This window comes from Pseudomonas sp. A-B-19 (assembly GCF_019947515.1).
Classification (GTDB): domain Bacteria; phylum Pseudomonadota; class Gammaproteobacteria; order Pseudomonadales; family Pseudomonadaceae; genus Aquipseudomonas.
Window position 1 is genome coordinate 56,174 of the sequence record NZ_JAGYGN010000014.1, and the last position, 102,653, is coordinate 158,826.

86 protein-coding genes and 3 pseudogenes (1 of these 89 cut by a window edge) are annotated in these 102,653 nt (G+C 59.3%); 49 read left to right on the top strand and 40 right to left on the bottom strand.

From position 1 onward, the window contains the following. The 3 genes from KGA81_RS17000 to KGA81_RS17010 all read right to left on the bottom strand — a co-directional run. Positions 1–1,644 carry the 5' portion of a cation acetate symporter gene (locus KGA81_RS17000; RefSeq protein WP_223547335.1) on the bottom strand. Its footprint begins 27 nt before the window's first position, so only the first 1,644 of its 1,671 coding nucleotides appear in the window; the start codon lies at positions 1,642–1,644; its stop codon lies off the left edge, out of view. Next, positions 1,644–1,970 carry a DUF485 domain-containing protein gene (locus tag KGA81_RS17005; RefSeq protein WP_223547336.1) on the bottom strand — a complete coding sequence of 109 codons (327 nt, stop codon included), beginning with the start codon at positions 1,968–1,970 and terminating at the stop codon, positions 1,644–1,646. The genes KGA81_RS17000 and KGA81_RS17005 overlap by 1 nt, the downstream gene beginning before the upstream one ends. A gap of 123 nt (positions 1,971–2,093) precedes the next feature. Next, positions 2,094–3,716: an acyl-CoA synthetase gene (locus KGA81_RS17010; protein WP_223547337.1), complete on the bottom strand. Its 1,623-nt coding sequence runs from the start codon at positions 3,714–3,716 to the stop codon at positions 2,094–2,096. Positions 3,717–3,935: 219 nt separating this feature from the next. Here KGA81_RS17010 and KGA81_RS17015 point away from each other — a divergent pair, with 219 nt between their 5' ends. The 3 genes from KGA81_RS17015 to KGA81_RS17025 all read left to right on the top strand — a co-directional run bounded on the left by KGA81_RS17015 (position 3,936) and on the right by KGA81_RS17025 (position 7,502). Next, positions 3,936–6,209: a PAS domain S-box protein gene (locus KGA81_RS17015; protein ID WP_223547338.1), complete on the top strand. Its 2,274-nt coding sequence runs from the start codon at positions 3,936–3,938 to the stop codon at positions 6,207–6,209. A 10-nt stretch (positions 6,210–6,219) separates the two neighbouring features. Further along, positions 6,220–6,855: a response regulator transcription factor gene (locus KGA81_RS17020; RefSeq protein WP_223547339.1), complete on the top strand. Its 636-nt coding sequence runs from the start codon at positions 6,220–6,222 to the stop codon at positions 6,853–6,855. A 239-nt stretch (positions 6,856–7,094) separates the two neighbouring features. Continuing rightward, complete coding sequence (locus tag KGA81_RS17025; RefSeq protein ID WP_223547340.1) at positions 7,095–7,502, top strand: acyl-CoA thioesterase; 408 nt, start codon at positions 7,095–7,097, stop codon at positions 7,500–7,502. 229 nt (positions 7,503–7,731) lie between these two features. Here KGA81_RS17025 and KGA81_RS17030 read toward each other — a convergent pair whose 3' ends face one another. After that, positions 7,732–8,754 (bottom strand): AraC family transcriptional regulator, encoded by a 1,023-nt coding sequence (locus tag KGA81_RS17030; RefSeq protein ID WP_223547341.1) that lies wholly within the window; start codon positions 8,752–8,754, stop codon positions 7,732–7,734. Positions 8,755–8,897: 143 nt separating this feature from the next. Here KGA81_RS17030 and KGA81_RS17035 point away from each other — a divergent pair, with 143 nt between their 5' ends. Further along, positions 8,898–9,797 (top strand): fatty acid desaturase family protein, encoded by a 900-nt coding sequence (locus tag KGA81_RS17035; protein ID WP_223547342.1) that lies wholly within the window; start codon positions 8,898–8,900, stop codon positions 9,795–9,797. A gap of 278 nt (positions 9,798–10,075) precedes the next feature. Here the strand turns inward: KGA81_RS17035 and KGA81_RS17040 are convergent, their stop codons facing one another. Then, entirely contained in the window at positions 10,076–11,689 is a 1,614-nt protein-coding gene (locus KGA81_RS17040; RefSeq protein WP_223547343.1) for a GMC family oxidoreductase, read from the bottom strand. Positions 11,690–11,960: 271 nt separating this feature from the next. After that, the gene (locus tag KGA81_RS17045) at positions 11,961–12,212 is read right to left on the bottom strand and encodes a hypothetical protein (RefSeq protein WP_223547422.1); all 252 of its coding nucleotides are present in this window, start codon (positions 12,210–12,212) and stop codon (positions 11,961–11,963) included. Here KGA81_RS17045 and KGA81_RS17050 point away from each other — a divergent pair. The 4 genes and pseudogenes from KGA81_RS17050 to KGA81_RS17065 all read left to right on the top strand — a co-directional run. Then, positions 12,184–12,297, top strand: a pseudogene (locus KGA81_RS17050) (serine dehydratase beta chain); the annotation flags it as partial. The gene KGA81_RS17045 and the pseudogene KGA81_RS17050 sit on opposite strands and share 29 nt — an antisense overlap. Positions 12,298–12,305: 8 nt before the next feature. Then, a complete protein-coding gene (locus KGA81_RS17055) occupies positions 12,306–13,331 on the top strand; it encodes a GlxA family transcriptional regulator (protein ID WP_223547344.1) in 1,026 nt (341 codons plus the stop codon). A gap of 219 nt (positions 13,332–13,550) precedes the next feature. Then, positions 13,551–14,762 (top strand): M24 family metallopeptidase, encoded by a 1,212-nt coding sequence (locus KGA81_RS17060; protein WP_223547345.1) that lies wholly within the window; start codon positions 13,551–13,553, stop codon positions 14,760–14,762. Between the two features lie 226 nt (positions 14,763–14,988). After that, a complete protein-coding gene (locus tag KGA81_RS17065) occupies positions 14,989–16,329 on the top strand; it encodes an MFS transporter (protein ID WP_095943624.1) in 1,341 nt (446 codons plus the stop codon). A gap of 131 nt (positions 16,330–16,460) precedes the next feature. Here the strand turns inward: KGA81_RS17065 and KGA81_RS17070 are convergent, their stop codons facing one another. From KGA81_RS17070 to KGA81_RS17080, 3 genes are all read right to left on the bottom strand, one after another. Continuing rightward, complete coding sequence (locus KGA81_RS17070; RefSeq protein ID WP_223547346.1) at positions 16,461–17,477, bottom strand: GlxA family transcriptional regulator; 1,017 nt, start codon at positions 17,475–17,477, stop codon at positions 16,461–16,463. A 305-nt stretch (positions 17,478–17,782) separates the two neighbouring features. Then, a complete protein-coding gene (gene gabP, locus KGA81_RS17075) occupies positions 17,783–19,177 on the bottom strand; it encodes a GABA permease (protein WP_223547347.1) in 1,395 nt (464 codons plus the stop codon). 79 nt (positions 19,178–19,256) lie between these two features. Further along, positions 19,257–20,039: a creatininase gene (locus KGA81_RS17080; protein ID WP_223547420.1), complete on the bottom strand. Its 783-nt coding sequence runs from the start codon at positions 20,037–20,039 to the stop codon at positions 19,257–19,259. 393 nt (positions 20,040–20,432) lie between these two features. Here KGA81_RS17080 and KGA81_RS17085 point away from each other — a divergent pair, with 393 nt between their 5' ends. From KGA81_RS17085 to KGA81_RS17100, 4 genes are read left to right on the top strand one after another with little or no spacing between them, the layout of a single operon-like run. Next, positions 20,433–21,560, top strand: a complete 1,128-nt coding sequence (locus KGA81_RS17085) for an extracellular solute-binding protein (protein WP_223547421.1) — start codon at positions 20,433–20,435, stop codon at positions 21,558–21,560. Between the two features lie 23 nt (positions 21,561–21,583). Further along, positions 21,584–22,504 carry an ABC transporter permease gene (locus KGA81_RS17090; RefSeq protein ID WP_223547348.1) on the top strand — a complete coding sequence of 307 codons (921 nt, stop codon included), beginning with the start codon at positions 21,584–21,586 and terminating at the stop codon, positions 22,502–22,504. Further along, complete coding sequence (locus KGA81_RS17095) at positions 22,501–23,298, top strand: ABC transporter permease (protein WP_223547349.1); 798 nt, start codon at positions 22,501–22,503, stop codon at positions 23,296–23,298. Before KGA81_RS17090 ends, KGA81_RS17095 begins: the two co-directional genes overlap by 4 nt. Positions 23,299–23,337: 39 nt before the next feature. Continuing rightward, on the top strand, positions 23,338–24,426 hold the full coding sequence (locus tag KGA81_RS17100; RefSeq protein ID WP_223547350.1) for an ABC transporter ATP-binding protein: 1,089 nt from the start codon (positions 23,338–23,340) through the stop codon (positions 24,424–24,426). 318 nt (positions 24,427–24,744) lie between these two features. Here KGA81_RS17100 and KGA81_RS17105 read toward each other — a convergent pair whose 3' ends face one another. Together KGA81_RS17105 and KGA81_RS17110 are read right to left on the bottom strand one after the other, a co-directional pair. Beyond that, on the bottom strand, positions 24,745–25,935 hold the full coding sequence (locus KGA81_RS17105) for an acetyl-CoA C-acyltransferase (RefSeq protein ID WP_223547351.1): 1,191 nt from the start codon (positions 25,933–25,935) through the stop codon (positions 24,745–24,747). Positions 25,936–25,994: 59 nt separating this feature from the next. After that, positions 25,995–26,159, bottom strand: a pseudogene (locus KGA81_RS17110) (3-hydroxyacyl-CoA dehydrogenase); the annotation flags it as partial. 263 nt (positions 26,160–26,422) lie between these two features. Here KGA81_RS17110 and KGA81_RS17115 point away from each other — a divergent pair. From KGA81_RS17115 to KGA81_RS17150, 8 genes and pseudogenes are all read left to right on the top strand, one after another. After that, entirely contained in the window at positions 26,423–27,448 is a 1,026-nt protein-coding gene (locus tag KGA81_RS17115; RefSeq protein WP_223547352.1) for an AraC family transcriptional regulator, read from the top strand. 343 nt (positions 27,449–27,791) lie between these two features. Further along, positions 27,792–29,135, top strand: a complete 1,344-nt coding sequence (locus tag KGA81_RS17120) for an MFS transporter (RefSeq protein WP_223547353.1) — start codon at positions 27,792–27,794, stop codon at positions 29,133–29,135. 45 nt (positions 29,136–29,180) lie between these two features. After that, the gene (locus tag KGA81_RS17125; protein WP_223547354.1) at positions 29,181–29,927 is read left to right on the top strand and encodes a nitroreductase; all 747 of its coding nucleotides are present in this window, start codon (positions 29,181–29,183) and stop codon (positions 29,925–29,927) included. Further along, positions 29,924–31,576, top strand: a complete 1,653-nt coding sequence (locus tag KGA81_RS17130) for an AMP-binding protein (protein WP_223547355.1) — start codon at positions 29,924–29,926, stop codon at positions 31,574–31,576. The genes KGA81_RS17125 and KGA81_RS17130 overlap by 4 nt, the downstream gene beginning before the upstream one ends. 279 nt (positions 31,577–31,855) lie before the next feature. After that, positions 31,856–33,163, top strand: a complete 1,308-nt coding sequence (locus tag KGA81_RS17135; protein ID WP_223547356.1) for an OprD family porin — start codon at positions 31,856–31,858, stop codon at positions 33,161–33,163. 89 nt (positions 33,164–33,252) lie between these two features. Then, entirely contained in the window at positions 33,253–34,635 is a 1,383-nt protein-coding gene (locus tag KGA81_RS17140; RefSeq protein WP_223547357.1) for an NfeD family protein, read from the top strand. A 54-nt stretch (positions 34,636–34,689) separates the two neighbouring features. Further along, a pseudogene (locus KGA81_RS17145) lies at positions 34,690–34,844 on the top strand (slipin family protein); the annotation flags it as partial. A 71-nt stretch (positions 34,845–34,915) separates the two neighbouring features. After that, on the top strand, positions 34,916–35,437 hold the full coding sequence (locus KGA81_RS17150) for a DUF3016 domain-containing protein (protein ID WP_223547358.1): 522 nt from the start codon (positions 34,916–34,918) through the stop codon (positions 35,435–35,437). Between the two features lie 83 nt (positions 35,438–35,520). Here the strand turns inward: KGA81_RS17150 and KGA81_RS17155 are convergent, their stop codons facing one another. From KGA81_RS17155 to KGA81_RS17165, 3 genes are all read right to left on the bottom strand, one after another. After that, positions 35,521–35,913 carry a hypothetical protein gene (locus KGA81_RS17155; protein WP_223547359.1) on the bottom strand — a complete coding sequence of 131 codons (393 nt, stop codon included), beginning with the start codon at positions 35,911–35,913 and terminating at the stop codon, positions 35,521–35,523. 233 nt (positions 35,914–36,146) lie between these two features. Beyond that, on the bottom strand, positions 36,147–36,854 hold the full coding sequence (locus KGA81_RS17160) for a cupin domain-containing protein (protein WP_223547360.1): 708 nt from the start codon (positions 36,852–36,854) through the stop codon (positions 36,147–36,149). A 61-nt stretch (positions 36,855–36,915) separates the two neighbouring features. After that, positions 36,916–37,773: a GNAT family N-acetyltransferase gene (locus KGA81_RS17165; RefSeq protein WP_223547361.1), complete on the bottom strand. Its 858-nt coding sequence runs from the start codon at positions 37,771–37,773 to the stop codon at positions 36,916–36,918. 242 nt (positions 37,774–38,015) lie between these two features. Between KGA81_RS17165 and KGA81_RS17170 the strand changes: the two genes are divergently transcribed. The 13 genes from KGA81_RS17170 (at position 38,016) to KGA81_RS17230 (ending at position 54,202) form a co-directional block, all read left to right on the top strand. Beyond that, positions 38,016–39,488: an aldehyde dehydrogenase family protein gene (locus KGA81_RS17170; RefSeq protein WP_223547362.1), complete on the top strand. Its 1,473-nt coding sequence runs from the start codon at positions 38,016–38,018 to the stop codon at positions 39,486–39,488. Between the two features lie 464 nt (positions 39,489–39,952). Beyond that, positions 39,953–40,621: a haloacid dehalogenase type II gene (locus tag KGA81_RS17175; RefSeq protein ID WP_223547363.1), complete on the top strand. Its 669-nt coding sequence runs from the start codon at positions 39,953–39,955 to the stop codon at positions 40,619–40,621. A 26-nt stretch (positions 40,622–40,647) separates the two neighbouring features. After that, a complete protein-coding gene (locus KGA81_RS17180) occupies positions 40,648–41,922 on the top strand; it encodes an NAD(P)/FAD-dependent oxidoreductase (RefSeq protein ID WP_223547364.1) in 1,275 nt (424 codons plus the stop codon). A gap of 94 nt (positions 41,923–42,016) precedes the next feature. After that, entirely contained in the window at positions 42,017–43,654 is a 1,638-nt protein-coding gene (locus KGA81_RS17185; RefSeq protein ID WP_223547365.1) for an ABC transporter substrate-binding protein, read from the top strand. 45 nt (positions 43,655–43,699) lie between these two features. Continuing rightward, positions 43,700–44,656, top strand: a complete 957-nt coding sequence (locus tag KGA81_RS17190; RefSeq protein ID WP_223547366.1) for an ABC transporter permease — start codon at positions 43,700–43,702, stop codon at positions 44,654–44,656. Next, positions 44,653–45,528, top strand: a complete 876-nt coding sequence (locus KGA81_RS17195; RefSeq protein ID WP_223547367.1) for an ABC transporter permease — start codon at positions 44,653–44,655, stop codon at positions 45,526–45,528. Before KGA81_RS17190 ends, KGA81_RS17195 begins: the two co-directional genes overlap by 4 nt. A 1-nt stretch (position 45,529) precedes the next feature. Beyond that, entirely contained in the window at positions 45,530–47,371 is a 1,842-nt protein-coding gene (locus KGA81_RS17200; protein ID WP_223547368.1) for an ABC transporter ATP-binding protein, read from the top strand. After that, complete coding sequence (locus tag KGA81_RS17205) at positions 47,368–47,676, top strand: (2Fe-2S)-binding protein (RefSeq protein WP_223547369.1); 309 nt, start codon at positions 47,368–47,370, stop codon at positions 47,674–47,676. The genes KGA81_RS17200 and KGA81_RS17205 overlap by 4 nt, the downstream gene beginning before the upstream one ends. Then, a complete protein-coding gene (locus tag KGA81_RS17210) occupies positions 47,658–49,034 on the top strand; it encodes an NAD(P)/FAD-dependent oxidoreductase (RefSeq protein ID WP_223547370.1) in 1,377 nt (458 codons plus the stop codon). The genes KGA81_RS17205 and KGA81_RS17210 overlap by 19 nt, the downstream gene beginning before the upstream one ends. Continuing rightward, positions 49,031–50,185, top strand: coding sequence for an NAD(P)/FAD-dependent oxidoreductase (locus tag KGA81_RS17215; protein WP_223547371.1), 1,155 nt, complete (start codon positions 49,031–49,033; stop codon positions 50,183–50,185). Before KGA81_RS17210 ends, KGA81_RS17215 begins: the two co-directional genes overlap by 4 nt. Then, entirely contained in the window at positions 50,182–51,339 is a 1,158-nt protein-coding gene (gene argE / locus KGA81_RS17220; protein WP_223547372.1) for an acetylornithine deacetylase, read from the top strand. Before KGA81_RS17215 ends, argE begins: the two co-directional genes overlap by 4 nt. A 298-nt stretch (positions 51,340–51,637) precedes the next feature. Further along, positions 51,638–53,095 carry an NAD-dependent succinate-semialdehyde dehydrogenase gene (locus tag KGA81_RS17225; protein ID WP_223547373.1) on the top strand — a complete coding sequence of 486 codons (1,458 nt, stop codon included), beginning with the start codon at positions 51,638–51,640 and terminating at the stop codon, positions 53,093–53,095. Positions 53,096–53,122: 27 nt separating this feature from the next. Beyond that, entirely contained in the window at positions 53,123–54,202 is a 1,080-nt protein-coding gene (locus KGA81_RS17230) for a tartrate dehydrogenase (RefSeq protein ID WP_223547374.1), read from the top strand. Positions 54,203–54,316: 114 nt separating this feature from the next. Here KGA81_RS17230 and KGA81_RS17235 read toward each other — a convergent pair whose 3' ends face one another. Then, positions 54,317–55,243 (bottom strand): 2-hydroxyacid dehydrogenase, encoded by a 927-nt coding sequence (locus KGA81_RS17235; RefSeq protein WP_223547375.1) that lies wholly within the window; start codon positions 55,241–55,243, stop codon positions 54,317–54,319. A gap of 272 nt (positions 55,244–55,515) precedes the next feature. On the opposite strand from KGA81_RS17235, the gene gabT reads away from it, so the two are divergent. The 3 genes from gabT (at position 55,516) to KGA81_RS17250 (ending at position 58,094) form a co-directional block, all read left to right on the top strand. Next, positions 55,516–56,808, top strand: coding sequence for a 4-aminobutyrate--2-oxoglutarate transaminase (gene gabT / locus KGA81_RS17240; protein WP_223547376.1), 1,293 nt, complete (start codon positions 55,516–55,518; stop codon positions 56,806–56,808). Between the two features lie 95 nt (positions 56,809–56,903). Beyond that, positions 56,904–57,560 carry a 2-haloalkanoic acid dehalogenase gene (locus KGA81_RS17245; RefSeq protein WP_223547377.1) on the top strand — a complete coding sequence of 219 codons (657 nt, stop codon included), beginning with the start codon at positions 56,904–56,906 and terminating at the stop codon, positions 57,558–57,560. Positions 57,561–57,605: 45 nt separating this feature from the next. Next, a complete protein-coding gene (locus KGA81_RS17250) occupies positions 57,606–58,094 on the top strand; it encodes an Lrp/AsnC family transcriptional regulator (protein ID WP_090182530.1) in 489 nt (162 codons plus the stop codon). 206 nt (positions 58,095–58,300) lie between these two features. Here KGA81_RS17250 and KGA81_RS17255 read toward each other — a convergent pair whose 3' ends face one another. The 9 genes from KGA81_RS17255 to KGA81_RS17300 all read right to left on the bottom strand — a co-directional run bounded on the left by KGA81_RS17255 (position 58,301) and on the right by KGA81_RS17300 (position 67,246). After that, a complete protein-coding gene (locus KGA81_RS17255) occupies positions 58,301–58,657 on the bottom strand; it encodes a hypothetical protein (RefSeq protein WP_223547378.1) in 357 nt (118 codons plus the stop codon). 95 nt (positions 58,658–58,752) lie between these two features. Continuing rightward, positions 58,753–58,905: a DUF4406 domain-containing protein gene (locus tag KGA81_RS30010; protein ID WP_263293367.1), complete on the bottom strand. Its 153-nt coding sequence runs from the start codon at positions 58,903–58,905 to the stop codon at positions 58,753–58,755. A 582-nt stretch (positions 58,906–59,487) separates the two neighbouring features. Continuing rightward, positions 59,488–60,084: a sarcosine oxidase subunit gamma gene (locus KGA81_RS17270; protein ID WP_223547380.1), complete on the bottom strand. Its 597-nt coding sequence runs from the start codon at positions 60,082–60,084 to the stop codon at positions 59,488–59,490. Positions 60,085–60,087: 3 nt separating this feature from the next. Continuing rightward, on the bottom strand, positions 60,088–62,985 hold the full coding sequence (locus tag KGA81_RS17275; RefSeq protein ID WP_223547381.1) for a 2Fe-2S iron-sulfur cluster-binding protein: 2,898 nt from the start codon (positions 62,983–62,985) through the stop codon (positions 60,088–60,090). Next, the gene (locus KGA81_RS17280) at positions 62,982–63,284 is read right to left on the bottom strand and encodes a sarcosine oxidase subunit delta (RefSeq protein WP_223547382.1); all 303 of its coding nucleotides are present in this window, start codon (positions 63,282–63,284) and stop codon (positions 62,982–62,984) included. Before KGA81_RS17280 ends, KGA81_RS17275 begins: the two co-directional genes overlap by 4 nt. Positions 63,285–63,297: 13 nt before the next feature. Continuing rightward, positions 63,298–64,539 (bottom strand): FAD-dependent oxidoreductase, encoded by a 1,242-nt coding sequence (locus KGA81_RS17285; RefSeq protein WP_223547383.1) that lies wholly within the window; start codon positions 64,537–64,539, stop codon positions 63,298–63,300. Further along, entirely contained in the window at positions 64,521–65,426 is a 906-nt protein-coding gene (folD, locus tag KGA81_RS17290; RefSeq protein WP_223547384.1) for a bifunctional methylenetetrahydrofolate dehydrogenase/methenyltetrahydrofolate cyclohydrolase FolD, read from the bottom strand. The genes KGA81_RS17285 and folD overlap by 19 nt, the downstream gene beginning before the upstream one ends. Then, entirely contained in the window at positions 65,423–66,289 is an 867-nt protein-coding gene (gene purU, locus KGA81_RS17295; RefSeq protein WP_223547385.1) for a formyltetrahydrofolate deformylase, read from the bottom strand. Before purU (KGA81_RS17295) ends, folD begins: the two co-directional genes overlap by 4 nt. 357 nt (positions 66,290–66,646) lie before the next feature. Next, on the bottom strand, positions 66,647–67,246 hold the full coding sequence (locus tag KGA81_RS17300) for a helix-turn-helix domain-containing protein (protein ID WP_223547386.1): 600 nt from the start codon (positions 67,244–67,246) through the stop codon (positions 66,647–66,649). Positions 67,247–67,527: 281 nt separating this feature from the next. On the opposite strand from KGA81_RS17300, the gene glnT reads away from it, so the two are divergent. From glnT to KGA81_RS17325, 5 genes are all read left to right on the top strand, one after another. Continuing rightward, positions 67,528–68,862 (top strand): type III glutamate--ammonia ligase, encoded by a 1,335-nt coding sequence (glnT, locus tag KGA81_RS17305; protein WP_223547387.1) that lies wholly within the window; start codon positions 67,528–67,530, stop codon positions 68,860–68,862. A 72-nt stretch (positions 68,863–68,934) separates the two neighbouring features. Beyond that, a complete protein-coding gene (locus KGA81_RS17310) occupies positions 68,935–69,840 on the top strand; it encodes a class II glutamine amidotransferase (protein ID WP_223547388.1) in 906 nt (301 codons plus the stop codon). A gap of 11 nt (positions 69,841–69,851) precedes the next feature. Next, positions 69,852–70,535: a protein glxC gene (locus KGA81_RS17315; protein ID WP_223547389.1), complete on the top strand. Its 684-nt coding sequence runs from the start codon at positions 69,852–69,854 to the stop codon at positions 70,533–70,535. Positions 70,536–70,555: 20 nt separating this feature from the next. Beyond that, positions 70,556–71,896 (top strand): FMN-binding glutamate synthase family protein, encoded by a 1,341-nt coding sequence (locus tag KGA81_RS17320; protein ID WP_223547390.1) that lies wholly within the window; start codon positions 70,556–70,558, stop codon positions 71,894–71,896. Positions 71,897–72,096: 200 nt separating this feature from the next. Further along, positions 72,097–73,422, top strand: coding sequence for an ammonium transporter (locus tag KGA81_RS17325; RefSeq protein WP_223547391.1), 1,326 nt, complete (start codon positions 72,097–72,099; stop codon positions 73,420–73,422). A 119-nt stretch (positions 73,423–73,541) separates the two neighbouring features. Here KGA81_RS17325 and KGA81_RS17330 read toward each other — a convergent pair whose 3' ends face one another. From KGA81_RS17330 to KGA81_RS17370, 9 genes are all read right to left on the bottom strand, one after another. Then, a complete protein-coding gene (locus KGA81_RS17330; RefSeq protein WP_223547392.1) occupies positions 73,542–74,462 on the bottom strand; it encodes a bifunctional 5,10-methylenetetrahydrofolate dehydrogenase/5,10-methenyltetrahydrofolate cyclohydrolase in 921 nt (306 codons plus the stop codon). 96 nt (positions 74,463–74,558) lie between these two features. Then, positions 74,559–76,238 carry an APC family permease gene (locus KGA81_RS17335; RefSeq protein ID WP_223547393.1) on the bottom strand — a complete coding sequence of 560 codons (1,680 nt, stop codon included), beginning with the start codon at positions 76,236–76,238 and terminating at the stop codon, positions 74,559–74,561. Between the two features lie 156 nt (positions 76,239–76,394). Beyond that, positions 76,395–78,737 (bottom strand): DUF1989 domain-containing protein, encoded by a 2,343-nt coding sequence (locus tag KGA81_RS17340; RefSeq protein WP_223547394.1) that lies wholly within the window; start codon positions 78,735–78,737, stop codon positions 76,395–76,397. Positions 78,738–78,752: 15 nt separating this feature from the next. Continuing rightward, positions 78,753–80,120: an NAD(P)-binding domain-containing protein gene (locus KGA81_RS17345; protein WP_223547395.1), complete on the bottom strand. Its 1,368-nt coding sequence runs from the start codon at positions 80,118–80,120 to the stop codon at positions 78,753–78,755. 51 nt (positions 80,121–80,171) lie between these two features. After that, entirely contained in the window at positions 80,172–81,038 is an 867-nt protein-coding gene (gene purU / locus KGA81_RS17350) for a formyltetrahydrofolate deformylase (protein ID WP_223547396.1), read from the bottom strand. A 31-nt stretch (positions 81,039–81,069) separates the two neighbouring features. Next, positions 81,070–82,200 carry an aminomethyltransferase family protein gene (locus KGA81_RS17355; RefSeq protein ID WP_223547397.1) on the bottom strand — a complete coding sequence of 377 codons (1,131 nt, stop codon included), beginning with the start codon at positions 82,198–82,200 and terminating at the stop codon, positions 81,070–81,072. Between the two features lie 34 nt (positions 82,201–82,234). Beyond that, positions 82,235–83,251: a heme-dependent oxidative N-demethylase family protein gene (locus KGA81_RS17360; RefSeq protein ID WP_223547398.1), complete on the bottom strand. Its 1,017-nt coding sequence runs from the start codon at positions 83,249–83,251 to the stop codon at positions 82,235–82,237. Between the two features lie 9 nt (positions 83,252–83,260). After that, positions 83,261–84,190, bottom strand: a complete 930-nt coding sequence (locus KGA81_RS17365; protein ID WP_223547399.1) for a PDR/VanB family oxidoreductase — start codon at positions 84,188–84,190, stop codon at positions 83,261–83,263. Continuing rightward, on the bottom strand, positions 84,187–84,699 hold the full coding sequence (locus tag KGA81_RS17370) for a dimethylamine monooxygenase subunit DmmA family protein (RefSeq protein ID WP_223547400.1): 513 nt from the start codon (positions 84,697–84,699) through the stop codon (positions 84,187–84,189). Before KGA81_RS17370 ends, KGA81_RS17365 begins: the two co-directional genes overlap by 4 nt. Before the next feature lie 223 nt (positions 84,700–84,922). On the opposite strand from KGA81_RS17370, the gene KGA81_RS17375 reads away from it, so the two are divergent. The 3 genes from KGA81_RS17375 to KGA81_RS17385 are packed head-to-tail and all read left to right on the top strand — an operon-like array spanning position 84,923 to position 87,470. Beyond that, the gene (locus tag KGA81_RS17375; RefSeq protein ID WP_223547401.1) at positions 84,923–86,068 is read left to right on the top strand and encodes an ATP-binding protein; all 1,146 of its coding nucleotides are present in this window, start codon (positions 84,923–84,925) and stop codon (positions 86,066–86,068) included. Beyond that, the gene (locus KGA81_RS17380; RefSeq protein ID WP_223547402.1) at positions 86,037–86,708 is read left to right on the top strand and encodes a response regulator; all 672 of its coding nucleotides are present in this window, start codon (positions 86,037–86,039) and stop codon (positions 86,706–86,708) included. Before KGA81_RS17375 ends, KGA81_RS17380 begins: the two co-directional genes overlap by 32 nt. Beyond that, entirely contained in the window at positions 86,709–87,470 is a 762-nt protein-coding gene (locus KGA81_RS17385) for a PAS domain-containing protein (RefSeq protein ID WP_223547403.1), read from the top strand. A gap of 128 nt (positions 87,471–87,598) precedes the next feature. On the opposite strand, the gene KGA81_RS17390 is transcribed toward KGA81_RS17385, so the two are convergent. The 3 genes from KGA81_RS17390 to KGA81_RS17400 all read right to left on the bottom strand — a co-directional run bounded on the left by KGA81_RS17390 (position 87,599) and on the right by KGA81_RS17400 (position 91,007). Continuing rightward, positions 87,599–88,801, bottom strand: coding sequence for an MFS transporter (locus KGA81_RS17390; protein WP_223547404.1), 1,203 nt, complete (start codon positions 88,799–88,801; stop codon positions 87,599–87,601). Positions 88,802–88,889: 88 nt separating this feature from the next. Then, positions 88,890–89,912 carry an alpha/beta hydrolase gene (locus KGA81_RS17395; protein WP_223547405.1) on the bottom strand — a complete coding sequence of 341 codons (1,023 nt, stop codon included), beginning with the start codon at positions 89,910–89,912 and terminating at the stop codon, positions 88,890–88,892. Between the two features lie 24 nt (positions 89,913–89,936). Next, the gene (locus tag KGA81_RS17400) at positions 89,937–91,007 is read right to left on the bottom strand and encodes an NAD(P)-dependent alcohol dehydrogenase (RefSeq protein WP_223547406.1); all 1,071 of its coding nucleotides are present in this window, start codon (positions 91,005–91,007) and stop codon (positions 89,937–89,939) included. 165 nt (positions 91,008–91,172) lie between these two features. Here KGA81_RS17400 and KGA81_RS17405 point away from each other — a divergent pair, with 165 nt between their 5' ends. The 4 genes from KGA81_RS17405 to KGA81_RS17420 all read left to right on the top strand — a co-directional run bounded on the left by KGA81_RS17405 (position 91,173) and on the right by KGA81_RS17420 (position 98,342). After that, positions 91,173–92,126: an AraC family transcriptional regulator gene (locus KGA81_RS17405; protein ID WP_223547407.1), complete on the top strand. Its 954-nt coding sequence runs from the start codon at positions 91,173–91,175 to the stop codon at positions 92,124–92,126. A gap of 101 nt (positions 92,127–92,227) precedes the next feature. After that, positions 92,228–92,869, top strand: coding sequence for a LysE family translocator (locus KGA81_RS17410; protein ID WP_223547408.1), 642 nt, complete (start codon positions 92,228–92,230; stop codon positions 92,867–92,869). A gap of 315 nt (positions 92,870–93,184) precedes the next feature. Further along, positions 93,185–95,311, top strand: a complete 2,127-nt coding sequence (locus tag KGA81_RS17415; protein ID WP_223547409.1) for a TonB-dependent siderophore receptor — start codon at positions 93,185–93,187, stop codon at positions 95,309–95,311. A gap of 1,129 nt (positions 95,312–96,440) precedes the next feature. Beyond that, positions 96,441–98,342: a potassium transporter Kup gene (locus KGA81_RS17420; protein WP_223547410.1), complete on the top strand. Its 1,902-nt coding sequence runs from the start codon at positions 96,441–96,443 to the stop codon at positions 98,340–98,342. A 54-nt stretch (positions 98,343–98,396) separates the two neighbouring features. Here the strand turns inward: KGA81_RS17420 and KGA81_RS17425 are convergent, their stop codons facing one another. The 4 genes from KGA81_RS17425 to KGA81_RS17440 are packed head-to-tail and all read right to left on the bottom strand — an operon-like array spanning position 98,397 to position 101,451. After that, the gene (locus tag KGA81_RS17425) at positions 98,397–99,161 is read right to left on the bottom strand and encodes an ABC transporter ATP-binding protein (RefSeq protein WP_223547411.1); all 765 of its coding nucleotides are present in this window, start codon (positions 99,159–99,161) and stop codon (positions 98,397–98,399) included. A 16-nt stretch (positions 99,162–99,177) separates the two neighbouring features. Further along, positions 99,178–99,888: an ABC transporter permease gene (locus KGA81_RS17430; RefSeq protein ID WP_223547412.1), complete on the bottom strand. Its 711-nt coding sequence runs from the start codon at positions 99,886–99,888 to the stop codon at positions 99,178–99,180. Continuing rightward, positions 99,885–100,613: an ABC transporter permease gene (locus KGA81_RS17435; protein WP_223547413.1), complete on the bottom strand. Its 729-nt coding sequence runs from the start codon at positions 100,611–100,613 to the stop codon at positions 99,885–99,887. The genes KGA81_RS17430 and KGA81_RS17435 overlap by 4 nt, the downstream gene beginning before the upstream one ends. 55 nt (positions 100,614–100,668) lie before the next feature. After that, a complete protein-coding gene (locus tag KGA81_RS17440) occupies positions 100,669–101,451 on the bottom strand; it encodes a transporter substrate-binding domain-containing protein (protein ID WP_223547414.1) in 783 nt (260 codons plus the stop codon). Positions 101,452–102,376: 925 nt separating this feature from the next. Between KGA81_RS17440 and KGA81_RS17445 the strand changes: the two genes are divergently transcribed. Beyond that, the coding region (locus KGA81_RS17445; RefSeq protein WP_223547415.1) for an outer membrane protein transport protein at positions 102,377–102,653 on the top strand (277 nt) is incomplete at its 3' end.

Genomic DNA, 102,653 nt, shown 5'->3' on the forward strand with positions numbered 1-102,653 from the left:
GAGGCCGGTCTGAGCTCGAACGAATTGGTCGGCGTAGGCGTCACGCTCCTTGTCGGCGCGCGCACTGCGGTCGAGCCTGGACACCACGACGATCACCAGGAAGGCCAGCGGCATGGAGAACAGTGCTGGATGGTCGTACGGGAAGATCGCTTGCGCATGACCGAGTACGGTCACCCAGACAGGTGGCGACAGGATGACCAGTGCCAGTGCGCAGATCAGGCCGGCAAAACCGCCCAGGATCGCGCCTTTGGTCGTCAGGCCTTTCCAGTACATGGCCATGATCAGCACCGGGAAGTTGGTCGACGCGGCGATGCCGAACGTCAGGCCCACGAGAATGGCGACGTTCATCTTCTCGAACACAATGCCCAACACAATCGCGATGATGCCCAGGCCCACAGTGGCCATGCGGGTGACGCGCATTTCCTGCTTCTCGTTGGCGGTGCCTTTCTTGTATACGGTGGCGTAAAGGTCATGGGAAATCGCCGAAGCACCGGCCAGCGCCAGGCCGGACACCACCGCAAGGATGGTGGCGAACGCTACAGCGGCGAGGAAACCGAAGAACAGATTGCCGCCGACAGCCTTGGCCAGGTGCATGGCAACCATGTTGCCGCCGCCAATCAAGGCGCCGCCGACTTCGCCATTGACGTAGTACTGCGGATCGGTGCCTATGATCACCATTGAGACAAAACCCAGGGTGCAGACTACGAGGAAGAAGAAACCGATGAAACCGGTGGCGTAGAACACCGACTTGCGGGCTTCCTTGGCGCTCGGCACGGTGAAGAAGCGCATCAGGATGTGCGGCAGTCCGGCAATCCCGAACACCAGGCCCAGCGACATCGACACGGTATTTATCGGGTTGGCGAGCAGTGAGCCCGGGCCCATGATGTTCCAGCCGCTGGCATGAACAATTACGGCTTTTTCGGCCAGGGTTTCATAGCTGAAACCGAACTGCGACATGGCCATGACCGCGAGGGTGGTGCCGCCGGCGAGCAGCAGCACAGCCTTGATGATCTGGACCCAGGTGGTGGCGATCATTCCGCCGAAGATCACGTAGATCAGCATCAGCGCGCCAACGATCATCACCGCAACCGGGTAGTCGAGGCCGAACAGCAATTTGATCAGTTGGCCGGCACCGACCATCTGCACGATAAGGTAGCAGCACACCACCGTCAGCGAGCCGAAGGCTGCGAAGATCCGCACCTTGTTCTGGTCCAGTCGATAGGAAACGATGTCGGCGAAGGTATAGCGCCCGAGGTTGCGCAGACGCTCGGCCATCAGGAAGGTAATGATGGGCCAGCCAACGAAGAAGCCGATGGTATAGATGAAGCCATCGTAACCCTTGGCGAATACCAGGCTGGAAAGCCCCAGCAGGGTAGCTGCGGACATATAGTCGCCGGCAATCGCCAGGCCATTCTGAAACCCGGTGATGCCACCGCCCGCCGTGTAAAAATCCGATGTGGATTTGGTTTGGCGCGCGGCCCACCAGGTGATGGCCAGCGTGCCGAGGACGAATACGAAGAACATGCCGATCGCATTCAGGTTCAGTGGTTGCTTTTCCACAGCGCCCATCGCCGGTGCGGCGAGCGCAATGGAGGCTGGCAACAGACCGGTAGCGGCGAGGATCAGTTTACGCAACAGAGTCATCACTTGCTCTCCTCGATAATGGCTGCGCCCAGGGCGTCAAAGCGGGTATTGGCGCTATAGACATACCAACCGGTCAGTAACCAGGAAAACACGATGATTGCCGCGCCAACCGGCATGCCCAAGGTCAACATCCGATGTTCGCCCAGTGGTGCATGCAACCACTGTGGGGCAAACGCCACCACCAGCATGAACAGGTAATAGGTGCCCAATACAACAGCGCTCAACGTCCAGGCCAGGCGTGAACGGCTGCTCACCAGTTGAATGAATTTCGGATTGCGCCGAATGCGTTCGCAACGTTGGGTATCGGTTGAATGGATATCGATCATCGGTAGCTCCACATTGTTTTTGTTGTCGTTATGCAGGGGCAGGGCACTGCCGAATTCGGCCTGCACGAACCCGCAGCAGCAGGTAAAACACCTGCTGCTTGATGGATGCAATGTCAGATGGGGTTAGAGCGCCTTGGCCCGGTCGCGCAACACGTACTTCTGGATCTTGCCTGTGGAAGTCTTCGGCAGGAGCGTGAAAACCACTGTTCGCGGCACCTTGAATCCGGCCAGATGCTCACGGCAGAAATTGATGATGTCGGCCTCGCGAACGTCCTGGTGATCAGCCTTCAAGGTGACGAATGCGCAGGGCGTTTCGCCCCATTTCTCATCGGGACGGGCGACCACGGCGGCTTCCAGCACACCCGGGTGGCGATAGAGCACCCCTTCGAGTTCGATGGTGGAGATGTTCTCGCCACCCGAGATGATGATGTCCTTGAGCCGGTCCTTGATTTCGACGTAACCGTCGGGATGCCAGACGGCCAGGTCACCGGTGTGGAACCAGCCGCCCTCGAACGCTTCGGCAGTGGCGGTCGGGTTCTTCAGGTAGCCCTTCATGACAGTGTTGCCGCGCAGGAAGATCTCGCCGATAGTCTGGCCGTCGCGCGGGGTTGGCTCCAGCGTTGTGCAATCGCCGACCATCACGCCTTCCAGCGTCGGGTAGCGCACGCCCTGTCGCGACTTGATTTGCGCCCGCTTCTCCAGAGAAAACTCATCCCATTCGGCGTGCCAGGCGCAGACCGTCACCGGGCCATAGGTTTCGGTCAGGCCAAACACGTGAGTGACCTTGATGCCCATCTCTTCGACGGCACCGATCACTTTGGCCGGTGGCGCAGCGCCCGCGACCAGGGCATTGACCGGGTGATCGATGGCCGCTTTCGCTGATTCGGGCATGTTCACCAGTGCATTGAGCACGATCGGTGCACCGCACAGGTGAGTGACCTGATGCTCGCGGATCAGCGTGAGGATTTTCTGTGGATCGACCCGGCGCAGGAATACGTGCACACCCGCCAGGGCGGTGATGGTCCATGGGTAGCACCAGCCATTGCAATGGAACATCGGCAGGGTCCAGAGGTACACCGGATGGTTGCCTATGGCCCAGGTCATCTGGTTGCCCAATGCGCTCAGGTAAGCGCCGCGATGGTGGTAGACCACGCCCTTGGGGTTGCCGGTGGTGCCTGACGTGTAGTTCAGCGAAATGGCTTGCCACTCGTCGACCGGCCATTTCCAGTCGAATGCCGGGTCGCCTTCGGCCAACAGCGCTTCGTAGTCCAGGTCACTCGCGGCCTGACCTTCACCGTATTCCGGGTCATTGACGTCGATCACCAGAGGCGGGTGATCGAGCATGCCAAGCGCCGCCTGGATCACCTCATGGAACTCGCGGTCGGTAATCAACACCTTGGCTTCGCCATGCTGCAGCATGAAGGCGATCGCCTCGGCATCGAGGCGCACGTTGAGCGGGTTGAGCACGGCGCCGATCATCGGCACTCCGAAATGCACTTCAAGCATCTCGGGAATGTTGGGCAGCATCACCGCGACCGTGTCGTCCTTGCCGATACCGCGCCCGGCCAACGCCGAGGCCAGGCGTCGGCAACGGGTGTAGGTTTGCGCCCAGGTGCGACGAATCGAACCGTGGATAACGGCGGGGTGATCAGGATAAGTGCTAGCGGTGCGTTCGATGAAACTGAGCGGAGACAAGGCTATGTGGTTCACAGCCGAAGGGCCTAGGCCTTGGTCATAGATAGACATGTGCGGGTACTCGATGGCTGATTGTTAGCTCTATGGTTGACCTCGCCGAGGCCACCTTCAAAGTCCGGATTGCTTTATATAACATTCCGCTGTGAATATGGAAGTACAACCTATGTCATATAGTATATATACTATATTTTGTTCTTTTGACTCTAAATCACCGCCGCCAGGCCTCCAAGGCTGGTATATGCTTGGTTTCCCTGACGAAGTGGACCCGCAATGATCCTGACTCCCGTTCGATTGCACAGTTGGTTGCGCCTGCAGCGCGAGGGCGTGTCTCTGGCCGCCCGGGCCGATGCGTTGTGTCGGGCGCTGCAGGATTGCCCCGAGGTGCAGCGGGCGGTTTACCTGAGTTGGCAGCCCAATGCGCGGATCTACAGCCATGAGGGCACCGCCCAGCATTTTCCGCCGGGACTTGGCGACCCGGCGCTGGCCAGCGACCAGTTGCTCTTCGAGCATCTGGTCGAGGCAGGGCGCCTGGACCTGTCACAAGTCCGTCAACTCGATTGCTGGTTGTCCGGCCGGTTGCGACGGGCCGCGATCAGCCATGGCCAGGTATTCGATCTGGCCTTGCAGCCGGGGCAGCCGGGGTTGTTGCTGGTGCAGGTGTGCGAGGGCGTGAGTCTCGATTGGCTGGGCTGGGTGCAGGATTTGCTGACGACGCTGCTGAGCAGCGTCAACGGCATGCTGCGTGGTTCGCCGCTGCTGGGCCACGATCCACAACCGAGCCTGTTGCTCGATGCGCAAGGTCGACCGCTGGAGTTCAACGCGGCACTGATGGCGCTGCTCGCCGAGAAGTCGCTGACCGATGTGTTGGGTTTTTTACCGGTCAATCATCGGGTGCTGGTGCGTGCCTGCCTGGACCAGCAACGCGCGATCGAAGGCGTCGAGGCTCAGTTTGAAGCGCAGATCCTGATCTGGACGTTCATCCCCGACCCCCAGGACAACCGAGTGCTCGCCCGTTGCCGCGACGCCACGGCCCAAGTGCTGGCGGAGCGTGAAGCGGCCACCGCACGGCGGTTGTACCGGCTGATCATCGAAAACACGACCGACCTGATTTCCCGTCACACGCCGGATGGGCACGTTATCGATGCGTCACCGGCATCCTGGACCTTGCTCGGTTACTGGCCCGAAGAGTTGCGCGGGCAATTGGCCCAGGGCCTGTTTCATGGCCAGGATCTGGCCGGTCTGGTGCAGCGTGCGCGTGATGCGCTGGAGCAGGACGGCTATCACACCATGACTTATCGCATCCGCCATCGCGACGGCCATTACCTGTGGTTCGAAACTGCCAGCCGGGCGATCCGGGAAACCTACACCGGGACGGTGGTCGAAGTCGTCAGCGTATCCCGGGACATCACCGCCCGAGTGCAGGCCGAGGAGAACAAGCGACGCCTGGCCGAAGTGGTCGAGGCCAACATCGATCCGGTGTTGTTCATCGCCCCCGAGGGCCAGGTCACTTACCTCAATCCAGCCGCGCGCCGGATCCTCGGGATTGATGAGCAACAACCCATGCCCGCCCTGGCCGCGTTGTTCGCCAGCGGCGACCTTGCGCGTCTGCAACGCGATGGCTGGCAGAGCGCCGAGCGCGACGGTGTCTGGAGCACCGATGCGCGGTTGCAACCACCGGGTGGCGGCACATCGGTGCCGGTGTCGCTGGTACTGCTGGCGCACCGTTCCGCCGGGGGCGAGCGTTATTACTCATTGGTCGCGCGCGACATGACCGAACGCGAGCTGCGGGAAGTGCAACAGCGCCGTCATCAGGATGAGCTGGCACACACCGCACGTCTGGTCACCCTCGGTGAACTGGCCTCGGGGATCGCCCACGAAATCAACCAGCCGCTGGCTGCCGTGGTCAATTATGCGAATGCGAGCCAGCGCTATCTACAGACACTGGATTCCAATCCCCAGGCCGCTGCCAGAGTGACCCAGGGCCTGGAACGCATTACCCATCACGCCACCCACGCCTCCGAAGTGATCCGGCGGTTACGCTCCTTTTTGCGCAAGGGACAGCGGCGCATGCAGGCGCTGAACTTGACTGACGTCGCCCGCGAAGCCGTGCGCCTGTGTGCCTGGGAGGCGAGTAATTGCCAAGTGACAATCGAGGATCGACTGCCGGATAATCTGCCACCCGTTTATGCCGACCGCGTATTGCTGGAACAGGTTCTGCTCAATCTGTTGCGCAATGCCATCGACGCCAACCGTGAGCAACATCCCGGGCTACCTTCGCAGATCGTGATGACCGTGGAGCAGGGCAGTGGCACCTGCGTGGAAATCCGTGTGCGAGACCAGGGACCGGGTGTCAGCGAGCCGGAACTGGAACAGATATTTACCCCGTTCTACACCAGCAAGGCCGATGGTCTGGGGCTCGGTCTGTCCATGAGCCGCAGCATCATCGAAGGTTTCGGTGGCGAACTGAATGCCCGGCGTCAGCCTGTCGGGCTGCTGATGTGTTGCCGCCTGCCGCTGGCCGGCCCGACAAAACAACAACAATAGGAATCAGGTAATGGCAGGTGTAACGGAGCAGGTTGTGTACGTGGTCGATGATGACCAGGGCATGCTCGAATCGACGGTCTGGTTATTGGAGTCGGTCGGCCTCAAGGCTTTGCCGTTTACCAGTGGCGTCGCGTTCCTCGATGCCTGCGATGCAAGCCTCGATGCCTGCGTGTTGCTCGACGTACGCATGCCCGGTATGGGCGGCTTGAACGTGCAGGAGGAAATGCGTATGCGCCAACTGAACCTGCCGATCATCTTCGTCAGCGGGCATGCGGATGTGCCGATCGTGGTGCGCGCGTTCAAGGCCGGTGCCCATGACTTTATCGAGAAGCCCTACAACGAACAGCTGTTGCTGGACAGCGTGCAACAGGCGCTCAGCAACTGTGCCGCCAACCGCTCGGGCAGCCAGGGCCACGAAGCCTTGCAGGCGCGCTTGCTGAGCATGACCCCGCGCGAGCGCGATGTCATGTTACCGCTGGTGCAGGGTTACACCACCCGCGAAATCGCGGAGCAACTGGGCGTGAGCGCAAAAACCGTTGATCTGTATCGCGCGCGCGTCATGAAACGCATGCAGGCCAACACGTTGCCGGAACTGGTGGGCATGGCCATCGCGGCGCAGATGGTCGATCCGCTGAAGTTGCGTTGATTCCTCGCTCTTTATATTTCCAATGTAGACGCGAGGGCTTCAAGACGGCGTCTGCGTTTTTACATAGCCTGGGCCGGCTCACCGTTCACGAACGTTATCTTTTCTTCAGGCATGACGTCGTCCTTGCCGCTATAGCGGCTATGCATCAGAGATGAGAGGGAGGTATCGTCTACCCCGGACAAACAGGAGCGGCGACGCGGTTGTTTGAGCTCTGTCACTCAATGTTAAGGATTGATCTTGTGCCGAACTCAGTGACTATCAAGAGAAAGGTATTGTTCGGCGACTGTGATCCGGAGGGGATTGTCTATACGCCCAGGTTTTCGTATTTCGTTGTCGAGGCAGTTCATGATGCCCTTACAGTCTGGCTTTCCGGTCCCGGATTAAGAACCCTGCTAGGTTTTAATCTACTGCCTCCAGCAAGGGCTTTCTCGCTAGAGTTTCTTCATCCGGTCACTTGGGATGACGAACTTTCCATGAAGGTAAGTGTTTCCAGTATTGGGCTTCACTCGTTCACATTTCTAGTCGAAGGTAGTGTAGCGCCAGATGTCATGGCATTCACTTCCAGCCTTACACACGTTTGCATCTCACCGGTTACCAGGGAAGTTATTGAGGTTCCAGAGCAACTGAGGGCACTGCTCCAGTCTTGAGCGTTGTAGTCGCTCGGCCGAGATTGAGCTGGGCAGGCGACTGTCTTGCGCTCCACAGCCATCCAGGGAGCATTGGCTGGCTGAGGCAGATCTGCTTCATGCGGCAGCCTGCCGATCCTGCGATCCAGGCTGTCACTAATGATCAATCGCGAAGCGGGCCAGAGATGGCTCGCGGGGAAGGCGACTGCTCACTTCGTCGCCAGTCGATGGTCGGTGATACGATTTGCGCTCACCGCTTTGAGACTTTCCGATACTCGTTCGGTGACTGTCCAAACCAGCGCCGGAACGCACGCGCGAAGGCTGTAGAATCAGCGTAGCCAAGCTGAAACGCTAGATCTTCCTGCTTCATCTCAGTATTTTCCAACAGTTGCCCAGCGAGTTGTTTACGCTCCGCCTCGACGAGTTTGCGGAAGGTAGTGCCTTCCTCTGTCAGCCTGCGATGCAGGCTGCGCGGAGCCATCGCCAGCTGATTCGCAACATCTTCAAGGGAGGTTGCCAGCCCCGTTGCCCCCAAGAGAAATTGTCGGACCTGACCGGTGATGCCGCCGACTTGCCGTCTCTCCAGTTGCGCGCGGCACTGCTCTTCCAATAGCCGGACCAGATGTGCGTCGTACATCGGCAGAGGCAACTCCGCATCCTGTCGACGCAACACGATGGCGTTGCGCGAGCATCCATAGTGTGGCGCGATGCCGCTGAGTGCTTCGATCCGGTCCGCGTGCGCCGGCGGCCTGCCTTGAAATTCGAGCCGCAGCACGTGCAATCCCGACAACGCGAGCTCGTCGAACAGACGAATGCCTGTCGCCATATCTCGTTCCAGCAGGAACTGCCGCAGGTGGTGCGGGATCGCTGAGGCGTCGACGCTAGTGCCATATTCGTGCTGATCGCAGAATATCTCCAATCGGCAGTACGCCGTGCTAAGCGGCAGATAGCGCAGCGCGCACTGAACGGCCTCGCGCACATTGCGACTGGTTCGCAGCGCAAATCCCCAGATGCCGAAAGTCGCAACGTTGTACCGCAGGCCAAGCTCGAAGCCCAGTGCGGGAACGTCCGGCAAAGCGAGCATCAGGTTTTCAATCAGACGCATCTCCTGCTCGCGTGCGATCAGGGCGTCCGCGTCCCGCAGTTGCGCTTCGATGATGCCGGTGCCCAGCAGGCAGGTCTGTGCATCGACGCCATAGCGCGCAGCGAAATTCACCATCACCTGACTGATGGCGACGGGGTGCTTAAAGATCGCGTGCTTTGGTATGCCCATGCCGGAATCTTCTGAAATAACGGTGTGATACGGCCTGGCCAGAAATGCATGGCGAAAGGCCCCCCATGTCCTACTAAGGGTACATGACTACCGACTAAGGTTGCGCAACCAACAAACAACAAGAACGTCCCGGGAGGACGACCATGGATCCGGATCTCAACGCGCTGAACAAGCAGGCCGTCGCCACGGCACGTGAATACACCACTGAACTGGCCTGGCCGACGATGGCACTGGTGTTACTGGTGTGGACATCGCTTATTGGGGACTTTTACCTGTTCGCGACAGGCCAGTTGTCCCTGACAACTGCAACACTGATCTATGCCGTCGTCACATACATGTCCTATACACCCCTGCATGAGGCCGTGCATGGCAACATTCATGGTGATCATAATCGACTGCAGTGGCTCAATGATCTTTGTGGGTACCTGGTAGCGCCTTTGATGATAGTGCCGTTCTCTACTCACAAGGTTGAGCATTTCACCCATCATCGTTTCACCAACCAGCCGGACAAGGATCCAGACTACGTCGTTCACGGCATGAGCGGTGGATTTCTCGCCTTCCTGGTTTGCGGATTTCGTTTTCTGTGGGTCCAGAACACCTTCTTGTTCCGCGACTATTGGCCGACCGCTCCACGACGGGTAAAGGCAGCCTACATTGCCGAAGTGCTGTTCGCGATCGGCTGGCGGGTCGCGCTCATTAGTCTCATTGAGCGAGAACATACCTGGGCGCTGCTGGTGTTCGGCTACTTGGCCGGTGGATACTTCGTCGCGTACTGGTTCGCCTATCGCCCCCACGTGCCGTACAAGGAATCAACTCGTTACCGGAACACCAACAGCCTGATCATGCCCGGATGGATGAAACCGTTGGAGTGGTTCTGGCTCGGCCAGAACCTGCACTCCGTGCACCATCTGTTCCCGCGGGTGCCGTTCTATCGCTACCACGCATTGCATCGCCGTATCGAGCCGATCATGCGTGCTCACGGTACACCTATGATCGGCACCTTCAATCGACGCAGTGTCGAAGCCGCACGGCGTCCTGAGTAACAGGGGCTGCGACACAACCTTCGGAAATATGAGTGCGCGATTGTTGAAACGGAAGGTAAAAAAGAAACATTGAGTTGCCGCAACCCGCTGCGGACAAATCAATTCCCTGCACTCGTATTTCATTATCACTGCCTGATCGCGCCGAGTCAGTGTATTGATATTTTAGTAAGACATAGCGAGCCCGTGAGGCGACGGCCTCACAGGCTGTGAAGGTAAACTATATTTAAAGCAACGTACTAAAGTAATATAAAAAAGCTGGCTCGAACTCTGTAGTTATTTTAGTCGCCATGTTGATATTCCTCCTCCTGGATAAACATCGCCGCACGGACGCCGATCATTGCGCAAGGCACTTGGGTGTTTCCCGATATGAGTGTGGGCATCACTGACGCATCCGCAACCCTCAGTCCTGCAACTCCTCGCAACCGTAGCTGTGGATCTAGCGGGGCCGAAGGATCACTGCCCATTCGGCAGGTTCCAACCGGATGATAAATAGTGTCACCATGAAGTTTAATAGCCGCACGCAGCTCTTCGTCTTCGAGTTTCTCCAACCCGTGAAGCGATCTGCCGGAGTACTTGCTCATTGACGGTGCCAAGAGTAGTTTTCGGGCAATGCGGATTCCGTCGACTAACGTTTGCAGATCCTCTGGCTCCGACAGAAATTGGGGATCGATCAGTGGTGGATGACGGGGATCGGCCGATTGTAGCCTTACTACCCCTCGACTTTTTGGTCTGAGGCCGCAGATATGCAGTGAAAAGCCACGTTTGGGGTGTATACGTCGGCCATGCCTCTCAACTATCCCCACACAGAAATGGAACTGAACATCGGGTCGAGAAGTCCCCGGCCGAGTTGATACAAAAGCGCCTGCCTCTGCTACGTTAGTTGATAGCAGCCCACCATGCCCCTTCAAATAAGATAAAAGACCTGTGAATAATTGTGGCAATAACGAAGGAACAAGGCCCAGAAGGCTTTTGTCATCAACAGCCCGGGAAATGGTGATGTCCAAGTGATCTTGCAAATTCTTACCGACTTCGGGACAGTCTTTATGAACCATTATGCCTAAACTGCGAAGGTGATCTGCAGGCCCAATACCAGAAAGCATCAACAGTTGAGGCGTACCGAATGCACCTGCGCAAAGCACGACTTCACGACGTGCACTAAAACAACGTCCATCAGCCAATTCGACACCTGTCGCTCGCCCATCTACGATTAAAACTCGAGTCACCTGTATACCCGTCAATATCTTGAGGTTTTGAGGCTGTGGCTTGAGAAAGGCTTGAGCAGCGTTGAATCGCTGGCCGTTATGCTGAGTGACTTGATAAAGGCCGACGCCAGCTTGATGGGCGCCATTGAAATCTGCGTTGAATTCGATCCCGGACTCGACGCCTGCGGCCACGAATGCTTTAGCGCACGAACTAGGCGTTCCGAGATCAGCGACTTTCCAAGGGCCACCGTCACCGTGCCACGTGTTTGCACCACGCGCGTTGCATTCCATCTCTTTGAAGATGGGCAGCACCTGATCCCATCCCCAGCCGTCTGCGCCGTTTTTTTCCCAACTGTCGTAGTCCTCTGACTGGCCGCGGAGATAGATCATGGCGTTGATAAGACTTGATCCTCCCAATCCTCTCCCGCGTGGCTGCAGGCCACGTCTACCGTTCAATCCTGGTTGGGGGACCGTTCGAAAAGCGTAATTATGACGGTTTCGCCAAGGTACGAGCGTCGCGACTGCAATCGGCATGCGAGAAAGCCAGCTTGCTTTCGCGGGGCCTGTCTCTATGAGCGCAATCTGCCTCTGCGGAAATGCAGTAGCCAGCCGAGAAGCGCATGCGCTGCCCGCTGGGCCGCCTCCCACGACCAGATAATCGTACGATCTCGTATCTTCGGAGCAGGGCATAGCGCTTCCTTATTTTTGTTGTGAGATGTTTTTGTTATACCTATTTCGATAGTTAGTGTAAATGCTCTAATTTCCGTCGGCGATTGTTTACATACCTATGGTCAGAAGGGTGGAAATGACTGTTTCTGCCAAGTGATTGTTGACGCCACGTGCCGACGCAAAACTGACCCATCTTCAAATCCGCACAAATCCAGCACAGTCGTATGCGTCTGGGCATTACGCCTTGCGTGATTAGACCGGTTGCCACTTATGCGGCAGCAACTGATCGATCTCACTCGCCCGCTGCGTCGGCGATCATGAGTCTGACCCAGTCTGAAGCGTTGTAGTCGCTCGGACGAGATAGAGCTGGGCAGGCGACTGCCTTGCGCTCCACAGCCATCCCGCCATTGGTAGTGACGAGCACTTGGGAGTCGAAATCTGACACGCCTTGATGATTCCTGACGCCGACAATCGGGTGAATTCCTGACACCTTTGACGCGGCGCGGAGATCGACGATGGCTATCAGTGTTTTTGACTTGTTCAAGATGGGTGCCGACCCCTCCAGCTCCCATACCGTCGGCGCGATGCGTGCCGCGGTTCTGTTTGTCGAGTGTTTTGACCAGCGGGGGAGTGGAACATGCTGCAACTGACCGAGTCTGGCCAGCCACAACCGCCGGTGCTGCGTATTGGTTTCTGGTTGATGGAAGCCTTCGATTTGTATGCCCTTGCCAATGCGCTGGAGCCATTGCGCCTGGCCAATCAGTTGGCGGGGTGCAATGTTTGCCAATGGCAAATGCTTAGCCTGGACGGACAGCAACTGAACGCCAGCAACGGCATCGCAACCGCCACTGCACGACTGGATCAGGCACAAATGTTCGATGTATTAATCCTCTGCGGTGGGGATAACCTGCATCTTCAAACTGAAAATCCAGACTTGCTCCAGCCGTTGAACCACTGGGCGAGGCAACCGATCAGCCTGGGGGCGTTGGGTAAGGCCGGTTGGCTACTGGCGCAGATTGGCGCGCTGGATGGTTTCCGCTGCAGCTTGCCGGAGCCCACCCCAACACTGACCTTTGCTGCTTTGCGCGAGTTGACGCCGGTAGCGGCGCCGTTCTGTGTCGATCGCCAACGTCTGACCTGCGTCGGTCCGCAGGCCGTTCAAGGGTTGATGCACGAGCTTCTCGCCCGGACCCACGGTCGTGGTCTGATACTGCGGATGGAAAAACATGCAGCACGCCAGGCTCGGCCGCTACTACCCTTGCATGACGCCCCGGAAAAACTTCAAGCAACACTGGCATTGATGAACGAGCACTTGCGCCGAACGCTGGGTATCGACGAACTGGCCGACACCATGGGCATTTCCCGGCGACACCTGGAACGGCTGTTCAAGCGCAGTCTGGGTTGTTCGCCGTCCCGACACTACCTGGACTTGCGGCTGCAACAGGCGCGCCAGTTGTTGCGGGCCGGTGAACATTCCTTGTCAGATGTCGCCGGGGAGTGCGGTTTCGTCTCGGTGCAACATTTCTCGCGCTGTTATCGCCAATACTTCGGAGCACACCCTCGCGACCATATGGGCGCGAGCTTGCTCACGAAGGCGCAGAATCCGCGGGTAGCAATGTTGAACGCACCGGCGACATCGCGAGCAAGCACGCTAGCGCACTGACTGCGTTGCCAATGCCTCCGCCAAGCAGATTTTATCGCGCTTGACGGGGGCATTTTTGTTTCTGCCGGGGGGCCGGGGACCACATTCGCAAACAGCGGGTATGACCAACTACAGGTCGGGTTCGCACAAAAAACCTCACCTTGCATCTGTTCGAATGATCTTCAGCGGCCCGCCAGATTGGCGCCTTCTGTTGCTCAAACAATGACAAGGATAAATGACATGCAAATGCCGAAAACCATCCAGATCAAGAACGGCGAAAAAGTGAATCCGACGTTCTCGGCTCAGGAATATGCCAATCGCCAGGCCAAATTGCGGGCTTATCTGGCGCAGAACAATATCGACGCGGCAGTCTTCACGTCTTATCACAACATCAACTACTACAGCGATTTCCTGTACTGCTCCTTCGGGCGTCAGTACGCGCTGGTCGTGACCCAGGACAGCGCCGTGACCATCAGCGCCAACATCGATGGCGGTCAGCCATGGCGCCGTACCGTCGGCACTGAAAACATCGTCTACACCGACTGGCAGCGCGACAACTACTTCGTTGCGATCCAGCAGGCCTTGCCCAAGGCCGGGCGCATCGGCATCGAATTCGATCACCTGAACTTGCTCAATCGCGACAAACTCGCCAGCCGCTATCCGCAGGCTGAGCTGGTGGATATCGCCGCACCGTGCATGCGTATGCGCATGATCAAGTCCGCCGAAGAACACGCGATCATCCGTCATGGCGCGCGCATCGCGGACATCGGCGGCGCGGCCATCGTCGAAGCCTTGCGTGATCAGGTTCCAGAATACGAAGTAGCCCTGCATGCCACTCAGGCGATGGTGCGCGAAATTGCCCGCACTTTCCCGGATTCCGAACTGATGGACACCTGGACCTGGTTCCAGTCCGGTATCAACACCGATGGTGCGCATAACCCGGTCACGTCGCGCAAGGTCAACAAGGGTGACATCCTCAGCCTTAACTGCTTCCCGATGATTGCCGGTTACTACACCGCACTGGAACGTACCTTGTTCCTGGACCACTGCTCCGATGAGCACCTGCGCTTATGGGAAGTTAACGTCAAAGTGCACGAGGCGGGTCTGAAGCTGATCAAACCAGGCATGCGCTGCTGCGATATCGCGCTGCAACTGAACGAGATCTTCCTGGAACACGATCTGCTGCAATACCGCACCTTCGGCTACGGCCACTCCTTCGGTACGCTGAGCCATTACTACGGGCGCGAAGCCGGGCTGGAATTGCGCGAAGACATCGACACAGTGCTGGAACCAGGGATGGTGGTATCCATTGAACCGATGATCATGCTGCCCGAGGGCCTTGCGGGTGCCGGCGGGTATCGTGAACACGACATCCTGATAGTCAACGAACAGGGTGGGGAAAACATCACCAAATTCCCGTATGGCCCGGAACACAACATCATCAAGAAGTAAGATCCCGCGCCGCACAGTGAACCTGTGCGGCGTTTTGTTTTGACGAGTGGCGAAAAATCTTCCCGGTGGCTGAGATAAACCGGAACAAAACAATGCGTGCACGCTAAATAGCGCGCAGCATTTACCGAACCTTGACCCTGCCAAGTAAAACAATAGAGGGTTTTGTCATGTTCTACGCCTCGACTCTTCGTTTCGATCACCACACCTCTGACGCCGGAGGTGCCCAATGAGCACCCAAAGCGCAAGCCTGACGCCGACCCTGGCGCAGAAACTTGAACAGACCGCCGAGCGCAAGGCCCTGCGGCGCGCGGCCAGTGCCAGCTTCATGGGCAATTTCGTCGAGTGGTTCGACTATGCGGCCTACGGCTACCTGGCAACCGTCATCGCGCTCACGTTTTTTCCGCAAACCGACAAGACGACCGCGCTTCTGGCGACGTTCGCCGTGTTTGCGCTGTCGTTTATCGTCCGCCCGCTGGGGGGACTGGTCTGGGGCCACTTCGGTGACAAATACGGGCGGCGTAGTGCGCTGTCCTGGTCGATTCTGATCATGTCGATCTCGACCTTCTGTATCGGCATCCTGCCGACCTACAACCATATCGGCCTGTGGGCTCCGGCCTTGCTGTTACTGATTCGCTTGTTCCAGGGTTTTTCCGCTTCAGGTGAATACGCCGGGGCATCGGCCTTTCTCGCCGAGTACGCACCCGAGGGTAAACGCGGTTTGTACACCAGCATTGTCCCGGCGAGTACGGCGGCTGGTTTGCTCTTCGGCGCGGTCTTTGTCGCCGGCCTGCATGCGTGGATGAGTGTCGAGGATCTGCACAGCTGGGGCTGGCGTTTACCTTTTCTGCTGGCAGCGCCATTTGGGCTCGTGGGGCGTTACATCCGCATGAGTCTGCAAGACACGCCCAAGTTCCTGGAGATGGAAAAACGCCTTGAAGCAAAGGAATGCGCAACCCACGCTCCGGTTCGTGAATTGCTGACCGTGCACCGACGCAGTGTGATGATCGGGATCGGCGCGACCTGCCTGAATGCGGTGGCGTTCTACTTGTTGCTCAGCTACATGCCGACCTACCTGTCCACCGAAATGGGCATGAGCGAAAGTGATTCGTTCCTGGCGTCCACGGTATCGCTGGCGACCTACATCGGGCTGATCTTTCTGATGGGCAAACTGTCGGATCGGTTCGGGCGCAAAACCATGCTGTTGACCGCTTCAGTATTGTTCCTGGCGCTGACATTTCCGCTGTTCGGGATGTTGGAGAATCAGCCGCTGATGGTGATTCTGATGATCCAGATTGCTTTCGGCGCGATCCTGGCGATGAACGACGGCACCTTGCCGTGTTTCCTCGCCGAGATATTTCCCACCCGCGTCCGCTTCAGTGGTTTTGCCTTCAGTTTCAACATCGCCAACGCGGTGTTTGGCGGCACCGCGCCGTTTATCGCGACCTGGCTGATTCAACTGACCGGCAACAAAATGGCCCCGGCCTGGTATCTGCTGGCGGCAGCGGCGGTGGCATTGATTGCCATGTTGGCGAGCCGGGAAACTGCGCATAAAGCCTTACAGGATTGACCCGCACTCGGCGATCTCACTGCCGCCATCGCGAGCAAGCTCGCTCCCACAGGGGATCTTCAATGGACATGCAATCGATGTTCACAAAGATCAAATGTGGGAGCGAGCTTGCTCGCGAAGAGGTCAGTCCATCAATGCACCGCCGCTACTTGCTTGCGCTCACCCATCGGCGATACGCCAAAGAAACGGCTGTAGCATTTGGAGAAATGCGCAGGCGAAACGAAGCCGCAGGCGAGGGCGATATCACGTACCTGCGATTCGCTGCGCAGCAATAATTGACGCGCCCGTGCAAGGCGCAATTCCAGGTAGTACTGACTCGGCGTGCGCTGCAGGTGCTTGTGAAACAGGCGTTCGAGCTGGCGCACCGACACCTCGTTCAACCGCGCGAGTTCCTCAAGGCCCACCGGCTCCTCGAGATTGGCTTCCATGATCGCCACCATCTGGCTGAGCTTGGGCTGCGAGGTACCCAGCTTTTGCCGCAATGGCACACGCTGTTGTTCCTGTGCATTGCGTACCCGATCACACAACAACAATTCGGCCGCATGGGCTGCGATATCGCGACCACCAGGTTCGCGGGCGATCAGTTGCAGGGTCATGTCCATGGAGGCCACGCCACCGGAGCAGGTGTAGCGATCACGGTCCAGTTCGAACAGCTGGTTGGAAATGATGATCCCCGGAAAACGTTCTTTCAGTGCTTCGATGTCTTCCCAGTGAATCGTGCAGCGATAGCCCTTGAGCAGATCGGCGCGCGCCAACAAGTGACTGCCGGTGCAGATCCCGCCCAGTGGTACCTGATCATGCGCCAGCTTGCGTAGCCAATTGAGCAGTGGTCGGCTGCTGTGATTGGAGACGATCGGGTTTGATCCGACAACGAACAGCATGTCGAGTTTGGGGGCATCGGTGATGGTATGGTCAGGCAGGATGCGCATGCCGTTGCTGGCCGTCACCGGCTCCAGGCTGGCGGCGATGATGACCGTGCGGAACATCGGTTTGCGCGCGGCCAGGTTGGCCATGCGCAGTGTTTCCACGGCGGAGGCGAAGCCAATGGTGGTGAAGTTGGGGATGACCAGGAAACCCACGGTTTTCACCGGTCGTTGTTCATTCGCCGAACGTCCTGCGGCGGGTTTCACCACCTGGAGTTTCGCCATTATTACCACTCCTCGACTGCATCAGTGACATGCGCCGCGGCAAGCTGCCGATACGGACAACGTCATCTTGTTGTTGTGATTGTAAGCCCTGTTTACAGGCTTCAGGATTTTACTGTGTGTCCGGTCAATGAACCGTGACGAAAGGAATATGCACGCAAGATGTCATGAGTCTCGATTGGCCGCAGGGGTGTGGAAAACGTGGGGAATAAGGCATGAGTGATCAACAAAAAAACCGGCCAGCTCCGTGGTGGAGAGCGGCCGGAAAGAGGTGAACGAGGATGAGTGTTGTTATCGTGGATAGCGCTTCAAGCGTTTTCGGTTCGTGCAATGTCGACGGCTTGCACTGTCTTCTTCCTGGAGTTGAAGATTGCGCCCATACAGACGATGGACAGTGTTAGCGCACCCGTCGCAACAACTTCCATGCGATGCTGCGGCAAGATCAGCATGACCACCAGGATGCTCAAGATGCAGGCAATGACCAGGTAGCTGAGCCAGGGGAAAAACCACATCTTGAACGCGATCGGTTGCCGCGAAGCATTCATCTTCTTGCGCAGTACCAGTTGCGAAACAGCGATGACCAGATAGACCAGCAGCGCAACGGCACCGGAGCTGGCCAGGAGGAAGGAGAAGACTTCGTTGGGTGCAAAGTAATTGAGTGCCGTGGTCAGGAAACCGACCGCTGTGCTGGCCAGCACCGCGATATAAGGCACCCCTGAAGACGACGTCTTCTGCAGCACTCGAGGGCCATCACCGCGTTTGCTCAGGGAGTAGACCATGCGTGACGCGGTATAGATGGCTGAGTTGAGGCAGCTGGCTACGGCAATCAGCACGACGATATCGACGATCATTTTCGCGTGTGGAATGTTCATCAACTCAAGCGCTCTCTGATAAGAGCCGACTTCCATGAGCATGGGGTCGTTCCAGGGGACGATGGAGATGATGAGGAAGACCGAGACGATATAGAAAATCCCCATTCGCCAGACGACGGAGTTGGTCGCGCGGGTGATCTGTTTGGCGGGGTTTTGCGATTCGGCAGCGGCAATGGTGACGATTTCCGTGCCCATGAAGCTGAACACGGTGGTGAGCATCGCGCCGATGACGGCGGTCATGCCATTGGGCATGAAACCTCCGAACTCATGACTGAGTTGAACGACTCCACTCACCGTCGTATCCGGTAATCCGCCCACCAGGGCAAGCGCGCCCAGCGCGATAAACCCCAGAACCGCGATGACTTTGAGCATGGCGAACCAGAACTCGAACTCCCCGTACCGGGCGACACTGAACAGGTTGGTCAATGTCAGCAGGCCGGTGACCGCTATGGCGAACTCCCAGGTCTGAATGGCGGGAAACCAGGCATGCAGGATGGCGGCAGCGGCGATGGCTTCAATCGGAATGACCAGTACCCAGAACCACCAGTACAGCCAGCCGATGGTGAAGCCGGCGCTGCGTCCCATCGCCCGCTCGGCGTAGGTCGAAAACGATCCTGTATCGGGCGACGCTACGGCCATCTCTCCCAGCATGCGCATCACCAGCACGACCAGGGTGCCGGAAAAAATGTACGCCAGGATGGCGGCCGGCCCCGCCGAGGCGATGGCGTGTCCTGAACCGATGAACAGGCCGGCGCCAATGGCCCCGGCAATGGACAGCATGGTGACGTGACGCTGCTTGAGGCCTGGGGCCAAGGTTGAGCTGCTGGACATGAGACTTACCCTTTTTATTTTACTTGGGGAGGGTGAAGCAATAACCGTGAGTACTCGTTTCGGCACGTCCGTGTGTTCTTCAGGTGTCCAGATCAAAAGCCTCGCGCACAGCGGCGCTGATGCCAGAGACACAGACTTCGAGAATCAGCTCGCCTTTCTCGCGACTGGAACCTTTAGGGGATGACAGTGTTCCGCAGGCCGGCGTGCGCTCGGCAATGATGGGAAAGACGTCGTAAGGCGGGAAGGTCGCGGGAGGATGATCGACCGCACGACTCAGATCGACCTTGTCGGGGTGCAGGGCCAGCATCAAAGAGGTTTCGAAAATTCCGCCGTGCTCGATATCCCAGCCGAGGAATCCCTCGGGATATAGCTTTTCGATGACGGCAGGGTCGTTGACGAAGTCCCAATAGGACAGCACGACGACCTTGAAGTCGCTGATGCCGCCGTAGCGAAGCTCCCGAAGGGCAAGGTCGATGCCCTCGACAATGAACATCGAGTTTTCAAAGTGCCCGTTCATCATCACCAGTTTGCGTGCGCCATGGCGTGCAAGTTCTCTGATGATGTCCTGCACGGTATGGGTCAGCGTGGCGCCATCGAGGCTGGTTGTTCCAGGGAAGTGGTTGCCGCCGCCTGATTTCTGCTGAGACTTGTAGCCATAGGCGAGGGCAGGCAAGACCAGGCCGCTGACATTCTGCGCCACCGCTTTGCATATCGCGGTAGGCAGCAGCACATCGACTTCCATGCACATGTGATGTCCATGCTGTTCCAGTGCGCCCACGGGCAGAAAGACAGGGCTGCCGGCAGCGACCTTCTCTGCATACGCAGGCCAGGTGAGTTCTCCAATAACGACACTGTTGTTCATCTGCACAGCCTCTGAAAGTGTTTGACCGTTGGTGATTTTCAACCGGTGGTTGGGGGCGTTTGCCGATCGTCTGACCGACCTTCCGGATTGCAGGAATCGAAGGCGGCGCATGGATCAATTCGATCAGAGGGGGAGGGTGCAGAATTGTCTAAATCCGACCCGTAAATGACAAAACACCCTCCGATTTGTCATTTCTGTCCGGTTATCGGATTGGGGCTCGTCGCTTTTGCGTGAGAAGGGGCATGAGTCGGATCTGACAAAGTCCAGGTCGAGCGCACACAAAAACGGGTGATGGCGACCTGCTGCAATGCATCCAGCCGGCAAAAGCAAAAGGATGAGACGGACAGGAGCACTTTTCATCAGAGCCACTTTCCATCACCAGGCGAGACAATAATGAAAAATCGCATCGACCTTTCACGCCGTACATTCCTCAAGACCTCCAGCATCCTGGCAGGCACCGCAGCGCTTTCTGGTTTGCTGCCCTTGAGAAGCTTCGCAGCAGCGGAAAAAGAACTGGTCATACTCGCATGGGCCGGACACGCAGAGCCGGACATCGTCGCTGAGTTCGAGCGCAAATATGGGGTCAAGGTCCGGGCCAAGTACTACACCGGCGGCGACAATATGCTGGGGTTGATCTCACAGTCCCCGCCCGGCACTTTCGACCTGATCCTGTCCGACGCCGAATATGTCCAGCAACTCAATGCCGCCGAGTACATCGAGCAACTTGACCCCGCCGACTACCCCTTCGATGACTTCTACCCGGAGTTCCAGCATTTTCCCGGCCACTGGCAGGGGGACAAGCTCTACTCGGTCCTGATTCGCTTTGGCTTCCTCGGCATCGCCTACAACACCCAACTCGTTCCCGAAGCCAAGGTGCACAGCTATGACGTGTTCTGGGACGAAAGCCTCAAGGGCAAGGTTGGACACTTCGACTGGCATCTACCGAATCTCGGACAGATCAGCTTGATGAATGGCAACGCGCGCCCGTACGACATCGATACCGCGCACTGGCAAACGGTGCAGCAGAAGATGATGAGCCTGCGTGCGCAAATCGGCGGTTTCTTCGATTACGGCGGAACCTTTTCTTCATTGAAAAACGGTCAGATTCATGCCATGTGCGGCATCGGCGACTGGATCACCGGTGTCTTGCAACGTGCCGGCGCACCGGTGAAAACCGTATTGCCGAAAGAGGGCGGGTTGCAATGGACGGAGTCTTACTGCATCGCTAAAAAAGCACACAGCCCGGAGCTGGCGAAGAAGTTCATCCAATACATCACTTCCCCTGAAGGCCAGGTCAAGTCGGCGAAAATGGCCGCTTATCCCGCGCTGATCCCGAACAAAAAGGGATGGGAACTGCTGAACCAGACCGATCCCGTCGAGGCGAAGCGCCAAGGCATGCTGCTCGGTCAGCGCAACGTCATGGATGACATACGCGATGGTCGTATCAAGTACCGCGAACTCCCGGTCCGGCAGAGTCTGGATGAGTGGAATGACTTCTGGTCGCAATACAAGGGTGCTTGACGAGACGAGTGGAGGTGGTCGCTATGATTTCAGACAAGTTGAAGGCTTCGCCGTCAGGGCTTTCGGGAAATACCGATGCCCAAACGCAGCGTCCCGGCAAGAAGGTGTGGCGTTTGCCCTGGTTTGGCCTGTGTTTCTCGATGCCTATCCTGATCTGGCAATTGATTTTCTTCGTATTCCCGCTGGCGTTTCTGGTGGCCATCAGCTTTTGGCTTGTACGTAACTTCCGGATGGTGCCGACGTTCGAATGGCTCAACTGGAGCTACATGCTCAGTCGCGCCTTTTTTTGGGACGCCTACGTCCATACACTCGCCATGGCAGCGGGTGCCACTGTGCTGGTCAGCCTGGTGGCCTTTCCCTGCGCTTATACAATCGCCTTCAAGTTTCGCGAGTCGGCAAAGCAGCTGCTGGTGTTACTGCTGGTCACTCCGTTCTTCACCAGCTACCTGGTGCGCACCTATTCATGGCAGGTGTTCCTCAGCGACAACGGCATCTTCAATGCGGCGCTGGGTCAACTCGGGCTGCCGCCGTTTGCCATGTTGAATACGGCGTTCGGTACTTATGTCGGTTATTTCACGCTGTGCCTGCCATTGGTGGTTTTGCTGCAACTGTTCAGCTTGATGTACATCGATCGTTCGTTGATCGAGGCCGCGCACAACCTCGGCTGCGGACGATTGCGAACAGTGCGCCTGGTGGTGGTGCCGTCGGCGCGGATCGGCATTGTCGTCGCGGCACTGTTCTGCTTCATCCTGACCTTCGGCGACTTTGTCAGCCCGCTCTACCTGGGTGGTGGTCAGCCGCCGACCTTGAGTACGCTGATCACAGACACCACCAAGTCCGGCCAGCAATGGCCACGCGCGGCGGTGATCGCAACGATGATGATTGTGACGTTGCTCATCACGGCTTTTGGTGCGGTTCGCTTCGCTTACCGGAGGCGCGTATGAACGAGCATCGGTTGATTAACTTCTTGCTGCGCAGCTTTGTCGTACTGGTGTTCCTCTTCATCTTTTTGCCGATTGCCGGCAGCTTCGTGTTCTCGTTCAACATTGACCGTTTCCCTTCCTTGCCACTGGGCGGTTTCAGCCTGCACTGGTACGAGACGATCGCCAGCGATCCGGCGGTCTGGCAGGCATTCAGGAACAGCCTGACGGTGGGTGTGGTCGTGTCGCTGGTATCAACCCTGCTTGGGTTTACGGCGGCTTACACAGACTTCCGTTACCGGTTCTTCGGCAAGTCGATCTACATGGCGCTTGCGCTACTGCCGCCCACCATTCCGGTGGTGATCATGGGGCTGGCGATGCTGGCTTTCCTGTCGCGAGTCGGGCTTTCCGGCGAGGTCTACGCGGTAATGATCAGCCATATCGTGATGTGCGCACCGTTCGCCATGGCGGTCGTCAGGATGCGCCTGGCGCAGATGGATCCGAACATTGAGGCGGCGGCCTGGAACCTGGGAGCCAATCAGTGGAAGGCCATGCGTCATGTGATCCTGCCATTCACGGCGCCGAGCATTTTCGCCGCGCTGTTCGTGACCATGGCCGTTTCCTTCGATGAGTTCGCTGTCGCCTGGTTCGTGTCGGGGCTTAACGAAACGGTGCCCGTGCGCATCCTCAATACGCTGCAAGGGCAGGTGAGCCCGACCATCAACGCGATCGGCACCATCGTCTTTATCACGACCATGACCCTGGTGATCTTCGCGCAATTGCTGCTGATGCGGCGGCGTAAGCCCGCCAGTGCCTGATACCACACTGACAATCATCCGAACACGAAGGATCCAGCCATGACTCAACCGTTGGTGGTATTCGACAACGTGGTTAAACATTTCGGTAGCTATCAGGCTGTCGAGCGTATGAACCTGGAGATTTACAAAGGTGAATTCGTCGCGATCATGGGGTCGAGCGGCTGCGGCAAGACCACAACGCTGCGCATGCTCGCGGGGCTGGATAAACCCAGTGAAGGCGAAATTCGTCTTAACGGTGAGCGCATCAATGATCTCTACTCCTGGGAACGGGAGACGCCGCTGGTTTGGCAAAACCTGGCGCTGTTCCCGTTTCTTGACGTGCTGGAGAATGTCGAGTTCGGTCTGCGCATGAGAGGGATGGCCAAGGCTGAGCGACGCAAGAAGGCGCTACTGTGGCTTGAGCGGCTTGGATTGGAGGAGTTCGCCACTCGCGATATAAGCCTGCTCTCCGGTGGCCAGCGGCAGCGTGTGGCGTTGGCGCGCTCGTTGGTCACCGAACCGCCGATCCTGCTGCTCGACGAGCCCCTGAGCGCCCTCGACGCTCATCTGAGTGTGCGCATGCAAGGCGTGCTGACCGGACTGCAGAAGGACCTGGGTATCACCTTTGTCTACGTCACTCACAGTCAATCCGAAGCCTTTGCAATGGCCGATCGTGTAGTGATCATGAGTCGCGGCCGGGTCGAACAGATCGGCTCGCCGCAGGAGGTTTTCCTTGAGCCTCACAACCGCTTCGTTGCCGAGTTCGTTGGCGGTAAAAACATCCTTGAAGGCACTGTCGTTGGCTTCGACGATAGCGGGTTGGTTTGCCTCGATTCGCAGCACGGTGGGTTCCTGGCGCGGCTGCCTGAAGGTAAAACGGTTGTTCCCGCTGAGCGCGTTACGGTCTGCGTAAGCGCCGAGCATATCGACCTGACCGCGCAGCCTATGCGACGCAACCGGCTGAGCTGCACCGTCGTCGGTGAAGAGTTCATCGGCTCGATGGTCAATATTTATCTCGAAGCCAGCGGCGGGCTTGAGTTGCAGGTGCAGAAACGGCATGCCGATTACAACTTGTCTGGCGTGCGCTGCGGGCAAAAAATCTTCGCCGAGTGGGATGGTGCGCATGCGCTGATTCTGCGTGGGGGCTGATCTGGTGAACATCAGGGCCTGCCTGGCGGCAGGCCGTTGCCGGCCCGCACACAAAAAATCTGACAGTCCCCAGTTCTTTCTCTGCCACGGTATCTCCTGGATGCTGCAGCGTTAAACTCGCGACACTGGCGCTCAAAACCTGGCTGCGCGTTTCTCCACAAATGCTCGCATCCCTTCTTTCTGGCCAGGCGTTGTGTTGAGCGTATTCCGCGCGTGATCAAGCCAACCCCTTTCGGGGCTGGTAGTTCACAGACGAATCCTTTGCGCAAAAAAATCCGAAGCGCGGCGGGAGACTTATTACAGCCAGTCAACGCTCATCTATGAGAGGAGTTCGATAGCAATCGCGGTCGACTCGCCGCCACCAATGCACACAGAAGCGATGCCACGCTTTAGCGTGTTCTGCCTCAAGGCATTTACCAACGTAACAACAACACGTGCGCCTGACGCGCCAATCGGGTGCCCCAAAGCGCACGCCCCACCGTGGACATTCAACTGCTCATGTCCGACGTTCAAGTCTCGGATAACAACCATGGGCACCACGGCAAAGGCCTCATTGATCTCAAAGAGATCAACATCCTGCATTGACCAGTTGGTTCGCTCCAGCAAGCGTTTAATCGCACCGACCGGAGCGCAGGCAAAGAGGGCGGGAGCGTGCGCGTAGGATGCATGACCTGCTATCCGGGCCAACGGTGTAAGGCCTCTACGCTCGGCTTCAGACAAGCGCATCAGCACGAGGGCAGCCGAGCCATCCGAAATAGAACTGGAGTTCGCCGCAGTCACCGTCCCGCCTTCGCGAAACGCAGGTTTCAACGCAGGAATTTTGTCGATCCGGGCCTTACCCGGCTGTTCATCGCTTTCAATCGAAACCGTCTCACGGCCAGACGAGGCCAGCACAGGGACAATCTCGTCCTGGAACCGCCCTTCGGTGATTGCCTTCTGAGCTCGGGTCAACGAGCTGATCGCAAACTCATCCTGCTGCTCTCGAGTGAATCCATAACTCTGAGCACAGTCTTCGGCGTATGAGCCCATGAGCCGGCCTTTCTCGTAGGCATCTTCCAACCCATCGAAAAACATATGATCAATGATCTTGTTGTGGCCCATTCGATAGCCTGAGCGAGCCCGCTCCAACAGGTAGGGAGCGTTTGACATGCTTTCCATGCCTCCGGCAACCACCACCTCCGCGCTCCCGGCATGGAGAAGGTCGTGGCCGAACATCAGCGCTTTCATGCCAGAGCCGCACATCTTGTTGACTGTTGAGCACACCACTTGCTCCGCAAGATTCGCCAACAGGGCAGCTTGGCGAGCCGGAGCCTGGCCTTGCCCAGCTTGTAGCACGCATCCCATGATGACCTCGCCAATGTCACCGGGCTGCAGGCTGGCTCGTTCCACGGCGGCACGAATGGCAACCGCACCCAGCTGCGCAGCGGTGACTTCCTTGAAATTCCCAAGAAAGCCTCCTAACGGAGTTCGGACAGCACTGACAATGACGATAGGGTCGGTATGGCTCATAACTGAATCCTCTGTTTCATGTTGGGGGTTTGTGCCCGATCACAGACTTTTAGCCCGATCTATTTCGCAGCCATTCTCAAAGCACCATCCAGACGAATCGCCTCACCATTGAGCATGGAATTTTCGATGATGTGCGCGGCCAACGCTGCGTACTCGGAAGGCCGTCCCAGCCGTGGAGGGAAGGGCACATTGGCTGCCAATGATGCCTGCACGTCCCGAGGCATATTGTCGGTGGTCAGTGGCCTCGACAATGCTCAAACGCCTCAGCCTGGTTGAATGCTTTGGATAATCGAGGCCAGGCATCGAGGGCCAGGCGGAGGGGGTGTAAAAGCGTTCCTGATAACAAAAACCTTCGGGTTGACATGCAATGCCGTGAAGCTGGAACGTAGATAAACAATTCAGGCTCGTCAGGTTGCTCAAAGCAGACCTGCCGAAGAGATTTGAAGATCAGCATCAAGTCAGATATCAACTGCGCAGAGGAATAAGCATGCTCATCCAGGACAAGGGAACTACTTCAATTGGATTGGTGCATGAAGCCCTCGATGGCGCATTGCGACGCCAACTGGACACATCCGGCGCATTGCAGCAAGCACGTATAGATCCGGAACTCCTCACTTCTCCCCAGGCCAGGGTTTCGGCTGCTGCATTTTCTCGCCTGTGGGTCGCTCTTTCAGATCTGCTCGACGATGAGTTTTTCGGAATCGACAGCCATCCAATGCGACGAGGTAGCTTCCGATTGATGTGCCAGGCTTCGATTGACTGCGAGTCGTTAGAGCAAGCGTTGCGGCGGATTCTGAAGTTTCTACGCCTTGTGTTGGACGATATTCACGGTGAGCTGAGGCTTGAAGACGACTCCGCCGTCATCGTTATCCATGACAAAGGAATTGAGCGCCGCCTCTTTAGCTACGGAACATGGCTGATCCTGGTACATGGATTGCTCTGCTGGCTGGGTAACAGACGCATTCCGATAAAGGAGCTCTGCTTCAGACCGAATCGACCGCTCGACGATAGCGACTATCGGATGCGCTTTTGCGAAGAAATTCAGTTTGGCGCTCCCGTTACGATGATGCGTTTTGACCGTATTTTTCTAAACCTCAAGGTCGTGCAAAACAAGGCCAGCCTATCGACGTTTTTGAAAGAGTCGCCTGCTAATCTGCTGGTGAAATATCGTAACGAGGACAGCATCAGCGCCCAGATCCGAATGAGATTGAGAGATCTGAATCCAGAGGAATGGCCAGAGCTGGATAAGGTGGCCAAAGTGCTCCGCATGTCATATTCGACGCTTCAGCGAAGGCTCCAGGCCGAGGGGGTCAGCTATCAGCGTTTGAAAGACAATCTGCGCCGCGACATGGCGATCAACCTGCTGTGCCAGCCAAATATGACAGTAACCGAAGTCGCTGCGCTCACAGGCTTCCAGGAAAGCAGTGCCTTTCACCGCGCCTTCAAGAAGTGGACGGGAGTGAGCCCTGGCGCATATCGCCGCTCCAATGCGCAAGAACCGGGCGAAAGCTAAAAGCCTTTCTTGCGGAACAAGAGCACTACTTCCCCCGCCAGATTACGTACTGAGATCTGCAGCCCGTTGCACCCGCCAAATGCCGATGGACAGCTCCTCCCCCAGGATCACATTGGTGGTTTCTGGCCAGCTATGGGTGTCCAAATCGGTCAAACAGAACGATGTCGTAGGGCATAGGCCGCAGCAAGCCCAACTCCTACGATGCGACGCAGGTAGCCCAAGTGTCGCATCTCAAGCAGACCACCGAGCCTTCAGCCGGTACGTCCCCCCTCGATATGCCTCCAGGACCGGGTGCCTGGCACGTCACAAACAAAAACAAAAACAAGATCGAAGGAGACGCGATATGCAGCCGGTAAACGTTTATGCGCTCGCGGTTGAATCGAAGTTCAACCGCTTCCATGGGCTCATTCTATTTTGGTGTGTCCTCATTCTGATAATCGATGGCTATGACCTCGCTGTAGTCGGTGCAGCCCTTCCGGCGATCATGAAGGACATGAACATTGATCCAACCAGCGCCGGCATCATGGCTGGTTCTGCGCTCTTCGGAACGATGCTCGGAGCGATATTTCTTGGCACGCTGGCTGACCGCATCGGGCGTCCCAGGATGATCGCAATCTGTGTGGCCTTGTTCAGCATTTTCACTGCCGGGGCTGGTCTCACCAGTGACCCGATCAGCTTCAGCATTTCTCGCTTCATCGCGGGCCTTGGCATCGGCGGCGTACTGCCAATTTGCACCGCTCAGATGGGTGAGTTTTCTCCACTCAAACTCCGTACTCGCCTGGTGACCCTCGTTTTCGCGGGGTACTCCGTGGGCGGTATTCTGGTTGCACTGACTGGCAAGCAACTCATTGAGAGTCATGGATGGCAGTGGGTGTTTTATGTGGCGCTACTGCCAGTGCTTTTGATTCCCATGATCCTGAAGACCATGCCTGAGTCCATAGGCTATTTGCTGAAAAACGGACGTCACGATGAGCTACGGGCTATTGCTCGCAAGATAGACCCTACTCTCATGATCGACAAAAACACGGTGATGACCGGAAACGCCAGTGTATTGGATAAACAGGAAGCGCCAGTTCGTAACTTGTTCAAGGAGGGTCGAGGCTTTAGCACCGTAATGATTTGGGCGGCGTTCATGACGGGGTTGTTCATGGTGTACGCCCTTAACTCCTGGTTGACCAAGCTTATGGCGATGGCTGGATTCAGTCTTGGCTCTGCGTTGAACTTTGTGATTGTTTTCAATGTGGGGGCCATCGCCGGTGCAATTGGCGGAGGATGGTTGAGCGACAAGCTAAACATCAAACACGTGCTGGTCTGCTTTTATATCGTCGGAGCAATGGCTCTAACAATCTTGGGTTATACGCGCTCAACAACTTTGCTGTTTCCAGTGGTGTTCATTGTCGGGGCATCGACTCTTGGTACCCAGCTGTTGGCCTATGCGTACGCCGGGGATTTCTACCCGTCATCGATTCGTTCAACCGGCGTGGGTTTCGCGTCTGGTGTAGGAAGAATTGGCGCTATCGTCGCACCTGTCCTCATCGGCTGGCTGGTATCACTAAACCTTCCGCTTGAGAAAAACTTCATGGCCATCAGCCTTGCTGGTCTTATTGGCGCTGCCGCAGTCACCATGATTAACCAGTCCCGCGCAGACTCCACTCAAGTCAGAAAGGCCCCAGCCCTGTCTAGTTAATACCATGATGCATCCGTCTGTAACTGAATCCGTGGACTCTAACGCATGAAAATGAATCGCTTATCCCAACCGCCAGTATCGTCTGAACTGCTTAGCCAAACGGTTGATTGGGCGATAGCTTCACGACGCAGCATTCGGGCTTTTTTGCCCACGCCTGTACCACGCGAAGAAATTGAATCGATCCTTGATATCGCTCGATTCTGCGCAACGGGAGTGAACATGCAGCCTTGGCGCGTCCATGTTGTCACTGGAGAAGCAAAGACTCGTCTTTCATGTGCCATCGCGGAAATTGACAACGATCCGTCACTCAGTAACCACCTTGAAGATGCATACGAATATTACCCACGCGAATGGACTTCACCCTACGTGGATCGGAGAAGGCAAGTAGGCTGGGAACTCTACGGATTGCTGGGAATTGAGAAGGGTGACAAGCAGCGAATGCATGCGCAACACGGCCGCAATTACCAGTTCTTTGATGCACCGGTCGGCTTGATCTTCACCATTGATCGAGTGCTAAAGGAAGGGAGTCTCCTTGACTACGGAATGTTTCTGCAGGCCGTGATGGTGGCAGCACGAGGGAGGAAGTTGCACACCTGCCCGCAAGCCGCCTTTTTGAAATATCACCGCGTTATCTCGCAATCCCTTGCGATCCCCGCTGATCAAATGCTGGTTTGCGGAATGAGTCTTGGATACGCCGACGAGTCCAGTGTCGAGAACACCTTGGTCACTGATCGGGAGCCGGTGAGTGCGTTTTCCACTTTTCATCACAATAATAAGGAGACAACACCATGAAGCCTGGTGCTTATGAGAATGGGCTTGATCACTGCAAGGCAAACTATTTGCCCCTGACTCCCCTTGGTTTTCTGGATCGCGCAGCACTTGTGCACCCGGATCGGATAGCGGTAGTTCATGGAGAACTTCGCAGAACCTGGAGTGAAACTCGCGAGCGGTGCTATCGACTCGCCTCAGCACTTTCCAAAAAAGGCATGGGTGCGGGAGACACCATTTCAATTCTGTCTCCCAATACTCCTGCCATGCTCGAAGCACATTTTGGGATCCCTCTCTGTGGCGCGGTACTGAATACAGTTAACTACCGCCTGGATGCTGAAGGCGTGGCATTCATACTTCGTCATGGGGAATGCAAGCTCCTCTTGGTGGATCGAGAGTTTGCAGCACTGGCCGATGCCGCGCTTGAACTCCTGGAGCACCGTCCGTTGGTCATCGACATCAATGACCACCTGGCGCCTATTTGCAAAAGCATTGGAGACATCGATTACGAGACCTTGATTTGTAGCGGTAGTCCGGATTTCGAAGGGGTTTGGCCAAGCGATGAGTGGCAGCCGATAGCGCTCAACTACACCTCAGGTACAACCGGCGATCCGAAGGGTGTCGTCGCCAGCCATCGCGGCACTTACCTCATGAGTATGCTGCAGATGACTAACTGGCCGCTTTCTCGGGCTCCTCGTTACCTGTGGACACTCCCTATGTTCCACGCTAACGGATGGTGTTTTACCTGGGCAATCACTGCGGCGGCCGGCACGCATGTGTGCCTGAGAAAAGTGTCCGCAGAGACGGTGTTTGAGTCGATAGATAACCATGGTGTCGACCACTTCTGTGCGGCGCCTATTGTTATGGCCATGATTGCGAACGCCGCAGACCGTCCTGCGCTTAAAACGCCGGTTCGAGTGCTGACTGCCGGTTCCCCACCGCCGGCCAGCGTACTCAACGCCGTAGTCTCACGAGGCTTCGACGTTGACCATGTTTATGGGATTACTGAAGTTTCCGGCACCCCGATCAGCTGCGTATGGCAAGACGGTTGGGACGATTTGACAGCGAATGAGCAGGGCGCTTTTCGTGTGCGCCAAGGGGCTCGTGCAGCAGCCTTCGAAGGCTTGATGGTCGCGGACTCAGAAACCATGCAGCCAGTACCAAAAGACGGCCAAACAACGGGTGAGCTGCTGCTCAAGGGCAACACCGTGATGATGGGTTATCTGAAGAATGAAAGCGCAACCCGAAAAGCCTTTGAAGGCGGCTGGTTTCATACGGGTGATGTAGCCGTTGTGCACCCCAACGGTTATGTACAAATTACCGACCGTTGCAAGGACGTCATTATTTCTGGAGGGGAGAATATCTCGTCCGTAGAGATCGAAGAAACCATCCATTGTCATCCGGCTGTTTTGCATGCCGCAGTCGTCGCTCAGCCTGATGACAAATGGGGGGAAGTCCCGTGCGCGTTTGTCGAACTGAAAAGTGGTATTGCGCTTCCCACCGAGGCAGAAATAATTGTGTTCTGCCAGACCCGTCTTGCCCGATTCAAATGCCCTCGCAGAGTGATTTTTACAGAGTTGCCAAAGACCGCAACCGGGAAAATCCAGAAGTTTTTACTTCGGGAGCAAGCAGGGAGTCGCGATGCAATTGTCCGGTTGGCTTCAAATTGCTAAGGCGTGTTCAGCTCACCCCAAGGGGAACTGAATTGTTTGGTATGGATGAAAACTTTGGTTAGCAGATATAACTCGCACGGTGCTGCCAATCAGGTAGTCAAAAATCATACGCACTGCAAACAAATAAAAGATGCCTGAAGTGTTGAGCAATTTGCGCATATTCAGTTGATGCGTTTGCGTGGGCGAACTCTGCGTGGGATTCGTGTGTGTTGCGTTGGTCTGGAAGATTTCCTTGTTGCTTCTGTTACTTACAAATATAAAAAAATCGGAGCGTTATAAGTGAGCGTAAAGAAAATATCTGCAACTTTGCTGTTTGGCAGCATTGCCCTGAGTAGCCAGGCGTTTGCTGACTTCCTGAGTGATAGCAAAGCTGCCTTGGGAATGAGGAACTTCTACTTCAATAACGACAACCGTGATGGCACCGCTGCCCCTTCGAAAACCGAAGAGTGGGCGCAGGGTTTCATGCTGGATTACAAGTCGGGATATACCGACGGCACGATTGGCTTTGGCGTTGACGCCTTGGGCTTGCTGGGCATTACCCTGGACACTGGCAAGGGACGACACGTCGGCAGCTCTATGATTCCCTCGGACAGTGACAACCGCGCCGTCGACGAGTGGAGCCGGCTGGGGCTGACCGGAAAAGTCAAAATGTCGAAGACTGAACTGCGCTACGGCACCTTGATTCCGAAACTTCCGATTCTGGTCGCCAACGATGGGAGGGTGCTTCCACAAACCTTCGAGGGCGGCCAAATCACCTCGAGCGAGTTCAAGGACCTGACCCTGACGGGTGGGCGAATTGAACATGCAACCGGTCGCGGTTCAACGGATCAGACGGGGCTGGCCGCTATGGGCGGTACGCGTGAAAGCAACCAGTTCGACTTCGTCGGGGGCGACTGGAAAGTCACCAGGGATCTGACGGCTCAGTACTACTATGCCCATCTCGAGAACTACTATAACCAGCAGTTTTTCGGACTGATTCACACGCTTGCGTTCTCGGACAACCAATCCCTGAAAACCGACCTGCGCTACTTCAAAACTGACTCGTCAGGTGAAAACAACTCCGGTACATCAGGTTACAGAATCAGTGGCTTTACCGAAAACGGTGATGGCGTGATCGACAACCGTCTCTGGAGTGCTGCATTGATTTACAGCCTTGGCGGCCATGCGATCACAGCGGGCTACCAAAGCGTTTCGGACGGGAGCAGCTTCACCCAGCTGAACCAGGGTAGTTTGGTGGATAAAGGCGCCGCAGGCAGCAGCTTGTACCTGTACACAGACCGTCTGATCCAGAGCTTCACCCGTGCCGGGGAGCGTACGTCATTCGGTCAGTACGCCTATGACTTTGCCGCCCTGGGTGTCCCTGGCCTGAAAGCCTCGGTCATGTACCTCTCCGGGGACAATATCAAGACGAGATCCGGCGACAATCAGAAAGAATGGGAAAGGGATATCTTTCTGGACTACGTCGTTCAATCCGGTGCACTTAAAAACGTGGGTTTCGGCTGGCGTAACGGTAAATCCAATAGCGAAGCCGCCCGTGATCAAGACCAGAACCGGGTGTTTGTGAGCTACAGCATTCCACTTCTCTAAGGGGCAGCATAAGCGTATCGCCTATGGCTGACTCAACTACGCTTTAAGTGAAGGTTGAAGACTGCCGAACCCGCTCCTGGGAGGGTCCCGTGAACAGTCACTGGTGGCGCCGCCTGCTCTTGGTGATGATACTGGTCTGGCTACCGACGGTTTCGACGACGGCGTCGGCTGCGGGCAGTGTCGTGATCCTGAGCGTCAACGATGCTATTGGTCCGGCCAGTGCCGACTACGTGGAACGCGGCTTGATACGTGCGGTGACCGAGGGCGCACAGTTGGTGGTCATCAAGCTCGACACCCCCGGCGGGCTGGACACTTCGATGCGCTCGATCATCAAGGCGATTCTGGCCAGCCCCCTGCCTGTGGCCAGTTTCGTTGCCCCTAGTGGCGCACGCGCGGCCAGCGCCGGCACCTATATTGTGTATGCCAGCCACATTGCCGCCATGACCCCGGGTACCAACCTGGGCGCCGCTACGCCGGTGCAGATCGGCGGCCTACCCGGTACCGCACCCGAACCACCTCGCTCACCCACCACTGATAAGAATTCTCCGCCTGAGCTACAGGACACCTTGGCTCGAAAACAGATCAACGATGCGGCGGCTTACATCCGTGGTCTTGCGCAATTGCGCGGGCGCAATGCCGACTGGGCCGAACAAGCGGTACGTGAATCGCTCAGCTTGTCGGCCGACGAAGCGCTCAAACTCAAGGTGGTCGATTATGTGGCCAATGACGTGGCAGACCTGCTCACGCAACTGGACGGTAAGAGCCTGAATGTCGCCGGTCAGACGTTGACGCTGAGTACCGCCGGGGCTGCGCTCATCGAGCACGCGCCTGATTGGCGCACACAACTGCTGGCGGTGATCACCAACCCCAGCGTGGCATTGCTGCTGATCATGTTCGGGGTCTATGGGTTGATATTCGAATTCATGAGCCCAGGGTCGGGTGTCGGTGGAGTGCTCGGCGGCATCTGCCTGTTGCTGGGGCTGTATGCCCTGCAACTGTTGCCCGTGAATTACGCCGGGGTCGGACTGGTTTTGCTGGGGCTCGCCTTCATGATCGCCGAGGCGTTTCTACCGAGTTTCGGTGTAATCGGCTTGGGTGGGGTGGTTGCCTTTGTAGTCGGCGCAGTGATTTTGATGGACACCGATGTACCGGGTTTCGGCATTCCGTTGGCGCTGATCATCGGCATGGCACTGTTCAGCGCCCTGTTGCTGATGACTCTGGTCGGCATGGCGCTCAAGGCACGACGCCGCGCCCTGGTCAGCGGCGATGCGGGCCTGGTTGGCAGCCTGGCCACGGTGACGGGGCTGCTGCCGGGTCTGCCGATGAGCGGCTGGGTGCAACTGCAGGGCGAAAAATGGCAAGTGCAGAGCCGCTCGCCCCTGCACCTGGGCCAACAGGTTCGGGTGGTGGCGCGCAGGGGGTTGATGCTGGAGGTCATTGCAGCGGATGAAACGCCACCGCGGGGAGGTTGATCCATGTTCGTCGAATCGGGTTTTGGCGCGCTGCCAGCCCTGCTCCTTGTGTAGGTGTTTTCGGTCGTGCGGATTCTGCGTGAATACGAGCGCGGGGGTGGTGTTCCAACTCGGGCGCTTTTGGCGGGGCAAGGGAGCCGGGATTGATTCTGTTGATTGCGATGGTGCAACAGATGGTTCGCGTGGATTTATGTACCGTGGTGCTCGATGCCCAGCACCTCAGGCGTAAACTAAACACGGTGCAGCATGCATTGAAATACGCTGCACCTGGAGGTGAGCCATGCGCTCAATTACCGTTTGCACCTCGATCGCACTGCTGGCGCTGTCTATGGTGCCACTTGCCACCGCAGCACCTGCGGTCGAAGTCGTCTTCAAGAACCCCGAAAAATTCAGCGATGCCAGCCTTGATAGTCCGGGCTATGAACGTGGCGCCGATCCTTATGTCATGAATGAGCTGCGCAGCTACATCCAGAAGCTCGGCGAGCGGTACCTGCCACCCGGCCAGCAGCTGCAAATTGAAATACGCAACATCGACCTGGCCGGTCGCTACGAACCCTGGAGGCCAAATGCCTATGATGTGCGCTTCATGCGCGACATCACCTGGCCGAGCATCGATCTACATTACGTGCTTAAACAAAACGGCCAGATCGTGAGTCAGGCCGACGCCAGGGTCATGGATCAGCTCTACCTCCAGCGTCCGGGCCGTGCCAACAGAAGTGACAGGCTTTACTCCGAGAAGGCCATGCTCTCTGACTGGTTCCACAGACAATTCGCCGGGCAACGTCAGAGCAGGTTGAATTGAACCGTCCTGCACGCTGATTTACCCGTCCGGGAACGAAAAGCCCGGCGCTGGGCCGGGCCTTGGATGAGCGGAGATTTTGGCTATCACACCTGATGAGACTTGTTTTGCTTGAAATACGCCTGCTTGCCAACCGTAGACTCAATGTTCCGATAGGTGCATCCATCGGTCGCACAAAGCATTGATCTGCCATCTCTGAGCGCTAATGAAAATGTTACCTCGTCCTTTTCGCCCGCCAGCATCAGGCCTGCAACGGCACCAATCGGACCGAGTACCATCGCGCCGGCTAAACCCAGGCTGACGGAACCGGACACGTCTCGGTATGAGCTTTCGCTGACTAATGTAAGGTCACGGATCTCTTGGGTGGATATCTTTAGTCCTGGCCACGGGTAAACGCTTGTCTCTATAGTGATGAACCCGGGCTCATATGTTGCATGCCCATCTAAAAAATCTCCTGACAATATTTTTATTTTTGCCATACGGCACCCTCCCTTCATTTTACTGCAAGAAGATTCAACGCTCAGAGGGTTGTGTCGTCAACGAGCCGAGGACGAGGGGCGTCGATTATCCGACTGCTGGAACGCGAAGAATGAAAAAGACCGGCGCCAGGCCGGGCTCTCTCACCGATCAGGCCATCGACCGCCGCGAGCCTGAGCTCGATCGTTGTTTCATCGATGAATCTTCCGTCCCGGCTTTTTTTGATCATTGGTGTCTATTTAACTGCATACACCTTGCGCACATACCCTGTGCTTTTCCAGGCGCACGGCGCACCCTGCGCAACGAACACGGTGTCACCGGTGTTGACTGTAACGTTTGATCCGTCAGAGGTGTGCAGGGTCACGCTGCCTTCGATCAAGTACATCAGTTCATTGAGCTTGTGCGCCCGGCCGTGGCGCTCGTAAGGCGTCGAGTCCCAGACACCGACGCGCAGATCGCTTGCTGCATGCTCGAAGGCGTTACGTGAGCGGCATTGCGGCGTCGGGCCGATCAGAATTTGCGGTTCTGGTGCGGCGGAAGGGGACAGCATCGCGAGTGGGTCCAGCAAAGTCAGGCCCGGGGTCGGCGCTTCAGTGGTCGAGGCACAAAACGCCCATTGCGTGCCGGGATGCGCTTCGATCTGTAGCGCAGTCCCGCGACCGATCACCGCGCTGGCGCCGACACCCAATTGCAGCGTCTGCTCCTTGGTTTTTAGCACGACGTGGCCGGCATGGATCACGATCACTTCTGTGTGTGGGAAGTCGTCGATATCAAGCACGTCACCGGTTGCTACAATGCCGGCAGACACGCCGTCGATCCCGGACCAGGCGACCTGACGACAGTCAATAAACGGATCGGCAGCACTCAATGGCAGCGATTTGAAAGATGTGACAACGCGGCTGCCGTCGGCGCGGGCTAACAGCAGAACGGTAGGTTGGGACATGCGGGTAACGCTCCAGGCAAATAAAGGTCTTGGGTGGCGAGGGTTCGATCGCGGCAAGCGATCAGCCGATGGCTTGGGTGACCAGTGCAAACTGGCGCACGCCGTTGCTGGCTTGCGGCGGTGTGCCACGGACCATTTGCGCCACAGTATCGACCTGTCTGAGGCCGGCGGTTTCCAGCCAGTCGCTCAAGCCACAATCCGCCGGAATGTCAATACGCACGAAGGTGTCCGGCACCTGGGCCAGTAACACGCCGATCAGATGTTGGGCTTGTTCAAGGTTTTCGCAGACCACCGGGCCAATACCGCGACCCCGGCCGTAGGGGCGCAACATGGCGAAGGCGCGCAGTTGGCCATCGCGCTCAATACCCACCGAATGCTCGACGACCTCGAGCAGGTCGGTGATCACGGTACGCCGGTCCAGCCCGGTACCTGCGTTAGCCAGTTCCAGCACGCGCGCCTTATCGGCGTCATGCAGTGGGCGACATTTCTCACTATCAGCCAATGGCGTCATTGCGGGGGCTTGCGCCTGACCTTGGTGCTGCAGAACCCGACCGAACTCGACGAAGCCCTGGCTCACGTAAAGCGGTGCTCCGGCGAGGGTTGCGTTCAAAATCGGGATGCGTGACTGGCACGCGTCAAGCGCCCGCTCCATCAATTGGCGTCCGATCCCCTTGCCTTGATAGTCGTCGCTCACGATCACCAACCCGATGGTGGCGAAATCACCCTGGGGGCATGCGAATGCTGTGCCGATCAGACGCTCGCCATCGAGCGCGACAATGCCGTCACTGATCCGCAGCACCATGGCCCAGTCGTCCAGCCGATGGGGCCACTTCAATTGCACGGACAACGCGTGGGCTGCCGGGAGATCGGCAACCGTCATAGGGCGATAACCATAAGTGGATTGTTGCGAGGCGGACATGGCGAGTCTCCGTTAAACAGTGTTCACGAGCGGCCGGTTTTCCAGCGCGATGGTGCCTGTATCCCATCTGCCTGCAGGGCTGACAAGGGGGGGTTGCACATTCGGCAGATTCCGCGAGGCAGAGACCACAAGACCACATTTACTACTTAATTGCAGGGCAAGGTCGGCAGCAAATGCCTGGGCTTTTTTTCTACGATGGAAGCCAGAGTAAACGACTCGCCGTCCCATATCTGGAGTGCTCCATGGATAGTTTTGATCCTCGTCTGATCGCTGTGCGCAGCGCTCATTTCATTGGCGGCCAATACCGCGATGCTCAACCTGGACTGGAGGTGGTGCGACCCTCGGACGGCCAGGTGTATGCCGGATTGCCGATTGCCGACGCCAACCTGGTGGACGAAGCCGTCAACGATGCCTGGCAGGCGTTCAACCGCAGTGATTGGGCCAGCCGTCCACCGCGGGAGCGGGCGCGGGTCATGCGTCGTTGGGCCGATCTGATCGAAGCGGATGCCGAGACTCTCGCACCGCTTGAAGCGGTGGGTTCGACCCGACCGCATAAAGACGTGTTGGCCTGGGACATTCCTTATGTCGCCGAAGGCATTCGTTTCTTTGCCGAACTGGCGGACAAGCACGGTGGCCAGGTAGCGGCAACCCAGACCGATCGGCTTGGCATGCAGATCGCCGAACCCTACGGGGTGATTGCGGCAATCGCACCGTGGAATTTCCCGCTGAGCATGGCTTCCTGGAAAGTCGCCCCGGCCCTTGCCGCAGGCAATGCCGTGGTGCTCAAGCCTTCGGAACTGACTCCATTCTCCAGCCTGCGTTTTGCCGAACTGGCGTTGCAGGCGGGTATCCCGGCGGGGATTTTCAACGTGGTGCAGGGCGATGGCCGTATCACTGGCGATGCCTTGTGCCGTCACCCGCGGGTCGCCAAGGTGACCTTTACGGGTTCCACCGCGACGGGTTCAAGCATCATGTCCACCTGTGCGCTGGTGGGGCCGAAGCCGGTCACTCTGGAACTGGGCGGCAAGAGCCCGCAACTGGTTTTTGCTGATGTGCCGGACATTGCCAAAACCGCGCGTACCGTAGCGCTGGCCATTACCGGCAACGCCGGGCAGGTTTGTGTGTCCGGTTCGCGGTTGCTGATTCAGCGTTCAATCATGGAGCCGTTCATCGCGCATGTGCAGGCGTACTTTGAAGAGCTGCGCCCCGGTCCGACCTGGTCGCCCGAGGGCACGCTGTCACCGATCATTTCCCGACTCCAGGCCAGTCGCATCGATGGTATCGTCCAGCGCTCGCGCCAAGCCGGGGCTGAAGTGCTCACCGGCGGCGGCTTGTTTGACGGCTTGGGTGGTGCTTACTACCAGCCGACGCTGCTGGCCGGTCTCGACAATGAAAACCCGGCAGTTTGCGAAGAAATCTTCGGCCCGGTGCTGACGGTGCAGGCGTTCGATGACGAAGAGCAGGCGCTGAGCCTGGCCGCCCACGCCACCTACGGTCTGGCCGCGGGCGTGCACACCGCCGACATCAACCGCGCCTTGCGACTGGTGCGCAAGCTGGAAGCAGGTACGGTGTGGGTCAATCGTTACGGACGCAGTAACGACTACATCCTGCCGACTGGCGGCTATAAACGCTCGGGCATCGGCAAGGATTTGGGGCGCGAAGCGTTTGAAGCCAATCTGCGCTTCAAGAGCGTATTAATCGATATTCTCCAATAACACAGCAATCCCCTGTAGGAGCGAGCTTGCTCGCGAAGGCGGTGTGTCAGGCAACATTGATATCGACTGACATGCCCTCTTCGCGAGCAAGCTCGCTCCTACAGGGTTTAAACAACCTCCGGATCTAAACCTCAACCAAACGGGCGCTTCCACACGGAGCGTCCGTTTTCGTTCAGCCCGGCGCAGTTTCTGCGGCCAACGGTGGCACGCGCTGGCCGTACAGGGCTAAAAAGGTCCATAAGAGCGCACAAATACGGGGTTTGCCCAAGGCTGGAGCCTGCCGCAAAGTCTGCTGAGGGGGGAGGCTAAAACGGTGGTTTGTATCGAGCAGAGGTCGCTTTTAACGCCATCTGCTGAATTCACGGTGTTGTAATGACGGTGTGCTGCAGCGTTGCAACACAGCTTCGTAAACGAAGCAAATGCTAGTCACGCCATGACCTCAACGAACTTCAGGACCGCACTCAATGAGCTTTCTTCGCCCCAAATTCATTACGTTCGACTGCTACGGTACGCTGACCAATTTCCACATGGGCACGATGACTCGCGAGCTGTTCGCCGATCGCGTGAAGCCCGAGCAGATGGATCAGTTCGTCAAGGACTTCTCGGCCTATCGCCTGGACCAGGTCATGGGTGACTGGATGCCGTATGACGAGATCCTCAAGACCGCCCTGGCCCGGACCTGCAAGCGTTGGGGCATCGAATACCGTGACGAAGGCCAGCTGTATTACGACGCTGTACCGACCTGGGGCCCGCACGCGGACGTACCGGCCGGCCTGTCGAAAATCGCCGACAAGATTCCGCTGGTGATTTTCTCCAACGCCAGCAACAGCCAGATCATGTCCAACGTCGACAAGCTGGGCGCGCCATTCCACAAAGTCTTCACTGCTGAACAGGCCCAGGCTTACAAGCCGCGTCTGGCAGCGTTCGAGTACATGCTCGACAACCTCAACTGCGGCCCGGAAGACATCTTGCATGTGTCCTCCAGCTTCCGTTACGACCTGATGCCGGCCCACGACATGAAGATCAAAAACAAGGCCTTCGTCGCCCGTGGCCATGAAGTCCCGGCCAACGCCTTCTACAGCTACCAGCAGATCACCGACATCGGTGGGCTGGCGGCGCTGGTTGGTCTCTGAGTCTCTACCGCATAAGGGGTTAGACAATGGGCAGTGAATCCTACTGGCTCGACACCGCACCGGCCTTCACCGGTGCCCAGCTCGGCGCATTGCCCGGGCAGGTCGACGTGGCCATCGTCGGTGGCGGTTTCACCGGTCTGGCGGCGGCTCGGGCGTTGGCCTTGAAGGGCGCCAGTGTGGTGGTGCTCGAGGCCGGAAGGGTCATCGGTGAAGCGTCGGGGCGCAATGGCGGCCAGTGCAACACCGGCGTTGCCCAGGACTACGCCGGACTGAGCGCCAGCCTCGGTGCCGACAAGGCGCGGGCTTATTACCAGGCCTACGAAAGCGCGGTGCAGAGCGTTGTGTCGTTGGTGGAGCAGGAGCAGATCGCCTGCGACCTGATTCGCAACGGCAAACTCAAACTGGCGGCCAAGCCGATGCACTACGAGGGGCTGGCACGGACCTGCGAACTGATTCGCAAGGAAGTCGATGCCGACGTCGAACTGCTGACCGCCGAGCAGACCCGCGCGGAAGTCAATTCGGCCCAGTTCCACGGTGGCTTGCTGCAGCGAAACGGGGTGCAGATGCATGTCGGGCGCTTTGGTGTCGGTTTGGCCGAGGCCGCCGCCCGTCATGGTGCGTTGATCCATCAAGGCACCTCGGTGACGGACTGGAAGGCCCACGCCGGCGGTTATCAGGTCAACACCAGCAAGGGTTCGCTGCACGCCGGTCAGGTGCTGCTAGCCACCGGCGCCTGTCAGCACGGCGGTTTGGGCTGGTATCGGCGGCGGATCGTGCCGGTGGGCAGTTTTGTCATCGCCACCGAAGTCCTGCCGCAGTCGTTGATCGAGCAGTTGCTGCCCGGTCGCCGTGCCTATGTCACCAGCCGCATGATCGGCAACTACTTCCGCCTGACCCCGGACAACCGCCTGCTGTTCGGCGGCCGTGCGCGGTTTGCCATGTCCGACAGTGTGAACGACGCCAAGAGCGGCAAAGTGCTGCAGGCAGCGATGGTGCAAATGTTCCCGCAACTGGCCAATGTGAAGATCGACTACTGCTGGGGCGGGCTGGTGGACATGACCTCCGACCGCTTGCCCCGGGCTGGTCAGCACGGCGGGATCTATCACTCCATGGGCTACAGCGGCCATGGCGTGCAGATGTCGGTGCACATGGGCCAGGTCATGGCCGAGGTGATGGCCGGTAAGGTCGAGGCCAACCCCTGGCGCGAACTCGACTGGCCGGCGATTCCCGGGCACTTCGGCAAGCCGTGGTTCCTGCCGTTCGTGGGCGCGTATTACCGTTTCCAGGACTATTTGCATTGAGTTGATGTTGTGGCGTCACCGTCGTTCGCGTTTCCAGGACGCTCCGGTCAACCGGGGCACTCGAGCCTTCTCATCTTCGACAGGTACAACTGATATGACTGATAACAAGATCGACTCACAACTGATTTCCGGACAGGATAGCCTGCGAGTGTTCGAGGGCCTCAATCGCGGTATGTCGCGCCGCAATGCCCTGCAAATGCTTGGCGTGGCGGGTGTTGCAGCAGTGGGCGCCGGCAGCCTGTTCGGCGCGGCGGGCAAGCTGTTTGCCGAAGAAGCAGCGGCTCCCGGCAAGGGCAAGCCGGGCGGGCGGATTCGTGTCGCCGGCATGTCCAGCTCCACGGCCGATACCCTCGACCCAGCCAAAGGCGCGCTGTCCACCGACTACGTGCGTCACTTCATGTTCTACAACGGCCTGACCCGTTTCGACATGCACCTGGTGCCGCAACTGGAACTGGCCGAGCGCATCGATAACACCGACGCGACGCTGTGGACCATCACCCTGCGCAAGGACGTGACCTTCCACAACGGCAAAACCCTCAGCGCTGCCGACGTGGTGTTCTCGCTGTTGCGGCACAAGGATCCGCTGACCGGTTCCAAAGTCATGCCGCTGATGGAGCAATTCGCCGAAATCAAAGCCACCGGCACCAACGAAGTGCAGATCCGCCTCAGCGCGCCGAACGCCGAGTTGCCATCGATCCTTGCCGTGTCGCACCTGTTGATCGTTCCCGAAGGCACCACCGACTTCAACCAGGGCATCGGCACCGGGCCGTTCAAGGTCAAGGAATTCAAACCGGGCGTGCGCTCGATTGCGGCGCGCAACACCAGTTACTGGAAGCCGGGCCTGCCGTACCTGGACGAGATCGAGTTCATTGCAATTGCCGACGAACCGTCGCGGGTCAACGCGCTGCTGTCCGGCGACGTGCACATGATCAACGAGGTCAACCCGCGTTCCACCACCCGGATCAAGGCCAGCGCCAAGCACCGGGTCGTCGATGCGCCGTCGGGCAACTACACTGATTTGATCATCCGTCAGGATCAGATGCCGGGCAAAAGCGCGGAATTCACCCAGGCGATGAAGCACCTGATGGACCGCGAACAAATCAAATCCGCCGTATTCCGTGGCTTTGCCGTGGTCGGTAACGACCATCCGATTGCCCCCGGTTCGCGCTACTACAACGCCGACCTGCCGCAAACCGTCTACGACCCGGAAAAAGCCAGGTTCCTGCTGAAAAAGGCTGGCATGGAAAGCATCAGCATGCCGCTGGTCGCATCCCCGGCCGCCACCGGTTCGGTGGACATCGCGGTGCTGTTGCAGCAGTCGGCGAAACAGGCAGGGCTCAAGCTCGACGTCAACCGATTGCCCAGCGACGGTTATTGGTCCAACCACTGGATGAAGCACCCGCTGAGCTTCGGCAACATCAACCCACGGCCGAACGCCGACGTGATGTTCTCGCAGTTCTTCCAGTCGAAGGCGCCGTGGAACGAATCCGGTTGGCAGAACGACCAGTTCGACCAATTGCTGATGCTGGCACGCGGAGAAACCGACGACGCCAAGCGCAGCAAGATGTACGCGGACATGCAAACCCTGGTGCATGACCACAGCGGGATCGGCGTGCCGGTGTTCATCAGCAACATCGACGGCGTCGACCAGCGCATCAAAGGCTACGGCAGCAACCCGCTGGGCGGTTTCATGGGCTACATGTTCGCCGAGCAGGTCTGGCTGGACGCTTGATAAGCCGTCGATTTGAACGGCAGGGACAGTGCGGGAGGATAGGCGATGAATAGCAATACACTGTGGTTGGTCGGCCGGCGCCTGGGCGCCGCGATCGTGACTTTGTTGATCGTGTCCATGGTCGTGTTTGCGATCACTGCGGTACTGCCGGGGGACGCGGCGCAACAGTCGCTCGGGCAGTTCGCCACGCCGGAACAGGTGGCGGCGTTGCGCCTGAAACTGGGGCTGGATCAGCCCGGTGTGTTGCGTTACCTGCATTGGTTGATGAACCTGCTGAGCGGTGACATGGGCCAGTCGGTCTCCAACGCGATGCCTGTCAGCGAGTTGATGGCCGGGCGGGTGCCCAACACCTTGATGCTGGCGGCCGCCACGGCGCTGGTTTCAGTACCGGTGGCGTTGATTCTGGGCATCGGTTCGGCGATGGGTCGTGGCGGGCGCATCGACAGCTTCCTGAGCTTCTTCACCCTGGCGATGGTCGCCGTCCCAGAGTTCCTGGTGGCGACCCTGGCGGTGCTGATATTCGCGGTGAACCTCGGTTGGTTGTCGGCGCTGTCCTATGCCAGCGACATCACCTCGCCCTGGCAATTCATGCGCACCTACGCCTTGCCGGTGATGACGCTGTGCTGCGTCATCGTCGCGCAAATGGCCCGGATGACCCGGGCCGCTGTGATCGATCAACTCGACAGTCCTTACGTGGAAATGGCCCGGCTCAAAGGCGTCAGCCCGATGCGCATCGTGCTGCGCCATGCCTTGCCCAACGCGATCGGGCCGATTGCCAACGCCATCGCCCTGAGCCTGTCGTACCTGCTGGGCGGGGTGGTCATTGTCGAGACGATCTTCAACTATCCCGGCATCGCCAGCCTGATGGTCGATGCCGTGACCAACCGTGACATGGCGCTGGTCCAGGCCTGCACCATGCTGTTTTGCACGGCGTACCTGGGGTTGGTGCTGATTGCCGACCTGTGCGCGATTCTGTCCAATCCGAGGCTGAGAAACCAATGAACAATCTCATTGTGAAATCGACGCCCAAGACCCCTGACCTGTCGGTTGGCAAGGTGTCGCATGGCCCGGCGTGGCTGGGCCTGATCGGCGCGGCGATGTGCGTGATCTGGTTGCTGGTGGCGATCTTCGGCCCATGGCTGGCGCCGCACCCGGTGGGCGAAGTGGTGTCTGACAATGTCTTCGACAGCATCAGTGCGCTGTACCCGTTCGGCACCGACTACCTGGGCCGCGACATGCTCAGCCGCATTCTCGTCGGCGCACGTTTCACCGTGGGCCTGGCGTTGGTCGCAGCGTTGTTGGCCAGTGGCCTGGGGACCAGTTGTGCGTTGCTGTCGGTGGTGTCGCCGAAGTGGCTGGATGAGGTGATCAGCCGCTTGATGGATGCCTTTATCTCGATCCCGAGCAAGATGCTGGCGCTGATCATGGTCTCGGCTTTCGGCTCCTCGGTGACCTTGCTGATTTGCACCGCGGTACTGAGTTTTACCCCCGGCGCGTTCCGTATCGCCCGCAGCATGGCGGTGAATATCGAAGCGCTGGAGTACGTGCAAGTCGCCCGCACCCGTGGCGAGCGTCGGTTGTACATCGCTTGCGTGGAAATCCTGCCAAACATGCTCAACCCGGTGCTGACTGACCTCGGCCTGCGCTTTGGCTTCATCGTGTTGTTGCTCAGCGGCATGAGTTTCCTTGGCCTCGGCGTGCAACCGCCGGATGCCGACCTTGGCTCGCTGGTGCGGGAAAACATCGGCGGCCTCAACCAGGGCGCGCCGGCCATCGTGATTCCGGCCCTGGCCATCGGCACCCTGACCATCGGTGTGAATCTGTTTATCGACAGACTGTCGTCCCGACGTAGTCGCCGTACGGGAGGTCATTGAAATGAGTGAATTGATTCGAGTCGAAGACCTGCGCGTGGTCGCTTGTGGCGAGCGCGGCGAAACCGAAATCGTCAAAGGCGTGAGCTTTTCCCTGGAAAAAGGTGAGGTGCTGGCGTTGATCGGTGAGTCCGGCTCTGGCAAGACCACCATCGCGTTGGCGCTGCTGGGCTATGCACGGCGCGGTTGCCGGTTGTCCGGCGGCGTGGTGCAGGTCGGTGAGCACAACATGCTGGCGCTGAGCGGAAAAGAACTGCAAGGCCTGCGCGGCAACCGGGTGTCGTACATCGCCCAGAGCGCGGCGGCGGCGTTCAACCCGGCGAAAAAACTGATCGATCAAGTGGTGGAGGGCGCGTTGACTCATGGCCTCGGCACTCGTGCGGTGCTTGAAGCCAAAGCCATCGAACTGTTCCGCGACCTGGCGTTGCCGGACCCGGATCATATCGGCCAGCGCTACCCGCACCAGGTGTCGGGCGGGCAACTGCAACGGGTGATGGCGGCGATGGCGCTGATCAGCGATCCGTTGCTGGTGGTACTCGACGAACCGACCACCGCTCTCGACGTCACCACCCAGATCGACGTGCTCCGCGCATTCAAACGCGTGGTTCGGGAACGGGGGGCGACGGCGGTTTATGTCTCCCATGACCTTGCGGTAGTCGCACAAATGGCCGACCAGATCGTCGTGCTCAACGGCGGTCAGATCTTCGAACAGAGCGCCACCGCGCCGTTGCTCAAGGCGCCCACCCATGAATACACCCGCAGCCTGCTGGCAGCGGCGCGGCCCGACACGACGATTCGCCCGCCTTGTGGCGTCGCCGAAGACGTGCCGTTGCTGACGATCAAAAACCTGACCGCCGGTTACGGCAACAAGAACATGCACGGGATGCCGGCGATACGCGTGCTTGAAGACATCGACCTGACTGTGCGCCGGGGCCAGGCCATTGGTGTGATCGGTGAGTCAGGGTCCGGCAAGTCGACCCTGGCGCGCGTGGTCGCGGGTTTGCTGACCCCTGCACTCGGCGGCTTGACCTTCGACGGTCAGCCCTTGGGCGGCAGCCTGTCCGCGCGCACCGACGAACAGTTCCGCCGCATCCAGATGGTCTTCCAGAACGCAGACACCGCGCTCAACCCGATGCACAGCGTCAGCACCATTCTGAGCCGGCCGCTGAAGATGTATTTCGGCCTCAAAGGTGCGGCGTTGCGCGAGCGTATCGGCGAATTGCTGGACCTGGTGCGGTTACCCCGGACGCTGGCCGAACGACGGCCGAATGAACTGTCCGGCGGACAGAAACAGCGGGTCAACCTGGCCCGTGCGTTGGCGGCGAAACCGGATCTGATCCTTTGCGATGAAGTGACTTCGGCGCTGGATACGGTGGTCGGCGCGGCGATTCTCGAACTGCTGCGCGACTTGCGCCAGGAGTTGGGGGTTTCCTATCTGTTCATCAGCCACGACATCTCCACGGTGCGGGCTCTGTGTGACGACATTGTGGTGATGTACAGCGGCCACAAAATCCAGGCCGGCACGCGACAGTCGTTTGCCCAGGCGCCGTTCCATCCGTACACCGATCTGTTGATCCATTCGGTGCCGGAACTGCGTCAGGGCTGGCTGGAAAACTGCGGTACCACCTGTGGCGAGCTGCCGCCGATTGGTGCCAGGGCCAATGTGCCGCAGCTGTGCACCTTCCTCAGCCGTTGCCCGGTGCGGGTCGATGGCTTGTGCAATCGCACGGCGCCGAACCGTCGCACCATTGATGGCGGCAGTGAAATCCTCTGTCACCACGACAGCGCCGAGTTGCTGAAAACCCAGCATGATCTGATCACCATGACCCAGGGAGCCTATGCATGAAGGGGCGTTTTGTGAGGCTGGCCGAGCAGGGGCGGCCGACCGTCAGTTTGACGGTGGACGGCGCGGCCATCGAGGCGTTGCAGGGCGATACGTTGATGGTCGCCTTGCTGACTCAGGGCAATGCGTTGCGCCAGTCGGAGTTTGATTCGGGGCGTCGTGCCGGGTTTTGCCTGATGGGCGCGTGCCAGGATTGCTGGGTCTGGACCCGCAGCGGCGAACGTCTGCGTGCCTGCTCCAGTGAAGTCCGTGAAGGGCTGGACATCGTCACCACACAACCGGAGGCGATATGGCCACTGCACGGATAGTCATTGTCGGCGCCGGACCTGCGGGTATTCGTTGCGCCGAAGCCTTGGTGGCGGCGGGGCTCAAGCCAATCCTGATCGATGAAAATCGTCGGGATGGCGGGCAGATTTATCGGCGGCAGCCGCAAGGGTTTACCCGTAGCTACGCCACGCTGTACGGCACCGAGGCCCGTAAGGCCCGGGACCTGCACGAAGGTTTTGATCGCCTGCGCGGTTCTATTGATTACCGCCCCGACACCCTGGTGTGGAACCTGACAGCGGGGCAGTTGTGCTGCGTCAGCCAGGGCAAACACTCGACGGTGGATTACGACGCGCTGATCCTCTGCACCGGCGCCACCGACCGCTTGATGCCGATTGAAGGCTGGCAGTTGGCAGGCACCTACAGCCTCGGTGGAGCGCAGATTGCGCTCAAGTCCCAGGCGGTTTCGATTGGGCACAGCGTGGTGTTTATGGGCAGCGGGCCGTTGTTGTATCTGGTCGCGAGCCAATACGTGAAGGCCGGCGCGAAGGTGACGGCGGTGCTCGATACGTCGCCGTTCGGCAAACGTATCGGTGCCTTGCCCAAACTGTTGGCGCGACCCGGATTGCTGTTTACCGGGATGAAGCTGTTGGCGCAGCTATATCAGGCGAAAATTCCGCTGCACCTGGGGATCAAACCCCTGCAAATACTGGGCGATGCGGCCAGCGGTGTCAGTGGCGTGCGGGTGTTGACCGCTCGCGGTGAGACATTAAATGTGGATTGCGATGCCGTGGCGTTGGGTTATCACCTGCGTCCGGAAACCCAATTGGCGGATCTGGCCGGTTGCCGCATGCGTTTCGATGAAGCCTCCGGCCAATGGTGGCTGGCGGTGGATGAGGAAGGCCGGACTTCTGTCAGTGGTGTGTATGCGGCAGGTGACGGCTCGAAGATTCGCGGCGCGGACGCTGCTGAACACGCCGGTCGACTGGTGGCCATGGCGCTGCTGGAAGACCTGCATCAACCCGTGAACGCCGGATTACGCGACGAACAACGCCAGGCGCTGGCCGTGATGGATCAGTTCCGCCTCGGTCTGGCTCAGGCGTTTCCCTGGCCGGCGGAGCAAGCCAAAGCCTTGCCGGACACTGCCATCGTTTGCCGCTGTGAAATGATCAGCGCCGGCGAGTTGCGTGCGGTGGTCAGCGAGAAGGGCGCCTGCGAAGTCAATCGGGCCAAGGCGTTCAGCCGTGTCGGCATGGGCCGTTGCCAGGGCCGTTATTGCTCTCAGGCCGGCGCCGAAGTGATCGCCGCCGCGGCGGGCGTCAGCGTGCAACAAGTCGGTCGCCAACGCGGTCAAGCGCCGGTCAAACCGCTGTCGATACTCACTGAGGAGGTCTCGCCATGACCGTACGCAAAGCCGATGTGGTGATAGTCGGTGGTGGCCTGATGGGCTCGGCGGCGGCGTTTTTCCTGCGTCGTCACGGGCAGTCGGTGATTCTGCTGGAACGTGACCAGATCGGTCAGTACGCCAGCGGTGTGAATTTCGGCAACGTCCGGCGCCAGGGCCGCTACTTGGGGCAATTGGAGTTGGCCAACCGTTCCTGGGCGTTGTGGAAACGCTTGCCGGAACTGATCGACGATGACCTGGAGTTCATCGCCAGCGGCCACATGCGTGTGTGTTATCGCGAAGATGAAATCGCCGAGCTTGAAGCCTATGCCGCTGCACCTGAGGCGGCGCAACTCGACCTGAAGATCTATCGCGGTGCCGAGTTGCATCAGCGCTTTCCGTTCCTCGGGCCAGACGTGAAAGGCGGTTCCTACGCGCCTCACGATGGCCACGCCAACCCGCGTCTGGCTGCCCCGGCGTTTGCCCGTGCTGCCCGGCGACTCGGCGCGCAGATTGAAGAGCAGACCGAAGTCGCCGAAGTGCAGAAGGTTGGTGGCGAGTTCAACATCACCACCACCGACGGTCGCCAGTTCAACGCCGCCCAACTGCTGATCACCGCGGGGGCCTGGGGTCAGAAACTGTCCCGGCAGTTCGGCGAACCGGTGCCGCTGGATACCCACGGCCCGCAAATGGCCGTGACCGAACCGGTGCCCTACGCCTTGCCGACGGTGATCGGCGTGTACACCAAGGTCCCTGAGGAAGTGATCTACTTCCGGCAGATCCCCCGCGGCAACATCGTCATCGGCGGCGGCTATCGCAGCAAACCGGACATGCTCAATCGTCGGGCCCATGTCGAGCCACGCAGCATCCTTAACCAGATGGAACAGATGCGCCGTCTGCTGCCGGGTATCGGCAACCTGAACATCATCCGTGTGTGGAGCGGCATCGAAGGTTATCTGCCCGACTCCTTGCCTGTGATGGGCCCGAGCGGCATCGTCGACGGCTTGTTCTACGCGTTCGGTTTCTGCGGACACGGCTTCCAGCTCGGCCCCGGTGTCGGCGACGTCATGGCTGAACTGATCAGCACCGGCAGCACCAGCATTTCGATTGAGCCGTTCTCCATCCGTCGGTTCGCCCATTTAGCCGAGCATCGGAGCAAGGCCTCATGAAACCCCGTGTACTGGATATTCTCAAACGTTTGATGGCCTTCGACACTGTCTCTTCGGAGTCGAACATGGCCCTGATCGAATACGTGCGCGACCTGCTGCTGAGCAAGGGCATCGAGTCGCTGATCGTCAAGGATGAAACCGGCAAGAAAGCCAATCTGTTTGCCAGCACCGGGCCGAAAGCTTTGCCGGGGATTCTACTGTCCGGGCACACCGACGTGGTGCCGGCGGCGGGGCAGGCCTGGACAGTTCCGGCGTTTCAGGCAACGGTGCAGGACGGAAAGATCTACGGGCGCGGCAGTTGCGACATGAAAGGCTTCATCGCCTTGGCCATCGACACGATGCTCGATGCGGCCGACCATTCCCTGAGCCGACCGCTGCAACTGGCGCTGTCCCATGACGAAGAAACCGGGTGCGTTGGTGTGCGGCGCTTGCTCGACGTGCTGCATCTGGCGCCGGTGCGGCCGTTTTTGTGCCTGATCGGTGAGCCGACCAACATGCAATTCGTGCTCGGACACAAGGGCAAAGGGTCGTATCGAACCTATTGTCGGGGGCTGGAGGCGCATTCCTCGCTGGCACCGCGTTCGGTCAATGCGATTCACGTCGCTTGCGATTTCATCGCGGCGTTGCGTCAGAGCCAACGGCAACTGCAAGAGCAGGGCGCGCAGGATGCCGATTACGACGTGCCTTACAGCACCGTGCATGTCGGGCAGATTGGTGGCGGCAGGGCGCTGAACATCGTGCCGAACCTGTGCACGCTGGACTTCGAAGTGCGCAACTTGCCGGCGGATAATCTGGATCAGTTTCTGGAGCAGATGCAGGAACGTGCTGAAGTGATCGTCCGCGAAGCCCGATTGCTGTCGAGTGTGGCGGCCATCGAGATCGAAACCCTTAACGTTTATCCGGGGCTCGATACTCACCCGAGCGTTGAAGCGGTGCGCTTGCTGAAGAACTTCGCCGCACCGGATACCGGCACCGCCAAAGTGTCGTTCGGCACTGAGGGCGGGTTGTTCAAGCAACGTCTGGATGTGCCGGTGGTGGTCTGCGGGCCTGGCTCGATCGATCAGGCGCACAAGCCTGACGAGTTCATCGAGATCAGCCAGATGGAGGCTGGGGAGCGGTTTCTGGATGGCCTGCTCGGTTCCCTGAAACAGTGATTTCCCCCTGTGTGAGCCTGTTCGCGAAAGCGGCCTTACAGTCGCAATGCTGTTCAGGTAGGAGCGAGCTCGCTCGCGATGGACCAGAGGGCGACGCGGGCATCCAGACAGCACGCGTCATCGTTCACGTCCATCGCGAGCAAGCTCGCTCCTACAGGGTTTTGTGTTTTTCTGACGGACCACAAATCTGCCGTTCCACCGCTAATTTCAGCATCCGACACTGTCCTCAAATCGCTTTCAGCATCCTCCCCCGCAGCGTCTCCCTAGACTGAAGCCTGTCTCGGATCAGGACTCGACCATGCTCAAGAATCGTTTGAAAGACCCCAGCCTTCTGGCAGAACTCGCGTATGTGGACGGGCAGTGGATCGGCGCTGACAACGGCGCGACCCTGGACGTCATCGACCCCGCCAACGGCCAGTTGCTCGCCCGCGTTGCGGCGATGCAAGGCACAGAAACCCGTCGCGCCATCGAGGCGGCCGACAAAGCCTGGCCGGCCTGGCGTGCACGACCGGCCGCTGAGCGTGCGGGGCTGCTGGAGCGTTGGTATCAGCTGATGATCGACAATCTCGACGACCTGGCGCTGATCATGACTTGCGAACAGGGCAAGCCGCTGAACGAGGCCAAAGGCGAAATCCGCTACGGCGCCGGTTTCGTCAAATGGTTCGCCGAAGAGGCCCGGCGGGTCTACGGCGAAACCATGCCGGCCCCCAGCGGTGACCGCCGACTGCTGACCCTAAAACAACCGGTGGGAGTTTGCGCCGCGATCACCCCATGGAATTTCCCCAACGCGATGATCACCCGCAAATGCGCGCCGGCATTGGCGGCGGGCTGCCCGATCATCGTCAAACCTTCGGATCTGACACCGCTGTCGGCCCTCGCTTTAGCGGTATTGGCCGAGCGCGTCGGCATCCCGGCCGGAGTGTTCAACGTGTTGACCGGCATGCCGGCGGGCATCGGCGAAGAGCTGACCAGCAACCCGATGGTGCGCAAGATTTCCTTCACTGGCTCCACCGCTGTCGGTCGCCTGCTGATGCGCCAGAGCGCCGAACACATCAAGCGCTTGAGCCTGGAACTGGGCGGCAACGCGCCGTTCATTGTGTTCGACGACGCGGACCTGGAGCAGGCTGTGGCCGGGGTCATGCTCAGCAAGTTTCGCAACGCCGGCCAGACCTGCGTCTGCGCCAACCGCATTCTGGTGCAAAACGGGATCTACGAACGTTTCGCCCAACGGTTGGTGGAGGAGGTTGGCAAGCTCAAGGTCGGCAACGGCCTCGATGCCGACGTCACCATAGGCCCGCTGATCAATCCGGCCGCTGTGAGCAAAGTCGCCCGACACATCGACGATGCCCTGAGCCAGGGTGCGACGTTGCTCTGCGGAGGCATTCCCGACGGCGACAGCCAATTTGTGCAGCCCACGGTCCTCGGCGATACCCACGCTGGCATGCTGCTGGCCAACGAAGAAACCTTCGGCCCGGTGGCGCCGCTGATGCGTTTCACCGACGAAGCCGAAGCCCTCGCCCTGGCCAACGCCACGCCTTACGGTTTGGGTGCCTACTATTTCACTCAGGACTTGCGCCGTTCATGGCGTTTCGGCGAGGCGCTGGAGTTCGGCATGGTTGGGCTCAACACCGGGATCATCTCCATGGAAGTCGCGCCGTTCGGCGGCATCAAGCAATCGGGCCTGGGCCGTGAAGGCAGTAAGTACGGACTGGATGAATACCTTGAAGTCAAAGCCTTCCACATCGGCGGGCTGTAATTCACAGACACTGGGGGAGGCATGTTGATGAGCAAGACATTCAGAATCGCCGCGATTGCCGGCGATGGCATTGGCAAGGAAGTGCTGCCGCAAGGGCTGCGGGTGCTGGAGCAAGCGGCGAAGAAATGGCAACTGGATTTGAGCATCGAAGTGCTCGACTGGGCGAACTGCGATTACTACCTGGAACACGGGCAGATGATGCCCGATGACTGGTTCGAACAACTCAAGGGGTTTGATGCGATCTACTTTGGCGCCGTGGGCTGGCCGGACAAGGTGCCGGATCACATTTCCCTGTGGGGTTCGCTGCTGAAGTTTCGCCGGGATTTCGACCAATACGTCAACATCCGCCCGGTTCGGCTGTTTCCCGGTGTTCCGTGTCCGTTGGCCGGACGCAAACCGGGGGACATTGATTTCGTGGTGATCCGCGAGAACACCGAGGGTGAGTACTCCTCGGTCGGCGGCAAAATGTTCGAGGGCACCGAGCATGAGTTCGTGCTGCAAGAGTCGGTGTTCACCCGACGCGGCGTCGACCGGATTCTCAAGTTCGCCTTCGAACTGGCCCGGACCCGGCCGCGCAAGCGCCTGACGGCAGCGACCAAATCCAACGGGATTTCCATCAGCATGCCGTATTGGGATGAGCGCACTGCGTTGATGGCGGCGCAGTACCCGGAGATCACCTGGGACAAGCAGCACATCGACATTCTGTGCGCACGATTTGTGCTGCAGCCAGATCGTTTTGATGTGGTGGTGGCGTCGAATCTGTTTGGCGACATCCTTTCTGACCTCGGGCCGGCGTGTGCCGGGACCATCGGCATCGCTCCTTCAGCCAACCTTGATCCGGAGCGGCGGTTTCCGTCGTTGTTCGAACCGGTGCACGGCTCTGCACCGGATATCTATGGGCAGAACATTGCCAACCCGATTGCGATGATCTGGTCGGGGGCGCTGATGCTGGATTTCCTGGGCAATGGCGACGAACGCTATCGGGCCGCCCACAATGGAATTCTGCAAGCCATTGAGCGCGTTATTGCCGACGGACCGATCACCCCGGATCTGGGCGGGAAGGGCTCGACGCAAGACGTCGGTAAAGCCATCGCCGACATTCTGTAAGTCGCCGCACAACCAAAGCGGGCTTGCTCGCGAAGGCGTCCTGTCAGTCGATATTGATGTCGACTGACACTTCGCCAGCGCGGGCAGGCTCGCACATTGGGGTTAGTGTTGTGTTCAATAGCCTTGGTCGCGGTCGATCTGTCCGACCATCGGTTCGCCTTTTTCATGACGCCGGATATTCTCCAGCAACACCCCAAACGCACTCTCCGGTTGGGTCATCGCCGCAATATGTGGCGTCAGCAGTATCTTTGGATGCGCCCAAAACGGATGATCCTCCGGCGCCGGTTCTTGTTGCAGCACATCCAGCACTGCGCCGCGGAGCTGCCCGCTGTCCAGTGCCGCCAGCAGATCACCTTCCACCAGATGCCCGCCCCGGCCCATGTTGATCAATGCTGCACCGTGGGGCAGTTGCCGGAACAGCTCACGATCAAGAATCCCCTGCGTCTGCTCCGTTAGCGGCAACACGCACAACAGAATGTCGCACTGGCTGAGAAACGCCGGCAGTTGCTCATTGCCGGCATAACAATCCACGTTATCAATCCGATGAGCACTGCGCGCCCAGCCCTTCAACGCAAACCCCAACGGCTGCAACGTCGCGAGAATCAGCCGCGCCTGGGTGCCCAGCCCCATCACACCGACCCGACGTTTGTTCGCTGGTTGCAGCAAATGCGCCTGCCAACACCGCGCCATCTGCTGCTGCCGATATTTCAGCATGTCCCGATGCAAACTCAATACGGCAAAACTGGCGTACTCACACATGCCACGGGAAATGCCCGGATCGAGCAGGCGCACCACCGGCAAACTCGCCGGTATACGGCCGAGGTCCAGTTGATCAACCCCGGCAGACAACGCAAACAACACCTTCAGGTTCGGCAGCAACTCCTCTAGATCATCCGGTGCCTGCCAAGCCGCCAAGTATTCAATCTCAGTCGGATCGCCAATGTCCGGCCAGGCGCGCCATTCGATATCCGGGGCGTGTTCGGCGAACAGCGCTTGCCACTGTTCGCCGCGCACAGGGTCAGCTTTATAAAGCAGGGCCATGGGCAATTCCTGAAAGGGTGAAAGTGCTCTCATCATCGCGCAATGCTGACGCAGGATCTGTCGAATGCGCCGGGTTAAACGGCTTGCGACACGCTGGATCTCCAGAGCTGCGGCAGATTCGGCGGGCTGAAGGAATCTGCCGTTTGACGGGGTTAAAACAGTCGATCCGAATTTCTCAGGGGCCAAGTTCGGCGTAGTTCGTTTCGCGCAAGCCTTAACCTGAACACCATCGCAACCACCTCCCGGTTGCCGGACTCACGATGGGAAATGCCATGAATAGCAAAGTCGACGACACCCCTCATTTGCTCCGTCAGCGCGATCAATTCGTGCCGCGTGGCTTGGTAACCGCTCACCCGTTGGTGATCGATCGCGCCCAAGGTGTCGAGTTGTGGGACGTGGACGGCAAGCGCTACCTGGATTTTGTCGGCGGCATCGGCGTGCTGAATATCGGCCACAACCACCCGAAAGTGGTCGCGGCGGTACAGGCGCAACTGCAAAAAGTCTCCCACGCCTGTTTCCAGGTAGTGGCCTACAAACCTTATCTGGATCTGGCCCAGCGTCTGTGCGAAATGATCGGCGGTAAAGAAGCCTGTAAAGCAGCGTTCTTCACCTCCGGCGCCGAGGCGGTGGAAAATGCGGTGAAGATCGCCCGTGCCCACACCAATCGTTCGGCGGTGATTGCCTTTCGCGGCGGTTTCCACGGCCGCACCTTGCTCGGTACCACGCTGACTGGCATGAGCCAGCCGTACAAACAGAACTTCGGGCCGTTCGCGCCGGAGGTGTTCCACACGCCGTATCCGAATGCGTATCGCGGTGTCACCAGTGAGATGGCGCTCAAGGCGCTGGACGAACTGCTCGCGACCCAAGTGGCGCCAGAGCGTGTCGCCGCGATCATCATCGAACCGGTGCAGGGCGACGGTGGCTTCCTCTCGGCTCCGGTCGAGTTCCTCAAAGGTCTGCGGGCGCTGACTGAAAAGCACGGCATCGTGCTGATTGTCGATGAAATCCAGACCGGTTTCGGCCGTACCGGCAAGTGGTTCGGCTTCCAGCACGCCGGCATCCAGCCTGACCTGGTGACCGTCGCCAAGAGCCTGGCCGGGGGCCTTCCGCTGTCCGGTGTAGTCGGTAAGGCAGCGATCATGGACGCGCCGTTGCCCGGCGGTTTGGGCGGCACCTACGGCGGCAACGCGTTGTCGTGCGCGGCGGCACTGGCAGTGATCGACGCCTTTGAAGAGGAGAAGCTGCTGGCACGCGGCGAAGCATTGGGCGAGCGCCTGCGCCAGGGACTGCTGCGTCTACAGAGCCGTTACCCACAAATCGGAGACGTGCGCGGCGCCGGATTCATGCTGGCCATCGAGCTGATCAAGAACGACGACGCCCGGACCCCGGATGCCGACTTGAACCAGCGACTGATCGATGAAGCCCGCAAGGGTGGTTTGCTGGTGATCAAGTGCGGCGTGTACCGCAACGTCCTGCGCTTCCTTGCACCGCTGGTGGCCAGCGAAGCACAGGTCGACGAAGCGCTGCAAATTCTGGAAGCGGCTTTGGCACGCGTCTTGAACTGAGCTCCTGCCGGCTCGGGGCGCTGCTGCAAGGCATCGCCCGTGAGCGTTTTTGGAGCATGGATTGATCGAATGCATCATCGGAGGCTGTGCACACCATGGGGCTGACTGATTATCGAGCGCTGCTCATCGATTGCGATGAAGTCCTGGTCGATCGCGACTCGGGTGTCTGGGCGGCGTTGCAACCGCTGCTCGACAGCCGGGGCGGGCAACCGGACAAGGAACAGGTGCTGGCCGAATACGGCGAGGTGGTGCGCGCACTGTATCCGCGCTTCGGTGAGCTAGGCTTCAGTGGACTGCTGTGTTTCGCCCATCGCCAGTTGGCCGAGCGCTGGGACCTGAAAGCCAGTTGGGAGGAGGGCATGAGCTTCGCCCGTTCGGCGGCCGGCTGGTCACTGTTCGAGGACGCGCCAGGGGCAATGTTGTACCTGCGCAAGTTCTATCGCCTGCTAGTACAGGGCGACCGGGACGCCGAGGATCGCGGGTTGCTGTGCGAGCGTTTGGGGATCATGGCCGACGATTTCATTTCATTGGCCAGCGACCCGTTGCAGGACTTGGATTGGCTAAAGGCCAATGCGCTTAAACCCGGTGAAATCCTGCAAGTGACCCGACCTTCGGCCAGTCCGCAGGCAAGCTGCGATGTGTGCCTGATCTGTCGTGGTCGGGTCAAACACCCGACGCCGTGTGCTGCGGATTACTGCATCAACAGCATGGCGGATCTGGTGGCTCAGCATCAGCTGTCATTACGGCGCTGATTTTGCTAGAAGATTGTCTTACAAACGGCAGTCAAGAGGTACGCAATGGAAGGTTTAGTCAAACTGGACCGGATCGACATCAGCATTCTGGTTGAGCTGCAAAAGGACGGGCGCATGACCAACGTCAGCCTTGCCGATGCCGTGGGATTGTCGGCCAGCCCCTGCCTGCAACGGGTCAAAAGGCTGGAGTCGGCCGGGTATATTTCCAGCTACAAGGCACACCTGAACCTGGCGAAAATCACCGATTCGGTGACCGTCTTCACCGAAATCACCCTGAGCGACCACAAGCGCGAAGACTTCGCCAAGTTCGAGTCCAACATTCGTCAGGTCGATGAAGTGCTCGAATGCCATTTGATCAGCGGTGGCTACGATTACCTCGTGCGCTTCATGACCCGCAGCATCCAGCACTATCAGGAAGTGATTGAAAGCCTGCTGGACAAGAACATCGGCATCTCCAAGTACTTCAGCTACATCGTCATCAAATCCCCCGTGCTCAAGGACGGCGTGCCGTTGCGTAAATTGCTGCGGCACTGAAACACCACCCTTCCAATACCTGAATCAACACTCTGTGTGCGAACCTGCTCGCGAAGAGGCCATCACATTCAACATCTCTGTTGACTGTTGCGCCACTTTCGCGAGCAGGCTCGCACAGTTGTTTTGTCGTGCCGCAGGCACTGCGTTTGGGCATTCCTCGTCCTTGCCGCTATAGCGGTTGACTTTGAAGGGGATGGAGAATGGGGTTACTTGAGGGGCGCAGCAGAGATTTTAGAGTAAGTGTCGATATCGGTTGTGGCCAGAAGGCAGCGGCCATCCTTGAATTTTGCGTAAAAAGTTATTTCCTTTTCTTTATCACATAGCCACCAGCCCGCAACCAGTCCAACCGGACCTAAAAGCAATGCGCCAGCCAGACTCCATCGAATAGCGCTCCCTTTCTTGTTAACGGTTTCCTCGGTTGCTGTTTCTAAAGTTTCCAGTTTTGAAATGGGTATCTTTATTTTAAGAGAAGGTTTTAACGCGGATTTCAATATGAACAGTCCAGATTGAAATTCAGCATCACCTGTCAGAAAGTCACCGGATATCACCGTTATCTTCGACATGGTGCTTCTCTTCCGATCAGGTTTAGCCAGCTGATTACTGGGCTCCAAAGGTTTCTGTCAGTCAATCGACTTACGACAAAAGGTGAGACCGACAGTCACCCCATCGATACCGGATCATGGGCATACACAACCGTCGTGCCGAGGCGTTCGGCGATCGGCACTTCCAGTCGTGCGCCTTTCGAATGCTCCCGGCCAGGGAGCGTGGACACGGTGTCGCAGTCCATCAGGGCGGCAATGTCGCGGCGCATGCAGTCGTTCCAGGAGTCGCCGTCAGGGTTGATTTCGGCGGGGGATGGCGATCCAGCCCGAAGCGACCCGATGATTCGGATTGCTCTCGGCAACCAGGTCCTTGTAGGTTTCCTCGATCACGTCTTCGAGGTGCGCGGCCAGATAGTTGTCTTGGGGAGCAACCTCTGCTGATTCAGTGTAGCGGTGCCCTCGTTAGATCGTGACCTTGGACGCTGAGATAGATCGTCCAGCGGTGGGCAAAGTTGCAGACCGTCGAAAGGAACGCAGGTTAAACAAGGCGATCTCCATCGTCTCGCAGGTGGCAATACCAACCATACAACGCCACAGCAAGGGTGGCGAAGATGATGGTTGTGAGGATGATGGCTGAACAACGCATTGTACTCGGTGCCTTGGGCGTGAGTGTCTGGTTGAAATGCATCCTTGCCGGTGAGCGAATGTAAGCCGCTGGAACACAGCTGTCTTTAGGGCAATACCTTAGTGGGCCGCTTTTTTCCCTTAGATGAGACGAGGGCCTCACACTGACGCTGACCGTGAAAGGTATTTCACTCCGGCGTCATGTTCACCCCCGTTCCTGCCAAGCGTCAGACTGTCGTCCCATCCATTGCCAACCCCGAAAATTCCTGCATTGCATCCAGCAACGCCTCACGGAAATACGCCTTCGACGCCCGATCGCAGAGGATGTGCAAGCTCGCCTGCTGCGCCGTACTGGAGTTGATCACGATCACGTTGATCCGCGCCGCAACGGTTTGCGCCACCGTACCCGGGCCGAAGGCCTGCGGGCTCAAGTCGACGCCACAGAGCTTGGCCATTACCTCGGTCAGGTGTTCGCCCGCCAGTTGAAAGCAGGCGTGGCTGTCCTGACGCGGCAGCAGATAGTTGGCCTGGTGGTCCAGTTCCCACCGGGCTTCTTCGTCGGCGATGCGTTGGCCCTGATCCTGGGGGCTGCCCAGCAACAGGTACTCGGTCTGGGACAGGCGCGCTACCTGGCTTCCATCGGCCTGCGACACGGCGCGGTTGGGGGCGTCCGGCAGGACGAATTTGCGATCTTGCAGGTACGCCGCGCTATGAGCGCCGCGAAACCCCACCCGAGGCAGATCGGTTAAATCCGCCAGGCCGCAGCCGGGCAACGGGGTCAGGGTGTGCTGGCCGACAGGGTGTTGTTCTTTCAGGCTGGTCATGGCTTAAAGCTCCTGCCGTTGGTTGTCGGGATCGAAGAAGGGCAGCTGCACCACCTCGGCCTGGAGCAGGATGCCACCTTCGACGCGGATCGATATCCGCTGGCCGGGGCGGCTATGGTCGATGCCTGCGTAGGCCAGGCCGATGATCTTGCCCAAGGTTGCGGAGTACTCACAGGAGGTGACGTTGCCGCTGATGTCCGGGCCGTCCAGCACCAGATGCCCTTCAAGCGGCTGCGGGCTGCCCTTGGGCAGGGTGAACCCTACCAATTTGCGTTTCAGCGGCTGGGCTTCGAGGATATCCACCGAGCGCCGGCCGACGAAGAATGGTTTGTTGCGACTGATCGCCCAGCCCATGTCGATTTCCGCCGGGTGGGTCATGCCGTCGGTGTCCTGACTGATTATCACATGGCCTTTTTCCAGGCGTAGCAGGCGTTGGGTTTCCACGCCGAACGGACGGATGTCGTGAGCCTTGCCGGCGCTCATCAGGGCGTCCCAGAGTTGAAGCCCGTAACGCGCCGGGACGTGGATTTCATAGCCCAGTTCGCCGACAAAACCCACTCGCAGCAAACGAGCCTTGATCCCGGCGACTGTACCCTGGCGCACACCCAGATAAGGAAACGCTTCAGCGCTCAGATCCAGATCGGTGCAGACCTGTTCCAGCACCTTGCGCGAGTCAGGGCCCGCGACGTTGACCGCGCAGATGGCCGCGGTGACGTTGGCGACGTCCACATCCAGTCGCCATTGAGCGTTCCACTTGAGCATTTGCTGATAGATCCGGTCGACGCCGCTGGTGGTGGCGGTGACGTAGAAGTGGTTCTCGGCGAACCGTGCGCACACGCCGTCGTCGATCACCACGCCGTGCTCATTGGTCATCAGCGCGTAGCGGGAGCGGCCGATCGGCTGCTTGAGGAACGCAAAGGTGTACATCCGGTTAAGCAGTTCAGCGGCGTCCGGGCCGCGCACATCCAGGCCACCCAGGGTCGAGACATCGATGAGGCCGACCTTGTTGCGCACGTGCAGGGCTTCGGCCTGCATGCATGGCTCGCGATCCTTGGCGCTGCCGTAGTAAGCCGGACGTTGCCAGATGCCCGCGGGCATCATCTTCGCCCCGGCTTGCAGGTGGCGGGCATGCATCGGCGTTTGTCGGTAGGGGTCGAACGCGCGACCGGCGACATGCGCCAGCTTCTCGGCCACAAACGGCGGCCGCGCCGTGGTTACACCGGTTTCGCTGATGTTGCGTTGGGTCGCCCAAGCCACGAGGCGCGCCGTTGGCAGCGCCGAGTGACGACCCTGGGACGGGCCCATGCCCACGGTCGAGTAGCGCTTGACCAATTGCACGTCGCGATAGCCGATTCGGGTGGCGTTGACGATGTCGGCCACTTGCAGGTCCTCGTCGAAGTCGACGAAATCCTTGCCCTTGGGGTGAGGGAAGATCGGCCAGTTGAAGTTGACCCGAGCTTCCGTGCCGAACGGTGCCCGTTGAGCGATGACGTCAAGACCCAGGGCGAGTGCGGCATCGGCACCGGCGTTCACGCCATCGGCGATCACGTTGTCCAGTTGGTGACGACTGTTGACCGAGCCGGCGACCTTCAGATTCTGCGGCAGGCCGCTGAGGGTGAACTCGGCACGCTGATCGTCATAAGCGAGCTTGCCCCCGGCCTGACACAGCAGTTGATAGACCGGCATGTAACCGGCGGACATGCACAGCAAGTCGCAGTCGAAGTGGTGTCCGTTTTCGGCGACCTGACCCTGGGCGGTGATCTTGCGCACGTCGACGCCGGTGACATGGCGCATGCCCTTTGCGTGCAAGGCTTCGTACACCGTGCTACTGCTCAAACAAAGGATCTTGCGTTGCGCCAGTGCACCCGGCAGGGCGGTATTGCCTGGGGCATTGCGCAGGTCCACCACTGCGGCCACTTCCACGCCTTGGTCATGCAGGTCCAGGGCCGCGAGATAACCGTCATCGTTGCCCGTCAGCACCACGGCGCGCTTGCCGGGCTTGACCGCATACAGTTTCATCAACCGTTGCGCAGCACTGGTCAGCATCACGCCCGGCAGGTCGTTGTTGCGGAAGATCACCGGCTGGTCGAAAGAACCGCTGCACACCAGGCACTGGCGGGCGCGAATCTTGTACATACGCTTGCCCTGAATCACCGGCAGGTAGTTGTCGGTGAACCAGGCGTTGCAGGTGGCTTCGGTCAGGATCCGGATATTGGCGTGCTGTTGCACCGCAGCAAGCAGCTCCTGGCGCAGGGCCTGGGCTTTTTTGCCTTCGATGTCGAATCGGCCGTAGGTCAGCGAACCACCGAGAATCGGCTGCTGTTCGATCAGCAACACCTTGGCCCCGGCATTCGCTGCGGTGAGGGCCGCGTGCAGGCCGGCGGGCCCGGCGCCGATCACTGCAAGATCGGTAAACAGATAAGCCTTGTCGTAGTACTCGGGCTGAAATTTCAGGTCGAGTACGCCAAGGCCGGCCTTCTTGCGAATGATCGGTTCCCAGACTTTCCACATGCCTTTGGGTTTGTAGAACGAGCGGTAGTAGAAACCCACCGGCATGAATTTGGAAAACTTGCCCAGATAGGCATCGCGGTCGTTGTCCAGCGAACCGTTGACGTTCTGCGCAGTGACTTGCAAACCGGCGGACAACGCGTGAGCGTCAGCCAATACGTTGGGTTCTTGAGGCAGTTGCACCAGGCTGTTGGCGTCCTGCCCGGCCATGGTCAGCGGGCCGCGCGGGCGATGGTATTTGAACGAACGGGAGATCAGGAAACGTCCGTTGGCCAACAGGGCACTGGCGATGCTGTCGCCTTGCAAGCCCTGATAGCGGTCGCCGTCGAAACTGAAATCCAGCGGCTGATCGCGGTTAATCAGCAGGCCCATCGGTGCGGGTAGGCGGTTCATCCTGCGATCTCCTTAGTGGCTTTGCTGAATTCGACACGGGTGGTGAACAGTTCCCTGGGGTCGAAGGTGCGCAGGATTTCGTCAGTGACAGTGTGCCGCTCCGCGAGAAACCAGTAGCTGGACGGCGTGTGCATCCACCACTCGCGCACCACGCCGGCGAGGTTGTCGGTATTGAACACATAGTCGGCCCATTCGGCATCGCTGCAGCTGACGGGGTCAGGCATCGGCTTGAATTCACCGCCATAGGTGAATTCGCTGATATTGCGCGGCCCGTTGAGCGGGCAATTCATGATTTTCATCGTCCGCTCTCCATCAATGACTGGCCGCCGTGGCGCCCATTTCGTTGACTTGCTGGAAGGTTGAGAAACGTTCGAGGCCGAAGGGTTTGATCAGCTCCGGCACCTTGCCGCCACTGGCCACCAACTCGGCCATGGTCTTGCCGCAGATCGGCGTGGCCTTGAAGCCCCAGGTACCCCAGCCGGCGTCGAGATAGTAATTCTTCACCGGCGACAGGCCCATGATCGGACTGTAATCCGGGGTCATGTCGGTGATGCCGGCCCATTGGCGCATCAGCCTGGCATTGGCCAGGAACGGGAACATCTCGATCGCATGGGCGAGCAGGCTTTCCTTGAGGTCCAGCGTGGAGCGCGTATTGAACAGCGGATAGGGGTCGGAGCCTCCGCCGAAAACCACTTCGCCACGGCTGGTCTGCTGCACATAGCAGTGCAGGGCGGAGGAACTCACCAGTGGATCGAGAAACGGTTTGAACGGCTGGGTGACCATCGCTTGCAGCGGGAAAGTCTGGACCGGCGAACGGATCCCGGCCTTGGCCATCAACAACGAACTGTGCCCGGCAATCGCCTGCACCGCGCAACCGCACTTGATGGTGCCGCGGTTGGTCTTGACCGCGGTGATGGCGCCGTTCTCGATGATCAGGTCCTGGACTTCGGTGAGCTGATGGATTTCCACTCCGCGCTTGGCCGCTTGTTTGGCATAACCCCAGGCCACGGCGTCGTGGCGGGCGGTGGCGCCATCGATGTGCCACAGACCGGCGATCACCGGCAAGTGGCCGGGATCGAGGTTGAGGCTGGGCACCAGTTCGCGGATCTGCTGGCGGTCGATCATCTCGGTACGGCCGCCAAAGTGTTTGTTGACCTCGGCTCGCTGACGGAACGAACGCACCGTGGCATCGGTGTGGGCCAGGGTCAGTTGGCCGCGCTCGGAGTACATGATGTTGAAATCGAATTCGTTGGACAGCGACTGGAACATCCGCACCGACTCGGCATAAAAGCGTACGCCCTCGCTAGTCAGGTAGTTGGAACGGATCACCGCGGTGTTGCGCGCGGTATTGCCGCCACCCAGATAGGACTTTTCCAGCACCGCGATATTGGTGATGCCGTGGTACCTGGCCAGGTAGTAAGCGGTGGCCAGGCCATGGCCGCCGGCACCGATGATCACCACGTCATAGCTCGTTTTGAGTTCCCGTGGCGGCGGCAAATCCACTTCCACCGGGTAGTCCGGACTCAGCCCGTATTTCAATAGATTGAATGGCATAAGGCCTCCGATTGGCTGCGTAGGGCCTGGTGTTGCGCAAGGGCTGCGGTGACAGTGTTTTTCATCAGGAAGGCAATGGTCATGGGGCCGACACCGCCAGGTACCGGGGTGATTGCCGCGACGTGCGTCAGGGCGCTGTCGAAGTTGACGTCGCCCACCAGACGGCTGCGCCCATCGTCTTCGATGCGGTTGATGCCGACGTCGATCACCACGGCACCAGGCTTGAGCCAACTGGCGTCGATCAGTCCTGGGCGACCCACGGCGGCGATGACGATGTCCGCCTGCCGGCACAGAGCCTGCGGATCCGGGCTGCGCGAATGCAGGACGGTCACCGAGCAGTCGGCCTGCAGTAACAACGCTGCCATGGGTTTGCCGACGATGTTCGAGCGGCCGATCACCACCGCGTGCTTACCGCGCAGATCGCCGCAGGTTTGTTCCAGCAAATACAAACAACCACTGGGGGTGCAGGGCGCGAGTACCGTGCGACCCTGGCTGAGGCCGCCGACGTTCTGACTGTGGAACCCATCGACATCCTTGTCTGGTGTGATGGCCTCCAGTGCCCGTAATTCATCGATATGAGCAGGCAGTGGCAGTTGCAGAAGAATGCCGTGGATCGAGCGATCGGCATTCAGTCGGGCGATCAGAATGAGTAACTGTTCAGTGCTGGTGTCCGTGGCGAGCCGATGTTCCAGCGAGCGGATACCCACCTCTTCGGCGCGCAGGATCTTGTTGCGCACGTAGACCTGGCTGGCCGGGTCGCTGCCCACCAGGATCACCGCCAGTGCCGGTTGAATGTCTTGCTCGCGCAGGCGCTCCACGTCCTCGCGGACCTCTACCAGCACGCGGGCGGCGGTGGCTTTGCCGTCGATCAGTTTATGCGTGTTCACCGGAAGATCACCGTTCTGTCCTGATTGAGGAAAACCCGGTGCTCCAGGTGGTACTTGACCGCCTTGGACAGGGCCACGGTTTCGGTGTCACGGCCGGTGGCCACGAGATCGTCGGGCAGGTAGACGTGATCGACGCGCTGGACTTCCTGCTCAATGATCGGTCCCTCATCGAGGTCGCTGGTGACGTAATGAGCGGTGGCGCCAATGAGTTTCACGCCACGCTGGTAGGCCTGGTGATAAGGCTTGGCTCCTTTGAAGCCGGGCAAGAACGAGTGGTGAATGTTGATTGCCCGGCCCGAGAGTTGCCTGCACAGGTCATCAGAGAGGATCTGCATGTAGCGCGCCAACACCACGAGTTCGGTACCGGTATCGTCGACGATCTTCATCAGCTCGGCTTCCTGCCGGGCTTTGGTGTCTTTGGTGACAGGCAGGTAGATGAAGCGGATGCCCTCGCGTTCGGCCATTGGCCGCAAGTCCAGGTGGTTGGAGACGATGGCGGTGATGGTCATGTCCATCTCGCCCTTGTGGTAGCGGTACAGCAGGTCGGTCAGGCAATGGTCGAACTTGCTGACCATCAGCAGCACACGCATCGGCTCGCGGGTGTCGTGCAACTCCCAGGACATGTCGAACGCTTGGGCGACGTCAGCGAAACCGTCCTTGATCTGTTGCAGGTTGCCTTGGTGGCCGTCGTTGAAGCGGAACACTGCGCGCATGAAAAAGCGTCCGCTGAAGTCGTCGTCGAATTGCGCCATCTCCCCGATGTAGCAACCGTTGTCCGCCAGGTAGGTGGTGACGGCAGCGACGATGCCGGACACCGCGGGACAGGTGATCTTGATGATGAAATGGTTTTTTTCGTGTTGCATGACACGTCCTCGGGATGATGGCGGCAGCTCATCGCATAGCGAAAAAAATCATCAACGGACAGCAGGCTCATCCATGAGCGTATTTTCTTGTGGGGAATAAAATATTCCCATTTGTGGCTTTATAGGGGAATGACCACGCCGCGTCCAGCGCTTTTAAGAAAGTTTTTTAACTGGCAGGAAAATACGTGAGGTCGGCATGAGCCGACCTCATGGATTTAAGGCATACGAAGATTTGTGGCGAGGGAGCTTGCTCCCGCTCGAGTGCGCAGCGCTCGCAAAAATTCAGCGGCTGGCGGATTTTTGGGGCCGCTACGCAGCCCAGCGCGAGCAAGCTCGCTCGCCACAGAGGGGCGGGGATTACTCTTTGTCGCTGCCGTAATTCATGATCGACAGCAGGCGGATCGGCACCTGCACCAGTTGCTCGGGGCCGTGGGGGATTTCGCCTTCGAACGTCAGACTGTCGCCAGCTTCCATGCGGTAAAGCTGATTGCCGTGGCGATAGATCAGTTCACCTTCCAGCAGATGAAGGAATTCGGTGCCGGGGTGAGAGAAGGTCGGAAACTCCTCACTCGCGTCATCCATGCTCACCATGTAGGCCTCGAAGCTCTTCTTCGGCCCGCGGGTGTGGTTGAGCAGATGGTAGGTATGGCCTTTCTCGGTGCCACGGCGCACCACTTCCATACCCTGATCAGCCTTGACCAATAACGCGCTGCCGTCCTGCTGGTCGTATTCGCTGAACAATTTCGACAGTGGCAGGCCGAGCACGTCGCACAGACGGCTCAGGGTATCGAGGCTGGTGGACACCTGGGCGTTTTCGATCTTGCTCAACATACCTTGACTGATATCGGCAATCCTGGCCACGTCAGACAATTTCAGGTCCTGCGCCTGGCGTTGACGCTTGATCTGTAAACCCAGGTATTGCTCAAGCTTGAGGCGCGGGGCGGTTTCGGTCGACATAGTCATCAGATCCTGCACACTTTCTGTTCAGTAATATTAGTTTCGCACTGGGAAAGTGCAAATCGCGGTGCTCGGCTCGCATCCATCGGGCTGGTATTCCCACCGGGAAAAGAATTTTCCCATAAATACAGCACAAAAGCGCTTTTCTCGGCACATCGACGTGTCTCTCGCGAATCTGGCAAGGGCCTTGCATTCCTATTGGGAAACTAACTTTCTTTTTAGGAATAAAAAGTCAGTTCAGGCCCATCCAGCTGTTTGCCTTTCGCCAGGAGTGACGAGCAATGTTGCCAGCAGAAACCCAGCGCATCATCGACAAGCACGGGATCAAGTACGTGCTTGCGCAGTTTGTGGATATTCACGGAGCGGCCAAAACCAAGTCGGTGCCGATCTGCGGGCTCAAGACCGTGGCCGAAGAGGGGGCCGGTTTTGCCGGGTTCGCGATCAGCGGCATGGGCATGGAGCCCCACGGACCGGACTTCATGGCCCGCGGTGATTTGTCCACCCTGACCCCGGTGCCCTGGCAACCGGGTTATGGGCGGGTGGTGTGCGTCGGTCACGTCGATGGCAAACCTCATCCCTATGACAGCCGTTATGTGCTGCAGCAACAAGTGCAACGCCTGGAAGATAAGGGCTGGACCCTCAATACCGGTCTGGAGCCCGAATTCAACCTGATGCGTCGCGATGAGCAGGGCAAACTGCAACTGGTCGACCTCAGCGATAACCTGGACAAGCCTTGCTACGACTACAAAGGCCTGTCGCGCTCCCGGGTGTTTCTTGAACGCCTGACCGAAGCCTTGCAGGCAGTGGATTTCGAGGTCTATCAAATCGACCACGAGGACGCCAACGGCCAGTTCGAGATCAACTACACCTACAGCGACGCCATGACCTCGGCGGATCGCTTCACCTTCTTCCGCATGGCTGCCGGCGAGATCGCGAACGACCTGGGCATGATCTGCTCTTTCATGCCCAAGCCTGACCCGAAACGCGCTGGCAACGGCATGCACTTTCACCTGTCGATCAGCAGCTCTGATAACAAAAACCTGTTCCATGACGCCAGCGACCCGAGCGGCATGGGCCTGTCGAAACTGGCCTATCACTTTGCCGCCGGTCTGCTGGCCCATGGCCCGGCGCTGTGTGCCTTCGCTGCGCCGACGGTCAACTCCTACAAGCGTCTGGTGGTGGGCAACTCATTGTCTGGCGCGACCTGGGCGCCGGCCTTTATTGCCTTCGGCGCCAACAACCGTTCGGCCATGGTGCGGGTGCCTTACGGTCGTCTGGAATTCCGCTTGCCGGATGCCGGCTGCAATCCCTATCTGGTCAGCGCCGCGATCATCGCCGCCGGCCTGGATGGCATCGATCGCCAGCTGGAAATCGACCACGTCTGCAATGAGAACCTCTACAGCCTGAGCCTGGAACAGATCGCCGCGCGGGGCATCAAGACCCTGCCGCAATCGCTCAAGGAAGCCTGCGACGCGCTGCAAGCCGATCCGTTGTTCGCCGAGGTGCTCGGCCCGCAGATCGTCGGCGAGTTCATCAAGCTCAAGCGCATGGAGTGGGTGGAATACAGCCGCCACGTCTCCGACTGGGAGATCCAGCGCTACACCGAATTTTTCTGACGCTGTGTTTTGACAACCATTCGGGCACCCGGCACGGCGTCGGGTGTTCAGTGCCTTCGAAGGAGACTTGATATGTGTGGAATCGTAGGTCTTTACCTGAAAAATCCGCAGCTGGAATCCCAGCTCGGCAAGCTGTTTGAACCCATGCTGCAGGCCATGACCGACCGAGGGCCGGACAGTGCCGGCTTTGCCATCTATGGCGATGAAGTGGCCGATGGCTGGGTCAAACTGACCTTGCAGGCGACCACCGAAGCCTTTGACTGGAAAACCCTGATGGGCGAACTGGAAGGGCGCCTCGGCTGTTCTCTGGACTGGTTCCAGAACGCCAGTGCCGCCGTGCTCAAGATCCATGCCGAAGAGGCGCCGGTACGCCTGGCCCTCGCCGAACTGGCGCCGAGCGTACGCATCATGAGCGCCGGCCAAAGCATCGAAATCCTCAAGGGCATGGGCTTGCCCCAGGAAATTTCCCAACGCTTCGGCTTGGCCGGCATGAAGGGCAGCCACATCATCGGCCACACCCGCATGGCCACCGAAAGCGCGGTGACCATGGAAGGCAGCCACCCGTTCTCCACCGGCGCCGACCTGTGCCTGGTGCACAACGGTTCGCTGTCCAACCACTTCCGCCTGCGTCAGGAACTCAAGCGCGAGGGCATTCACTTCGAGACCGACAACGACACTGAAGTCGCCGCCGGCTACCTGACCTGGCGCCTGCAGCAGGGCGACTCGCTGAAGGAGGCGCTGGATCATTCTCTGGAGGACCTGGACGGTTTCTTCACCTTCGCCGTTGGTACTCGCAACGGTTTTGCGGTGATCCGCGACCCGATCGCCTGCAAGCCGGCGATCCTCGCCGAGACCGACGACTACGTGGCCATGGCCTCCGAGTATCAGGCGCTGTCGGGCCTGCCGGGCATCGAACACGCCAGGGTCTGGGAGCCGGCACCGGCCACTATGTACATCTGGGAACGCGAGTCAGCTTAAGGGGCGCACACATGAAAACCATCGATCTTTCCACTGCCACCGTACGTGACCTCAATCAGGCGCTGCACGATCAGGTTGATAACCTGACCGATCACGAGTGGCTGGTGACTCATTCCAACGGCAAGCACAACCTCGCGGTCGGGGTGAACGAAGCCGTGTCCATCGATATCCAGGGCCACGCCGGTTACTACTGCGCGGGCATGAATCAAAAGGCCTCGATCACCGTCCACGGCAACGTTGGTGTCGGTTGCGCGGAGAACATGATGTCCGGCTACGTTCGCGTCAAGGGCAGCGCTTCCCAGGCGGCGGGTGCCACGGCCCATGGCGGCTTGCTGGTGATTGAAGGTGACGCCGGGGCGCGATGCGGGATTTCCATGAAAGGTATCGACATCGTGGTCGGTGGCAGCATCGGCCACATGAGCTGTTTCATGGGCCAGGCTGGTCGCCTCGTGGTCTGCGGTGATGCCGGCGATGCGCTGGGCGATTCGTTGTACGAAACCCACATCTACGTGAAGGGTACCGTCGAGTCCCTGGGCTCGGACTGCATCGAAAAAGAGATGCGTGCCGAGCACCTGCAAGAGCTGCAAGGGCTACTCGACCGCGCTGGTTTCGAGCACGACGCGGCTGACTTCAAGCGCTATGGTTCCGCCCGTCAGTTGTACAACTTCAAAGTCGATAACGCGTCCGCGTACTGATCCGCGCGAGGAGAACAGATATGAGCGACCCAATCAGCCAAAAAGCGGCTCCCGTACTGCGCGAGTCAGCCACCTTCGACCGCCTGACCATCCAGGAAATCCAGCGTGCCGCGGAAACCGGCATCTACGACATTCGCGGCGGCGGTACCAAGCGCAAATTGCCGCACTTCGATGACTTGCTGCTGCTCGGCGCCAGCGTCTCGCGCTACCCGCTGGAAGGCTATCGGGAGAAGTGTGGCACCGATGTAATCCTCGGCAACCGCTTCGCCAAGAAGCCGATCCACCTGAAGATTCCGGTGACCATCGCCGGCATGAGTTTCGGCGCCCTGTCAGCCAATGCCAAGGAAGCCCTGGGCCGTGGCGCGACCATCGCCGGCACCAGCACCACCACCGGCGACGGCGGCATGACCCCGGAAGAACGCGGCCAGTCGCAGCATTTGGTTTATCAGTATTTGCCGTCCCGCTATGGCATGAACCCGGACGATCTGCGCAAGGCCGACGCGATTGAAATCGTCCTGGGGCAGGGCGCCAAACCCGGTGGCGGCGGTATGTTGCTGGGCATGAAAGTCACCGAACGGGTGGCCGGCATGCGCACCTTGCCGATCGGTGTCGACCAGCGCAGCGCCTGCCGTCACCCGGACTGGACCGGGCCGGACGATCTGGCAATCAAGATTGCCGAGATCCGGGAAATCACAGACTGGGAAAAACCGATCTACGTGAAAATCGGCGCGAGCCGACCGTACTACGACGTCAAGCTGGCGGTAAAAGCCGGGGCTGACGTGATTGTGCTCGATGGCATGCAAGGCGGAACTGCAGCGACTCAGGAAGTGTTCATCGAACACGTGGGGATCCCGATTTTGTCGGCCATCCCGCAAGCGGTACAGGCTTTGCAAGAGATGGGCATGCATCGCAAGGTTCAACTGATCGTTTCCGGAGGGATTCGCAATGGTGCCGACGTCGCCAAGGCGATGGCGCTGGGTGCGGATGCGGTGGCCATCGGGACGGCGGCGCTGATTGCCTTGGGCGATAACCATCCACGCCTGGACGAGGAACTGAAGAAAATCGGCTCGGCCGCCGGTTTCTACGATGACTGGCAGAACGGCCGCGACCCGGCCGGTATCACCACGCAGGACCCGGAGCTGTCCAAGCGTCTGGACCCGGTGGAAGGTGGTCGGCGTCTGGCCAATTACCTGCGCGTGCTGGTGCTGGAAGCCCAGACCATGGCCCGGGCCTGCGGCAAGTCGCACCTGCACAACCTCGATCCCGAGGATTTGGTAGCGCTGACGGTGGAGTCGGCGGCCATGGCGCGGGTGCCGCTGGCGGGGACCAGCTGGATTCCGGGATCCGGTACCGGTTACTGAGAAACCCTGTGGCGAGGGAGCTTGCTCCCGCTCGAGTGCGCAGCACTCGCAAAGATTTTTGGGACCGCTTCGCAGCCCAGCGTCGGAACGCCGCCCGGAGCAAGCTCGCTCGCCACAGATTGAGGGGCCCGCCAAGAGGCCCATGAAATAACAACTGCTCGCTGCCAGACACCTACCATTCCTTTGCAGGAGCTTTGAACATGGTCAATCGTCTTCTCGGCAAATCCCTTCTGGTCTTATTGGCGGCCGGCGCACTCGCGCCGCTCGCCCAGGCGGGTGACGCACCCACATTGAACACCGGCAGCACCGCCTGGATGGTCACTGCCGCGGTGCTGGTGCTGTTCATGTGTCTGCCGGGCCTCGCATTGTTTTACGGCGGTCTGGTACGGGCGAAAAACATGCTTTCGCTGTTTACCCAGTGCTTTGGCATCGCCGGCCTGGTCGGCGTGCTGTGGGTGATCTATGGCTACAGCATGGTGGTCGACAGCACCGGTATGGTTGAGGGGCAGGTGACGTTCAACAGTTTCGTCGGTGGTTTGAGCCGGGCTTTTCTGGCCGGCATGACCCCCGATAGCCTGGTCGGCGACATCCCGGAAGGCGTGTTTGTCACCTTCCAGATGACCTTCGCGATCATTACCCCGGCGCTGATTGCCGGTGCATTCGCCGAGCGCATGAAGTTCTCGGCAGCGCTGTGGTTCATGGCGCTGTGGTTCACTCTGGTTTATGCGCCTGTCGCCCATATGGTCTGGGGTGGTTCTGGCGCCTTGATGCATAACTGGGGCGTTCTCGACTTTGCCGGTGGCACTGCGGTGCATATCAATGCTGGCGTTGCCGCGTTGGCCGCGTGCCTGATTCTCGGCAAGCGCAAGGGCTACCAGAATACGCCGATGCCGGCCCACAACCTGAGCCTGACCATGGCCGGTGCGGCGATGCTCTGGGTGGGCTGGTTCGGCTTCAACATCGGTTCCGGCGGCGGCCTCAACGGGACTTCTGGCATCGTCATGCTTAACACCCAACTGGGCGCCTGTGCCGGGATTCTTGGCTGGATGTTCACCGAGTGGTTCAAGGTCGGCAAGCCGAGTGCTTTGGGCCTGGCCAGCGGTGCTTTGGCCGGTTTGGTCGGCATTACTCCGGCGTGTGCGTATGTGGGCGTAGGCGGTGCGTTGGCCATCGGTCTGCTGTGCGGGGTGTTCTGCTACTTGAGCGTCACTGTGCTGAAACGCCGCTTCGGGTATGACGACAGCCTCGACGTGTTTGGCTTGCACGGCATCGGCGGAATGATCGGCGCGGTGTTGACGGGCGTGTTCTGCGTACCGTCCCTGGGCGGGCTGGTTGAAGGCGTGACCATGGGTGGACAGGTGTTGGCACAAATCAAGGGCGTGCTGTTGACGACGGTTTACTGCTTTGCCATCAGTTGGATCATTCTCAAGGTGATCAACGCCGTCATCGGCTTGCGCGCCGATGAATCGGTGGAGGAGATGGGCCTGGATCTGGCCGAGCACAACGAGAGTGCCTACAACCACTGATCGTTACTGCTGAACATTGTAGGAGGCAGGAGCGAGCTTGCTCGCGATGGTCGTTAACGATGACGCGTGGTTACTGGTTAAACGCGGCGCTATCGAGTCCATCGCGAGCAAGCTCGCTCCTACATCAACGCCACACCGTCCGGCAGCGGCTCGCGCGCCCGGGCAGCACGCTGTAGCTGGCTGGCGATCAGGGTGTTCTTCAGTAAATACGCAATGGTCATCGGCCCGACACCCCCTGGCACCGGTGTGATCGCACGGGCAACAGTGCGCGCACTGGCGTAGTCGACATCGCCCACCAAGTGATTGCCGGATTCGTCGGCAATGCGATTGATGCCGACATCGATCACCACCGCTCCGGGTTTGAGCCAGCTGGCATCGATCAGATGTGGCCGACCCACCGCCGCAACCACGATGTCCGCCAACCTGCACAACGCCGGTGCATCGACGCTGCGCGAGTGCACCACGCTGACCGAGCAGTTGGCCTGCAACAACAAGGTTGCCATGGGTTTGCCGACAATGTTCGAACGACCGACGACCACCGCGTGCAAGCCGCTCAAGTCACCGCAGGTTTCGTGCAGCAGACGCATGCAGCCGCTGGGTGTGCAGGGTGTCAGCACTTCGATGCCTTGCACCAGGCCGCCGACGTTTTCCCGATGAAAACCGTCTACGTCCTTGATCGGATCAATGGCATGAATCACCGCTCCCTCGTCGATATGGGCCGGCAATGGCAGCTGCACCAGGATGCCGTTCACGGCGACGTCGGCGTTCAGTTGCGTAATCAGTTCCAGCACTTGCGCCTGGCTGGCGGTTTCCGGCAGACGGTATTCAAGGGAGTGGATCCCGACGTCCCTGGCCCGCAGCAGTTTGTTGCGCACGTAGACCTCGCTGGCCGGGTCTTCACCGACCAGCAGCACGGCCAGGGCGGGGTAAATCTGCTGTCCGGCCAGGACCAGAACCTCTTCTCGAACTTCGTCGAGAACCTGGGCAGATATGGCTTTGCCGTCGATGACGCGGGCAAGTGCAGGGGTGGTGCTGATCAAAAGAGTCACCGTCGTCTTGATTGATAGGGGGGCGAAGTGATCATCGAAGCGTCGTTGCGCCCCGATGATCCATCAGAGACCTGCAGGCAAGGGCGCTCAGACTACCAGTTGATGGCAACCGTACACCACCAGTACACCCGCGATCAGCGTGGCATAAGGCAACCAGCCGGCGCGTTTTTGACCGGCATCGGCTTGAATGTACAGGTCGCTGAGCATCGCTTCAGGGAAGCGCCCTTTGTCCTGCACGTAGTGGCGGTAGCAGAACACCGGAAGAATCAACAGCGCCAGCAACAGGCCGGTCACCAGTGTGCCGGCGCCCCAGATATCGGCACCCAGCCCCATGCACGCCAGGTTGACGAAGCTCAGTACGCCACCCGCGGCCAATAGTACGGTCGGGGCCTTGTACGGGCGTATCCAGTCGGGACGGTCCAGGCGATGGATCCAGCCGGCATTGAGGTTGAGGAAGTTGAAGATGATGTAGCTGACGTTGGACGCGGCCAGCACGAACACATAATCGGACATCAGCAACAGCAGCAGGTTGAACGACAAGTCGGTCCACATCGCTGCGGTAGGCGCGCCGTGTTCGTTGGTGCGGCCCAGGTATTTCGGCAGCCAGCCATCGACCGACGCCTGATACAGGGTGCGCGAGGAGCCGGACATCGAGGTCATGATTGCCAGCAGCGTGGCCAGGACCAACATGATCAGCACGATGTTGGCCACCAGCTCGCCGCCGCCGATGCTGTCCGCCATGACCTGCCCGACGCCCATGCCGCTGTAGATCGCGGGTGACAGCAGACCGCTGTAGACCGCCGGTGTGACCACCGCGCCGCTGGCATCGAGCACCGCCGGGGTCACTAGCTGCCCGAGACCCAGGCTGCCTTGAAACGCCAGGGGCACCAGGGTGAACACCAGAATGCACAGCAGGCCGGCGTAGAAGATCGCCTTGAAGGTGTCACGCTTGGGGTCCTTGAATTCCCGGGTGTAGCACACGGCGGTTTCGAAGCCGTAAGTGGACCATGCGGCCATGAACAGGCCGCCGGCCATCAACGACCAGCCGGATATGTCCCAAGGCCCGTCGATCACTTGCCCGGCCGCATCATGGGCCAGCGGGTACAGGGGCAGGAAGTTGGCCTGGGCCGCGTCCCCGGTGAGCAACGGCACCACACCCACCAGCAACAGAGGAATCAGCGAGGTCACGCCAAGCACCAGAGTCAGGCGTGCCGAGCGCAAGATGCCGCCATGCTGCACGGCGAACACCGTCAGTAAAATCAACAGGCCGATGGCGAACGTCGCGTTGATCCGTAGCGACAGGCCACTCTTGACCCAGCCCAGGTCAAGCAGGGTCAGTTGCCAGGTATTGATCAGCGCATCGGCGGGGAACAATGCGGTGAGGATGTAACCGGCTGCCAATCCCGAGCCAATGGACAAAACCGGCGACCAGGCCAGCCAGTTGCACCACACCGAAACCGGTGCGATCAGCTTGCTGTAGCGCACCCAGGCGACTGCACCGTAAACCGAGGCGCCACCGGATTTGTGTGGGAACAACCCGGCGATTTCGGCATAGGTGAAGGCCTGGATGAAGCCGAACAGGATCGATACGATCCAGACGATCCAGGCCGGTTTGCCGACCGTGGCGGCAATCGCGCCGATAGAGAACAGCACCAGGGCCGGCACGCCACTGGCGACCCAGAACGCCCCGCGCCAATCGATCTTGCGGTGCAGGCTGCCCACTGAACCGGCGGCCTGCGGTACGGCCTCGAACGTAGTCGCTTCCATCTTCGTATTCCCATGTCTGAGTAGATCTGGCCCTGCAGGAGCCGGCTTGCCGGCGGTGGCATTCTTGAGCCCTGCACGAGCCGTGAGGACGCCTTCGCTGGCAAGCCAGCTCCTACAGGTGCGGGTATGGGCAGAAAAAAATGTGTGTGCAGTCGATCAACTGCGTACCCGGCTCTTGTCCGGGTCGTAGAAAATCGCTGCGGTGACCGTGGCGCTGATGCGCTTCTGCAGGCCATCGACTTTGCCGATCTCAAGCGTCGTGCCGACGTCGGCGCAGGCCACGTCGACCCGGCACAGCGCGATATTGCTGGCCAGCAGCGGCGAGCGGCAGGCACTGGTGATGACCCCGACCTGGGCCCGGCCGCGATACACCGGGTCTCCATGGTGGGCGCCTTCGTTGCCGCTCAGTTGCAGGCCCACCAGCTTGTGAGCGGGGTGGGCGCTGCGCCGCAACAGTGCATCGCGGCCGATGAAATCGTCGGTTTTGCTTTTCATCGGCACAGAAAAGCCGATACCCGCCTCGAAAGGATCGGTCTGGTCGCTGAACTCGTAGCCGGCGAAAATCAGCCCGGCTTCGATACGCAGCATGTCCAGCGCTTCCAGGCCCAACGGCACCAGGCCCAAGGGTTGGCCCAGCGCCCAGATCCGGTCCCAGACCCGCTCGGCATCCTCAGGCTGGCACCAGACTTCGTAGCCCAGTTCACCGGTGTAGCCGGTGCGCGAGATCATGAGCGGGCAGCCGTCGTAACCGTCCAGGCGTCCTACCAGAAAACGGAACCAGCCCAGGGTTTCCAGACTCGGCTGGTTGGGCGCGGTCCAGACCATTTGCTTGAGCAGCTCGCGGCTCATCGGGCCTTGCACCGCCAGGTTATGAATCTGCTCGCTGGCGGACTTGATCCAGACCTTCATGCCGAGTTTTTGCGCCTGTTCGCGCAGCCACACCCCGGCGTAGTCTTCGCCGCAGATCCAGCGGAAATTGTCCGGGCCCAGGCGCAGCAGGGTACCGTCGTCGAGCATGCCGCCGTGTTCGTGGCACATCGCCGAGTACACCACTTGACCGACCGCCAGGCGCCGCACGTCGCGGGTCAGGCAGTATTGCAACAAGGCTTCGGCGTCGGGGCCGATGATTTCGAATTTGCGCAGGGCGGTCAGGTCCATCACCGCCACTCGCTCGCGGCAACCGAGATATTCCTCGATCGCGCCATAGCCGTCATAGCGCAGCGGCAGCCACCAGTTGCGGTAGTCGACGAAGCTGCCGGTCAAGGCGCTGGTGCGTGAGTGGAACGCGGACTCACGGGTCAGAATCGGGTCGGCATCGGCCGTGGTTCGGGTGCTCATGGCGATGGAAAAACGCTCCTTTTCGCTGTAGACGCGGATATGGATATCGGTCGGGTCCCAGCCATTGGCCGGGTCGATGTCGTCCGGGCACGAAGTGCTGCCGCACAGCAGATCGGTCATGGCCCGCAGCAGCACGTAATCGCCGGGACGCGACCAGGGTTCGTCCAGGGTCATCTGCTGGTGCGAGTCGATTCCGGTGTTGAAGAAGAAATTGATTGCCGGCCAGCCGCCCCGGGCCTTGATCCCATGGGGTGCCAGGACCTGGCTGAGGTTGTCACTGCAGTTGTCGTGCCCGAAGTAGCCTTGGCTCTCGTAGTAGCGTGCGGCGCAGGCCAGGGCGAAAGAGTCGTGGCGGCCGACGGTGTCGCGCACCACCTCCAGCATCGGCTGCATCTGCCGGTCGAAGAACTTCGAGAACAGCCCCGGTGCCGGGTAGGCGCTGCCGTTCAGCGTGCGGGTGACGGTCTGGTCCAGGTCCAGTTCCAGACCGCGATCCAGTGCCCGTCGATCCAGAGCGACGAAGTCCGAGCACTGGCGACCGGCGACATCCAGCACTTGCACATACTGGCCTTTGCCAACGGTGTAACTGTGGGCGGTGCCGGCGCTAACGGTGAATTCGTCAATTAACTCGCCCAGGGGTTCAGGCAGTGTCGGGAGCAGCAGCGGCGAGGGATTGGCCCGTGTCACCCACAACCTCAGTTCGCTGGGCCGATACTGCCGGTCGACCGCCGTTGGCCCGGCGGGCGCAGCGACAATCACCAGCAGTTCATCACTGGCGATAAAGTGGCGGCTGAAGTTGGCGGGGCGGTCCTCGTCCCAGAGTGAGATGGCGCTGGGCAGATGGTGCGGATCAATCCCGCGCCGGCTCAAGGCCTGGTTGATGCGCCGAGCCTGCACGGTCGATTCGCCGAGCCGTGCGCCGATGAACCCGCAGGCCGCCGAACCGCTCAACGCCCAGGCCGCCAGCACGCTGCGACCGTTGGCGTCCACTGCCAGCAATTCACAGGGTTGCTGCCCTTCCAGGTCGATCACTTGCAGGCTGTCGCCGGGCTGCAAGGCCACTAGCGTCAGGCCACCGGCGGCCACCCGATAGCGCTCCAGGGCCGGGGCCCGGGCAAAGAGTCCGGGCTCGCGCGGGCGGGAAACACGAGGTGCGTTCATGGTCAGGCTCCCGGGTCAACCGATCGATTTGACGGACATCGGCGCTTCAGCGAGGTACGCCGCCATGGAATCGTCAAGGGCATGCAGCCAGGGTGTGTGGTGGGCTGGCGACTGGGTGCCGGTCATCAGCGATCGGTAGGACTTGTCGCGGTACCCCATGATGTTGTGGGCCTTGTCGTGCTTCCAGTGCAGGAAGGTGTCGTTGACCGCGGCGATATCGAAGTTCGGATAGTCGGTGGCGTCCACCAGTTGCTGGATATAGGCGCCCTGGTATTCGAACATCTGCTGGTTGGTTTCGAGCTGCTGTTCACGGGTATGCCATTGCAGACTATCGGCGGCCCTTTGTGCCTGGTCGGGCAGAGTGATGCGTTGCAGGATCACGTCGCGGGCGTACCAGGCCTGGGCGTCGAACATGTTGAACGAGTACCACTGGTCCTGCATGCCGAGGTAGATCAGTTGCGGGTTGGGCTCCCAGAAAATGCCTTTGTACAGGTTCATCGGCCATAGCCGGTTGTCGGTCTTGAGGCACAGTTCGTCCGGCAGGAAGGGGAAGTGATGTTTGTAGCCGGTGCACAGGATCACCGCATCGATGTGCTTGTGGGTGCCGTCGATAAAGTACGCGCGGTTTTTTTCCAGACGCTGCAACAGCGGTTTTTCTTCCCAGTTGGCGGGCCAGTCATAGCCCATGGGCGCAGTGCGGTAGCAACTGGTGATGCTGCGGGCGCCGTACTTGTAGCACTGGGAACCGATGTCTTCGGCGGAATAGCTGCTGCCGACGATCAGCAGATCCTTGCCCTTGAACTCCAGCGCCTCGCGGAAATCATGGGCGTGCAGGATACGCCCGCCGAACTGCTCGAATCCTGGGAAGTACGGCATCTTCGGCGTCGAAAAGTGCCCGCAGGCGTTGATCACATAGTCGAACTCTTCCGAGGTCCGGGTATCGCTGCCGTGGTCGTGGGCGACCACCGTGAAGCGGCGCGTCTCTTCGTCAAAGGTGACCTGGCGCACCACGTTGTTGAAACGGATGTAGTCGCGAACCCCGGCTTTTTCGACGCGGCCCTTGATGTAGTCCCACAGCACTTCCCGGGGGGGATAGGAGCCGATGGGGCGGCCAAAATGCTCTTCGAAGGTGTAGTCGGCGAACTCCAGGCATTCCTTTGGGCCGTTCGACCAGAGGTAGCGGTACATGCTGCCGTGCACCGGTTCGCCGTTCTCGTCCAGGCCGGTGCGCCAGGTGTAATTCCACATGCCACCCCAGTCTTGCTGTTTTTCATAGCAGACCAGTTCCGGGATGGGCGTTCCCTGGTCCCTGGCCGATTGAAATGCCCGCAGTTGAGCCATGCCGCAAGGGCCGGCGCCGATGATTGCAACGCGTGTGGTCATGGTCGTATCTCGTGGCTATGTTTCGTGTCTGAGGATCGGAAAAGGGCTTGCTCAGCGAAAGATCACCGTCTTGTCCTGGTTGATGAACACCCGGTGTTCCAGGTGGTATTTCAGGGCTTTGGAAAGGGCGACGGTTTCGGTGTCGCGGCCGATGGCAACCAGCGAGTCGGGCAGGTGGGTATGGTCGACCCGCTGGATTTCCTGCTCGATGATCGGCCCCTCGTCGAGGTCGCTGGTGACGTAGTGGGCGGTGGCGCCGATCAGCTTCACGCCACGGTCGTAGGCCTGGTGATAGGGCTTGGCGCCCTTGAAACCGGGCAGGAACGAGTGATGGATGTTGATGGCCCGACCGGACAGCTGCTGGCACAGTCCGTCGGACAGGATCTGCATGTAGCGCGCGAGCACCACCAGGTCGGTCTGGGTGTCTTCGACGATGCGCATCAACTCGGCTTCCTGGCTGGCCTTGCTGTCCTTGGTGATCGGCAGGTAGATGAAGCGAATGCCTTCGCGTTCGGCCATGGCTCGCAGGTCCAGGTGGTTGGAGACCACGGCGGTGATGTGCATGTCCATCTCGCCTTTGCGGTGGCGGTACAGCAGGTCGGTCAGGCAGTGGTCGAACTTGCTGACCATCAGCAGCACCCGGGTCGGCTGACGGCTGCAGAACAGCTGCCACTGCATGTCGAAGCCGCCGGCCAGGTCGCCCAGATCCTCGCGCAGGGCACCGACATCGCCCGTCACGCCGGTGTTGAAGCGGAACACCGCGCGCATGAAAAACTGCCCGGTGAACTCGTCGTCGAATTGCGCCAGCTCGCTGATGTAGCACTGCTGTCCGGCCAGGCAGGTGGTGATTGCGGCCACGATGCCGGACGCTGCCGGGCAATTGATCTTGAGAATGTAATGTTCGTTGGAAGTGTCCATCGAAGGCCCCTTGGATAAGGTGGTTGGAGGCTCAGCCCTTGGCCGTGCGCTTGGTTTTTTCCGGGTCGTCGAAGGGCAGGGCGTGGGTCACGGCGGCGCTTTCCTGGCTGCCGCGCACCTGCAGGGCAATGCCTGGATTCGAGCAGGCGACGCTCATGCGGGCGATGGCCATGGAGCGTTTGCTCAGGCGCGAATACATGCCGCAGGTGACCACCCCGACTTGCTGGTTGCCTTGCCACAGGGTGTCGCCGGCTTCGGCAGCGCGGACGCCTTTGAGCAACACGCCGGTGATCTTGAAGCGCTCCTGGCCGCGCAACCGAAAGTGCTCTTCGGCGCCACGGAACTCGCGCTTGTCCGGGGAGACGGTGAAGTCCAGGCCCATTTCCCAGAGGGTGTCGCCGGCCTTCTGATCGGCGAAGGGGTACATCTGCGAGTTGTCGTAGGGGAAGAACATCAGCGAGCTTTCCACCCGCAACCAGTCCAGGGCGGTAAAGGCGCAAGGGATGATGCCCAGGCCCGCGCCCTGGTCGAGAATCTCGTCCCATAGCGCCGGGGCATCGGCGGCCTTGCAGAAAATCTCGTAACCGCGTTCGCCGGTATAGCCGGTGCGCGAGATCATCACCGGGCGATCGAACAGGCGGGTTTGCAGGTGATGGAAGTAAGGCAGCTGACGGATCCCGGGGACGTGCTCGGCGAGAAAGTCCACCGCCAGCGGCCCTTGCAGCGACAGATCGTGCAGGTCGTCATCGAACAGCACCGCCACTTGCCGGCCCTGGGATGAGCGCACGAGCATTTCGTAGCCGGTGCCCGCGCCATGGACCACCATGAAGGCGTTGGGTCCGGTGCGGTAGACGATGCAGTCATCGACGAACTTGCCTTCCTCGTCGAGCATCGAGGCGTACACCGACTTGCCGGGATAGAGCTTGGCGATGTCGCGGGTGGTCGCCCATTGCAGCAGGCTCTCGGCATGGGGCCCAACGTAGTGGACTTTTTTCAGCCCAGACACGTCCATCAACCCGGCCCGAGTGCGGATCGCCTGATGATGATCGGCAAGATCGCTGTCGTAGGTCCAGGCAGTGCCCATGCCGTTCCAGTCTTCGAGGTTCGAGCCTAGTGCGCGGTGCCGTTCGGCCAGTGCAGAAATACGCCATGAATGCGTCATGTGAAGATCCTTGTCGGTGAAAGTGGGGCAGGGTTCAGGCTTGCGGGTCGAAGCGGCTGAGCCACTCGACCAGGGTCTGTCGGTAGCGGCTCATGCCCTTGTACTCGGCGATCGGCTCAGGCAGGTCGCGCAGCACACGGTGCAGGCGGCAGCCCCAGCCGGGCTGGGTGACCAGCTCCTGCATGCTGATCAGGTAGGTGCGGATGCTGAACATCACCGCGTTGCTGCGCGGCAGACGGGCCATCACTTGCAGTTCGACGCGCAGGTGAACCTGTTGCCCGACGTTTTCGGCGGTGATGCGGCCGCGGTCGGCGCCCCATTCATGGAAAGTCTCGGGGGAGGAGTCCAGGCGGGGATTGATGGTCAGTGTCCAGTTCAGGCGCCGCACCGGCTGGCCCGTTTGCAGGTTGAGCAGGTATTTCAGCGCGCGGTCGAAGATGCCCATCTGGTGGGCCATGGGCACCGGCGAATGCCATTGCTTGAAACTCATGCCGGCGTCAAAGGCCAGGGACCAGTCGGCCGGGCTGGTGACCAGGCCGGCGTCCATGTACAGATCGCCGTCGCGTTGATCGAGCAGGGCGAAATCCCCTTGCACCTGTCGGCCGATGAACTCCAACGGCTCGCAGGGCAGGCTGGTGGCATCACCGAACACAAAGTGCTGATCGATGTTCAGCAGCGTGTTGCGCCAATGCCAGCGGTCACCTTCACGCACCAGCGAGAACCACTGCGGGTAATCCGCGGCCAGGTGCTCCATGAGCATCTGCAGCGCATCCCAGGCCGCCACTTGCATGTGCGGCAGCACCAGGTAGCGGCGCGGATCCTTGTCCAGCACCAGGGTGCGTTCGGCCATTTCCGAGCGGTAGTGTTCGTCGATGTCGAACCCGTGTTGGTAAATCGAACCGGGATCCCGGGAGGTCGCCGGTTCGATGTTCACCGAATACAGGTAGCTGTCCTCGGTGAAGGGGAAGGGAAATCGACGGATGGCGGCGGGGCTGTTGCGAAAGCTGAAATCGTCTCGATAGCTCTGCACGGGGCTTGATTGAATGGTCATGGTCGACTCCTAAAGATCCAGCGAAACGCAAGGGCCGCAGCCGCGAGAGACACAGGGCATGAGAAAGTCGGCCTGCTCGGCGGGGCTTAGAAAACTGTCGCGGTGTTCGATGTCGCCGCCCACGTGGCGGGTCATGCACTGGCCGCAGACTCCGCCGCGGCACAGGTTGGGGATCTGCAGCCCGGCCGATTCCAGGGCTTCGAGCAGGCTTTGCTCGGTGCCGACCCGCAGGCGCCGACCGCTGCGCAGCAGTTCCAGATCGAAGGGTTGGCCCGGTTGTGCGGCATTGAAGGCTTCCCAGTGCACCCGGCCGGGTGGCCAGCCGAGTAGCTTGGCCTGTTGCCGAACCGCGTCGAGCAACGGTTGCGGGCCACAGGTGTAAAGGTGGCTGCCCAGCGGTCGATCACGCAGGATTCGGCTCAGGTCCGGGCGGCTGGCGTAGGTGTGCAGGCGCGATCCCAGCCGCTGTTGCAGCGCCTCGACATAGGCATCGCTCAGGCCCGGACGACAGAGGTAGTGCAATTCGAAGTGGGCCTTGCGTTGTTCCAGGGCCGCGATGTAGGCCATGAACGGCGTGATGCCGATGCCTCCAGCGATCAGGATGTGCAGGCTGGCGGTCGAGTGCAGGGCGAACAGATTGGCCGGTGGCGAAATCTGCAGCGTGTCCCCGATCCGGACCTGTCGATGCAGGTACTGCGAGCCGCCGCGGGAGACCTCCTGCAGGCGTACGGCAATGCGGTAGTGCTGGCTGTCCGCCGGGTCGCTGGTGAGTGAATAGGCATTGCGCAGCTTGCCCTCGGCCAGTGGCAGGTGAACCTGCACATGACTGCCGGGGGAGAAAGCCGGCAGGGGGCCGGCGCACGTCTGCAGGGTGAATTCGCGCACCACCGGGGTAAGCATTCTCGCCGCGCTGACCCGTACTTCGATGGCGGCGCTCATGACCGGACTCCGGCATAAGGCTGGTCGGGGTTGGTGCAGACGCCAAGGTACGCCCCCAGGCGGCGGGAAAAGTGTTCGCGGACTTCCAGCCCTACGTCGCAACCGATGCAGGTCAGCAGCGGCTCCGGCCCGGCGGCCTGAGTCAGGCCGCAGTGCACGCAATACACCATTCGCGCACCGGCAATCGTGCGGGTGATGTCAATCTCGTCATTTTCCAGTCCGGCGCTGCGGGCCTCGCCGTGGATGCGCCAGATAAAGGCTTCGTCGCCCATGATGTAGAGATGGCTGCCGACGGTGGCGCTGACCAGTACCTGATGCAGGCGGCGGGCAAAGTCGGCGCTCTCGCCATTGAGCACCAGGGGCTGTTCCAGTTCCCCGACAAAGGGCGAGCAGGCGGCCGCCGATTGCATGGCCACGATGTGCCGGGTGACGCTTTCACGAGGCAGCGGCTGGCGATAGCTCGGGAGGCTGTGAAGTCGGTCCGGGGCGGCGCTGTGTCTATCCGTCATGTGGGCTTTCCTGGCTGATCCGCGCTTGTCGAAGGGCGAGAAAGGTGGCGTTGGGCTGGGCGTTTGTTTCCTGTTGGGGAAGATACTTTCCTATGGGGAAAATCTTCTCAATCCGGAAAAAGGGCTATGTCTTTGGAGATAAGTCCTGCGCAACGCCTGTTCGGGGCATGGAAGTTGCTGGTCTTCGCTCAGGGCTGAGCAACCGGACGGGGAGTTATCGATAGTGCGAACACGACCGCAGTGGTGGCCGCTCTGGTTGGGGCGTATTCGCCCCGAACAGGCACGCAGCGTGCGCAGACTGCTGGCCGGATTGCCCTTGTGTCAGGTGCACGCTGACGGTGCCTTGTCGGGTTTTCTGGATCGTTTCGAAGCATTGTTGCCGACCTGCAAACTGAATCTGATCCTGGGCGGCGAAGACCTGGGGCCGGCACGGCGCGGATTGCTCGAGGGCTGTCAGGACGTTGCGCGTTGCCCTTGGCGTGACTCGCCACTGCCCGATGAGGCTCAGGCCTGTGGCCCTTGCCGGCAACGGGGCGTGCATCGCCTGCTGTGTGCCTTGCCACACAGCGACGATTCGAGCAAAGGGGTGTTGTTGCTCGATACCCCACAACCAGTCCACGCCAGCTGGCGCCAGTTGCTGGAAGAGGCGGCGCAGGCGGTCGGCGTCACCGTGCGCTTGCGCTGCTACACCCGTGAGCAACAGCGCAAACAGGCTACGTCCCGGCACGGCGCCCTGGCCCGTGAGCTGCACGACTCAGTGGCTCAGCAGTTGGGTTACCTGTCGTTCCAGGCGCGTTTGCTGCAGTCGCAGTTGGGCGAGCCTGCGCAGGCCGGCACCGCGTTGCAGGAACTGTGCGGCGGCTTGAGCCAGCTGCAGCGCCAGGTGCGCGAGCTGATCACCAGTGCTCGTCTGACCATGGACGGGCGCTCGCTGCGCCAGGCCCTGGCCGACTCTGTCGCCGAGTTCTCGCGGCGCTGCATCATCGTTTTTGAACTGGACAATCGCCTGGCTGATGACGCTTTGAACCCGGAAACCGAATTGCAGATTCTGCAGATCATTCGCGAGGCACTGGCCAACGCAGTACGCCATTCCCATGCGCGGCATGTGCGCATCGAGTTGCGGCAAAACCAGGACGGCGATGTCTCGGTAACGGTGGAGGATGACGGCATCGGCCTGAGCCCGGCATCGGGGCAGGACAACCATTTCGGCCTGGCGATTATCCGCGAGCGCGCCGCGAGCATTGGCGCCCGGCTGAGCATTGAAGCGATCCGCCCGCACGGGGTTCGCGTACACCTCGGCCTTTGCCATCACCAGGACCTGCCACAGGGGAGTTTCGATGGACTGCACGACCTTATTACTGATCGATGATCACCCGCTGTTTCGCAAGGGTCTGGCGCAGCTGTTCGGCGCCAGTGACGACTTCGAGGTGGTGGGGCAGGCCGCCAGCGGCCGCGAAGGCATCAACCTCGCGGTGAGCCTGGCACCGCAGCAGGTCTTGCTGGATCTGCACATGCCCGGCTTGAGCGGTTTGCAGGTGCTCGATGAACTGCGTCAGTTGCGCCTCGACTGCCAGGTGGTGGTGCTCACCGCATCGATGGATCGCGCCGAGCTGTTGACCGCCCTGCGCCTGGGGGCCAGCGGTTATGTGCTCAAGGAAACCGAGCCCGATGCCTTGTTGACCTACATGCGCAATTGCCACAAGGGCGCGATCGTTCTGGATTCGACCCTGATTGCCCTGTTGGCCGATCAGGGCGAATCGCTGCACCGCCCTGCGCAGGAGGCTGATCCTCTGGACACCGGCAACCTTACCGAACGCGAGGGCCAGACCCTGGCCCTGATTGCCGCCGGCATGAGCAACAAACAGATCGGCCGGGAACTGGGAATCAGCGATGGCACGGTCAAGATCTATGTGCGCAATCTGTTGCAGAAACTCAGCCTGCACTCGCGCCTGGAGCTGGCGGCGTGGGTGCACAACGGGGCGTCGGTGAGACACGAGGAGCGGCATTAGATGATGGAACGGCCAGAGGCATTTGTGCAGACACCTTTTTTGCACCTGATGGATCGCTTTCCGGCGGCGTTGCTTGAACTGCGCGATAACGGGCAGATCGCCCACTTCAACCTGGCGTGGGTCGAACTGATGGATAGGCCGGGTCCGGAGCGCAACCTCATCGATTATGTGCACCATGAGGACCGTTCGTTGTGGCGTCAGGCCCTGCATGAACTGCGTCGGCGCCCCGAAACTTCCTTCAATCAGCGGCTGCGGTTTGTTCACCCTTCGGGGGAACTGCGCTGGTTCGACGTCAGCCTGAAGCACGGGACTCAGGGTTTTTATCTTGTGGCTGGGGACATTACCGCGCACAAACGCCGCGAGATCGCCTTGCAGGCCAGTCAGCGCAGCAGCATGAGTTTGCTGGACAGCATGCCGGGGCTGATCTATCGCGGCCGCAACAACCGCGACTGGACCATGGAGTTCGTCAGTGCCGGTTGCCTGCAACTGACCGGGTATCCACCGGAGCGGCTGGTGGACAACCATGAGTTCACCTACAACAGCCTGATCCTGGCGCAGGATGCCGATTACGTCTGGCGTGAGGTGCAATATGCCCTGTCGCGGCAGGAGCCATTCGAACTCAACTACCGGATTCGCTGCGCCGATCAGTCGATCAAGCACGTCTGGGAAAAGGGCGTGGGGATCTTTGCCGACACACGTGAAGTGCTGGGTATCGAGGGGGCAATTTTCGAGCGCAATACCGGCCAGGCGTTGGGGCGTTGAACGCAGGTTTGCGGGGAGGGCACAACACCGGGCATTTCCCCGGTGTTGTGGTTATTTCAGGGGTTGATCAGGAGAGTTCGCCGCCCCCCCGTGGAGGTGCTCTCAATCGACCTATACCTGTTTGATCGTCAAGCAATGCTGACCGATACAACAGACTCCCGCGAGGCTGCGCGTGCCGCCAGGAAGGCAAGGACGGCCGCGACGCCCAGCAAGATGGCGCTCAATTCGAAGGTCGCTTGATAGCCGCTCGAATCGAAGACGAGCCCGCCAACGGTTGCCCCAGAGGCGATTGCCAGTTGGATGATCGCCACCATTAGGCCGCCTCCCGCTTCAGCAGCGTCTGGCAATGTTCTCGCCAGCCATGTCCACCATCCCACGGGCGCTGCAGTGGCAATCAGTCCCCATGCGCCAAGCAAGACGGTCGTGGTGGTCGCCGAGCTACCGAATGAAACCAGCGCCAGTGCAATCATCGCCATCAAGATCGGGATGACGATGAGGGTTCGATGCAGGCCATTTTTCAAGAACGCTTCGATCAGGAAGGTTCCGGCAAGTCCCGCCAGGCCCAGAACGAGCAACATGAAAGACAACATGGAGACACTGACGTGCGTGACCGTTTCAAGGAATGGGCGCAAATAAGTAAACAGCATGAACTGGCCCATGAAAAACACACTGACCGCCACCATGCCAAGCGCGACCGGTACGCTTTTCATCAACCTGAAGACGTTTCCAGTGCCTGAACCGTTGTGCGATTTCATTGCTGGAAGACTTAACAACAGCCATCCACAAGCGACTACCGCGACAGGGATGACGCACAAGAATGCACCGCGCCAGCCAATCAAGGCGCCCAGAAAACTGCCCAATGGTGCTGCGATCACAGTCGCCAAAGCGTTGCCGCCGTTGACGATTGCCATGGCGCGTGTGATCTGGTCATCAGGCACAAGGCGCATGGCGGTTGCCGCCGACAGTGACCAGAAACCACCAATCGCAACACCGATCAGTGCGCGCCCGATCATGAATACCCCATAGTTGGGTGCGAACGCGACCACTGTTCCGGAAAGGATCATCAACAGCGTCAGTGAAAGAAGCAGCGGTTTACGGTCAACCCGCGCCGCCACCAGGGGGACAAGAAGGCTGGTGAATAAGGCAAACAGTCCCGAAACGGCAATGCCCTGACCGGCTTGTCCTTCGGTGATCTGCAGATCGGCGGCAATGGGTGTCAGCAGGCTGACGGGCATGAACTCCGATGCCACCAGTGCGAATGCAGCAAGTGACATGGCCAGGACAGCGCCCCATGAATGTTGAGCTTCACGGGAGGTGGGAAGATGGGTCATTGGATAAATCCTGTATTGCGTGAAGCGTCGCGGCTCCAGAAGCGAAACCGCGAGAGAGGAACGGTTCCCGTGTAGGTCGCCGATCCGATTACTTCAGATGACTGTTGAAGAACGTGGTCAATTTGGCGAAGGGAATCAAATTGACCCGATCGTAAAGATCCACATGCCCGGCATCTGGAACGATCAGCAACTCTTTGGGTTCGGCCGCCCGTTTGTAGGCGTCCTCGCTGAACTCCCTTGAGTGCGCCGTGGCGCCCGTAATGAAAAGCAATGGGCGCGGGGAGATGGTCTCGATGTCGTTGAACGGGTAGAAGTTCATGAACTTCACATTGCTGGTCAGCGTCGGCATGGTGGTGGTTTGCGGTGATGCGCCAGCGGGGGTGACCTGGCCGCGCGCGGTGCGGTAGAAATCATAGAACTCATCACCTACAGCGTCGCCGGTCAGCTTTAGTGGCGAGCCGCTGGTATAGCGAACTTCGCCGCCCCAGAATTGCGCGTTACGCTGCTGCGCCGCATCGCGAATGATTTGCTGGCGTTGTTCCAGCGTGACTGAATGCTTGAGGCCGTTACGGTTGGCCGCCCCCATGTCATACATGCTGACCGTGGCGATGGCTTTCAGACGTGGATCGATCTTGGCGGCGCTGATGGCGAAGCTGCCACTGCCGCAGATACCGATGACACCGATACGCTCTCGATCGACGATCGGGCGAGTACCGAGATAGTCCACGGCTGCACTAAAGTCCTCGGCGTAGATATCCGGCGAGACGGCCTGGCGAGGTGTGCCCTCGCTTTCGCCCCAGAAGGACAGATCCAGCGACAGTGTGACAAATCCCTGCTCGGCCATTTTTGTCGCGTACAGGTTCGCACTCTGTTCCTTCACTGCGCCCATTGGATGACCGACAATGATCGCGGCGTTCTTCGTTTGAGGATCGAGACTCTTTAGGGTGAACAGGTTGCCTGCCACCTTCATACCGTATTGATTCTTGAACGTGACCTTTTCTACCGTCACTTTTTCGCTTTTGTAGAAGTTGTTCGCACCGTTCGACATATCGGCTCCTACTGAAGAAAAAGAGGTAATGAGCAGCCCGAGGGCAAGCAAAAATCCTTTCACTGGATGTTCCTTTCGATTGAATGGTTATTGGCCGGAGTTTTCGGTTTGGTCGGTCAGCGTGGCGTTGTCGATCACGAAGCGGTACTTGACGTCACCTTTGAGCATTCGCTCGTAGGATTCATTTATCTGGTCTGCTCGAACCAGTTCGATGTCGGCGACGATGCCGTGCTCGGCACAGAAATCCAGCATCTCCTGAGTCTCGGGGATGCCACCGATCATCGAGCCGGCAATCGTTCGGCGCTTCATGATCAGGTTGAATACGTTCGGCGAGGGATGCGGCGAGGCGGGTGCGCCGACCAGCGTCAGAGCCCCATCGCGCTTGAGCAACACCAGAAAAGCATCAAGATCGTGGGGGGCTGCGACAGTGTTGAGAATGAAGTCGAAACTCTTGGCATGTGCCGCCATTTCTTCAGCGTTGCGCGATACAACGACCTCGTCGGCGCCTAACGCCTTTGCCGCCTCGCGCTTGGATTCAGAGGTGGTGAACGCCACGACGTGGGCGCCCATCGCATGGGCCAGCTTGATGCCCATGTGACCCAGACCACCGATGCCGACCACACCGATTTTCTTGCCTGGGCCGGCGTTCCAGTGACGCAGAGGCGAGTAGGTGGTGATGCCGGCGCACAGCAGCGGGGCGACGGCAGCCAATTGCGCCTCGGGATGGTGGATGCGTAACACGTAGCGCTCATGCACCACGATGTTTTGCGAGTAGCCACCGAGCGTCCAGCCGGGGGCGTCCGGTGTCGGAAAGTTGTAGGTGCCGACCATGGCGTCGCAGTAGTTTTCCAGGCCCGTGTCACAGTCCTCACAGTGTTTGCAGCTGTCGACGATGCAGCCGACACCGACCAGATCGCCGACGTTGAAATCCGCAACATGCGCGCCCACCGCCGACACACGGCCGACAATTTCGTGACCCGGTACGCAGGGAAACTGCGTGCCGGCCCACTCGGCGCGCACCTGGTGCAAATCCGAATGGCAGATGCCACAGAAGGCGATATCGATCTGAACATCCTGGGCTGCAGGCGTGCGGCGATTGATCTGCATCGGCTCAAGGGGTTTGTCGCCAGCGTGAGCGCCATAGGCTTGTACAAGCATGGGAGAGACCTCAAAGGATTTGTCGGATGGACATTTTCCCGGTCAGCCAAGGCTCTCTGTAGTGCATTCCACTGGATTACTTGCCTGATTCTATGAGTCTCGGCTTTTTTGCAGGACGGTCGGGAGCTGGCGGGTTAGAGTTCAGTGAAGAGGTACAAGACGAATATGACGAACAACCCCGACACAGCGCCTCAACAGACATCGCCACAAGAAAGGCTTGCGCAGATCATCGGCGCGCAGATCTCCAAACCAGGTGATTACGCAACGGCCATTGCAGGCCTCGGCTTTTTCAGGCGCGAGCATCCGGCACCGCCCATTGTCTGCATGGTCGAGCCAAGCATCATCCTCGTCGCCCGAGGTGAGAAACAGCTCTGGGTTGGTGGCGAAGGTTACCCCTATGACAGGTCGCGATTTCTGATCACCTCATTGGACTTGCCTGCCAATTCAGAAGTGCTGGCCGCCAGCCCGGAACTGCCATGCCTGGGGCTGACGTTGAAACTCGATCTGCGCATGCTGGCGGAGCTGATAGCGCAAAGTGACTTGCCGCCAACCCGTGATCGACCGGTTGCGAAGGGGGTGGGAATTGGTTCAGTGACCCCTGCGATGCTGGCGTCATTCGAGCGTTTATTGGCCCTGCTCGATGAGCCGGAGTCCATCCCCGTTCTGGCCCCCTTGATTCAGCGCGAGATTCACTACCGTCTCTTGCAGAGTGATCAGGCGAGCCGGCTGCGACAAATAACGTCTGTCGATGGCCAGGGGTATCGGATCGCGAAAGCCATCGATTGGCTGAAGTTGAATTACACCTCGGCGCTTCGCGTCGATGACCTTGCGGCCCGCGTGCAGATGAGCACGCCGACCTTTCACCACCACTTCCGCCAACTCACCGCAATGAGCCCCTTGCAGTACCAAAAGTGGCTGCGACTGAATGAAGCAAGACGGTTGATGCTCAATGAACACCAGGATGTATCCAGCGCCGCTTTCAAGGTCGGCTATGAGAGCCCGTCCCAGTTCAGCCGTGAATACAGCCGTCTGTTTGGCGTTCCCCCAAAGAGAGATATTGCGGTGTTGCGAGGGCAGGGCCAGGGTGGCGTCAATGCGGACTTGAGGGGTGATCGATGACGGCTCCATGTCTGGTTTAGCCAGGTAGCCGAGTGTCATGTGAGGTGTAGACCCATCACCTGTTGTAATATGCAGCGCCTATCCCACTAAGAGCTTTGAAAATGGAATTTCACTCGATTCTTGCTTTTACCCTGGTCGCTGCGATTGCCATCGCCAGTCCAGGGCCTGCGACCCTGATGGCGATCAACAACAGCCTGGCCCACGGACAGCGCAGCGCAGTGTGGTCGTCCCTTGGTAATGCCAGTGGCCTGTTCTGCCTGTCTGCCGCTGCCATGCTGGGCCTGGGGGCGTTGCTGGCCAGTTCCGAATGGCTGTTCAATGCGGTGAAGGTCATCGGTGCCGGTTATCTGTTCTACCTGGGTGTCAGGCAGTTGTTCAAAAAGAGCCCGATGCTCGCAGACGGTATGCAGGATGAATCGAAGAAGAGCAGGCCCACGCGCTTGAAGTTGTACAAGTCGGCCTTCCTGACGGCGCTGACCAACCCTAAGGCGACGATGTTCTTCACTGCGCTGTTCCCGCAATTCATCGACCAGAGTGCGACGTTGCTGCCGCAGTTCCTGATCCTCACCTCGATCTTCATGGCGTTGTCGGTTGCGTCGCTGAGCCTGTATGCCGCGCTCGCCTCCCGGGCCAAGGGTGTGCTGACCCGGCCTGACTGGTCCCGGTGGGTCAGTCGGGTGGTAGGGTCGACCTTCATCTGCTTCGCAGCAGCCATCCTGACCATGCGTCGACAGGCTGCATAAGATAAGGTTCTTCACGCAATCCCGGGGGAACACATATAACGGAATATCTGTAGGAGCAGCCTTCGGCAGCTCCTACAGGGGAACGCGTGCACCACCAAACAACGAGGTCGAGCGTTAGCTCGCCTTTTATGCGCCGCATCGTCCCTCAAGCGAAGTTTTCCGGGATTACTTGATTAGCGATTGGCGCAACCGCAGAGAGCTTTTTGAAAATACAAATGCGAATACGTATCGAATGCTAACGGTGTGTTGTACTATGCGCCGCGATTAATTGGCACGTATGCCGTCCTGTTTGGCTATTTTCTCAAGGTTTCCTAGATGCGTCGTACTCTGGTGTCCATCTGCGTGCTTCAGGCATTCTCCGTTTCCTCCTGGGCGGAGCAAGCCACAACTGAAAACGCCAGTCTGGAGTTGCAAGCGACTGACATCGTTGGCACAGCAGATTTTGAAACCGCCCTGGGGCCAGTGGACGGTTATCGCGCGACGCGTTCGGCCAGCGCCACGCGCACCGACACTTCGATCCACGAAACGCCGCAGTCCATTACTGTGGTACCCAAGGATGTCGTCGAGGACATCAGTGCCACAAGGTTGCAGGACGCCCTCGATTACGCCGGCGGGGTGGGGCGGGCCAACAATTTCGGCGGCCAGGGCCTGACCACCTTTACCGTGCGCGGCTTTACCACCGGGGAGTTCTATCGCAACGGGTTCCCGATCAACCGTGGCTATCCGAACATGCCCGATGCCAACACCATCGAGCGCCTGGAAGTACTGCGAGGGCCGGCGACCATGCTCTATGGCCGAGGCGATCCGGGTGGCACCTTCAACGTCATCTCCAAACAACCCCTGGCCGTGCCCACGGTGACCCTGGGTAGCCAACTCGATGACCAGGGAATGAAGCGAGGCACGCTGGACGCCTCCGGCCCGCTGGACGAAGAGGGGCGCCTGGCCTATCGCCTGAACGTGGTGGGCGAGGGCGGTGATACCTTCCGCGATCATGTCGAAACCGAACGCTACGGTGTGACGCCGGTGCTGTCATGGCAGGCCACCGATGACACCAAGGTGATTTTCGAAGGCGACTTCATGCGCAACAATCACCCGCTCGACCGCGGCCTGACGCGCTTTCCAAACCAGATCGGCACGGCCTCGCGCGACACCTTCTTCGGCGAAAAAGACGTCGGCAAATTGCACAACGACAACAACATGGCGCAACTGCGGTTCGAGCATCTGCTGAGCGATAACTGGACGTTGGGCGGCGGATTCCAATGGCTCGACGGTACCCTCAAGGGGAATGCGGTCGAAGCCAACGGTGTGGCCGCGGACGGGCGCACCCTGGGCCGTAACTTCAACTACCGCAAGCTGGAGTGGACGGACAAGGACGCCCAACTCAACCTCACCGGACATTTCACCGCAGGCGGTTTCGATCACACCCTGCTGACCGGCGTCGAGTACGAGGACTACGACTATCAGTCGATCATCCAGCGCTCCAGCGGGGCCGTGAGTGCCTACCCGATCGACATCTTCAACCCGGTGTACGGCCAGCCGCGTCCAGCCTTGACCCGTACCCCGACCAACGACAAGGAAAACCTCAAGACCTACGCGGCATTCGTCCAGGATCAGGTGGCCTTGACCGAGCGCTTGAAAGTATTGGCCGGGGCCCGTTTCGAGCGCTTCGAGCATGATTACCAAACCTTTGTGCCGGGTGGCAGAAGCTGGGAGGCCAGCGACAATGCGGTGACCCCGCGCGTTGGCGTGCTCTATGACCTCACCGACACCGTGGCGATCTATGCCGATACGGCTCGCTCGTTCAAGCCCAATACCGGTGCCAGCCGCCAGGGGGGTGGTTTCGAACCGGAAAAGGGCAAGTCCTATGAGCTGGGTATCAAGTGGGAAGCGCTGGACAGTCAATTGAGTATCGACGCGGCGATCTACCAGATCGAAAAGCGCAACGTACTCACCACCGATCCTGTGGACTCGACGTTCAGCGTGGCGGCGGGCGAGGTGCGCAGCCGGGGTTTTGACCTGAACATCGCCGGCAACCTGACCCCGCAATGGCGGGTGATTGGCGGTTACGCGTACGTCGATGCCGAAGTGACCAAGGACAACGTCATCAAGTCCGGCACCCGGCTGATGAACATTCCACAGAACAGCTTCAGCCTGCTCAATGTCTACGAGTTCCAGGATGGCGCGCTCAAGGGGCTGGGGCTTGGCACCGGGCTCAAGTACGTCGATGAACGTGCCGGGCAGACCGCCAACACGGCGTTTTCGATGGGTAGTTACACGGTTGTCGACCTGCTGAGCTACTACAAGGTCAACGACCGGATCAGGCTCAACCTGGATGTGAAGAACCTGACGAACGAAGATTATGAGGAGGGCGCATTCGGCAACGTCTACGCCTTTCCAGGGGCACCGAGAACGGTTCAGGTCGGTATTTCATATACGTTGTGATTCGATTGAAGAGGCCGCCTTGCCTGGCGTGAAAGGTCAGCAAGGCTCCCCGGCCGTTGAACCCTGACTTGTTCGCAATGCTGTTCACTTAAGCGAATCTGCTCCTCTGTAGGAGCAGCCGGTCGACGCTCGATTGCTCGCGATGCTCGTTAACGATAACGCGTATTGGCTGGCCAAACGCGGCGCTCTTGAGTCCATCGTCGGAACGCCGCCCTGCACTCCACTTGACCACCCGTTTGCATTCGACCACTACATTTGCATTCGTTCTGACCATCGATTGCATCGGAATTGACCAGCACGCTTTGTAACCATGGTCGGCAGAGAACGGCCAATAGCAGCCCTCAATTAATGTCACAGTAGATAGCCGGCAGACATCCTTCATGTGCTACCTGATACCGCTTGTCGACTCCATTAATCGATTGGTTGATCCAGTGGTCATATGACACGAGAGAACAAAAGATTGTGAAATCAAGGTGATGAAATGGCGTCGAGGTTTGTTGTCGTTCCGGCGATACCGACTGAGACGGGATCAGTCCGGATAGGTTGCCGCTTCTACTCCACCATGGCTCCTTGCGGCTTCGATATTTTTGACAACAAGGAAATGTGCCGTCTTGGTCTGGCGTTTCCAATACGTACGGAGGCGGAGGCGGTGTGCTGTGAGAAAAATGCAGTGTTCCAACTGACTCAATTTTTTGAACGTGAGCACCGCTCGGAAAACACTAAACTACGCAATGCCCTCTGAACGTTTTAGCCAATCTGTTGCGTCCACCGGTTGAATCAACACCTTGTCCGACAGTCTTCTCATGGGTATGGCTGCGGAAAATTTACGCTTTTTTTACGGTGGCTTTTGTTGCTCGCAACGATACTGACTGGCAAAACCGACATTGCCTTTATGCCGCGCAACTCTCAGCTTCTTCGTTTGTACCCTCAAGATTTCCTCAGGATTTTCGACGTTTCTTGCAGGGGAGTGGAAGGTGGTGCGGGTCTGTCGCAGGCCCTTCGGAAAGAGTGAGCACTTGGCTGTGCAATTTGCTACTAATCTGAAGTCGATGGCAGTTTCACTGAAGTCCACCGGCCTTGAAATCTCACGGAATGCGTTTTCGGCCCTCAATACTCGAGACGTAGCAACGTGAGCGAAACAGCGACCCATGCCATTGAAGAATCCCATCGCAAAACTTCAGCGGTGGGACTGCTCATCGCAGCTGTCGGAGTGGTGTACGGAGATATCGGCACCAGCCCCCTGTACACGCTAAAGGAAGTGTTTGCCGGTCACTACGGTGTCCAGGCCAACCACGATGGCGTGCTGGGCATTCTGTCGTTGATCTTCTGGTCGTTGATCTGGGTGGTCTCGATCAAGTACGTGCTGTTCATCCTGCGTGCCAACAACCAGGGTGAAGGCGGGATCATGGCGCTGACGGCACTGGCCCGTCGGGCGGCAGCCCCCTATCCGTCCATGAGTAAAGTACTCGTTCTGCTTGGCCTCTTCGGTGCGGCACTTTTTTACGGGGACAGCATGATCACCCCGGCTATCTCGGTGCTCTCTGCGGTTGAGGGGCTAGAGCTGGCGTTTGACGGAATAGAGCACTGGGTGGTGCCTTTGTCATTGATCGTGCTGGTGGCGCTGTTCTTGATACAAAAACACGGCACGGCTCGCATCGGTATCCTGTTCGGCCCAGTGATGGTGCTGTGGTTTGTCGTGCTGGGTGCGCTGGGGATCCATGGCATTTTGCAGCGGCCGGAAGTACTGCAAGCGCTCAATCCATACTGGGGAGCGCATTTTTTTATCGTTCATCCGGGAATCGGCGTGGCCATCCTTGGTGCCGTGGTACTCGCGCTGACGGGTGCCGAAGCACTGTATGCCGACATGGGGCACTTTGGTCGTAACCCCATTGCCCGCGCGTGGTTCATTCTGGTTTTACCAGGACTGCTACTCAATTATTTTGGCCAGGGTGCCTTGATCCTGGAGAGCCCGGAGGCGGTGCGCAATCCATTCTATTTGCTCGCGCCGGGCTGGGCCCTGCTGCCGATGGTCGCACTCTCCACGCTGGCGACCATCATTGCTTCTCAAGCCGTGATCTCCGGTGCATTTTCCCTGACTCAACAGGCCATCCAGCTTGGGTATGTCCCTCGCATGTTTATCCAGCATACCTCCAGTCAGGAGCAGGGACAGATTTACATCGGTACGGTCAACTGGGCGTTGATGGTCGGTGTCGTGCTGCTGGTGCTTGGTTTCGAATCGTCCAGTGCATTGGCCGCAGCTTATGGGGTCGCGGTGACGGGCACCATGCTGATCACCACCATCCTGTCCTCGGCCGTCGTCCTGCTGCTATGGAATACCCCGCGCTGGTTGGCCATTCCCATGCTGCTCGGGTTTCTGCTGGTAGACAGCCTGTACTTCGCGGCCAATGCACCGAAGATCCTCCAGGGTGGTGCGTTCCCGGTGATTGCCGGTATTGGCCTGTTCATTTTGATGACCACCTGGAAACGGGGTCGCAAGATCATCGTTGAACGGCTGGATGAAACCACGCTGCCTCTGCCACTGTTCATCGGCAGCATCCGTACGCAGCCTCCTCATCGGGTACAAGGCACGGCGGTATTTCTGACGGCCAGGGCCGATGCCGTTCCGCATGCGCTGCTGCACAATCTGCTGCACAACCAGGTTTTGCATGCGCAGGTGGTATTGCTCACCGTGGTGTCCGAGGACAGCCCTCGCGTTAGCGCTGAACGGCGGTTCGAGGTTGAAGCCTATGGTGAAGGGTTCTTCCGGGTCAGTCTGCATTTTGGTTTTATCGAGGAACCCGATGTCCCCCTGGCGTTGAGTCTCTGTCACTTGACTGAGCTGGACTTCAGTCCGATGCGTACGACCTATTTCCTCAGCCGGGAAACGGTGATCCCGACCAAGCGCATCGGTATGGCCCGTTGGCGAGAAAGCCTGTTCGCGTTTTTGCTGAAGAATGCCAATAGCAATCTGAAGTACTTCAAGTTGCCATTGAATCGGGTGATAGAGCTGGGCACACAGGTTGAGATGTAAAGCGTCATTGAGTATGCCTTCGAGCGACCCTGGGGTTGCTCGAAGGCGCTCCGGTTACTTCAGGTTGCCACTGAGGAACTGCTGCAGACGCTCGCTTTTCGGGTTACCCAACACGTCCTCGGGTGCACCCTGTTCTTCGACCCGCCCCTGGTGCAGGAACAGCACCTGGTTCGACACTTTGCGCGCAAAGCTCATTTCGTGGGTCACCATGATCATGGTGCGGCCTTCTTCGGCCAGGCCCTGGATCACCTTGAGTACTTCGCCCACCAGTTCCGGGTCCAGGGCCGAAGTCGGTTCGTCGAACAGCATGATCTCCGGTTCCATGCTCAGGGCACGGGCAATGGCGACCCGTTGCTGTTGACCACCCGAGAGAAACGCCGGGTATTGATCGGCCACCCGTGCCGGCAAACCGACCTTGTCCAGGTAGCGCCGGGCGCGCTCCTCTGCATCCTTCTTGCTGACGCCCAGCACCCGGCGCGGGGCCATGGTGATGTTCTCGAGCACGGTCATGTGGCTCCACAGGTTGAAGTGCTGGAACACCATCGCCAGGCGAGTACGCAGGCGTTGCAGTTCATTGGCGTCGGCCACGCGCATGCCGTGGCGGTCATGGACCATTTGAATCGGCTGGTTGTCCAGGCTCATGGCGCCGTCATTGGGCGTTTCCAGGAAGTTGATGCAACGCAGAAAGGTGCTCTTGCCCGAACCACTGGCGCCAATCAGGCTGATCACATCGCCGGTCTTGGCGTTTAGCGAAACGCCCTTGAGGACTTCATGGTTGCCATAACTTTTGTGCAGGTTTTCAACGGTCAGTTTGTACATGAACAAGCATCCTGAATTAGTGAGCCGGGCCGAGGAAAGACAACCAACGGCGTTCAGCCAGGCGGAACAGACCGACCAGAGAGAAAGTGACTGCCAGGTAGATCAGCGCGGCGATGCCGAACGACTGGAAGGTCAGGAAGGTCGCCGAGTTGGCGTCCCGCGCGACTTTCAGAATGTCCGGGATGGTCGCGGTGAAGGCCACGGTGGTCGAGTGCAGCATCAGGATCACTTCGTTGCTGTAGTACGGCAACGAACGACGCAACGCTGACGGCATGATCACGTAGGCATACAGCTTCCATCCGCTCAGGCCGTACGCCTTGGCCGCTTCCACTTCACCGTGGGCCATGCTGCGAATGGCCCCGGCGAAAATCTCCGTGGTGTAGGCGCAGGTGTTCAGGGCGAAGGCCAGGATGGTGCAGTTCATCGCATCGCGAAAGAACGCATCCAGCACGGGCTGAGCACGCACCGCGGCCAGGCTGTAAATGCCGGTGTAACAGATCAGCAGCTGAATATAGAGTGGAGTACCCCGAAACAGATAGGTGTAGAACTGCACCGGCCAGCGCACCCAGACATTGCTCGAGACCCGGGCAATCGACAGCGGGATCGACATCACGAAGCCGAAGAAGATCGAGGCGCTGAGCAGCCAGAGGGTCATGGCCAGTCCGGTGATGTGAGTGCCGTCCTGGAACAGGAAAGGTTTCCAGTATTCCTGCAGTAGCTCGATCATCGCACGGCCTCCCGGGTGCCTGCGGCGTAGAAGATTTCCATCCGGCGCAAGACGTAGTTCGAAACGGTGGTGATCACCAGGTAGATCAAGGCGGCCAGAATCAGGAAGAAGAACAGCTGATAGGAGCTCTTGCCCGCGTCCTGGGCCACCTTGACCAGATCGGCCAGGCCAATGATCGACACCAGCGCGGTGGCCTTGAGGATCACCATCCAGTTATTGCCGATGCCCGGCAGGGCAAAACGCATCATTTGTGGGAACACCACCAGGCGAAAGCGCTGAGCGCGGGTCAGGCCGTAGGCAGTAGCCGCTTCCATCTGCCCTCGCGGTACGGCAAGGATGGCGCCACGGAAGGTTTCGGTGAAATAAGCCCCGTAGATGAAACCCAGGGTGATGACCCCGGCGCTGAAGGGATTGATTTCGACGTATTCCCATTCCATGAAATCGGTAAACGAGGTCAGCCAGGTTTGCAGGCTGTAGAAGATCAGCAGCATCAGCACCAGGTCGGGAACGCCGCGGATCAGTGTGGTGTAGGCCTGCGCAGGGACGCGCAGCAGTGCCGATTTCGAGAGCTTGGCGCTGGCGCCGATCAGGCCCAGGCCAACGCTCACCAGCAAGCACAGAAAGGATAATTTGACAGTCATCCAGGAGCCTTGCAGCAACAGTGGGCCGAAGCCTTTAAGGCTGAAGCCTGACAGCCCCAGAATCGTTAAGAGGTTTTCTAGCATTGGGCAGCCCTACATCGATCAAAAAAGTGCCCATCCGCAAATGGGCGCAGGGTCATTATTTGCCGCTGTAGAGATTCAGGTCGCCAAAGTGCTTCTGCTGGACGGCCGCATAGGTGCCATTGTCGTGCAGTGCCTGGATACCTTTGTTCAGCAAGGCCTGGAGCTCGGCGTTGCCTTTGGTGATACCCACGGCGGTTTTGGCTGGCAGCAGGGGGCTTTCGATCGGCTCGCTGACCTGGAAGTCGGCGCCTGGTGGCGACTTAAGGAAGCCCAGTTCGGCTTGCAGCATGTCCTGGATCCCTGCATCGAGACGACCGGAAGTCAAGTCAGCGTAGACCTGGTCCTGGTTGGCGTAGGCCTGGGTTTCTACCCCGGCCTTGTCCAGCACGGCCTTGGCGTAGGCTTCCTGGATGGAGCCTTGCTCGTAGCCGACTTTCTTGCCCTTGAGGGAGGCCGGGTCGGTGCCGATGGCCACGCCTTTTTTGAATACCAGCGCGGTCGGGCCAGAGAACAGCTCGTTTGAGAAGTCGATGACTTTCTCACGTGCTGGCGTGGCGGTCATGGAGGAAATCACACCGTCGAACTTGTTGGCCCTGAGGCCGGGAATCATGCCGTCGAAGTCGCTTTCGACCCACTTGCACTTGACCTTCAGCTCGGCGCAGATCGCGTTACCCAGATCGATATCGAAGCCCACCAGGCTGCCATCGGCGGCCTTGGATTCGAACGGCGCATAAGAGGGGTCGACGCCAAAGCGCAACTCCTTGTACTCCTTGGCCAGTGCAGAACCGGCAGCCACACACAAAGCCAATGCAGAAAGGGTGAGCCATGCTTTTTTCATTATTTTATTCCCTGGGGCCATCGAAAGCGCTTGTGACGCAAGAGCGCATGTACTGCTTGGCACAGTGTCTTATGCACACGCAGATACTTGTACAGACAAGCATATGCAATCACCCGGCCAATTCGCGGTTTGAGCGTTTGAAAAAACACGTGCAGCGCTCTGGAATGGGCTTTTCAGACAGGTGAGCGCAGGGCTGAGGTGGCCTGCGAGGTTGTTACCAAAGCAGGTTTTTGCACCCTGTTGGGGCATGCGGTAACAAAATGTGAGATCAAGGACGCCGACTGTCCCGGCTCAATCCTTGATGCGCCAGCGGCATCGACGGTCAGAACGACGGAGTGTCATCGTAGGCATTGAGTGGTCATGTGTACGACGGGTTCGCCCCGGGGAACATGGAGCTATTAGTTGGGAATGTCGACTCGCCTCATGGAAAGTGAGGAAATGTCGACAATGTATTTGATAATGGCTATATAGGGACGAGCACAGCCGGTGCTAAGCTCCAGTTCAATCTGTAAGTTGACGAAGTGTGCAATTTTAGATGAAGTGAGCCGGGCGACGGCAAATGGAATGTGCGTATAACGGAACCTTGAAAATATTGCCGCTTTGTTATTACTCATCAATAAATATAATCCTGCAGATAAATGGGTTGCTGCAGCGAAAGTATATAAATAAAAAGTGGGCGGTCCTTCCCCGAATCAACCAGGCAAGTGCAAAAATCGAGCCCGGAACGCAAAGCATGGCCTACAGGTTGAAAGTGCCAGATTGAAATTGACGCGCGGTGTGAACCGATAAATTGTTCGGCACCTCCTTGAGTTGCCTTTTCTAGGCTATGGTTAGTTGGGGTTGAGATTGCGCGTGGGGGTTTATTGATGCCCCGGGGGACGCCATCGACCACTTAATCCGAAGTGGTATCTATCAAGGTTGATTCATGAATATCAGAACAGCGATCTTGCCTGCCTCTGCGCTACTTGCCCTGTGCTGCCAGCAAGCCTGGGCCGGTGGCATCATGCTCTACGAAATCGGCACCGATAACGCCGGCCTCGCCAACGCCGGGGCCGCCGCCCGTGCCCAAGGCCCTTCGACCATCGCCAGCAACCCCGCGGGCATGAGCTATCTGCCGGGCACGCAAATCACCGCCGGCTTGCAGGTCCTGTATGGCGACCTGAGCTTCGACCGCGACTCCGGCACCAACACCCCGGGCAGCG

Bases quoted from the DNA above. Each gene is read 5' to 3' on its own strand.
- KGA81_RS17005 (WP_223547336.1), bottom strand. From the start codon at position 1,970: ATGATCGATATCCATTCAACCGATACCCAACGTTGCGAACGCATTCGG.
- KGA81_RS17010 (WP_223547337.1), bottom strand. From the start codon at position 3,716: ATGTCTATCTATGACCAAGGCCTAGGCCCTTCGGCTGTGAACCACATA.
- KGA81_RS17015 (WP_223547338.1), top strand. From the start codon at position 3,936: ATGATCCTGACTCCCGTTCGATTGCACAGTTGGTTGCGCCTGCAGCGC.
- KGA81_RS17020 (WP_223547339.1), top strand. From the start codon at position 6,220: ATGGCAGGTGTAACGGAGCAGGTTGTGTACGTGGTCGATGATGACCAG.
- KGA81_RS17030 (WP_223547341.1), bottom strand. From the start codon at position 8,754: ATGGGCATACCAAAGCACGCGATCTTTAAGCACCCCGTCGCCATCAGT.
- KGA81_RS17035 (WP_223547342.1), top strand. From the start codon at position 8,898: ATGGATCCGGATCTCAACGCGCTGAACAAGCAGGCCGTCGCCACGGCA.
- KGA81_RS17040 (WP_223547343.1), bottom strand. From the start codon at position 11,689: ATGCCCTGCTCCGAAGATACGAGATCGTACGATTATCTGGTCGTGGGA.
- KGA81_RS17055 (WP_223547344.1), top strand. From the start codon at position 12,306: ATGCTGCAACTGACCGAGTCTGGCCAGCCACAACCGCCGGTGCTGCGT.
- KGA81_RS17060 (WP_223547345.1), top strand. From the start codon at position 13,551: ATGCAAATGCCGAAAACCATCCAGATCAAGAACGGCGAAAAAGTGAAT.
- KGA81_RS17065 (WP_095943624.1), top strand. From the start codon at position 14,989: ATGAGCACCCAAAGCGCAAGCCTGACGCCGACCCTGGCGCAGAAACTT.
- KGA81_RS17070 (WP_223547346.1), bottom strand. From the start codon at position 17,477: ATGGCGAAACTCCAGGTGGTGAAACCCGCCGCAGGACGTTCGGCGAAT.
- gabP (WP_223547347.1), bottom strand. From the start codon at position 19,177: ATGTCCAGCAGCTCAACCTTGGCCCCAGGCCTCAAGCAGCGTCACGTC.
- KGA81_RS17080 (WP_223547420.1), bottom strand. From the start codon at position 20,039: ATGAACAACAGTGTCGTTATTGGAGAACTCACCTGGCCTGCGTATGCA.
- KGA81_RS17085 (WP_223547421.1), top strand. From the start codon at position 20,433: ATGAAAAATCGCATCGACCTTTCACGCCGTACATTCCTCAAGACCTCC.
- KGA81_RS17090 (WP_223547348.1), top strand. From the start codon at position 21,584: ATGATTTCAGACAAGTTGAAGGCTTCGCCGTCAGGGCTTTCGGGAAAT.
- KGA81_RS17095 (WP_223547349.1), top strand. From the start codon at position 22,501: ATGAACGAGCATCGGTTGATTAACTTCTTGCTGCGCAGCTTTGTCGTA.
- KGA81_RS17100 (WP_223547350.1), top strand. From the start codon at position 23,338: ATGACTCAACCGTTGGTGGTATTCGACAACGTGGTTAAACATTTCGGT.
- KGA81_RS17105 (WP_223547351.1), bottom strand. From the start codon at position 25,935: ATGAGCCATACCGACCCTATCGTCATTGTCAGTGCTGTCCGAACTCCG.
- KGA81_RS17115 (WP_223547352.1), top strand. From the start codon at position 26,423: ATGCTCATCCAGGACAAGGGAACTACTTCAATTGGATTGGTGCATGAA.
- KGA81_RS17120 (WP_223547353.1), top strand. From the start codon at position 27,792: ATGCAGCCGGTAAACGTTTATGCGCTCGCGGTTGAATCGAAGTTCAAC.
- KGA81_RS17125 (WP_223547354.1), top strand. From the start codon at position 29,181: ATGAAAATGAATCGCTTATCCCAACCGCCAGTATCGTCTGAACTGCTT.
- KGA81_RS17130 (WP_223547355.1), top strand. From the start codon at position 29,924: ATGAAGCCTGGTGCTTATGAGAATGGGCTTGATCACTGCAAGGCAAAC.
- KGA81_RS17150 (WP_223547358.1), top strand. From the start codon at position 34,916: ATGCGCTCAATTACCGTTTGCACCTCGATCGCACTGCTGGCGCTGTCT.
- KGA81_RS17155 (WP_223547359.1), bottom strand. From the start codon at position 35,913: ATGGCAAAAATAAAAATATTGTCAGGAGATTTTTTAGATGGGCATGCA.
- KGA81_RS17160 (WP_223547360.1), bottom strand. From the start codon at position 36,854: ATGTCCCAACCTACCGTTCTGCTGTTAGCCCGCGCCGACGGCAGCCGC.
- KGA81_RS17165 (WP_223547361.1), bottom strand. From the start codon at position 37,773: ATGTCCGCCTCGCAACAATCCACTTATGGTTATCGCCCTATGACGGTT.
- KGA81_RS17170 (WP_223547362.1), top strand. From the start codon at position 38,016: ATGGATAGTTTTGATCCTCGTCTGATCGCTGTGCGCAGCGCTCATTTC.
- KGA81_RS17175 (WP_223547363.1), top strand. From the start codon at position 39,953: ATGAGCTTTCTTCGCCCCAAATTCATTACGTTCGACTGCTACGGTACG.
- KGA81_RS17180 (WP_223547364.1), top strand. From the start codon at position 40,648: ATGGGCAGTGAATCCTACTGGCTCGACACCGCACCGGCCTTCACCGGT.
- KGA81_RS17185 (WP_223547365.1), top strand. From the start codon at position 42,017: ATGACTGATAACAAGATCGACTCACAACTGATTTCCGGACAGGATAGC.
- KGA81_RS17190 (WP_223547366.1), top strand. From the start codon at position 43,700: ATGAATAGCAATACACTGTGGTTGGTCGGCCGGCGCCTGGGCGCCGCG.
- KGA81_RS17195 (WP_223547367.1), top strand. From the start codon at position 44,653: ATGAACAATCTCATTGTGAAATCGACGCCCAAGACCCCTGACCTGTCG.
- KGA81_RS17200 (WP_223547368.1), top strand. From the start codon at position 45,530: ATGAGTGAATTGATTCGAGTCGAAGACCTGCGCGTGGTCGCTTGTGGC.
- KGA81_RS17205 (WP_223547369.1), top strand. From the start codon at position 47,368: ATGAAGGGGCGTTTTGTGAGGCTGGCCGAGCAGGGGCGGCCGACCGTC.
- KGA81_RS17210 (WP_223547370.1), top strand. From the start codon at position 47,658: ATGGCCACTGCACGGATAGTCATTGTCGGCGCCGGACCTGCGGGTATT.
- KGA81_RS17215 (WP_223547371.1), top strand. From the start codon at position 49,031: ATGACCGTACGCAAAGCCGATGTGGTGATAGTCGGTGGTGGCCTGATG.
- argE (WP_223547372.1), top strand. From the start codon at position 50,182: ATGAAACCCCGTGTACTGGATATTCTCAAACGTTTGATGGCCTTCGAC.
- KGA81_RS17225 (WP_223547373.1), top strand. From the start codon at position 51,638: ATGCTCAAGAATCGTTTGAAAGACCCCAGCCTTCTGGCAGAACTCGCG.
- KGA81_RS17230 (WP_223547374.1), top strand. From the start codon at position 53,123: ATGAGCAAGACATTCAGAATCGCCGCGATTGCCGGCGATGGCATTGGC.
- KGA81_RS17235 (WP_223547375.1), bottom strand. From the start codon at position 55,243: ATGGCCCTGCTTTATAAAGCTGACCCTGTGCGCGGCGAACAGTGGCAA.
- gabT (WP_223547376.1), top strand. From the start codon at position 55,516: ATGAATAGCAAAGTCGACGACACCCCTCATTTGCTCCGTCAGCGCGAT.
- KGA81_RS17245 (WP_223547377.1), top strand. From the start codon at position 56,904: ATGGGGCTGACTGATTATCGAGCGCTGCTCATCGATTGCGATGAAGTC.
- KGA81_RS17250 (WP_090182530.1), top strand. From the start codon at position 57,606: ATGGAAGGTTTAGTCAAACTGGACCGGATCGACATCAGCATTCTGGTT.
- KGA81_RS17255 (WP_223547378.1), bottom strand. From the start codon at position 58,657: ATGTCGAAGATAACGGTGATATCCGGTGACTTTCTGACAGGTGATGCT.
- KGA81_RS30010 (WP_263293367.1), bottom strand. From the start codon at position 58,905: ATGCGCCGCGACATTGCCGCCCTGATGGACTGCGACACCGTGTCCACG.
- KGA81_RS17270 (WP_223547380.1), bottom strand. From the start codon at position 60,084: ATGACCAGCCTGAAAGAACAACACCCTGTCGGCCAGCACACCCTGACC.
- KGA81_RS17275 (WP_223547381.1), bottom strand. From the start codon at position 62,985: ATGAACCGCCTACCCGCACCGATGGGCCTGCTGATTAACCGCGATCAG.
- KGA81_RS17280 (WP_223547382.1), bottom strand. From the start codon at position 63,284: ATGAAAATCATGAATTGCCCGCTCAACGGGCCGCGCAATATCAGCGAA.
- KGA81_RS17285 (WP_223547383.1), bottom strand. From the start codon at position 64,539: ATGCCATTCAATCTATTGAAATACGGGCTGAGTCCGGACTACCCGGTG.
- purU (WP_223547385.1), bottom strand. From the start codon at position 66,289: ATGCAACACGAAAAAAACCATTTCATCATCAAGATCACCTGTCCCGCG.
- KGA81_RS17300 (WP_223547386.1), bottom strand. From the start codon at position 67,246: ATGTCGACCGAAACCGCCCCGCGCCTCAAGCTTGAGCAATACCTGGGT.
- glnT (WP_223547387.1), top strand. From the start codon at position 67,528: ATGTTGCCAGCAGAAACCCAGCGCATCATCGACAAGCACGGGATCAAG.
- KGA81_RS17310 (WP_223547388.1), top strand. From the start codon at position 68,935: ATGTGTGGAATCGTAGGTCTTTACCTGAAAAATCCGCAGCTGGAATCC.
- KGA81_RS17315 (WP_223547389.1), top strand. From the start codon at position 69,852: ATGAAAACCATCGATCTTTCCACTGCCACCGTACGTGACCTCAATCAG.
- KGA81_RS17320 (WP_223547390.1), top strand. From the start codon at position 70,556: ATGAGCGACCCAATCAGCCAAAAAGCGGCTCCCGTACTGCGCGAGTCA.
- KGA81_RS17325 (WP_223547391.1), top strand. From the start codon at position 72,097: ATGGTCAATCGTCTTCTCGGCAAATCCCTTCTGGTCTTATTGGCGGCC.
- KGA81_RS17335 (WP_223547393.1), bottom strand. From the start codon at position 76,238: ATGGAAGCGACTACGTTCGAGGCCGTACCGCAGGCCGCCGGTTCAGTG.
- KGA81_RS17340 (WP_223547394.1), bottom strand. From the start codon at position 78,737: ATGAACGCACCTCGTGTTTCCCGCCCGCGCGAGCCCGGACTCTTTGCC.
- KGA81_RS17345 (WP_223547395.1), bottom strand. From the start codon at position 80,120: ATGACCACACGCGTTGCAATCATCGGCGCCGGCCCTTGCGGCATGGCT.
- purU (WP_223547396.1), bottom strand. From the start codon at position 81,038: ATGGACACTTCCAACGAACATTACATTCTCAAGATCAATTGCCCGGCA.
- KGA81_RS17355 (WP_223547397.1), bottom strand. From the start codon at position 82,200: ATGACGCATTCATGGCGTATTTCTGCACTGGCCGAACGGCACCGCGCA.
- KGA81_RS17360 (WP_223547398.1), bottom strand. From the start codon at position 83,251: ATGACCATTCAATCAAGCCCCGTGCAGAGCTATCGAGACGATTTCAGC.
- KGA81_RS17365 (WP_223547399.1), bottom strand. From the start codon at position 84,190: ATGAGCGCCGCCATCGAAGTACGGGTCAGCGCGGCGAGAATGCTTACC.
- KGA81_RS17370 (WP_223547400.1), bottom strand. From the start codon at position 84,699: ATGACGGATAGACACAGCGCCGCCCCGGACCGACTTCACAGCCTCCCG.
- KGA81_RS17380 (WP_223547402.1), top strand. From the start codon at position 86,037: ATGGACTGCACGACCTTATTACTGATCGATGATCACCCGCTGTTTCGC.
- KGA81_RS17385 (WP_223547403.1), top strand. From the start codon at position 86,709: ATGATGGAACGGCCAGAGGCATTTGTGCAGACACCTTTTTTGCACCTG.
- KGA81_RS17390 (WP_223547404.1), bottom strand. From the start codon at position 88,801: ATGACCCATCTTCCCACCTCCCGTGAAGCTCAACATTCATGGGGCGCT.
- KGA81_RS17400 (WP_223547406.1), bottom strand. From the start codon at position 91,007: ATGCTTGTACAAGCCTATGGCGCTCACGCTGGCGACAAACCCCTTGAG.
- KGA81_RS17405 (WP_223547407.1), top strand. From the start codon at position 91,173: ATGACGAACAACCCCGACACAGCGCCTCAACAGACATCGCCACAAGAA.
- KGA81_RS17410 (WP_223547408.1), top strand. From the start codon at position 92,228: ATGGAATTTCACTCGATTCTTGCTTTTACCCTGGTCGCTGCGATTGCC.
- KGA81_RS17415 (WP_223547409.1), top strand. From the start codon at position 93,185: ATGCGTCGTACTCTGGTGTCCATCTGCGTGCTTCAGGCATTCTCCGTT.
- KGA81_RS17425 (WP_223547411.1), bottom strand. From the start codon at position 99,161: ATGTACAAACTGACCGTTGAAAACCTGCACAAAAGTTATGGCAACCAT.
- KGA81_RS17430 (WP_223547412.1), bottom strand. From the start codon at position 99,888: ATGATCGAGCTACTGCAGGAATACTGGAAACCTTTCCTGTTCCAGGAC.
- KGA81_RS17435 (WP_223547413.1), bottom strand. From the start codon at position 100,613: ATGCTAGAAAACCTCTTAACGATTCTGGGGCTGTCAGGCTTCAGCCTT.
- KGA81_RS17440 (WP_223547414.1), bottom strand. From the start codon at position 101,451: ATGAAAAAAGCATGGCTCACCCTTTCTGCATTGGCTTTGTGTGTGGCT.